Source organism: Parahoeflea alexandrii (genome assembly GCF_024105735.1).
GTDB classification, from domain to species: domain Bacteria; phylum Pseudomonadota; class Alphaproteobacteria; order Rhizobiales; family Rhizobiaceae; genus Hoeflea; species Hoeflea alexandrii.
The window spans coordinates 1,054,215-1,169,557 of record NZ_JAAAML010000001.1 but is presented as its reverse complement, the minus strand read 5'-3'; the positions used below and the strand labels follow the sequence as shown (position 1 = coordinate 1,169,557).

92 protein-coding genes and 1 tRNA gene (2 of these 93 cut by a window edge) are annotated in these 115,343 nt (G+C 61.5%); 35 read left to right on the top strand and 58 right to left on the bottom strand.

From position 1 onward, the window contains the following. The 3 genes from cysS to GTW23_RS05330 form a co-directional block, all read right to left on the bottom strand. A protein-coding gene (gene cysS, locus GTW23_RS05340; protein WP_252914904.1) for a cysteine--tRNA ligase crosses the window boundary here: on the bottom strand, positions 1–461 show its start. The gene continues 997 nt to the left of window position 1, outside the view; only the first 461 of its 1,458 coding nucleotides appear in the window; its start codon is at positions 459–461; the stop codon falls past the left edge of the window. Positions 462–656: 195 nt separating this feature from the next. After that, a complete protein-coding gene (locus GTW23_RS05335; RefSeq protein ID WP_252914903.1) occupies positions 657–1,280 on the bottom strand; it encodes a LysE/ArgO family amino acid transporter in 624 nt (207 codons plus the stop codon). Between the two features lie 5 nt (positions 1,281–1,285). Further along, the gene (locus tag GTW23_RS05330) at positions 1,286–2,080 is read right to left on the bottom strand and encodes an SOS response-associated peptidase (protein ID WP_252914902.1); all 795 of its coding nucleotides are present in this window, start codon (positions 2,078–2,080) and stop codon (positions 1,286–1,288) included. Between the two features lie 38 nt (positions 2,081–2,118). Between GTW23_RS05330 and GTW23_RS05325 the strand changes: the two genes are divergently transcribed. Next, entirely contained in the window at positions 2,119–2,562 is a 444-nt protein-coding gene (locus tag GTW23_RS05325) for an NUDIX hydrolase (protein WP_252914901.1), read from the top strand. A gap of 57 nt (positions 2,563–2,619) precedes the next feature. On the opposite strand, the gene GTW23_RS05320 is transcribed toward GTW23_RS05325, so the two are convergent. After that, entirely contained in the window at positions 2,620–3,249 is a 630-nt protein-coding gene (locus tag GTW23_RS05320; protein ID WP_252915572.1) for an NAD(P)H-dependent oxidoreductase, read from the bottom strand. 316 nt (positions 3,250–3,565) lie between these two features. Between GTW23_RS05320 and GTW23_RS05315 the strand changes: the two genes are divergently transcribed. The 9 genes from GTW23_RS05315 (at position 3,566) to GTW23_RS05275 (ending at position 10,360) form a co-directional block, all read left to right on the top strand. Then, positions 3,566–4,474, top strand: a complete 909-nt coding sequence (locus tag GTW23_RS05315; protein ID WP_252914900.1) for a homocysteine S-methyltransferase family protein — start codon at positions 3,566–3,568, stop codon at positions 4,472–4,474. Positions 4,475–4,573: 99 nt separating this feature from the next. Then, a complete protein-coding gene (locus tag GTW23_RS05310) occupies positions 4,574–5,566 on the top strand; it encodes a DUF3179 domain-containing protein (RefSeq protein ID WP_244615134.1) in 993 nt (330 codons plus the stop codon). A gap of 57 nt (positions 5,567–5,623) precedes the next feature. After that, positions 5,624–6,049: a TIGR02301 family protein gene (locus tag GTW23_RS05305; protein ID WP_152008117.1), complete on the top strand. Its 426-nt coding sequence runs from the start codon at positions 5,624–5,626 to the stop codon at positions 6,047–6,049. 83 nt (positions 6,050–6,132) lie between these two features. Beyond that, entirely contained in the window at positions 6,133–6,411 is a 279-nt protein-coding gene (locus GTW23_RS05300) for a hypothetical protein (protein ID WP_375588030.1), read from the top strand. A gap of 23 nt (positions 6,412–6,434) precedes the next feature. Next, complete coding sequence (locus GTW23_RS05295) at positions 6,435–7,190, top strand: hypothetical protein (protein WP_252914899.1); 756 nt, start codon at positions 6,435–6,437, stop codon at positions 7,188–7,190. A gap of 96 nt (positions 7,191–7,286) precedes the next feature. Then, positions 7,287–8,165 carry a CAF17-like 4Fe-4S cluster assembly/insertion protein YgfZ gene (gene ygfZ / locus GTW23_RS05290; protein ID WP_252914897.1) on the top strand — a complete coding sequence of 293 codons (879 nt, stop codon included), beginning with the start codon at positions 7,287–7,289 and terminating at the stop codon, positions 8,163–8,165. A 3-nt stretch (positions 8,166–8,168) separates the two neighbouring features. Further along, positions 8,169–8,783, top strand: coding sequence for a YfbR-like 5'-deoxynucleotidase (locus GTW23_RS05285; protein WP_152008113.1), 615 nt, complete (start codon positions 8,169–8,171; stop codon positions 8,781–8,783). A gap of 3 nt (positions 8,784–8,786) precedes the next feature. After that, positions 8,787–9,350: a tyrosine phosphatase family protein gene (locus GTW23_RS05280; protein ID WP_252914895.1), complete on the top strand. Its 564-nt coding sequence runs from the start codon at positions 8,787–8,789 to the stop codon at positions 9,348–9,350. A gap of 23 nt (positions 9,351–9,373) precedes the next feature. After that, on the top strand, positions 9,374–10,360 hold the full coding sequence (locus GTW23_RS05275; protein ID WP_252914893.1) for an NUDIX hydrolase: 987 nt from the start codon (positions 9,374–9,376) through the stop codon (positions 10,358–10,360). Positions 10,361–10,379: 19 nt separating this feature from the next. Here the strand turns inward: GTW23_RS05275 and GTW23_RS05270 are convergent, their stop codons facing one another. The 3 genes from GTW23_RS05270 to GTW23_RS05260 form a co-directional block, all read right to left on the bottom strand. Continuing rightward, positions 10,380–11,429 (bottom strand): permease, encoded by a 1,050-nt coding sequence (locus tag GTW23_RS05270; protein ID WP_252914891.1) that lies wholly within the window; start codon positions 11,427–11,429, stop codon positions 10,380–10,382. A 55-nt stretch (positions 11,430–11,484) separates the two neighbouring features. Next, on the bottom strand, positions 11,485–11,802 hold the full coding sequence (locus GTW23_RS05265) for an ArsR/SmtB family transcription factor (RefSeq protein WP_252914889.1): 318 nt from the start codon (positions 11,800–11,802) through the stop codon (positions 11,485–11,487). A gap of 172 nt (positions 11,803–11,974) precedes the next feature. Beyond that, positions 11,975–13,309, bottom strand: a complete 1,335-nt coding sequence (locus tag GTW23_RS05260) for an NAD(P)H-dependent oxidoreductase (RefSeq protein ID WP_252914888.1) — start codon at positions 13,307–13,309, stop codon at positions 11,975–11,977. A 290-nt stretch (positions 13,310–13,599) separates the two neighbouring features. Between GTW23_RS05260 and GTW23_RS05255 the strand changes: the two genes are divergently transcribed. Both GTW23_RS05255 and GTW23_RS05250 read left to right on the top strand, forming a co-directional pair. After that, the gene (locus tag GTW23_RS05255) at positions 13,600–14,016 is read left to right on the top strand and encodes a universal stress protein (RefSeq protein ID WP_152008108.1); all 417 of its coding nucleotides are present in this window, start codon (positions 13,600–13,602) and stop codon (positions 14,014–14,016) included. A gap of 51 nt (positions 14,017–14,067) precedes the next feature. Continuing rightward, on the top strand, positions 14,068–15,690 hold the full coding sequence (locus tag GTW23_RS05250) for a BCCT family transporter (protein ID WP_152008107.1): 1,623 nt from the start codon (positions 14,068–14,070) through the stop codon (positions 15,688–15,690). Positions 15,691–15,848: 158 nt separating this feature from the next. On the opposite strand, the gene GTW23_RS05245 is transcribed toward GTW23_RS05250, so the two are convergent. The 6 genes from GTW23_RS05245 to GTW23_RS05220 form a co-directional block, all read right to left on the bottom strand. Further along, a complete protein-coding gene (locus tag GTW23_RS05245; RefSeq protein ID WP_252914886.1) occupies positions 15,849–16,745 on the bottom strand; it encodes a DMT family transporter in 897 nt (298 codons plus the stop codon). A gap of 93 nt (positions 16,746–16,838) precedes the next feature. Continuing rightward, positions 16,839–17,714 (bottom strand): carboxylating nicotinate-nucleotide diphosphorylase, encoded by an 876-nt coding sequence (gene nadC, locus GTW23_RS05240; protein ID WP_252914885.1) that lies wholly within the window; start codon positions 17,712–17,714, stop codon positions 16,839–16,841. Between the two features lie 3 nt (positions 17,715–17,717). Then, entirely contained in the window at positions 17,718–19,313 is a 1,596-nt protein-coding gene (locus tag GTW23_RS05235) for an L-aspartate oxidase (RefSeq protein ID WP_252914883.1), read from the bottom strand. Between the two features lie 51 nt (positions 19,314–19,364). Beyond that, complete coding sequence (gene nadA, locus GTW23_RS05230; protein ID WP_252914882.1) at positions 19,365–20,444, bottom strand: quinolinate synthase NadA; 1,080 nt, start codon at positions 20,442–20,444, stop codon at positions 19,365–19,367. Positions 20,445–20,595: 151 nt separating this feature from the next. Next, positions 20,596–21,246 (bottom strand): hypothetical protein, encoded by a 651-nt coding sequence (locus GTW23_RS05225; RefSeq protein WP_152008103.1) that lies wholly within the window; start codon positions 21,244–21,246, stop codon positions 20,596–20,598. Between the two features lie 75 nt (positions 21,247–21,321). Further along, complete coding sequence (locus GTW23_RS05220; RefSeq protein WP_252914881.1) at positions 21,322–24,084, bottom strand: DUF2339 domain-containing protein; 2,763 nt, start codon at positions 24,082–24,084, stop codon at positions 21,322–21,324. Between the two features lie 202 nt (positions 24,085–24,286). Here GTW23_RS05220 and GTW23_RS05215 point away from each other — a divergent pair, with 202 nt between their 5' ends. Next, positions 24,287–25,522 carry an MFS transporter gene (locus GTW23_RS05215; protein ID WP_152008101.1) on the top strand — a complete coding sequence of 412 codons (1,236 nt, stop codon included), beginning with the start codon at positions 24,287–24,289 and terminating at the stop codon, positions 25,520–25,522. A gap of 13 nt (positions 25,523–25,535) precedes the next feature. On the opposite strand, the gene GTW23_RS05210 is transcribed toward GTW23_RS05215, so the two are convergent. Beyond that, complete coding sequence (locus tag GTW23_RS05210; protein WP_252914880.1) at positions 25,536–26,618, bottom strand: serine hydrolase domain-containing protein; 1,083 nt, start codon at positions 26,616–26,618, stop codon at positions 25,536–25,538. A 168-nt stretch (positions 26,619–26,786) separates the two neighbouring features. Between GTW23_RS05210 and GTW23_RS05205 the strand changes: the two genes are divergently transcribed. Next, positions 26,787–28,778: a PhoX family protein gene (locus tag GTW23_RS05205; RefSeq protein WP_252914879.1), complete on the top strand. Its 1,992-nt coding sequence runs from the start codon at positions 26,787–26,789 to the stop codon at positions 28,776–28,778. 80 nt (positions 28,779–28,858) lie between these two features. Here the strand turns inward: GTW23_RS05205 and GTW23_RS05200 are convergent, their stop codons facing one another. From GTW23_RS05200 to GTW23_RS05180, 5 genes are read right to left on the bottom strand one after another with little or no spacing between them, the layout of a single operon-like run. After that, entirely contained in the window at positions 28,859–29,323 is a 465-nt protein-coding gene (locus tag GTW23_RS05200; protein ID WP_152008098.1) for a nuclear transport factor 2 family protein, read from the bottom strand. Further along, the gene (cynS, locus tag GTW23_RS05195) at positions 29,323–29,763 is read right to left on the bottom strand and encodes a cyanase (RefSeq protein ID WP_152011458.1); all 441 of its coding nucleotides are present in this window, start codon (positions 29,761–29,763) and stop codon (positions 29,323–29,325) included. Before cynS ends, GTW23_RS05200 begins: the two co-directional genes overlap by 1 nt. Positions 29,764–29,798: 35 nt before the next feature. After that, the gene (locus tag GTW23_RS05190; RefSeq protein WP_152008097.1) at positions 29,799–30,683 is read right to left on the bottom strand and encodes an ABC transporter ATP-binding protein; all 885 of its coding nucleotides are present in this window, start codon (positions 30,681–30,683) and stop codon (positions 29,799–29,801) included. A gap of 10 nt (positions 30,684–30,693) precedes the next feature. Next, complete coding sequence (ntrB, locus tag GTW23_RS05185) at positions 30,694–31,527, bottom strand: nitrate ABC transporter permease (RefSeq protein ID WP_152008096.1); 834 nt, start codon at positions 31,525–31,527, stop codon at positions 30,694–30,696. 3 nt (positions 31,528–31,530) lie between these two features. Continuing rightward, positions 31,531–32,910, bottom strand: a complete 1,380-nt coding sequence (locus GTW23_RS05180) for a CmpA/NrtA family ABC transporter substrate-binding protein (protein ID WP_152008095.1) — start codon at positions 32,908–32,910, stop codon at positions 31,531–31,533. Positions 32,911–33,141: 231 nt separating this feature from the next. Between GTW23_RS05180 and GTW23_RS05175 the strand changes: the two genes are divergently transcribed. Further along, positions 33,142–34,971, top strand: a complete 1,830-nt coding sequence (locus GTW23_RS05175; RefSeq protein ID WP_244615132.1) for a sigma-54 interaction domain-containing protein — start codon at positions 33,142–33,144, stop codon at positions 34,969–34,971. A 33-nt stretch (positions 34,972–35,004) separates the two neighbouring features. Here the strand turns inward: GTW23_RS05175 and GTW23_RS05170 are convergent, their stop codons facing one another. The 9 genes from GTW23_RS05170 to rpoZ form a co-directional block, all read right to left on the bottom strand. Then, the gene (locus tag GTW23_RS05170) at positions 35,005–35,514 is read right to left on the bottom strand and encodes a PaaI family thioesterase (RefSeq protein ID WP_152008093.1); all 510 of its coding nucleotides are present in this window, start codon (positions 35,512–35,514) and stop codon (positions 35,005–35,007) included. Continuing rightward, a complete protein-coding gene (gene recO / locus GTW23_RS05165) occupies positions 35,511–36,281 on the bottom strand; it encodes a DNA repair protein RecO (RefSeq protein ID WP_252914878.1) in 771 nt (256 codons plus the stop codon). Before recO ends, GTW23_RS05170 begins: the two co-directional genes overlap by 4 nt. Before the next feature lie 121 nt (positions 36,282–36,402). Then, positions 36,403–37,341 (bottom strand): GTPase Era, encoded by a 939-nt coding sequence (gene era, locus GTW23_RS05160; RefSeq protein WP_252914877.1) that lies wholly within the window; start codon positions 37,339–37,341, stop codon positions 36,403–36,405. Beyond that, a complete protein-coding gene (gene rnc / locus GTW23_RS05155; RefSeq protein ID WP_252914876.1) occupies positions 37,334–38,059 on the bottom strand; it encodes a ribonuclease III in 726 nt (241 codons plus the stop codon). Before rnc ends, era begins: the two co-directional genes overlap by 8 nt. Further along, a complete protein-coding gene (gene lepB / locus GTW23_RS05150; protein WP_252914875.1) occupies positions 38,056–38,802 on the bottom strand; it encodes a signal peptidase I in 747 nt (248 codons plus the stop codon). The genes rnc and lepB overlap by 4 nt, the downstream gene beginning before the upstream one ends. A gap of 146 nt (positions 38,803–38,948) precedes the next feature. Further along, positions 38,949–39,350 (bottom strand): holo-ACP synthase, encoded by a 402-nt coding sequence (gene acpS / locus GTW23_RS05145; protein ID WP_252914873.1) that lies wholly within the window; start codon positions 39,348–39,350, stop codon positions 38,949–38,951. Beyond that, positions 39,347–39,958, bottom strand: a complete 612-nt coding sequence (locus tag GTW23_RS05140) for a DUF2062 domain-containing protein (RefSeq protein WP_252914871.1) — start codon at positions 39,956–39,958, stop codon at positions 39,347–39,349. Before GTW23_RS05140 ends, acpS begins: the two co-directional genes overlap by 4 nt. 168 nt (positions 39,959–40,126) lie before the next feature. Continuing rightward, on the bottom strand, positions 40,127–42,367 hold the full coding sequence (locus tag GTW23_RS05135; protein ID WP_252914870.1) for a RelA/SpoT family protein: 2,241 nt from the start codon (positions 42,365–42,367) through the stop codon (positions 40,127–40,129). Positions 42,368–42,498: 131 nt separating this feature from the next. Beyond that, positions 42,499–42,900: a DNA-directed RNA polymerase subunit omega gene (gene rpoZ, locus GTW23_RS05130; RefSeq protein ID WP_152008085.1), complete on the bottom strand. Its 402-nt coding sequence runs from the start codon at positions 42,898–42,900 to the stop codon at positions 42,499–42,501. Between the two features lie 367 nt (positions 42,901–43,267). Between rpoZ and GTW23_RS05125 the strand changes: the two genes are divergently transcribed. Next, positions 43,268–43,852: a LabA-like NYN domain-containing protein gene (locus GTW23_RS05125; protein WP_152008084.1), complete on the top strand. Its 585-nt coding sequence runs from the start codon at positions 43,268–43,270 to the stop codon at positions 43,850–43,852. Between the two features lie 25 nt (positions 43,853–43,877). Then, positions 43,878–44,525 (top strand): uracil-DNA glycosylase, encoded by a 648-nt coding sequence (locus tag GTW23_RS05120; protein WP_152011457.1) that lies wholly within the window; start codon positions 43,878–43,880, stop codon positions 44,523–44,525. 30 nt (positions 44,526–44,555) lie between these two features. Here the strand turns inward: GTW23_RS05120 and smpB are convergent, their stop codons facing one another. Both smpB and dapA read right to left on the bottom strand, forming a co-directional pair. Further along, positions 44,556–45,038, bottom strand: coding sequence for an SsrA-binding protein SmpB (smpB, locus tag GTW23_RS05115; protein WP_152008083.1), 483 nt, complete (start codon positions 45,036–45,038; stop codon positions 44,556–44,558). Positions 45,039–45,040: 2 nt separating this feature from the next. Continuing rightward, complete coding sequence (gene dapA / locus GTW23_RS05110) at positions 45,041–45,922, bottom strand: 4-hydroxy-tetrahydrodipicolinate synthase (RefSeq protein WP_152008082.1); 882 nt, start codon at positions 45,920–45,922, stop codon at positions 45,041–45,043. A gap of 339 nt (positions 45,923–46,261) precedes the next feature. Here dapA and GTW23_RS05105 point away from each other — a divergent pair, with 339 nt between their 5' ends. Continuing rightward, entirely contained in the window at positions 46,262–48,301 is a 2,040-nt protein-coding gene (locus GTW23_RS05105; RefSeq protein ID WP_252914868.1) for a lytic transglycosylase domain-containing protein, read from the top strand. Between the two features lie 73 nt (positions 48,302–48,374). Next, positions 48,375–49,325: an alpha/beta fold hydrolase gene (locus GTW23_RS05100; protein WP_152008080.1), complete on the top strand. Its 951-nt coding sequence runs from the start codon at positions 48,375–48,377 to the stop codon at positions 49,323–49,325. A 79-nt stretch (positions 49,326–49,404) separates the two neighbouring features. Here GTW23_RS05100 and GTW23_RS05095 read toward each other — a convergent pair whose 3' ends face one another. The 3 genes from GTW23_RS05095 to GTW23_RS05085 all read right to left on the bottom strand — a co-directional run bounded on the left by GTW23_RS05095 (position 49,405) and on the right by GTW23_RS05085 (position 53,382). Then, on the bottom strand, positions 49,405–50,187 hold the full coding sequence (locus tag GTW23_RS05095; protein WP_252914867.1) for an NADH-quinone oxidoreductase subunit E: 783 nt from the start codon (positions 50,185–50,187) through the stop codon (positions 49,405–49,407). A gap of 172 nt (positions 50,188–50,359) precedes the next feature. Continuing rightward, complete coding sequence (locus GTW23_RS05090; protein WP_252914865.1) at positions 50,360–52,126, bottom strand: OmpA family protein; 1,767 nt, start codon at positions 52,124–52,126, stop codon at positions 50,360–50,362. Positions 52,127–52,302: 176 nt separating this feature from the next. Beyond that, positions 52,303–53,382: a porin gene (locus GTW23_RS05085; protein ID WP_252914864.1), complete on the bottom strand. Its 1,080-nt coding sequence runs from the start codon at positions 53,380–53,382 to the stop codon at positions 52,303–52,305. Positions 53,383–54,143: 761 nt separating this feature from the next. Between GTW23_RS05085 and GTW23_RS05080 the strand changes: the two genes are divergently transcribed. Then, positions 54,144–54,233, top strand: a tRNA-Ser gene (locus tag GTW23_RS05080). Positions 54,234–54,698: 465 nt separating this feature from the next. Here the strand turns inward: GTW23_RS05080 and GTW23_RS05075 are convergent. The 11 genes from GTW23_RS05075 to GTW23_RS05025 all read right to left on the bottom strand — a co-directional run bounded on the left by GTW23_RS05075 (position 54,699) and on the right by GTW23_RS05025 (position 84,654). After that, a complete protein-coding gene (locus GTW23_RS05075) occupies positions 54,699–56,009 on the bottom strand; it encodes an HlyD family type I secretion periplasmic adaptor subunit (RefSeq protein ID WP_252914863.1) in 1,311 nt (436 codons plus the stop codon). After that, a complete protein-coding gene (locus tag GTW23_RS05070) occupies positions 56,002–57,735 on the bottom strand; it encodes a type I secretion system permease/ATPase (protein WP_252915571.1) in 1,734 nt (577 codons plus the stop codon). Before GTW23_RS05070 ends, GTW23_RS05075 begins: the two co-directional genes overlap by 8 nt. 365 nt (positions 57,736–58,100) lie before the next feature. Further along, a complete protein-coding gene (locus GTW23_RS05065; protein WP_252914862.1) occupies positions 58,101–75,536 on the bottom strand; it encodes a VCBS domain-containing protein in 17,436 nt (5,811 codons plus the stop codon). Between the two features lie 529 nt (positions 75,537–76,065). Then, the gene (locus GTW23_RS05060; protein ID WP_252914861.1) at positions 76,066–76,716 is read right to left on the bottom strand and encodes a response regulator transcription factor; all 651 of its coding nucleotides are present in this window, start codon (positions 76,714–76,716) and stop codon (positions 76,066–76,068) included. A gap of 314 nt (positions 76,717–77,030) precedes the next feature. After that, complete coding sequence (locus GTW23_RS05055; RefSeq protein WP_252914860.1) at positions 77,031–77,972, bottom strand: hypothetical protein; 942 nt, start codon at positions 77,970–77,972, stop codon at positions 77,031–77,033. After that, the gene (locus GTW23_RS05050; RefSeq protein ID WP_252914859.1) at positions 77,972–78,715 is read right to left on the bottom strand and encodes a sulfite exporter TauE/SafE family protein; all 744 of its coding nucleotides are present in this window, start codon (positions 78,713–78,715) and stop codon (positions 77,972–77,974) included. The genes GTW23_RS05055 and GTW23_RS05050 overlap by 1 nt, the downstream gene beginning before the upstream one ends. Before the next feature lie 38 nt (positions 78,716–78,753). After that, positions 78,754–80,067, bottom strand: coding sequence for a TRAP transporter large permease (locus GTW23_RS05045; RefSeq protein ID WP_152008074.1), 1,314 nt, complete (start codon positions 80,065–80,067; stop codon positions 78,754–78,756). Positions 80,068–80,075: 8 nt separating this feature from the next. Beyond that, positions 80,076–80,615, bottom strand: coding sequence for a TRAP transporter small permease (locus tag GTW23_RS05040; protein ID WP_152008073.1), 540 nt, complete (start codon positions 80,613–80,615; stop codon positions 80,076–80,078). 59 nt (positions 80,616–80,674) lie between these two features. Further along, entirely contained in the window at positions 80,675–81,649 is a 975-nt protein-coding gene (locus GTW23_RS05035; protein ID WP_152008072.1) for a TRAP transporter substrate-binding protein, read from the bottom strand. Positions 81,650–81,691: 42 nt separating this feature from the next. Then, a complete protein-coding gene (locus GTW23_RS05030; RefSeq protein WP_252914858.1) occupies positions 81,692–82,960 on the bottom strand; it encodes an NAD(P)/FAD-dependent oxidoreductase in 1,269 nt (422 codons plus the stop codon). Further along, on the bottom strand, positions 82,957–84,654 hold the full coding sequence (locus GTW23_RS05025; protein WP_252914857.1) for a thiamine pyrophosphate-binding protein: 1,698 nt from the start codon (positions 84,652–84,654) through the stop codon (positions 82,957–82,959). The genes GTW23_RS05030 and GTW23_RS05025 overlap by 4 nt, the downstream gene beginning before the upstream one ends. Before the next feature lie 122 nt (positions 84,655–84,776). Between GTW23_RS05025 and GTW23_RS05020 the strand changes: the two genes are divergently transcribed. From GTW23_RS05020 to GTW23_RS04995, 6 genes are all read left to right on the top strand, one after another. Further along, complete coding sequence (locus GTW23_RS05020; protein ID WP_290128863.1) at positions 84,777–85,493, top strand: aspartate/glutamate racemase family protein; 717 nt, start codon at positions 84,777–84,779, stop codon at positions 85,491–85,493. A 521-nt stretch (positions 85,494–86,014) separates the two neighbouring features. Further along, positions 86,015–87,376 (top strand): substrate-binding protein, encoded by a 1,362-nt coding sequence (locus tag GTW23_RS05015; protein ID WP_152008069.1) that lies wholly within the window; start codon positions 86,015–86,017, stop codon positions 87,374–87,376. Positions 87,377–87,481: 105 nt separating this feature from the next. Further along, positions 87,482–88,513 carry a branched-chain amino acid ABC transporter permease gene (locus GTW23_RS05010; protein ID WP_152008068.1) on the top strand — a complete coding sequence of 344 codons (1,032 nt, stop codon included), beginning with the start codon at positions 87,482–87,484 and terminating at the stop codon, positions 88,511–88,513. Between the two features lie 3 nt (positions 88,514–88,516). After that, positions 88,517–89,728, top strand: a complete 1,212-nt coding sequence (locus GTW23_RS05005) for a branched-chain amino acid ABC transporter permease (RefSeq protein ID WP_152008067.1) — start codon at positions 88,517–88,519, stop codon at positions 89,726–89,728. 15 nt (positions 89,729–89,743) lie between these two features. Continuing rightward, a complete protein-coding gene (locus tag GTW23_RS05000) occupies positions 89,744–90,499 on the top strand; it encodes an ABC transporter ATP-binding protein (protein WP_252914856.1) in 756 nt (251 codons plus the stop codon). Next, complete coding sequence (locus GTW23_RS04995) at positions 90,496–91,281, top strand: ABC transporter ATP-binding protein (protein WP_152008065.1); 786 nt, start codon at positions 90,496–90,498, stop codon at positions 91,279–91,281. Before GTW23_RS05000 ends, GTW23_RS04995 begins: the two co-directional genes overlap by 4 nt. 88 nt (positions 91,282–91,369) lie before the next feature. Here the strand turns inward: GTW23_RS04995 and GTW23_RS04990 are convergent, their stop codons facing one another. The 8 genes from GTW23_RS04990 to GTW23_RS04955 are packed head-to-tail and all read right to left on the bottom strand — an operon-like array spanning position 91,370 to position 99,726. Beyond that, positions 91,370–92,095: an SDR family NAD(P)-dependent oxidoreductase gene (locus tag GTW23_RS04990; protein WP_252914855.1), complete on the bottom strand. Its 726-nt coding sequence runs from the start codon at positions 92,093–92,095 to the stop codon at positions 91,370–91,372. Continuing rightward, on the bottom strand, positions 92,092–92,889 hold the full coding sequence (locus GTW23_RS04985) for a cyclase family protein (protein WP_152008063.1): 798 nt from the start codon (positions 92,887–92,889) through the stop codon (positions 92,092–92,094). Before GTW23_RS04985 ends, GTW23_RS04990 begins: the two co-directional genes overlap by 4 nt. Further along, complete coding sequence (locus GTW23_RS04980; RefSeq protein WP_252914854.1) at positions 92,889–94,133, bottom strand: SDR family oxidoreductase; 1,245 nt, start codon at positions 94,131–94,133, stop codon at positions 92,889–92,891. The genes GTW23_RS04985 and GTW23_RS04980 overlap by 1 nt, the downstream gene beginning before the upstream one ends. Further along, positions 94,130–95,299, bottom strand: coding sequence for a thiolase family protein (locus GTW23_RS04975; RefSeq protein WP_252914853.1), 1,170 nt, complete (start codon positions 95,297–95,299; stop codon positions 94,130–94,132). Before GTW23_RS04975 ends, GTW23_RS04980 begins: the two co-directional genes overlap by 4 nt. Beyond that, positions 95,296–96,939 carry an AMP-binding protein gene (locus tag GTW23_RS04970; protein ID WP_252914852.1) on the bottom strand — a complete coding sequence of 548 codons (1,644 nt, stop codon included), beginning with the start codon at positions 96,937–96,939 and terminating at the stop codon, positions 95,296–95,298. The genes GTW23_RS04975 and GTW23_RS04970 overlap by 4 nt, the downstream gene beginning before the upstream one ends. Continuing rightward, entirely contained in the window at positions 96,936–97,415 is a 480-nt protein-coding gene (locus GTW23_RS04965; RefSeq protein ID WP_252914851.1) for an aromatic-ring-hydroxylating dioxygenase subunit beta, read from the bottom strand. The genes GTW23_RS04970 and GTW23_RS04965 overlap by 4 nt, the downstream gene beginning before the upstream one ends. After that, positions 97,412–98,755 (bottom strand): aromatic ring-hydroxylating dioxygenase subunit alpha, encoded by a 1,344-nt coding sequence (locus tag GTW23_RS04960; protein WP_252914850.1) that lies wholly within the window; start codon positions 98,753–98,755, stop codon positions 97,412–97,414. The genes GTW23_RS04965 and GTW23_RS04960 overlap by 4 nt, the downstream gene beginning before the upstream one ends. 11 nt (positions 98,756–98,766) lie before the next feature. After that, positions 98,767–99,726: a PDR/VanB family oxidoreductase gene (locus GTW23_RS04955; RefSeq protein WP_252914849.1), complete on the bottom strand. Its 960-nt coding sequence runs from the start codon at positions 99,724–99,726 to the stop codon at positions 98,767–98,769. Between the two features lie 118 nt (positions 99,727–99,844). Between GTW23_RS04955 and GTW23_RS04950 the strand changes: the two genes are divergently transcribed. The 9 genes from GTW23_RS04950 to GTW23_RS04910 all read left to right on the top strand — a co-directional run bounded on the left by GTW23_RS04950 (position 99,845) and on the right by GTW23_RS04910 (position 108,049). Then, entirely contained in the window at positions 99,845–100,360 is a 516-nt protein-coding gene (locus GTW23_RS04950; RefSeq protein ID WP_252914848.1) for a MarR family winged helix-turn-helix transcriptional regulator, read from the top strand. A 104-nt stretch (positions 100,361–100,464) separates the two neighbouring features. Continuing rightward, positions 100,465–101,487: a TRAP transporter substrate-binding protein gene (locus tag GTW23_RS04945; RefSeq protein ID WP_252914847.1), complete on the top strand. Its 1,023-nt coding sequence runs from the start codon at positions 100,465–100,467 to the stop codon at positions 101,485–101,487. A gap of 63 nt (positions 101,488–101,550) precedes the next feature. Next, complete coding sequence (locus tag GTW23_RS04940; protein WP_252914846.1) at positions 101,551–102,057, top strand: TRAP transporter small permease; 507 nt, start codon at positions 101,551–101,553, stop codon at positions 102,055–102,057. Beyond that, complete coding sequence (locus tag GTW23_RS04935; protein ID WP_152008054.1) at positions 102,050–103,363, top strand: TRAP transporter large permease; 1,314 nt, start codon at positions 102,050–102,052, stop codon at positions 103,361–103,363. Before GTW23_RS04940 ends, GTW23_RS04935 begins: the two co-directional genes overlap by 8 nt. Positions 103,364–103,480: 117 nt before the next feature. Further along, on the top strand, positions 103,481–104,149 hold the full coding sequence (locus GTW23_RS04930; RefSeq protein ID WP_252914845.1) for a GntR family transcriptional regulator: 669 nt from the start codon (positions 103,481–103,483) through the stop codon (positions 104,147–104,149). Between the two features lie 77 nt (positions 104,150–104,226). Continuing rightward, a complete protein-coding gene (locus GTW23_RS04925; protein ID WP_152008053.1) occupies positions 104,227–105,261 on the top strand; it encodes an ABC transporter substrate-binding protein in 1,035 nt (344 codons plus the stop codon). Between the two features lie 89 nt (positions 105,262–105,350). Next, positions 105,351–106,121 carry an ABC transporter ATP-binding protein gene (locus GTW23_RS04920; protein ID WP_152008052.1) on the top strand — a complete coding sequence of 257 codons (771 nt, stop codon included), beginning with the start codon at positions 105,351–105,353 and terminating at the stop codon, positions 106,119–106,121. Continuing rightward, positions 106,111–106,968, top strand: a complete 858-nt coding sequence (locus tag GTW23_RS04915; protein ID WP_152008051.1) for an ABC transporter permease — start codon at positions 106,111–106,113, stop codon at positions 106,966–106,968. Before GTW23_RS04920 ends, GTW23_RS04915 begins: the two co-directional genes overlap by 11 nt. Positions 106,969–107,077: 109 nt before the next feature. After that, positions 107,078–108,049, top strand: coding sequence for an SLAC1 anion channel family protein (locus GTW23_RS04910; RefSeq protein ID WP_252914844.1), 972 nt, complete (start codon positions 107,078–107,080; stop codon positions 108,047–108,049). A gap of 103 nt (positions 108,050–108,152) precedes the next feature. On the opposite strand, the gene GTW23_RS04905 is transcribed toward GTW23_RS04910, so the two are convergent. The 6 genes from GTW23_RS04905 to pcaQ form a co-directional block, all read right to left on the bottom strand. Continuing rightward, the gene (locus tag GTW23_RS04905; RefSeq protein WP_152008050.1) at positions 108,153–111,296 is read right to left on the bottom strand and encodes an efflux RND transporter permease subunit; all 3,144 of its coding nucleotides are present in this window, start codon (positions 111,294–111,296) and stop codon (positions 108,153–108,155) included. Then, on the bottom strand, positions 111,293–112,453 hold the full coding sequence (locus GTW23_RS04900) for an efflux RND transporter periplasmic adaptor subunit (protein WP_324288526.1): 1,161 nt from the start codon (positions 112,451–112,453) through the stop codon (positions 111,293–111,295). Before GTW23_RS04900 ends, GTW23_RS04905 begins: the two co-directional genes overlap by 4 nt. A gap of 247 nt (positions 112,454–112,700) precedes the next feature. Continuing rightward, positions 112,701–113,471 (bottom strand): DeoR/GlpR family DNA-binding transcription regulator, encoded by a 771-nt coding sequence (locus tag GTW23_RS04895; protein WP_152011451.1) that lies wholly within the window; start codon positions 113,469–113,471, stop codon positions 112,701–112,703. A gap of 105 nt (positions 113,472–113,576) precedes the next feature. Continuing rightward, positions 113,577–113,888 carry a DUF190 domain-containing protein gene (locus GTW23_RS04890; protein ID WP_252914843.1) on the bottom strand — a complete coding sequence of 104 codons (312 nt, stop codon included), beginning with the start codon at positions 113,886–113,888 and terminating at the stop codon, positions 113,577–113,579. 13 nt (positions 113,889–113,901) lie between these two features. Next, positions 113,902–114,897 (bottom strand): sodium-dependent bicarbonate transport family permease, encoded by a 996-nt coding sequence (locus GTW23_RS04885; protein ID WP_152008048.1) that lies wholly within the window; start codon positions 114,895–114,897, stop codon positions 113,902–113,904. Positions 114,898–115,001: 104 nt separating this feature from the next. Then, a protein-coding gene (gene pcaQ / locus GTW23_RS04880) for a pca operon transcription factor PcaQ (protein WP_252914842.1) crosses the window boundary here: on the bottom strand, positions 115,002–115,343 show its final stretch. The gene runs 612 nt beyond the window's last position; the window shows 342 of its 954 coding nt (coding positions 613–954); its start codon lies beyond the right edge, outside the window — the gene reads right to left on this strand; its stop codon occupies positions 115,002–115,004.

Below are 115,343 nucleotides of genomic sequence, written 5' to 3'. Positions count from 1 at the left end.
TCGCGGCCCTCGCGGCCGGAGGTGACATAGGCGTTGCCCTTGTCGATGAGCCGCTGGATCATTTTCACCATGCCGTCGATATGGGCGGTGGCGCGGGGCTCATGCGTCGGTTCTAGGCTGCCGAGTGCTGCCGCATCCTTGTGAAACCGGTCGGCGGTCTTCGCCGTGACCTTGGCAATCGCCTCATTGAGCGGCAGATCGGGATAATCCCTCAACGCCCGGGCGTTGATCTTGTCGTCGACGTCGGTGATGTTGCGCACATAGGTGACGTGATCCGCGCCGTAGACATGGCGCAAGAGCCGGAACAGCACGTCAAACACGATCACCGGCCGTGCATTGCCGATATGGGCAAAGTCATAGACCGTCGGTCCGCAGACATACATCCGGACATTGTTCTTATCGATTGGCTGGAACTCTTCCTTGGCGCGCGTCAGCGTGTTCCAGAACTTGAGCTCGGTCATGTCAACTCCCCGATGCCGGCCCCCGGGCCCGGGTCGTTTGTCCTGTTTGGTGAAAGAAGACGAAAACGGCCGAGCCAGCGGTGAGCTAGCGAATAATGATGCCGCAGATGCAGGTGGCGCGTGCGCCGTGTGCCGTTTTCATGCTGTTCTTATCCCCGATTGCATCCGCCCGGTCAAGATCCGGGCAAGCGGCTTTCAGCCGGTGAAGAACCGCACCAGCAGCGACACCGACAAGGCCGCCATCACCAGCGCAATCAGTCCGTCGAGCACGCGCCATGCAGACGGTTTGGCAAACAGCGGTTCGAGCACCCGCGCACCATAACCAAGCCCGAAGAACCAGATGAACGATGCCGACATCGCACCGATCGCGAACGCCAGCCGCGCGGTGCCCTCGTAGCGGCCGCTCAGCCCGCCGACCAGCAACACCGTATCGAGATAGACATGCGGATTGAGGAAAGTGAAGGCGAGGCAGGTCAGCACCGCAGCCTTCAGCGAACCCGGTCCTGTTTTCGCAGCCTCCAGTGTCGATGGCGAGATCGCCCGCCTGAGCGCCAGGAAGGCATAGACCGCGAGGAATGCCGCGCCGCCAAGCGTCACCAGCGCGATCAGCAGCCCGGACCCGGCAATGATCGCGCCGAGCCCCGCCACACCGAGCCCGATCAGCAGTGCATCCGACAGCGCGCAGATCAGGCACAGGATGAACACGTGTTGTCTGAGCAGGCCCTGGCGCAGGATGAAGGCGTTCTGGGCGCCGATGGCGATGATCAGCGAGCCGCCGAGTAGCAGACCGGCGATGGCAGGGGCGACGAATGGAGACATGGGGCCTAGAACAGTTTCATCTGGTCGGAATCCGTATCGGCAGTCTTGGGCTTCACCGGCCGTTTCACCGGTTTTGCCGGCGCAACGGCGGGTTCGGCGTCGGTCGCAGGCTTCTGCACCTCCGGCCCGCTATTGGCAACCTTGTTGACGAGATCGGAAACACGGATCGCCTCGAAACAATCATCCGGCGCCGGCTGCATCAGGTCGGCCACATGCCGCGGCTCCTGGTTGAGGCAGTCAAGCCAGCGGCTGAAATCCTCGGGCGCAATCACCACCGGCATCCGGTCATGGATCGGCGCAACCTCGCGATTGGGACCGACCGTCAGGATGGCGGCGGTGTCCATTTCCGCCCCATCGGCGCTCATGTAGGTTTCCATCAGCCCGCCAAAGGCAACGATGCCGCCAGCTCTGGGCCTGATCCAGTAGGCCACCGATTTTTCCTTCGAGCCCTTCGGCGGCCGCCGCCACTCGTAAAAACCCGAGGCGGCAACGAGGATTCGCCGGTGCCGCATGGCGGCGCGGAACGAGGCCTTTTCAGCCGCCGTCTCCGAGCGCGCATTGATCAGCAGCGGAAGATCGGCCGGATCCTTGACCCATCCCGGCAGGAACCCCCAGCGCGCCAAAAGCGCGCGGCGGTCGGTGCGGTTGTCGCCCTCCTCGCGGCGCCTGTCGCCGGCAATGATCAGGATCGGCTGGGTCGGCGCGATATTGTAGCGCGGCGGGAAATCCTCGATCTCCTCGAGCCCGAACAGCTCCTGCACCTCCTGGGGGGTTGCCGTAAGTGAAAAACGTCCACACATTGCCAATCCATGACTGAGGACAGGAACAGGGTCAAGCAATGAGCATAAAGTCCGGCAAGGCCGGCCCGAAAGCAGCCCTTGCCGTCTCGGTGGCGCTCGAACGCGATGGCAGGTTCCTGCTGGTGCTGCGCGCCAACCCGCCGGCGCAAAATCTCTATGCCTTCCCCGGCGGCAGGGTCGATCCGGACGAGACACTCGAACACGCGGCCCTGCGCGAACTCGCCGAAGAGACCGGCCTGAAAGCGATCAATCCCCGCCCCTTCGCCACTTTCGACCTCGGCTCCGATGCCCCGGGAGAACACAGCAAGTCGCATTTTTTTCTGACGGTCTTCCTTGCCGAAGATACTGGCGGAGACCCGGTAGCAATGGATGATGCCAGGCAGGTCGGCTGGTTCACGCCGGAAGAAATCCGTGGCCTGCCGGTGCCGCAAAGCATGGTCGACTGCATGGACATGCTTGAGGGCAAGCGCCCGGCGGTGTGAGATCACCGGACGGCGCAGTGTGCCGCGCCTCGAAACCGAAGCGCGGCGTTCTTGCATTTACACGAAGCTCACGAACTCTTCTCTCGGGCGCCGCACCTTCTTCAGCTTGACCAGCCAGTCGCCCTCGCTGTCACGGTAGCCCAGCGGCACAAGTGTCACCGAGCGCAAGCCTCGTGCCTTCAGCCCGAGGATCTCATCCACTTTCTCAGGATCGAAGCCTTCCATCGGCGTCGCGTCGACTTCCTCGAAGGCCGCGGCCGTCAGTGCAATGCCCATGCCAATATAGGCCTGGCGCGCAGCGTGCTGGTAATTGACATCCGCCTCGCGCGGAACATAGCCGCTCAGCAGTTTCTGCCGGTAGGCTTCCCAGCCCTCATTGGTGAAACCGCGTTCCTCGTTGACCAGGTCGAACATCGCGTTGATCCGGTCCTCGGTGTAGTTGTCCCAGGCGGCGAAAACCAGCAGATGGGAGCCGTCGGTGATCTGCGCCTGATCCCAGGCGACTTCGCGGATCTTCGCGCGGACCTCCGGGTCGGTCACGACGATGATCTCGAACGGCTGCAAGCCGCTCGAGGTGGGCGCAAGCCGCGCGGCTTCCAGGATTTTCTGGAGCTTTTCTTCGGGAACCTTCTCCTCAGGGTTCATTTTCTTGGTGGCATAGCGCCAGTTGAGTTTTTCGAGCAGCATTTCCAAGGGCCTTTCAGACAGTGATTGGTCTCGTCGTCCCTGCGTCCGGCGATAATGGGAGGATCCACCGTGGCGCAGTTCTCGGCGAAGTGCCCGGCCCAAATATGCATCAGAGAAATTGCTGCAAGTAGGCACATTTTGCATACCACCCCGCCGCGACCGGCGTTCACACGGACCCAATCCGGGAGTTTGAACAGCCGGAACATTGACCTTTCAGGACGACTCGGGCTCGGAGAAGGAAACAATTTGGCGTCTGAAAAACAGCGCGACCATGAGCGGCAACCGTCCCTGCTTCTCGTTGTAAAAGGATTGCGGAATGCACCCGGAAATGATGATCCTCGATGGCGGCATGAGCCGCGAACTGATGCGGCTCGGCGCCCGTCTCGTACAGCCGGAATGGTCGGCGCTGGCGCTGATGGAAAGCCCTCAAATCGTGCGCCAGGTGCATGCCGAGTTCATCGCGGCCGGTGCCGACGCGATCACCACCAACAGCTACGCACTGGTCCCCTTCCACATCGGCGAGGACCGGTTTCGGGCCGATGGGGCCTCCTTGATTGCCCTGTCGGGACAGCTGGCGCGGGAAGCGGCCGACGCGGCCGAAGGCCGCAAGGTGCTGGTTTGCGGCTCCCTGCCGCCGATTTTCGGCTCATACGAACCTCAGAATTTCAATCCGGCGCGCGTGCAGGACTATTTGCAGGTTCTCGTGGAAAACCTTGAACCCCACGTCGATGTCTGGCTCGCCGAAACCCTGAGCCTGATTGCCGAAGCCGAGGCGGTGACAAAGGCGGTCAAGGCCAACGGCAAGCCCGTGTGGGTATCCTTCACCCTCGATGACAAACCCGGTGCGACCGGCGCCGAACCGGCCTTGCGCTCTGGCGAGACCGTGGCCGAGGCGGCCCGCTGGGCTGCAGCGAACGGCATCCAGGCACTCCTGTTCAATTGCTCCAAGCCCGAGGTCATGGAACCGGCGATCCGGACAGCCGCATCGATTTTCAGCAATCTCGACGTCAGCCCCAGGATCGGCGTTTACGCCAATGCGTTCGACGAGGAGACGGACGAGAAGAAGGCAAATGACGGTTTGAGCGGCATGCGGGCAGAGCTCGACGGCGATGGCTATCTCGGCTTTGCCCGGAATTGGACCGAAGCCGGCGCAACCCTGGTTGGCGGGTGTTGCGGTATCGGCGTGGAGCAGATCGGCCGGCTTGCGCAAGAGCTCAAGGCCTGAAGCCGTTCAAGCAAATGTGAGCCGGCTTGATTGGCCGGTTTGCCAATTTTCGCCGATCATCCGCCCATGAACAGGTTCGGCCCACCCAGATCGATACGCGTGTTGCATGCCAGGCTCACCGGCATCATCAGCATGGCGCTGGTTGCCGGGCTTTTCCTGGCGGCTTCAGCCGTCGGTGCCGCCGCCGATCCGGACCGCTGGCGCGCCGAAGGCTGGAAGACTGATTTCTCGAAGTCCGGCATCGATTATTCAAGCGTCATGTCGGGTGGCCCGCCAAGGGATGGCATTCCGCCGATCGACGATCCGTCGTTTCTGCCGGTGTCTGAAGCCTCCGGTCTTGATGCGAAGGAACCGGTGATGTCGGTGGCAATCGACGGCCAGGCCCGCGCCTATCCGCTGCGCATCATGATATGGCACGAGATCGTCAACGACATGCTCGCCGGCCAGCCGATCTCGGTCACCTACTGCCCGCTGTGCAATGCAGCTATCGTGTTTGAACGGACGGTCGAGGGAACGATGACCAGCTTCGGCACCACCGGCAAGCTGCGCAATTCCGACCTGATCATGTACGACCGGGAAACCGAAAGCTGGTGGCAGCAATTCACCGGCGAGGCGATTGCCGGCGCCCGGACCGGCACGATGCTCAAGGTCATCCCCTCGCGGCTTGAATCCTGGCAGAGCTTTCGCGAGCGTTTCCCCGATGGCCAAGTGCTGGTGCCCGGCAATCCGGGCCTACGTGACTACGGGCGCAATCCCTACGCCGGCTATGACAGCTCGGCCGTGCCGTTTCTTTACCGCGGCCCGATGCCCGATGGCATCTCGCCGCTGTCCTATGTCGTCGTCGTGCGCGACGCATCGGAGCCACTGGCGGTTTCGCTGGACCGGCTGCGCCGCGAGGAAAAGATGGAAATCGACGGGGTGGAAATCGAATGGGTGCCCGGAGTCCGCTCGGTACTTGACACCAGCTCGATCGAAGAAGGCCGCGAGATCGGAAGCGTCAACGTTACCCGCAATGGTGCCCCCCTCGTCCACGAGTTGACGTTTGCTTTTGTCGTCGGCGCATTCCTGCCCGAAATCAGCATCCTCAAATAGCTTGCGCACTCCCGCATGGGATTTCATCGGGCCATGTCTTGGTGTAAGGGAGCCGTCATGATCCGCCGCTCGCTCCTGATCCTTACCCTTCTCACGCCCCTGCTGACGGCCCTCGGCTCCCAGCCGGTTCTGGCGCAGGAAAGCGATGGCGCGGACGCAGCCGCTTTGAACCTGCCACCGCCACCCTATGAGGACAGATTGCTGCGACTGGCCGAAATTCTAGGGTCGATCCAGTATCTGCGCAATCTGTGCAATTCCGAGGGCGAGACCGGGTGGCTCGAAAGCATGCAGGCCCTGCTCGACAGCGAGACCGCCGATGAACCGGAGCGTCGCACACGGCTGACTGCCGGATACAATCGCGGCTTCCGCACATTTGCCTCGGTTTACACCACCTGCACCTCATCTGCCCTCGTCGCGGAGCAACGATACCGTCACGAAGGTGCAACACTTATCGCTGAAATTGTCGCCCGCTACGGAAATTGACATTTTGTTAACTGATATCGCCTCTGCCCCGTGCCGAAACGCGTCAAGCCGTGCTAGGGTGTTAACGACATAGTAAGTAAGAGTTGTTTCGCATGACACATCCCACAGCGCACACGCCCGACGAACTCGATGATCTGATCATCCAGGAAAAGCTCCAGGTTGCTCTCGAGTTACAGCATGATGCATGGGCCGAGAGTGCGGCCGACGGCATCGAACCGGAGATCATCGCCGATGCCGCGATGATCACCGCCATTCGCGAAACGGTGCGCGCACTGGGCGAGGATCAGGCGGAAGCTCTGGTGGAATCGCTCAGGGGACGCATTCTGGCCGGCGAATTCTCTCCGGAACGCACCCTTCAGTAGGATGACCGGCGGGGAGCCAAGTGGTGATCAAGGGCAGGCGCTGCATCCCGACCCGTTTGAGCTTGAGATTATCGGCTGGGGCCGCGCTGCTGACCATCGGCCTTTCGGGACAGGTATTCGCGCTGAGCGAACTCAAGCCGGTCCAGCCTGCCTCTGACGAGGTGGAACAGGGTCCTTCGCTGCCACCGCTTGAAGAACCGACCACCGGCATCGATGGCGGATTGCCGCAGCCCGGCCCGATCATCCGCGAATTGCCTCAACCGCAGACCGGCGAGATCACTGGATCCGACACAACGGCCGGCGAAGCAATGGCTGTCGACATCATCACCGATCCGCAACAGCTGCCTGAACCGGCACGGCGCATGCGCGAGCTGATCCTTGATGCCGCAGCCACTGGAGATCCCGAAAAGCTCCGCGCACTGCTTGGAACAGGACCGAATGCCACCCAGCTTGCCTTTGGCGATATCGAGGGCGATCCGGTGGACTATCTGCGTTCGGTCTCCGGAGACGGCGAGGGCCTCGAAATCCTGGCCATACTCATCGATCTGCTCAACGCAGGCTTTGTCCGTTTCGATGCAGGGGAACCGGGGGAAACCTATGTCTGGCCCTATTTTGTCGCTCTGCCGCTGGACGGCCTGACCGCCCCGCAACGGGTCGAGTTGCTGCGGCTGGTCACCGCCGGCGATGTCGAGGACATGAAGGCCTACGGCGCCTACAATTTCTACCGGGTCGGAATTTCGCCCGACGGCGAATGGCGCTTCTTCATGGCGGGTGATTGACCGGCCGGCTCTTGCCGGGCGCGTTGCGACTGCATACCTAGTGACCAGCCTCGCCTTCCACGCACCATCCGCAGTCCAACCCCGGAGAGCCGCACCGTGCCAGCCCTGATCCTTCCCGACCGGAGCCTCATTCGCGTGGAGGGGGCGGATGCGCAACATTTCCTGCAGAACCTGATCACCACCAATATTGACGCCATCGCGCCCGGCGAGGCCTGGCCGGCCGCCTTGCTCACACCGCAAGGCAAGATCCTTTTCGACTTTCTGATCTCGAAGTCCGGTGAGACCGGCTATGACTGCGACATCCGCGCCGATCAGGCAGCCGATTTCATCCGCAGGCTGACACTCTACAAGCTGCGCGCGTCTGTCGAATTCAATCTCCTTGAGGATCAGCCTGTGATTGCCGCCTGGGATGAAGACGCGCCGCAGGGCGCATTGCGGGATCGCAGGTTTCCCGAAGAAGCCGACGTCTGGCGGCTTTATGGCAACGAAGCCATGCCTGATGGCAAGCCGGCTGACTGGGATGCGGTCCGGATCGCCCACGGAGTGGCCGAATCGGGCTCGGATTTCGCACTCTCGGATGTTTTCCCCCATGACGTGTTGATGGACAGGAATGGCGGCGTTGATTTCCGGAAGGGCTGTTATGTCGGCCAGGAGGTTGTTTCCCGCATGCAGCACCGCGGCACAGCCAGGCGCCGTGTGGTGACACTGACGGCACAGACCGACCTGCCCGCCCGCACCAGGAACGAGAACAGCAATGAAGATGAACTGAGCATCATGGCTGGCGGCAAGCCGGTCGGCAGCATCGGCTCGACCGCCGGCGGGTCGGCGCTCGCAATCGTGCGAACCGACAGGGTTGCCGACGCTCTCTCGCAGGGCACTCCCCTGACCGTAGGAGACGCACAGGTAACATTGAGCTTGCCAGGCTGGACCGGTTTGTCCTTTAACAGCGGCGACACAAACACGCCGGACAAGTGATCAATGCCTGCAAGAGAAAAAGCGCCCCGTGCCTGGCAACGCATGCTTTCGGGCCGGCGGCTCGACCTGCTCGATCCCTCGCCGCTCGATGTCGAGATTTCCGACATTGCGCAGGGGCTGGCGCGGGTCGCGCGCTGGAACGGCCAGACCCGTGGCGATCATGCGTTTTCGGTGGCGCAGCATTCGCTGATGGTCGAGGCGATTGTCGGACGGATCTCGTCCGCCTCGCCTCAGACCCTGCTTCTTGCGCTGCTGCATGATGCCCCCGAATATGTGATCGGCGACATGATCTCGCCTTTCAAGGCCGTCGTCGGCGGCGGCTACAAGACGGTGGAAGCAAAGCTCGAGGCAGCCATTCACCTCCGTTTCGGGCTGCCTCCCGCGGCCCCCAAGGCGATCAAGGCGCTGATCAAGCGGGCAGACCGGATCGCCGCCTATTTCGAGGCGACCGAACTGGCGGGATTTCAGCCCAGCGAGGCGCGGGCCTTCTTCGGGCCGCCCCGCGACATAAGCCGCGACATGGTGGATGTGTCACCACGCTCCGCGGCCGAGGTCGAAAAGATGTTTCTCGCGCGCTTTGAAACCATAGAGGCCCTCCGCCGGGCCGGGAAAGGCTGAGACATGCCCTACATCGTCATCTGCCGCCTCGACCAGATCGCCGAATCGGCCGTGCTGCATAGCGCGCGCGAGATGGTCAGTCTGCTGGCGGAGAACCAGGACTTTCATCGGCCCGGTGTCATCGATGAAGCCAGGCATCTCAAGCTTGGCCTCAATGATATCGCCGAAGCCCGCCCCGGCCTGACCGCCCCCGGCGAGATCCACGTCGACCGGCTGATCCGGTTTGCCCAGGGCTGGGACCAGCGCGCACCTCTGGTGGTTCATTGCTGGCTGGGGATTTCCCGGTCACCCGCAGCCGCGGCCATCACGGCACTGACACTCGAACCCGACCAGGACGAGATGGCATTGGCCGAACGGCTGCGCACCGCCTCCCCCTTCATCACCCCCAATCCGCGGCTGATCGAGATCGGTGACGCCATGCTGGGCCGGGGCGGCCGGCTGATCCGCGCGATCAGGGCAATCGGGCGTGGCGCCGACGCTTTCGAGGGAAACAGGTTCTGTTTTGCCATCAGGCCGGGCGAGGAGGTGCCGCCGGCAACGCCGGACCGCCCCAAGGGCACGGGCTGACACAGCCATGGAGCGAGACCGCCATGCAAGCTGATCGCATCCCCCCGCTCCGCATCGGATTGAATGCGGCCATCGTTGCCGTCACCAACCGCACGCCAAGCATTCTGACAGTCCCGGCAACGCCCGGCGACGGTCCCGCAGACGGACTTCCCTTCGGTCCGTTCGATCCAGTGCGGCACAGGACCTTCGAAGCCAGCCTGCGGGGCAGCGTCGAAAGCCAGACCGCGCTCAACCTCGGCTATGTCGAGCAACTCTATACATTCGGCGACCGCGGGCGCCAGATGGATTTCGATGAAGCGCGCGACGGCAGCCCGCACCTGGTCTCCGTCGGCTACCTGGCGCTGACCCGCGCCGATGCCGAAAATCCCGAAGCATTGCACGCGACCGGCGCCCGCTGGCGGGACTGGTACGAACTCTTCCCCTGGGAGGACTGGCGCGAAGGCCGGCCCTCCATGCTTGACGCGGCCATCCTTCCACGCCTCAAGCCCTGGGCCGAACAGCCGGCCGAACGCCCGCAGAATCCAAGCCGCAAGGCACGCATACGCCTTGCGTTCGGGCTGGGTGATTTTCCCTGGGACGAGGAGCGTGTGCTCGACCGCTACGAGCTGCTCTACGAGGCCGGCCTGCTCGCCGAGGCCGTCGCCGACCAGAGGGTGAAATCGACCGGGCTGGCATCTCCCCTGGGTCGCGCCATGCGCTTCGACCATCGCCGCATCGCCGCCACCGCCGTCCAGCGGCTGCGCGCCAAGATCAAGTACCGCCCGGTGATCTTCGAACTGATGCCACCCGAGTTCACCCTGACCGAATTGCAGACCACCGTCGAGGCCATCTCCGGCAGGCACCTGCACAAGCAAAATTTCCGGCGTCTCGTTGAGGGCGCGGAACTTGTCGAGCCGACGGGCGCTTCAAGCTCCGCCACCGGCGGCCGCCCCGCAGCCCTCTACCGCTTCCGCGCCAAGATCCTCGAGGAACGTCCCGCCCCGGGCCTGAGACTGGGCGGGCGGGGATAGAGGCAGCTTTGGGTTCGGCTCATGCCATGACCCAGAACTGGAACAACAGGCCTGTGGCAAAGGCGCCAGTCAGCGACAATCCGATGTAGAGGGCGAAGACCTGGGGTCGTGCCAGCGCCCAGACCGCCATCGCCGCCGGGATCGAGGTCACGCCTCCGGCCACGAGGAAGGCCAGTCCGGCGCCCGGCGCCATGCCCTGGTCGATCAGCCCGCCCACCAGCGGCAGCGCGGCATAGCCATTCAGATAGGCCGGTACACCTACCAAAGTCGCCATGGCGATGGGCATGAGACCGGTACCGCCCAGCGCCGCCGTCACAGTCTCGGCCGGGATCCAGGCCAGCATCAGGCTTTCGAGCAGAAAGGCGAGCGTCAGCCATTTCGCCAGGAACAATGTTGTCGTGAAGGCCGTCTTGCCGAACTTCGCCCGCCGTTCCGGTTCATCCCAGAACCGCCAGACAACCGGCTTGGGCACACGAATCTTCGAGCCGCCGCAACCGCCATTGCCAATGCCCTCGCGCAGCGGGTTGGACAGCGCGCCGCTGCGCGCCATGAGATGGACCACCACCCCGCCGAACAGCCCCAGTCCGACTGCGGCCAGTGTCTTGGCGACAGCGAATTCGAGGTTCAGCACGCCGGCCGTTAGCACGAACATCGACGGATCCATGATCGGCGACGCCAGCCAGAAAGCCATGACGGCTGACAACGGAACGCCCATCGCCAGCAACGCCGCAATCAGCGGAATCACCCCGCACGAGCAGAAGGGCGATATCCCGCCCGCCAGCGCACCGAGCGCGATCATCATCAGCGGCGCACCGGTGAAAGCCTTGGCAATCAGATTGTCCGCTCCAGTCGCACCCGCCCACGCTGCAATGCCGATCGACAGGATGAGGAACGGCGCCGTGTTCACCAATGCATCGCCTGCAAACAGCGCGCTATCAGCGGCCTGGGTCGGGTCGAACACCAAAAGCACAGCGAGAATCAGCGCCGAGGCAAGCCAGACGCGCTGATCGCGCCAGAGATGCCGCAGACCGGCCCATAGGCCGTTTGTGGAAAGACTTGCGGTAGTCATACCTATATCTCCGGATTTATGGTTGTTTTCAGATCAAAAAAAGCTGATTGGGCTATCATGCGGCATCCTCCGTCGGCTGCACGCGCACGCCGGAACAACATTCAGACGTGAGGAAAGACAGCACCCGGCGCATCGCCGGGTAGTCAACCCGGTTGAACACCTCACGCCCCTGCTTTTCCTGCACGACCAGCCCGGCATCCACCAGGCTTGAGAGGTGATGCGCCAGGGTCGACGGCGCTAGCTCAAGATGCTCACCGATATCACCCACCCTCAGCCCTTCATCCCCCGCCCTGACAAGGAGGCGAAAGATCGAAAGGCGGGCGTCATGACCAAGGGCGGCAAGCGCGCGAGCATGGGGTGTGGATGTCGTCATTTCTTTAATATAACCATAATTCTAGTTTTGTAAAGATTTTTGATGGGCCCAGCTGAAGATCTGAAGACTTGCCAAAATCGCCGCCTCTACCGCTTCCGCACCAGGATCCCAGAACATCGCCCGCTTCGCGGCTCGTCGGGCGGGGCTGAGCTTGATAATTCAAGATGAAACCTCATGAGATCGTCTCCATCCATTTGCGCAGCTTGTAGGCCGTCGTGGTCTCGTCGATTTCGACATCCTCGAAGCGAACCGGATCACCATCGGCGATGGCGCGCTTGAGCTTGACGTCGTGTGCCAGACCCAGGGGAAGATAGCCGGCAGCCACGGAAGCCTTGGCCGGGCGCAATCCGCCGGTCACGGTGTAACCGCCCTCCCCGTCGAGAATCTCGCCCGCCATGAGGTCACGCTTGGCAATCGCCGCAACATCGCCGTTGAAGCATCGCGCAACCCCCGTCGGCTCTCCACGCAAGCCCACCGAGGCGACCGAAACCGGAAGTTCCAGCCCGATCAGATGCCAGCGCTTGTAGAGCGACGAGTAGCGGCCGCTGTCATCGGTCCTGACCAGATATTCCTGGAAGCAGTTGCGCAGATACTCGGTCTCACCCTCGAACACCACCCAGACGCCCTGCCTGACGTCGTAAGGCACCGGCTTGCCTTCACGCGTGAGAGCCGAAGCGACCTCGACCATGCCCTTTTGCTCGAGCGCCCCGCCTTCGGATTTCGGTCGCATGATGTTGGCCAGATCCTCGGCGCCGCCGACCGGGTACTGCAACCCGTTTGACGGCACAAGAAGACCGGTGGCATTGGCGATTGCCGAGGACTCGATCGCCGGCTTGGAGCCGTCCAGAAACGAATTGAACATCTTCGGGTTCAGCCGCCCGCGTTCGGCGGCCTCTCGGGTGACGCCCCAATGATCCCAAACAGTTTCCGGTGTGGATTTTCGGAATTCGGGCAGCCATTTGTGTCCGCGTCCGGCGGCCGTCACGGTAAAGCCGCAGGTACGCGCCCAGTCGACCAGATCGCAAGTCAGTGCCGGCTGGTCGCCATAAGCCATTGAGTAGATCACTCCGGCCTCTGCGGCCTTGCGCGCCAACGCATAGCCGCAAAATGCATCCGCCTCGACAGTGACATTGATCACGTGCTTGCCGTGGGCGAAAGCGCCCAGAACATGGTCGATCGCAGCCACCGGCGCGCCGGTGCATTCAATGATGATGTCGATCGCCGGATGCGCGACCAACGCCTGCCAGTCATCGCCGACATGGGTGGTTTTTCCCCGGGCCGCCTCATCCAGCGACGGGGCGCCGAACTGCTCCGGCGGCCAGCCGACAAACTCCATGTTCGACCGCGCATTGGCGGGCGACAGGTCGGCCACGCCGATCAGGTGAATACCGCCAAGCTTGCGCACCTGCGACAGGAACATGGTGCCGAACTTGCCCGCTCCGATCATCCCGATTCGGATCGGATTGCCATCCTCGGCGCGTTTGCCCAACATCGAAAACAGGTTCATCTGGCTTTCTCCTCCCCTGGTCAGCCGGTCACAACCGGGGCTCCTCAACCCTGTTGCGCCAGCCTTCTACAACAATCCATGGCCCGGAGCGAGAGGCCCGTGTCGGCAGCTTCTGAGAGAAACCTGACCCTGCGGTTTACAATCACACACCCGCCGCGTTAGCCTTTGGTCGCAATCAAGGCCGTGTTCGGCGTTGGTGAAGCATCACAAGCCTGAAACACCCGGCAGCCTGAAACAGTAACCAGAAATCGGCAGAAAAATGCCGGCCGGGAACAGACGGGGGAAAATCAATGTACAAGAAAATCATGGTGCCCGTGGATCTCGCACACGCTGAAAAGTTGTCACATGCTCTGGATACGGCGGCAAGCCTTTCCAAACTCTATCAAGCACCTGTTACCTATGTGGGCGTCACGGCCTCGACGCCTGGACCACTTGGCCACAATCCGGGGGAATACGATCAGAAGCTCGCCGCCTTTGCTGCCGGACAGGCCGATGCCCACGGCATCGAAACCGGCAATGTCACCGTGGTCAGCCATGACCCGGCGACCGATCTTGACGATGCGCTGATCAGGACGGTGAAAGAAACCGGAAGCGATCTCGTGGTCATGGCGACGCATATTCCCAACGTCGTCGACCACGTCTGGCCGTCCAACGGCGGCAAACTGGCGACGCATACCGATGCGTCTGTCTTTCTCGTCCGCGGCTAGTCCCCGACAGGAAGCACCTGCAACAAACATAACAATACGGGAGAAGACCCCATGAGTGACCCCAACGAACAGGGTATTCCGGCGCCGGAAGGGCCAGCCAACCTGATCGACACCGAATACGAGGTCGGCCAGGACAATGTCGAAGTGTCGGTCGGCCCGTTCGGCCTCGACATCCACAATCCGGTCTTCGCAATCTCCGGATTGACCATCATCGCCTTCGTCTTTGTCACGCTTGCGTTTCAGGAGAGCGCCGGGGCGGCCTTCGGCGACCTGCGCGACTGGCTCACCGGCACATTCGACTGGTTCTTTCTCACAGCCGCCAATATTTTCGTGCTTTTGTGCCTTTTCCTGATCGTCTCGCCCTACGGCAAGGTGCGGATCGGCGGCAAGGACGCCACGCCTGACTATTCCTATACCGGCTGGTTCGCCATGCTGTTTGCCGCCGGCATGGGCATCGGCCTGATGTTCTACGGCGTCTCCGAGCCGATCTCGCACTTCTCGTCCTCGGTCGCAGAAGGCGCCGGTTCGCCGGACAGCTGGGCGCCCCTGGGGGGAGCGGCCGGCAACACCGCCGAGGCGCGCGATCTCGGCATGGCCGCGACAATCTTCCACTGGGGCCTGCACCCATGGGCGATCTACGCCATCGTCGCCCTGGCGCTGGCGCTGTTTTCCTACAACAAGGGCCTGCCTCTGACCATGCGTTCGGTGTTCTATCCGATCTTCGGAGAGCGCGTCTGGGGCTGGACCGGTCACATCATCGATATCCTGGCCGTCTTCGCGACATTGTTCGGCCTCGCCACATCCCTGGGCTTCGGCGCGGAACAGGCCATGGCCGGCCTCGACCACATCTTCGGCATCGGGGTCAGCGATGTCTCCAAGGTCGTGCTGATTGTGGCGATTACCGGGGTGGCCCTGGTCTCGGTGGTGGCGGGCCTCGATGCGGGCGTCAAGCGCCTGTCCGAGATCAACATGATACTCGCAGCCCTGCTGTTGGTCTTCGTGCTCATCGTCGGGCCGACCGTGGCGATCTTGACCGGCTTCTTCCACAATCTGTATGAGTATGCACGCTATCTGCCCGAGCTCTCCAATCCGTTCGGCCGCACCGACGACAATTTCCGGCAGGGCTGGACGGCGTTCTACTGGGCCTGGTGGATTTCCTGGTCGCCCTTTGTCGGCATGTTCATCGCCCGGGTCAGCCGCGGCCGCTCGGTGCGCGAGTTCATCACCTGCGTGCTGATCATTCCGTCGCTGGTCTCGGTGTTCTGGATGACCACCTTCGGCGGCACTGCGATCGACCAGCTCGTCAATGACGGTTACCAGGTCGTGGTCGATGCGCCGCTCGAACTGAAGCTCTTCGCCATGCTCGAAGCGCTGCCCTTGCAGCAGATCACCTCGTTCATCGCCATCGTACTTGTGATCGTGTTCTTCGTCACCTCGTCGGACTCCGGTTCGCTGGTGATCGACACCATCACCGCGGGCGGCAAGATCGACGCGCCGGCGGCGCAACGCGTATTCTGGGCCTGTTTTGAAGGTCTGGTCGCCATCGCGCTGCTTTTGGGCGGAGGGCTTGCGGCATTGCAGGCAATGGCGGTCTCGACCGGCTTCCCCTTCACCATCGTGCTGCTGCTCGCCTGTTTTGCCATCCTCAAGGGATTGCACAGCGAACCGCGCTGACACAGCAAGGGCCGCCGTTGAGAACGGCGGCCCTTTTGACTTCCGACGCCGTACGAATCCGCAAAGCATCCGCCAGGCACCGTCTGGCTGACACGCTGCAAGTGCTCCGGCCGGATATCCGCTGCAACTGCTTCCGGCCAACCGCAAACGGGGCGGGCTTATTTTGTCCCGCGGACCTGACGGCCTCGCAACAGAATGAACAGGCCCGAAGCAACGATCAGCCCCGACCCGACCATCATGGCGAGGCTCAGTTGCTCGTCAAACAGGATGATCCCCAGCGCAATTCCGAACAGCAGCCGCGAATAGCGGAAAGGAGTGACCGCCGACACCTCGCCAGTCCGCATGGCTTTCATCAGGCATGAATAGGCGATTACCCCGGACAGGACAGCACCCAGGACATAAAACGAGGTCACCCCATCCGGCATCACGAACGGCACGCCCTGCCATGCTGCATAAAACCCGCCGGCAACCATGATGGGGAGGAATCCGTACAGCCCGAGGATCGCTGTGCTCAGCTTGGCCGGCGCGGCACGGCTTGCCAGGTCACGGCCGGCAAAGCCGATCATCCCGGCGACAGCCAGCAAGGACAGGGCGGAAAAGCTGTCCGTACCCGGCTGGATGATGATCACGACCCCGGCGAGCCCGACGAAAATGGCGCTCCACCTGCGCCAGCCGACCTTTTCGCCAAACACCAGTGCCGCCCCGGCGACCACCACAAGCGGTGCTGCCTGCAGGATGACGGTTGCCGCCGACAGTGGAATCAAGGACAGCGCAAGCACGTAGAACAGGCGGCCGATGATCTCGAAAACCACGCGAATCCACATCGGCCGGGAAATCACGTCTGCACTGTACAGCGGTTCCCTGTTGTAGAGCGCCAACGATGCGAACACCAGCGCACCGCCAAGGCCAAAGATGACAAGCACCTGGCCGACCGGCAATGTCACTGATGCAGCCTTGATGAAAGCATCTTCGACGGCGAACACCGCCATCGACGCGATCATCCAGCCACTGCCGACAAGGTTGGCCTTGAGATCCGTCGCGATATGTGTGGTCACGGAAATTCCAGTGCGGTTTGCGGCACGGACAGCAAGGCCAGGCTCGCTGGTCGCACCGCTTTGCCCTGATACGACAAGTCTGCTGGCATAGCCTCAGCCGATCGCCATATCCAGCCCGATATCGAGCGTCGGCGCGGCCATGGTGATCTTCGAGGTCGAGATATAGTCGATGCCGGTCTCGGCAATGGCCCTGATCGTGTCGAGATTGACGTTGCCCGAGGCCTCAAGAGTGATCGGACCGCCGCTCCTCGCAGCGTTCATCGCCACCGCCGCGCGCAGCATGTCGGGACCCATATTGTCGAGCAGGCACACATCCGCGCCCTGGTCCAGCACTACAGCAAATTGCTCGAGCGTATCGACCTCGATCTCGACCTTGACCAGATGCCCGGCGAAAGCCTTCGCGGCTGTCAGCGCTTCCGCAATGCCGCCGGCGACCGCGATATGGTTGTCCTTGATCAGGATCGCGTCATCGAGCCCGTAGCGATGCGACGAGCCTCCACCGCAGCGCACGGCGTACTTCTCCAATGCCCTGAGCCCGGGAATGGTCTTGCGTGTGCAGGTGACCTTGGCCTTTGTGTGGGAAATCGTATCAGCGAACCGCGCCGTGTAGGTGGCTATGCCCGACAGATGCATGAGGTAATTGAGCGCCACCCGCTCGGCCGACAACACCCCGCGCGCCGGTCCCGAGATACGGGCAACCATCGTGCCCGGATCCACCCGGGCACCGTCAGTCACCAGCGCTTCAAAACGGATCGCCGGGTTGATAAGCCGGAACGCTGCCTCGGCCAGCGGCAACCCGGCGATGATCCCCGCCTCGCGGCTGTTCATCTCGGCCCTTGCCTGCTTCTCCGGGCCGATGGTGGCATTGGAGGTGATGTCGCCGGCCCGGCCGAGATCTTCGATGAGCGCAGCACGCACCTGCTCCTCGACCATCAGGCCCGGCAGTTCGGGAAGATAGGCATGTTTCATGGGTCAGCCCTCCAGCAGATCGGGAATGATGGCATGGGCCTGATCAAGCGTCACCAGCGTCCGCCGCTTCCAGTCCGCCTGCTCTTCCGGATAGTCGGTGCGGAAATGCCCGCCGCGGCTTTCGGTGCGGTTGAGCGCGCAGACCGCAATCAGTTTCGCCGTGGTAATGACATTGTCGAACCGGACCGAGTGGCTTTCCCGCGCCAGATGCAGGATCGTGTGAAGCGCCTCGCGCATGCCCTCGCCATCGCGCAACACACCAAGATTGGCGCTCATGGTCTTGCGCAGCGCCACCATGTTGGGGTGATCGTTCTCGGTGATGTGCTCGGTGGTCGTTACCGAGCCGTCCTGCCAGTCCTTTGGTGCATCGGGCACGATCTCCGCCTTCAGCGTTTCGCCGATACGGGCAGAGAACACCACCGCTTCAAGGAGTGAATTCGACGCCAGCCGGTTGGCGCCGTGAGCCCCGGTCGAGGTGCACTCGCCGCAGGCCCAGAAACCCGGCAGCGAGGTCCGGCCATCGATGTCGGTCCAGATTCCGCCCATGAAGTAATGCGCCGCTGGAATGACCGGGATCATCTCCGTGACCGGATCAATGCCTGCTTCACGGCAGTAGCCATGAACAGTAGGAAACTCGGCCGCGAAACCCGGCACCGCGGTGCGGCAATCGAGAAACGCGCCCCGCCCCGCCTTCACCTCGGCAAAGATACCGCGCGCCACCACGTCGCGCGGCGCCAGTTCCGCATCATGGTGCAGCGGCAGCATGAAGCGTTCGCCGGCCGCATTGTGCAGCGTCGCGCCATGGCCGCGCAGCGCCTCGGTGGCAAGCGGCGCCGGATCCTTGCCGACATTGATGGCGGTCGGGTGAAACTGCACGAACTCCATGTCGGCCATCCGCGCTCCGGCCCGCGCCGCCATGCCGATGCCGCCGCCGCGCGCCTCGGTCGGGTTGGTCGTCACCTCGTAGAGATGGCCGATGCCGCCGGTGGCCATCACCACGTTCGAGCCGGTGATCCGCTGCAGTTCCTCGCCGCTGCCCGCCCGGTCCCGGGCAATGACGCCTGTGACCCGGCCCTCTTCGACGATCAGGTCCTCGACGACGTAACCTTCCAGCACGCGGATTGACGGCGTCTTGCGAACCGAGGCCACCAGCGCCTCCATGATGGCACGGCCGGCCATGTCACCCTTGACCCGCACGATCCGGCTTTCCGAGTGCGCCGCCTCGCGGCTGACCGCCAGATGGCCTTCCAGATCCCGGTCAAACGGCACGCCGTAGCCAAGCAGGTCATGCACACGGTCGGAGGCTTCCGACGCCATCATGCGGATGATCGCTTCATCGACGATGCCGTCGCCGGCGACGATGGTGTCCCGGACATGGCTTTCGATTGTATCACCCGCGCCCACAGCCGCGGCAATTCCGGCCTGCGCCCAGGCCGAGGAGGCGCCGCGACCGATCGGAGCCGCGGCCAGAACGGTGACCGCCTTGGGCGCCAGTTTCAGCGCGCAGAACAGCCCGGCCAGGCCGCCGCCGATGATGATCACCTCCTCCGATCGCCTGACCGGTTGCGGCTGATGGATAGCAATCGCGGTGGACGCCATGGCATGCTCCCTGCTGGTCGAGAGCGGCGCTGCGGCCGCTGGGCCAGAACGTCAGTTCTTCAGGTTGATCATACGTTCGACAGCCAATCGCGCACGATCGGCAATCGCCGGGTCGACCAGCACTTCCTCTGTCATCATCAACAGGCTGTCGAGGATCTTCGGCAGGGTGATGCGCTTCATGTGCGGGCAAAGGTTGCAGGGCTTGATGAACTCGACGCCCTGAACCTCGCTCTGGATGTTCGAGGCCATCGAGCATTCGGTCACCAGCAGAACCCGCGGCGGCCGCGTGTCCTTGACGTAATTGATCATCCCGGCTGTCGATCCCGAATAGTCGCAGACCGCGATCACATCCGGGTGGCATTCCGGGTGGCCGATGATTTCGATGGTCGGGTCGGCTTCCTTGTAGGCGAGCAGCTCCTCCGCCGTGAAGCGCTCATGCACCTCGCAATGACCCTTCCAGGTCAGGATCTTCTTCTTGGTCTGCTTGGCGACATTCATCGCCAGGTATTCATCAGGAATGCACAGCACCGTGTCGGACTCGAAGCTCTCGCACACGGCCACCGCGTTGGACGAGGTGCAGCAGATATCGGTTTCAGCCTTCACGTCGGCGGAGGTGTTGACGTAGGTCACCACCGGGACGCCGGGATAGCGCTCCTTGAGCAGCCGCACATCGGCGCCGGTGATCGAATCTGACAGCGAACACCCGGCCTTGCCATCAGGGATCAGCACGGTCTTGTCCATGTTCAGAAGCTTCGACGTCTCCGCCATGAAGTGCACACCGCACTGGATGATGATCTGCTCATCCACCAGTGTCGCCTCGCGCGCCAGCTGCAGCGAATCACCGACGATATCGGCAACGCAGTGAAAGATGTCCGGCGTCTGGTAGTTGTGCGCCAGGATTGCCGCACCGCGTTCTTTCTTGATGCGGTTGATGGCGTGCACATAAGGCGCGTAGACGGGCCATTCGATTTCCGGGATGTGGTCGCGGACCCGGTCGTAAAGATGCGCGGTTTCGCGCGCCACCGCCGGGGTATACTTCAGCTCCGGACGCTCGATTACGCCGAACCGCTGCGCTGCACTCTGCGCCCGGCTTGCGGCCTTGGCGCCGGTGCTGGTCTCCAACCGGGTCATGGCAAACCCTCCCGTCATCAGCAATTATGCTCAAACTGAGCATAATTGGGTTTTAAAAGAACCCGGCAATGCCGGGGAACCCTTCACATAGGACTTTGCTTTCGTGATTGCAAGCCGGCCCGCAGCGGCAACCCGGCAGGCCGGGCGTGCCTCATTTGAACAGTTTGCTTTTTTCCGCGTCTTCAGCCGGGGCTGCATCAGGTGATTCCGCAAGCGCCTTTTCCAGCGTGAATTCAGCCTGGGCCGCGAACTTCACGGCCGGATTGATGCCCAGTCCGAACGCCTTGGTTACACCGCCGAGCACGTGTTCGATCCGTACGGATCCGGCGTTGTTCTCGTCGGAGACGAACTTGAGCACCAGGTATTCTGCATCGCCTTCGGTACCGATCACGTCACCGATCGGTTTGGAAAAAAGGCCGACCTTGTTTTCTGCTGCAACCGCCGCCCATTCCGGCGCCTTGCGCAGATGGGCGATGAATGCGCGCGCCTGGTCGACGCTCATCATCATCGAATGCCCGCCGCCATCGGCACCGCCCTGTGCCGGTATCACGATGGACGCCATCAGCAGCATCCCGCGGGTTTTGTCCGGCATGGCCGAGCAATAGGTGAAGCCGATGCGGTCGGTCGACAGGTCAGCAACCTGCGCCGGATCGCCGATAATCGCGCCAAAGGGCGTGATGACAAACTTGCTCTCCGGGTCGAAGGTGGCGCGATCCGGATCGAAATTCTCGGCATACGCCCCCGACAACGGACCCAATAGAAGCGCCGATACCACCAGCGCTGCAAACACACCCTGCCTCATTGCCCTGCCTCCTGCGGTCGCTCCCATTCTCGCAAGCATTCCCTCAGCAGCGGCCACTGTCAACAAAGGCCCGGTTCAGGCCTTGTCCGCGGACCGGTTGCCGGTGCGCAGCAACACCCGCTGATAGAACCGGCCGATGACCATCAACGACACGCCGAGGCCGATGAACGAGAACGCCCGCAAGGCGCCGGTGAGCGCCGACATGTCGATGAGAAACACCTTCGCGACCGTCAGCGAGATGACCGCCGCCGACGCCGCCCGCAGAGGCAATGACCGCAAGACCAGTCCGAGCGCCAGCGTGCAGCCCCCCATGATCAGCCACGCCACCGAGTAGGCCCAGATCTCCGCATCCGATGTACTGCGCAGAAAGCCGACCCTCTCGCCCTGAAATCCGTGCCGGACCATCAGCGATACGTAGATGAACAGCAATATGGCGCCGGTTGCGCCATAGCCGATCCGGTACCATCTGGGCCGTGCTGCCGAGGCAAGATAGGCGGTCAGGGCGGCAAGCAGGCCAGGGATCAGGTAGCCGGGAAGCAGCAGGTTGAACACCCGCCCTTCGCCCACAGCTGCCTGGCTCAGGAACGGATTGAACACCACGATCAGCCCGATCACCATCGCCGCGATGCCGAGCGCTCCGACGACAAGCGAGGCCAGCGGAAAGACGCTCGCGTCGCTGCGCCGGGCAGCCCATTGCAGCCCGACGGAAAAGCAAAGCGCCGCAATAGACTGGGTCGCCATGTCGATCAGGCCGAACGGCGCACCGGTGATATCGCCGCCGGCGATGAAGTGGCGCAGCTCCAGCGCCACGAACAGCCCGGCAAGAGCAAGGCCGAAGGCAATCACCAGTTCGCCGGGCCGGCGCCCGCCCGATCCGCGCAACGCCAGACCGCCCCAAATCAGGAGCGCGGCCGGCAGGGCGATGATCACGACCAGCCAGTTGACGAACGGCGTCGACCCGATCACATCGGCGGAAAACGGTGCATTGAAATGGAGCCCAGAGGAGGCCAGCAGCGAGAGCACCACGGCAAGCCAGCCGAGCGCCGGCACCGGCCGTCTGCCATGGATCAGGCAGGCGCCGGCAGCAGTCACCGCAAACCCTAGCGGCATCCATTGACGCGTTAAAAGGATCGCAACCGCGAGCCCCGCGAGCGCCACCGCGCCCACCGCCAGCCATGCCGGAGCCGCGGCCGACCAGTCATCCGGTCTGGCGCGGCCGAATTTCTCCGTCAGTCCGACCATCATGGCCGACAGCGCCAGTGCCGCGAGCCCGGTCGGAACATGGGTCTCGAACGGGGCGACCGACAGATAGATCGCCGCCATGGTCAGGGCGGCAATCGCACTCACCGCGATCGCCAGACGCCCGGCCGCGACCGGGGCGGTGGCCGCTGCCCTGAGGCCGAAGAAGACGGCGAGCAGGAAGGACGGCACCGAAAGAAGCAGACTGTTGCGGACAAAGCCCCCCAGATCCGGCGCCATCAGGCCATCACGAACATCGAGACCCGATGTGATCCCCGGAATGACCGGGAAATCGATCCTGAGCGACAGCATCGCCACAACGGCCAGAACTGCGGAAAGCGGGGCGATGAGCGACAGCGACGGCCAGATCCCGCCGGCGCCCACCATGACCGCAGCAAGCCCGGAAACCAGCAGCAGCAAGGGCACCTGGGTGTCCCAGGCCAGAACGGCGAAGGCGGCAACCATGACAATGCAAAGCAGCGCACCGACCGCAAGCCGAGCCGCCGCCCGGTCCGCGAGCGGATCCGGGCGATCTTCGATACCGGCCACCAGGCTTGTCACGTGGACGGCAAACAGGGCCACGAGCAGAAGTCCGAGCGTGAACCACGCTGTCAGCGTCGAAATCGTCAAAAGCAGCAGCGCCAGACCTGTCGATCCGGCAATGCCGCCGATTGCCAGCCAGCGCCAGCCGCGAATCCGCGCAACCCCCATCACTGCGGCGGTCACCACCAGGATATGGGCGCCGAAGGCCACCGGGTTGGGGTCCTGCGAGGAGACCAGCAACGGCGACACATAGGCGCCGACCAATCCGAGAGCCGCGAGCTTCGGCCCGTGAACGGCGGACAGGAGCAGGCTGGCGATGCCGAGAACAGTAAGACCGACAAACGCCACTGCCGGGCCGACAAAACCGTAGAGCACGTAGGCCGCATAGATCGTGCCGAAGGCGCCGATGGCGCCGGCCCCGGTCAGGATCCCCGGAATGTCCGCACTCATCAAAGTCGGCATCGCTTCCTGGCGGTCGCGGCGGCGCATGAATTCGCCGGCCCCGAACAGGGCCAGCGACAACAGCGTGCCCATCGTCATCCGGGCACGCGGGCCAAGCAGACCGGCCTCGATGGAATAGCGTGCCAGAAACAGCACACCCAGCGCAACCGCAAGCCCGCCAAGCAGCGCCGACCAGCGGCCGCCAATCAGGCTCTCCAGATCCATGCCCTTGCCCGGGCTAGACGCGGCCAGAACAGCGGCCTCCGGCAACCCGGTGTCATCCTCGTCACGCCGCTCTGGCCCGGCGCCGCCGGTTTCCGCTCGCCCGGCGGCAGCGTCGGCAGAAAGCCGGGCAGCATCTGCCGCCTCAGCGGCCTTTGGCTCAGACCCCTCCGGTTCCGGCCCGGCGCCTGTGCTTTCCGGCGCATCCCGCCGCGGCTCTGCCGGTTCATCGCCTGTCCCGGCACCGGATTCCGCCGCTACCCCGACCGGAAGCCGGTCGAGTTCACGGCGCAGCAATGCCAATTGCTCGGCCATCCTGCGTTGCTCGAGCGAAACACTGCGGACCCACAAGGCCAGGGCAATCAGAAGCATAAAACCAAGCAAGGAGAACATGCGCAAATCCAGTAAAGTGAATGGTCCCGATTATAGACTGCCACAGCCATCCACAACCATGGTGTGCGAAATCAGCCGGCAGTGTCGACTTTCGCGGTTAACGAGTGGCGAACATCAATTCTGCTGATCCATTCCTTCAAACAAATGCACTTGTCGAATGGATGGAAATGCCTAAAGTCGCCCCACATCTCAGGAGCCGTTCATGTCCGAAACCCGCCCCTCCCCAGCCGTTCCATCGCTGCCCTGGCTGATCATCATCGCCGGTTCGCTGATCTCGCTCCTGTCCTTCGGACCACGTTCGGCCATGGGCTTCTTCCAGTTGCCGATGCTCGCTGACACAGGCTGGGACCGGACGACGTTTGGTCTCGCCATGGCGATCCAGAACCTGTTCTGGGGCTTGGGCCAGCCGTTTTTTGGCGCGATTGCCGACAAGTTCGGCACCTGGAAGGTGCTGGCCCTGTCCGCATTCGTCTATTCGAGCGGACTGTTCATCATGTCGGTGGCGCCAAGCCCCGGCTGGTTCTACATCGGCGGCGGCGTCCTCGTCGGGCTGGGCATTGCGTCGGCCTCCTTCGGCATCGTGCTGGCCGCATTTGCCCGCAATGTCGCGCCGGAGCGGCGCTCCATGGCCTTCGGCATAGGCACGGCAGCGGGCTCGGCCGGCATGTTCGTCTTCGCACCGCTGAGCCAGGGCCTGATCGATGCCTATGGCTGGCAGGAAGCGCTCATCTGGATGGCGGCGATGATGTTCATCATCCCGTTCCTGGCCATTCCGCTGCGCGGCAACTCGAATTCCGGCTCGCAATCGGCGCTTCAGTACAAGCAGTCTATCGGTGAAGCCCTGCGCGAAGCGCTCGGCCACAAGAGCTACCTGCTGCTGGTCTCCGGTTTCTTCGTCTGCGGCTTCCAGGTGGCCTTCATCACCGCCCATTTCCCGGCCTATCTACGCGATATCGGTATCGAAAGCTCCTTTGCGGTGCTGTCGCTGGCGCTCATCGGCTTCTTCAACATCATCGGTTCGCTGGCCTCGGGCTATATCGGCCAGCGCTATTCCAAGCCGATGGCACTGGTCTGGATCTATATCGGCCGTTCAATCGCCGTCACCGCATTCCTGCTGCTGCCGCAGACCAGCACCTCGGTGGTGATCTTCGCCATCGTCATGGGCCTGCTGTGGCTGTCGACCGTGCCTCCGACCAATGCGCTGGTGGCAATCATGTTCGGCACCGGCCATCTCGGCATGCTGGGTGGGGTGGTGTTTCTCGCCCACCAAGTCGGCTCCTTCCTCGGCGTCTGGCTCGGCGGCTATCTCTACGACATCTTCGGCACCTACAACCCGGTCTGGTGGCTGGGCGTGGCACTCGGCATCTTCGCCGCGATCGTCCACTGGCCGATCCGGGAACAGGCCGTGGAGCGGCCGGAACTGGCGCCGGCGGAATGAGACGACAGGGCGACTAGTTGTCGAAGTAGATTCCGGCGGCGAGATCCAGAAGATCCGTATCCGTGACGCTGTTGCCGTTGACCGTATAGACCAGCACCAGATCGGCATCTGGATAGTACCGGGCGTCTGCCTCGAAACCATCATAGCTGCCCGAATGGCCGTACCAGTCGCCCCAATCATCGCCGCCGTTGGCCATGCCGAGACCGTAGCTATCGTCCTGCTTAGTGCCGGCCAGCATCTCTTCAAGCAGATCGGCTTTGAGTATCCTCTGTTCGCGCATCAACGCCTGCAGGAAACCTGCAACATCCCGCGCGGTGCTGACCAGCGGCCCGTCCGCCAGAACACTCGCCCAGGACAACTGACTGATATCAGTATCCCCGGTTTCGCCGGCGTAGCCATGTGCGAGATCGGCCTCCTCCGCGGAGGCGCCGACCGTGGTCGCCAACATGCCCGAGGGAACGAACACGCTCTCCCGAAGTGCGGCCTCCAGATCCGCAGATCGGTTTTTGAGAATATGGCCGAGCAGCACATAATTGCTGTTGGAGTACTCAAAAATCTCGCCGGGCTCGCCATAGGCAGGTTCTCCATAGGCAAAGGCAAGGGCCTCGGCCTCGCTCCACCGCCGCTTCATATCAAGCAGGGCAGCGCCCACAAAACTGTCGTCGAGATAATCTGCGAGACCGGAAGTATGATTGAGCAATTGGCGGAGCGTGACTTCGCCAATCCCCTCAAGCGCATCAATACCCGGCAGATCGCGAACCAGCGGCCAGACCCTGGCATCGAGATCGAGATCCCCCTTTTCGACATGGGCGAGGACCGCGGCGGCAACCATCATCTTGCCGGTGGAGGCTATGTAGAACCGCGTATCCGGTGTCACCGGCCGCCGGGTCCCGGTCTCGGCCATGCCGGCAACAACCTCGATCTCGGTTTCCGGTCCCCGCACAAAGAGTGTCCCGCCGGCAAGTCCGTTTTCCGCAAGAAACTCTTCAAGCGCACTCCGGTAGTCTTCCAGTTCACCTGCCGCTGCCGGGACTGCCAGCCATCCGAGCGCAAGGCCGACAGCGCTTCCCAGCAAGACCATTCTCAGTGTCATCATTTCCACTCCTCCGAGCCGGCACGAACCGCGGGTAGGCCAGCGAGCGCGCTGCAATGCGCACCGCTTCTAAACAGGAAGGCTGCAATCCTGCGTCAACTGTCATAAGCTCGTTACGCAAATTGGTACATTTGGATTCATCGGGGTCAGTCCAACACGATGGAGAAAGCCATGAACGACATGTTCAAGCCAGATGAAGAAATCATCAACCTCACCGAACTGCGCGAAGCGGAAGAAGATGTCGGCCGCAACCCGTCAGACAATCCCACAATGGGCGACATTATCAACCGCCGTTTCTCGCGCCGCGGCTTCCTTGGCGGCTCGCTCGCCGTCACCGCCATTGCCACGACCGTCAGCCCGCTGGCGCTGATGATCGCCGATGAGGCCCGTGCGGAAGGTATGAGCGCCTTTTCGTTCACCGAAGTCGAGGCCGGCGTCGATGAAACCCATCACGTTGCCGAGGGCTATGACGCCGATGTTCTGCTGCGCTGGGGCGACAAGGTCTTCGCCGATTCGCCGGATTTCGACCCCATGAACCAGACGGCGGAAAGCCAGTCGAAACAGTTCGGCTACAACAACGATTATGTCGGCTTCATTCCGCTCGATGGTGCCGACGACCATGGCCTGCTCGTGGTCAACCACGAATACACCAACGCCGAGCTGATGTTCCCCAACTGGGCCACCATCGGCAAGGATGGTGAAGGCAAGGACAAGGTGATGATGGGCGAGTTCACAAAGGACATCGTCGACATCGAAATGGCCGCACACGGTGGCACCGTCATCGAAATCCGCAAGCAGGACGGCAAATGGATGCCGGTCCTCGACGGCAAGATGAACCGCCGTTTGCACGTCGGCACCGAGATGGCGCTGACCGGTCCGGCCGCCGGTCACGACCGCCTCAAGACCAATGCGGACACGTCAGGCACAAAGGTGTTCGGCACGCTCAACAACTGCGCCGGCGGCGTCACGCCCTGGGGCACATGGCTGATGGCCGAGGAAAACTTCCACGGCTACTTCATCGGCGAACTGCCGGAAGGCCATCCCGAAGCGGTCAACTACAAGCGCTACGGCGCTCCCGCCGGCTGGTACAACTGGGGCACGCATCACGACCGCTTCGATGTCTCCAAGGAGCCCAATGAACCCAACCGCTTCGGCTGGGTTGTCGAAGTCGATCCGATGGACCCCAACTCGGTACCGAAGAAGCGCACGGCACTTGGCCGCATGAAACATGAAGGTGCTGAAAGCGTTGTCAACAAGGATGGCCGCGTGGTGTTTTACTGCGGCGATGACGAGCGCTTCGACTATGTCTACAAGTTTGTCACCAGCGCCGCCTACAACCCCGATGACCGCGCGGCCAACATGGACCTTCTCGACGATGGCATCCTCTATGTCGCGCGCTTTGATGCGGACGGCACGGTTGACTGGATGCCGCTGGTTCACGGTGAAGGCCCGCTCAATGCCGACAACGGCTTCATGAGCCAGGCCGACGTGGTGATCGAGGCCCGCCGCGCAGGTGATCTTCTCGGCGCCACCAGGATGGACCGTCCCGAAGACGTTCAGCCCAATGCCATGACCGGCAAGGTCTATTGCATGCTGACCAACAACACCCGGCGCAAGGAAGGTGACGAAAACGCCGCCAACCCGCGCGCCAACAATGCCTTCGGCCACATCATCGAAATCAGCGAGACCGATGGCGACTTCGCCTCCACCAAATCGACCTGGGAAATCCTGCTCAAATGCGGAGATCCGGCGGTCGCCGAAGTCGGCGCCAGCTTCTCCTCCGCAACCACCACCAACGGCTGGTTCGGCATGCCCGACAACTGCGCCATCGATGCTGACGGACGCCTCTGGGTCTCGACAGACGGCAATTCCGAGAAGCGGACCGGGCGTACCGATGGTCTGTGGGCCGTCGATACGGATGGGGATGCGCGAGCCACCTCGAAACTGTTCTTCCGGGTTCCGGTCGGCGCCGAGATGTGCGGCCCGCTTTTCGACCCGACAGGCGAAACCGTGTTCCTCGCGGTTCAGCATCCCGGTGACGAAGGCCTCGCCACCTATGAGCAGCCCGCCACCCGCTGGCCCGATTTCCGCGACGACATGCCGGTGCGTCCGGCCGTCGTCGCCGTCACCAAACAGGGCGGCGGCAAGATCGGCATGGCCTGACCGGCTCACACAAGCCATCAACGCGAAGGGCGCCCCTGCGGCGCCCTTCGTCGTTCAGCGACCCATAGATCGGCGCCGGTCTATAATTCGAGTTCCGTCAATCCCGGATGCTCTTCCGGCCGCCGCCCCTGCGGCCAGTGAAATTTCCGGTCCGCTTCGGCGATCTCGACATCATTGATGCTGGCGTGGCGCGTCATCATGTAGCCCGCCTCGTCGAATTCCCAGTTCTCGTTGCCATAGGAACGGTACCAGGTTCCCGCCGCATCGTGCCACTCATAGGCAAAGCGGACAGCGATACGGTTGCCGGAATACGCCCACAGCTCCTTGATCAGCCGGTACTCGAGTTCTTTTTCCCACTTTCGGGTCAGGAACGCCTCGATTTCGCTGCGCCCATTGATGAACTCGCTCCGGTTCCGCCACCTGCTGTCCGGCGTGTAGGCGAGTGCGACCTTAGCCGGGTCGCGGCCGTTCCAGCCGTCCTCGGCGGCCCTGATCTTCTGGACCGCCGACTGCTCGGTGAAAGGTGGGAAGGGAGGCCGCGACATTACCAGGAATTGTAGCCCAGGAACTTGCCCGACATCTCGATCTTGACCCGGTCGCCCTTGGGATTGGCCACGCGGGTGATCTGCATGTCGAAATCGATGGCCGACATGATGCCGTCGCCGAACTCCTCCTGGATCAGCGTCTTGATCGTCGGACCATAGACCCCGACGATTTCGTAGAGCCGGTAGACGCAGGGGTCGGTCGGCACTGCCTGCTCCCAGATCTTGGTGGGATACTCCTGCAGCACCAGCGCCGCCTCCTGCGGCAGCCCCATCACGGAGACCATCGCCTCGGCCTTGTCCTTGGGCATCGCGTTCATGCCCATTGCGGCCGAATGCGTCCACACCGGCGACATGCCGATCTTCTCGGCGATGTCCTCCCATTTCATGCCTGTCGTGCGCTTGGCAGACAGTATCATTTCGGTCACGTCTTCCTTGGTCATCATTTTGGCCATGATGAAGTCTCCTGCTCAGGGTGTTAAACGGCGAGTTTCTTGGGCGACCGCGCAGCCGGCGCGGTCTTGTCGATGCGGACCGTCTCGGGCCGGTTCTCGACGGCGTCTGTCGGTCCTGCGAGTTCCTTCGAATGTTTGCCAAGGAACTGCACCAGATGATTGCGGATCGCGTAGTAGTTCGGATGCTCGACGATCTCGATCCGGTTGCGCGGCCGCGGAATGGTGATCTCCACGGATTCCGCCACCCGCGCGAACGGGCCGTTGGTCATCAGCAGGATGCGGTCCGCCAGCAGGATTGCCTCGTCGATATCGTGGGTGATCATGAACACGGTCTGGTTGGTCCCCGCCCAGACCTTCAGCAGCTCGTCCTGAATGGTGCCCCGCGTCAGCGCATCGAGCGCACCGAACGGCTCGTCCAGCAACAGCAGCTTCGGACTGATCGAAAACGCCCGGGCGATAGACACACGCTGGCGCATGCCGCCCGACAGCTGGCTCGGCTTTCGGTGGAACACATCCGCGCTCAGGCCGACCATCTCGAGATGCTTCTTCGAGTGGCTCAGAACCTGGTCCTTCGACCAGTCCGGATAACGGGCCGCGACGGCAAACGTCACGTTCTTGAGCGCGCTCAGCCAGGGCAGCAGCGAATAGTTCTGAAACACCACGCCGCGATCAAGGCTGGGTCCGGAGACCTCCTTGCCATCCATGATGACAACGCCCTCGCTGGCCTCGGCCAGTCCGGCCAGGATGTTCATGATCGTCGACTTGCCGCAGCCCGAGTGGCCGAGAATGACGACGAATTCGCCCCGCTCGATGCCGAAACTGGCATTCTCGAAAATCGTGGTCTGGCCGCCCTCCCCGTCCGGGTATCTCTGGCTAAGGCGTTCAACGCTCAAGAAAGGAGTGGTCACGGTGGTTCTCCTATTCGCTGTAGACGACAAAGCGCTGCAACACACCGAACATCGCGTCGAGCGCCATGCCGACAACGCCGATCATCAGGATGGAAAAGATGACCGAGGTCAGATCGAGATTGTTCCACTCGTTCCAGACGTAGTATCCAATACCCGTGCCGCCGACCAACATTTCGGCCGCAACGATCACCAGCCAGGCAATGCCGATGGAAATGCGCATGCCGGTCACGATCGTTGGAGCGGCCGCCGGCAGGATCACCATAAAGGCGGTGCGCAGGGCACCGAGCTCATGGGTCCGTGCGACATTGACCCAGTCCTTGCGCACTCCGGCAACGCCAAAGGCGGTGTTGATCAGCATCGGCCAGATCGAACAGATGAAAATCACGAAGATCGCGCTGGTCTCGCTGTCCTGGATGATGAACAGCGCCAGCGGCATCCACGCCAGCGGCGAGATCGGCCTGAGCACCTGGATGAAGGGATTGAGCGCCTTGTAGGCAACCGGGGACATGCCGATCAGGAAGCCCAACGGTATGGCGATCAGCGCCGCCAGGAAATAGCCGGCCAGCACGCGGTAGATCGAATAGCCGATCTGGATGCCGATCCCCTTGTCGTTCGGACCCGCATCGTAGAACGGGTCGCTCAGCTGCTCCCACGCCTTTTCCAGCACCTGGCTCGGCGGCGGAACGCCGGCTTTCTGCGCCCCACCCCCCGTCAGTCGCTCATATTCGGTCAGCTCTCCCACCGCCTTCTGCCCTGGAATGGCGGCCTCCCACAAAAGGAGGCCGCCGATCAGCAGGATGAACGAGAGGATAGCCGCGCGCTTGTTCACGGACATGTCAGTCATGCGTCAGCCTTTTTTGATCGCAAAGCTCGAAACGTAGTCTTCCGGCGTCGCGGGATCGAAAGTCTTGCCCATGATGACGTGCGACTTGTAGCTCTCCGCCGGGGCGTCGTAGCCGAGATCGGTCATGATCTTCCTCGCATCGGAGGCGAGGTACACCTGCTCGGCCACCGCCTTGTAGTCGATGTCGCCCTCGATATAGCCCCAGCGCTTCATCTGCGTGAGAATCCACACACCCATCGAGTGCCAGGGGAACGGATCGAAGTCGATGCGGTCGGGCACCTGCTTCACTTCGCCCAGCCCATCCGCGTAGGTTCCCGTGAGTACCTGCTCGATGACCTCGACCGGCTGGTTGAGATAATTGGTCGGCGCGATCGCCGCCGAGATCTCTTTCCGGTTGTCGGGATTGGAAGCGTATTGCGTTGCGTCGATGATCGCCTTGAGCAGCGCCCCGTAGGTGTTGGGCAACTCGGTGGCAAACGACAGCGGCGCGGCAAATGCGCAGCAGGGATGGCCTTCCCAGATTTCCTTGGTCAGGATGTGGATGAAGCCGATATTTTCCCAGACGGCACGCTGGTTGAACGGATCCGGCGACAGGTAACCGTCGAGGTTTCCGGCGCGCAGGTTGGCAACCATTTCCGGCGGCGGTACGACACGGATCTGGATGTCGACATCCGGATCGAGGCCGTGCTCGGCGACATAGTAGCGAAGCAGGAAATTGTGCATCGAGTATTCGAACGGCACGCCGAAGGTGAAACCCTTCCACTGCTTCGGATCGCGCTTGTCCTTGTGCTCGTTCGACAGCACGATGGCCTGGCCGTTGATGTTTTCAACCGCGGGCATGATGTAGGGTTCGGCCACCGAGCCGGCGCCGAGCGTCATCGCCAATGGCATCGGGGTCAGCATGTGGCTCGCGTCATATTCGCCGGCCAGCGACTTGTCGCGCGCCACCGCCCATCCGGCGGTCTTGATCACCTGCGCGTTCAGACCGTAGCGCTCATAAAAGCCGAGCGGTTGCGCCATGATGATCGGCGTTGCGCAGGTAATCGGCACAAAGCCGATGTTGAGATCGGTTTTCTCAGGCTTGCCCAAAGTGTCGAGCAATGCCGCCTTGGCCTTGTCCATCGGGAAGATAGACGCAAGAGCGGCGGCAGCCGTCCCTCCCCCGACCAGGCCCATGAAGGACCGGCGGCTGATGTCGGAATGCCCGAAAACAGACCGCACGATGGCGCTTTCGATCGCGCGCTCCATCATCTGTTCGCTCGACTGCAACGTACTCTCTTCGCGAATGCCGGACGCCGGTGCACACGCGGAGCATCCGCACTTGGCGCCGTGCCGCAGATCGGCCTTGCTTGAGAAGGGGTCGTTTAGACTCTTGACTGTCATCGGGGTCTCCTGCGCTAATTCCTGACCCAAGACTAACGGCTCAAACACAGAAGTCCGCAAAAATCGAATTCCCGGGAAAATTTGCAAGATGTTGTTTAAACTGGACTATTAGGCGTCACCCTTGTTCAAAAAATTACGAATTATCGTGAATTACGAAATTTCGTTGATTTTTCATGCTGCAATGCGCAATGTTGCCGGATGACCATCCCGCCGCCCCTTCCGCATAGCCATGTGCATTCGAGCATCCTTCCCTGCATCGCGCTCGACACCTTTAGCGGCCTGATTGTCGCGGCCAACGGTGCTGCCGCCCAGTTGCTTGCCAACGATGACTTGCCCGGCAAGGATTTTGCCAGCTTCCTGGTCGGCCGTTTGCCGGAGCTGATCGTTTTCACCGAAAAGGTCGACCACTACAAAACCAGCTGGACCCGCGATCTGCCGGTTATCAGCTCAGCCGGTCGCGAGATCGACACCGAAATTCACGGCTCCACGGTCAGCCATGGCGGCGCGACCTATCTGGTCATGCAGATCATCGACATGGCCGCCTATGACACCCGCTCGCAGAATGTCTCCACCCACAAACTGCACGCCAGGGGCCTGATGGAGTGGGACCGGGCGCGCGATTTCTTCCGGGAGATGGAAAACGAGAACCGGCTGATCCTCGACGCCGCCGGGGAAGGCATCTACGGCATCAATCTCGAAGGCAAAACCACCTTCGTCAACAATGCCGCGCAGGAGATGCTGGGCTGGACCAAGGAGGATCTGCTTGGCGAGGACATCCACGCCATGATCCACCATCACCATCTCGATGGCCGCAAATACCCCTCGCGGGAATGCCCGATCTACCATTCGTTCCGAAATGAGCAGGTCAACCGGGTCGAAGACGAGGTGTTCTGGCACAAGAATGGCCGCCCCATCCAGGTGGAGTACACCTCGACCCCGATTTACGACCAGCAGGTCTTGGCCGGCGCAGTGGTGATCTTCCGCGATGTTTCGGAGCGGCGCGAGAACGAACGCAAGCTGCGCGCGGCGATGGATCAGATCGACGCCCTGCGCGAACGCCTCGAGCAGGAAAACGAGTATTTGCAGGAAGAAATACGCAATGTCCGCTCCCACTACGACCTGGCCGGATCCTCACCCGCCATCATGCGCACTCTGGCGCAGATCGAACTGGTCGCCAGGACCCAGAGCAATGTGTTGATCACCGGCGAAGGCGGCACAGGCAAATCGCTGATTGCGTCCGCCATCCACAAGTCGAGTTCGCGCGCGCGGCGGCCGATCATCCGCATCAACTGCGCCGGCATCTCTCCCTCGACCTTCGAAAGCGAACTGTTCGGCCACGTCCGCGGCGCCTTCCAGGGCGCTGTCCACGACCGAACCGGCAAGCTGGAAATCGCCAATGGCGGTACTCTCTACCTCGACGAAGTCTCCGAAATCCCGATAGAGCTCCAAGGCAAGATCCTCAAGACCCTGCAGGAACAGACGCTCGAGCGGCTGGGCGACAACCGCATCAGCAAGATCAATGTTCGCGTCATCGCCTCCTCGAGCAAGGATCTCAACGCCTGCATCACGAACGGAACCCTGCGCCAGGATCTCTATTTCTATCTCAATGTGTTTCCGATCGAGTGTCAGCCCCTGCGCGAACGCCTGTCTGACATCCCCGAGCTGACACAGCACTTCCTTACCCTCGCCTGCGAGCGGCTGAACCTGCAGAAACCGACGATCACCAAAGCCAATATCCGCCAGTTGCAGGATTACCACTGGCCCGGCAATGTCAGGGAGCTGCAGAACGTGGTCGAACGCGGTGCCATCCTCTCGCGCGGCGAAAAGCTGATCCTCGATCTGCAAAAGGGCGCGAGCGGACACAGCCGCGCAGAGCATTTGGATATCCTCACCGAGCAACAGATGCAGGATTTGCAGGTCAGCAACATCATCGCCTGCCTGAAGCGCTGCGGTGGGCGCGTTTCAGGCGAAGAGGGCGCCGCGCAATTGATGGGCATCAAGCCCACGACGCTCTATTCCCGGATCAAGAAATACGGCATCGTGCTCGAGGAAAGCGAGTAGAGCTCGGGCCTGCCCGCGTCTGGGTGGCACCCCTCAGCGCATCAGCTTGTCGATCGGGAAGATCGCGCAGGTTTCCGTGCCATGCGCCAGAAGTTTGCCCGAGCTGTCTCTGAGATAGGCCTCCGAAGTGGCAATCGTCTTGCCCCGGTGCACAACCCGCCCCTCGCAGGCCAGTTCACCCATATCCGGCAGGATCGGCCGGGTCAGGTTGAGCTTGAACTCCACCGTCGTGTAGCCCTCGCCTGGCTTGATCATCGTCATCACAGCACAGGCGAGCGCGGAATCCATGATCGTCGCCGCCCATCCGCCGTGAACCGTGCCAAGCGGATTGAGATGGTCGACGCCCGGTGTTCCGGTGAACACGATCAGGCCTTCCTCGACTTTTGTGAGCCAGAAATTGAGCGTCCTGGCCATGGCCGCGCCCGGCAGCCGGCCTTCGAGAATGCCTTTCATCACCGACAGGCCGCCTTCCCTGGCGACTAAATCGAGTGGCACGACGCCGGTAAACTGACCGTTGGCGCGTTGGTTGGTGTCATCGGTCATGAAATCGGTTCCTGAAGTGAGGGGGAAACGCGCGGCTCTTGCGGCATTGCCCGCAAGGCTGCCGCGCAAAAGCTCTCGCGGCTGATCGGCGGCTCGACACCGCGCGGCTCAAATACGTGCCGGCCGAGAAAATAGCCGGTCAGCCTGAAAGCCTGGTCGAGCATATCCGCGCTCGTGCAGGCCTGGGTGCGATCGGGCAGGAACGCCGGCAGCGCCAGCATCCGGTCAGCCCAGGGGCGGCCGGCTTCGGCGGACACCGCCCGGCCCGATTTGGGCGAGACATAGATGAGATCGGTATGGGCGCCGGTGGCAGCACAGGTGCTCAGATCAAGTCCGAAGCCGAGGTCTTCAAGCACCGCGAGTTCGAACCGGACATAAAGCGCCCCGGCTTCCTGCGGCGTATCCAGGCTGTCGAGAATGATCGCGAACGAATCGTGCAGCCGCGGATGGGAATCGCGCTCCGGCAACAGCCGCAACAAGGCGGCCATCGCCTGCACACCGTGCACGCCGATGGCGCTCTCCATCAGCCGTCCGGCGCGCGCGTTCAACAGTTCGACCTGGTATTGTCCGAGATGCTCGTCGAGCCGGGCGCGCCAGACAAGATCCACCGAATTGCCCGGTTGAAGCACCGGCTGCAGCCGCTTGGAACGCCCGCCGCGCACGATGCCCAGGTGCCGGCCATGCGCCTTGGTCATGACCTCGGCGATAACCGAGGTCTCGCCGTGCTTTCGCAGGCCCAGTATGATGCCCTCGTCTCGCCATTCCATCGCGTGACCTTGCCCGCTTACAGCACCGCGCATCCTCCTGGATGCGCAAAGGCTGCTGCAACTCCTTAAATCGATGCATGTACGTTATCGTTCAAATAAACACATTTGAACGCGACATGCATTAATGCGGAAATTCAAGTCCCATCTCGCGGTATCGCTCGGGATCATTGCCCCAGTTCTCGCGGACCTTGACGAACAGGAACAGGTGCACCTTCTGCTCGAGGATCTCGGAGATTTCCTTGCGCGATGCCTGGCCGATGGCCTTGATGGTCTCTCCCTTGTGGCCAAGCACGATCTTCTTCTGGCTTTCGCGCTCGACATAGATGACCTGCTCGATGCGAACCGAGCCGTCCTTCTTCTCTTCCCAGCTTTCCGTCTCGACATGCGAGGCATAGGGCAGTTCCTGATGCAGCCGCAAAAACAGCTTCTCGCGAGTGATCTCGGCCGCCAGCTGCCGCATCGGCAGGTCGGAGATCTGGTCTTCGGGATAGTACCATGGACCTTCCGGCAGCGTTTTCGCCAGGTAATCCATCAGGTCCTTGCAGCCCGAGCCGTTGAGTGCCGAGATCATGAAGGTCTCGTCAAATCTGGCCTTCTCGTGAATGGCGGCCGTCAGCGCCAAGAGCGTGTCGCGCTTGACCTGGTCGATCTTGTTGATCACCAGGATCGTCCGCCCCTGGCGTTCGGCAAGCGAATCGAGCAGCGCTTCGGCGTCTCCCTTGATCCCGCGCTCGGCGTCGACAAGCACCAGCACCAGGTCGCCATCCTTGGCGCCACCCCAGGCAGTCGTTACCATCGCCCGGTCGAGCCGGCGCTTCGGCGTGAAGATCCCCGGCGTGTCGATGAACACGATCTGGGTCCGGTCGTGAATGGCAATGCCGCGCACGATCGCCCGCGTCGTCTGCACCTTGTGCGAGACGATCGACACCTTGGCGCCGACAAGCTGGTTCATCAGGGTTGATTTTCCCGCATTCGGAGCGCCGATCAGCGCCACGAAGCCGGACCGGGTCGGGCCCTGCGGTTCCGCCGGGCTTGCCTCTGTTTCAGGTGTATCATTCATCATCTTTTCCTGCATTTGCCTGCCAGACGCCTTCGCGCTCAAGGAGTGCGGTCGCTGCGGCCTGTTCGGCGGCACGCTTGGAGCGGCTGACGCCGCTGGCGGGCTTGGCCCCTTCAATCTCGACGGTCACTTTGAACACCGGCTCATGGTCGGGGCCGGACCGGTCGGTCACCCGGTAAACCGGGGTCACGCCGTAACGGGCATGGGCCCATTCCTGCAATTCGGTCTTGGCGTCGCGCCGTGCGGCGTCCTCCGCAAAGGCCCGCCCCTTCCAGTGAGCGTGGATGAAACCCCGCGCCGCCTCGAGCCCAGCATCAAGATAGATCGCGGCAATGATGGACTCGACCACATCGGCGCGCACATTCAACATCCGCTTGTCGGTCACCTGCTTCACATCCGCACCGGTGCGGATGAACTCGTGCAATCCAAGCTCGTCGGCCACCTCCCCGCAGGTCTGCGCACTGACAAGCTGGTTGAGACGCACCGACAATTCGCCCTCGCTGGCGTCGCGGAAATGGTCAAACAGCAGTTCAGCCACACACAGGCCGAGCACCCGGTCACCAAGAAACTCCAGCCGCTCGTAGTTTCCGCCCGACGGATTGCGCAGGCTGGAGTGCGTCAACGCCCGCTCGAGCCTGCCCGCATCGGCAAATCTGTGGCCGATGCGTTCCTCGACCCGGGCGACGATGTCCGCTGCTTTCCTGGCCGCGCGTTTCATCGCTGAGCTGATTTGAAGAACCGCTCCAACCTGAGGTCAGTCGGCCATTTCCAGATCTCCAGCGGCGATGCGCCCTCGCCGATCGAGAAGAAGATGATCGTTGCCCGGCCGATGAAGTTCTCAAGTGGCACATAGCCAACCTCGAACCGGCTGTCCTGCGAGTTGTCGCGATTGTCGCCCATCATGAAGTAATGGCCTTCGGGAACCACGAACTCGCGCGTGTTGTCGCCCGGCGAGTTCGGCGTCAGATCGAGTGTCGTGTAACTCACCCCGTTGGGCAGGGTTTCCCGGTAGACCGGCACATCCGTGCTCTGGCTGTAGCGTCCTTCCGGCGTATAGCTGCCGACGAGTTCGCGCTTGACCGCTTCACCATTGATGAAGAGCTGTCCGTCAGTCACCTGGATACGGTCTCCGGGAAGCCCGACGACGCGCTTGATGTAGTCGATCTTGGTGTTGCTGGGCAGGCGGAACACGGCGACATCGCCCCGTTCCGGCTCACTGCTCCAGATCCGGCCGGAGAACAGGTCCGGCGAGAACGGAATCGAGTACTTGGTGTAGCCGTAGGAATATTTCGACACGAACAGATAATCGCCGACCAGCAGCGTTTCCATCATCGACCCCGACGGAATGCTGAACGGCTGGAAGAACAGGGTGCGGATGATCACTGCAAGCAGCAGTGCCTGCACGAGGACCTTGATGTTCTCCCAAAGTCCGCCGGATTGGTCTTCTTTTGTATCTGACACGCGTTGAGTTCCTCAAGATAGGGCGCGGAAGCGCTTTCTCTAGCCGTTTGCATCGTTCCGGGCAACACCGCTTGCCAATGTCGCGCATTGTGCCGCACGCGGCCGGTTCGAAACAGCTCGATTCCGGTAGAAGCGCCGGGTTGACGTCAGTCCCGGCCAAGCGCCTCGATGATCACGAACGCCTGCGCCAGCGGATAGTCATCGGTTATCGTCAGATGAATGGCGCACCTCATGCCGTCAGGCGTCATCTCCTTGAGGCGCTCGGCGGCACCGCCGGTCAATTGCATGGTGGGCTTGCCGCCCGGCAGGTTCACAACGCCCATGTCCCGCCAGAACACGCCTCTCGACAACCCTGTTCCAAGTGCCTTGGAGCAAGCCTCCTTCGCCGCGAACCGCTTGGCGTAGGAAGCCGCACGCAAGGCCCGGCGATCCGACTTGGCCCGCTCGACATCCGTAAAGCAGCGCCGGATGAAACGCTCGCCGTGACGTTCGAGTGTCTTCTCGATCCGCCTGATGTCAATCAGATCACTGCCAATTCCGATGATCACGCCCTGTTTGCCCTGTCCGCCGTTCGCTCGGCTCTTGCCGCGGCCAGCTCACGAAGCCGTGCCTTGGCCCGCGCCGCCAGTCTGGATTTGCGCTGTGTCTGAAACGCCCGCACACCCCAGTAGGTCAAGACATAGACTGCCACGCCGGTGATGACACCGGGCGGGATCGCCCCGATCAGCATTGGCTTGAGCACAGGCTCCCACAATTGACCGACATCAAGGTGACGCAGGAGAGCTTCAAGATTGACGTGCTTCTGGTGGACGCCGGTCTCGACCCCGATCAGCATGTTTCCGACCTTGAGCGTCAGCGCCCAGATGAAGGGAAACGAAAGCGGATTGCCGAAGGCTGTCCCCAATGCAGCGGCCACCATGTTGCCCGCGAGCACGTAGGAGAGCGCGAACGCCAGGATGAAATGAAACCCGAGCAGCGGCGTCCAGGATGCAAACACCCCTGCCGCAACACCAGCCGCGATCGCGTGCGGAGTCGCCGTCAGCCGCAGCACCCGCTTGATGAAATACTGGAACGACCGGCCAAACGATCTCCTCGGCCAGAGCGCGGTGCGCAACCGGTCAAAAAATCCTTCGGGTCTTCGGCGACGAAACAGCATGTCGTGTCCGTATATCGCTCTTTTTGTGTCAGCTCTAAGTCAGCCCGACAACAAATTTTCCAGAACGCCTTTCTTCCTTTGTCATTGCCACCAAGCCTGCCAGACAACCGCGAAGAACTGGTAAAGGCCTGCCTGAAAATCCGCCCGGTCTTCCACGCCGCCGCACGGTCACTGATAAATCCGTTCGACGGTCGATACGGATCCCAGTTCCTTCAATTGCGTGATCAGCTGGTTGAGGTGCTTGAGATCCCAGACCTGCAGATCAATCAGCATCTCGGTAAAGTCCGCCGCAACCCGCACCATGGTCAAATTCTGGATGTTGGTCTCGCTGGTCGCGATCGCCTGCGAAACCTCCGCAAGCGTGCCCGGTGCATTGATCGCAGTGACAAGAATGCGCGCCGGGAACCGGTTCTTGTTGTTCTCGTCGATGTCCCAGCGGATATCGACCCAGCGGTTGGGTTCATCATCGAATTTCGTCAGCTCCGGCGACTGGATCGGGTAGATGGTGATTCCCGCTCCGGTTTCGAGAATGCCGACAATGCGGTCGCCAGGCACCGCGCCGCCGGGCCCGAACTTGACCACCGAATTGTCGTCCATACCGCGAATCGGCATCGCCGCCATGTCGGGATCAGGACCGATCTGCCGCGAAGCCCTCGGTGATTTCTGGGTCTTGCCCAGACCGGGTAGCTTGAAAATGAGCCCGGCGGCGCTGCGCAGATTGAACCAGCCCTCGTCTGCCGGCTTGCGCGGCGATACCCGGGCCTCCTGGTGATTGGGGTAGACCGCGCGGAACACGTCGTCGGACGCCAGTTCGCCGCGACCAACCGCCGTCAGAACATCCTCGACATCCTTGTGCCCGAGCCGGTGCAGGACCGGCTTCAACCCGTCACGCGACAGCGGTTTTCCCGCCCGCGTGAAGGTCCGTTCGAGGATCCGCATGCCGAGCCCGGAATACTGCTTGCGCACGGCGGCCTTGGTGGCCCGCCGGATTGCCGCCCGCGCCTTGCCGGTCACCACGATTTCTTCCCAGGCTGGCGGCGGAACCTGGACGCCGGACCGCAGGATCTCCACCTCGTCGCCATTGGCAAGCCGTGTCACCAGCGGCATGATCCGACCGTTGATCTTGGAGCCGACGCAGGTGTCGCCGATATCGGTATGCACCGCATAGGCGAAGTCGATCGGCGTCGCCCCGCGCGGCAGCGCGATCAGCTGGCCCTTCGGGGTGAAGCAGAACACCTGGTCCTGAAACAGCTCGAGCTTGGTGTGCTCCAGAAAATCCTCGGGGTTGTCGCCGACGGACAATGCCTCGATGGTTTGCCTTAGCCACGAATAGGCCCTGGAATCCTTGGACAGCACGACGGCCTCGTCACCGGTCGTTGCATCCTTGTAGAGCGTGTGCGCCGCCACACCGCGCTCTGCCACATCCTGCATCCGGCGCGTCCGGATCTGCAACTCGACGCGCTGCCGTGACGGACCGACGATGGTCGTGTGGATCGAACGGTAGTCATTCTGCTTCGGTGTTGAGATGTAGTCCTTGAAACGTCCCGGCACGACCGACCAGCGCATGTGCACGATGCCCAGCGCCCGGTAACAGTCCGCCTCGCTGTCGACGATGATGCGGAACCCGAACACATCGGAAAGCTGCTCGAACGACAGCGACTTGGACTGCATCTTGCGAAACACCGAATAGGCCTTCTTCTGCCGGCCCTTGACCTGCGCCGTCATGCCCTGCTGCTTGAACAGCGCCGAAAGCTCGTCCTCGATGGTGTGGATCAGGTCGCGGTTGCGCTCGGACAGCTCCGCCAGCTTGCCCGTGACGGTGTCATAGGCCTCCTGGTTGATGTTCTTGAAGGCAAGTTCTTCAAGCTCCTCGCGCATTTCCTGCATGCCCATGCGTCCAGCCAGCGGGGCATAGATATCCATGGTTTCTTCGGCTATGCGGGCGCGTTTTTCCGGCGGCACATGTTCCAGCGTCCGCATGTTGTGCAGCCGGTCGGCCAGCTTGACCAGAAGCACCCGCACATCATCGGAAATGGCCAGCAGCAGCTTGCGCAGATTCTCCGCCTGCTTGGCCCGCTTGGTGACAAGATCGAGTTTCTTGATCTTTGTCAGCCCTTCCACCAGCCGCCCGATATCCTCGCCGAACAGCTCGTCGATTTCCGCCCGCGTTGCCGAGGTGTCCTCGATCGTGTCATGCAGCAGCGCCACGGCGATGGTGGCTTCATCGAGCCGCATCTCGGTCAGGATCGCAGCAACTTCCAGCGGGTGGGAGATGTAGGGGTCCCCGCTCGCACGCGTCTGCTTGCCATGTTTCTGCATGGCGTAAACGTAAGCCTTGTTCAGCAGGGCCTCGTTGACATCCGGTTTGTATTTTTGCACGCGCTCCACGAGCTCGTACTGACGCATCATCTGATGGGCACTCCAAAACAAGAAAATGCGCCGAATCGAACGACCGGCGCATTGCAAAGCATCAGCTGTCTATCGGCCTCCGGACTCATGGCCTGCCGATTCATGCAAATCGTCAGGCCACGTCCAGACGCTTAATAGTCGTCGCTTTTTTCCGGCGGCACAAGTCCTTCGATGCCAGCGAGCAGCTCTTCTTCCGACATCGAGCCGAAAGAAACGCCCTCGGGCTGATCGTCTTCGGCGACAACCTCTTCCGTCGTCTCTGCAGTCTGCAGGTAACGCTCCGGATCGGGCTCCGGCTCGTCAACTTCGACATGCTTCTGCAGCGAATGAATGAGGTCTTCCTTCAGATCGCCGGGCGAAAGTGTTTCATCTGCGATTTCTCTGAGGGCAACAACAGGGTTCTTGTCGTTATCACGCGAGATCGTGATTTGTCCGCCCTGGGAGATCTGGCGGGCGCGATGGCTGGCAAGCAATACCAGTTCAAAACGATTATCAACCTTGTCGATGCAATCTTCGACTGTGACGCGGGCCATTGCCTGTCCTTTGCAAACTGCTATGGGGGAGTTTGACCATGCGATAAACACATTGTGTGGCTAATTCAAGTCCTTTGCGGCAAAAGCACTTGTTTGACGCCCCGTATATTGCAGTTTACGCAACCGACCTTTGCGTCAGAATCATCGGTCCTTTAGCAGCTATGCATAAGTATCAAGGCGACAACCCTTGAAAAATGGGACCAACCGCAGCATTTGGTTCGGCCTGACGATTTATTGAGTCGTGGAACAGTATGAGAATGGTACTTGTATGGCTTTCAAAAAGTTCGAGATCGATCTAAATTGGTCATGCAGAAGCCAGACTTGCCTTCAGTTGAGACAGAGGGCTTCTTTGAAAGGAAGATCATAAGTGTTTGATCCAAGAGAGAAAATTGCGCTCTTTATTGATGGGGCGAATCTATACGCAGCGTCAAAAAGCCTGAATTTCGATATCGACTACCGGAAGTTGCTCAAGGCTTTTCAATCCCGCGGGTATTTGTTGCGGGCCTACTATTACACCGCTTTGATTGAGGATCAGGAATATTCATCGATCCGCCCATTGATCGACTGGCTCGATTACAATGGGTATAAAGTAGTTACCAAGCCCGCAAAAGAATTTACCGACTCCACCGGCCGTCGGAAAATCAAGGGCAACATGGACATCGAGCTCGCAATCGATGCCATGGAGCAGTCTGACGTAGTCGACCACTTGGTAATTTTCTCCGGTGACGGCGATTTCACGTCCTTGGTCGAGGCCTTGCAGCGCAAGGGCCGCAAGGTGACAGTCGTCTCCTCGCTTTCCTCCCAGCCGCCAATGATCGCCGATGACCTTCGCAGGCAGGCTGACTACTTCATCGACCTGACCAGCCTGAAATCGGAAATCGGCCGAGAGCCGTCAGAACGTCCGCAGCGATCCTACGCGCCGGCGGAGGAAGAGGAAGAATTCGAGGATTGACCCGGAAGTGGCTGTGTCCGGCCACATGGCCCGACCGAACGAGCCTGATCCCGATTGCAGCCTTTGTCCGCGGCTGCACGATTTTGCACTCAAGAACCGCGACCGGTTTCCCGACTGGCACAATGCTCCGGTCGAAACATGGTATCCCCCGGAAGGGTCATCCGCGGTTGAGTTGCTGATTGTAGGCCTGGCGCCCGGCCTGCGTGGCGCCAACCGTACCGGCGTTCCCTTTGTAGGCGATGATTCAGGCGCTCTCCTGCATGAAACACTGGCCAGGCACGGACTGGCCGAAAACGATGCAACGCCTGCTTCCGCGGACCAGCCGAGACTGAAGGGCATTGCAATCACCAACGCGGTTCGGTGTGTTCCACCTGAAAACAAGCCGGTCGGGGCGGAAATCAACACCTGCCGGAGATTTCTCACGGCCGCAATCGAAGCCATGCCGCGGCTCAAGGTCATCATCACGCTTGGCAGGATTTCACACGACAGCACCATTCGCGCGCTCGGCGGCAAACCGGCTCACCATCCCTTCAGTCATGGCGCCAAAACAGCAATGGGCAATATGTGCATCATTTCGAGCTACCATTGCTCACGCTACAACACCAACACCGGTCGCCTGACGGTGGAAATGTTTGATGCAGTCTTCGAAAGCGCGGTCAGATGGCTGGACTGACTCCGGACGTCAGCCTGGCGGGTGCAAGCCCTAGCCGCGATCGCGCAACAGCCTGGATTTGTCCCGGTTCCAGTCACGCTCCTTCTGGGTCTGGCGCTTGTCGTGCAGTTTCTTGCCACGTGCCAGCGCCAGCAGAAGCTTGGCCCTGCCCTTGTCATTGAAGTAGATCTTGAGCGGAACCAGGGTCATCCCGTCACGCTGAACGCCCTGCGCCAGCCGCGCGATTTCGCGCGCCTTGAGCAGGATCTTGCGCCGCCGCCGGGGCTCATGGTTGAAACGGTTGGCCTGCAGATATTCGGGCACGTAGGAATTGATCAGCCACATCTCGCCGCCTTCCTCATTGGCGTAGGATTCGGCGATGTTTGCCTTGCCTTCCCGAAGCGACTTCACCTCGGTGCCGGCCAAAACCAGGCCAGCCTCGATCGTGTCGACAATCTCGTAGTTGAACCGAGCCTTGCGGTTTTCAGCCACGACCTTTCCGTGCTGGGATTTGTCGTCCTTCCTGGGAGCCATGATCAGCCCGCCACGCCCGCCTGAGCAAGCGCCGCGTCAAGCAGGGCCGCGGTACCCGGCTCTACCGGAGTGAGCGGCGAGCGCACGACATTCTTGATCAGGCCCATCTTGGCCAGGCAATACTTCGTCCCAGCCACACCGGGCTCGTGGAAGATCGCCTTGTGAAGCGGCATCAGCCGGTCAAGCAGCGTCAGCGCCGTGGCATAGTCGCCGCGCAGGGTTGCCTCCTGAAACTCGACACATTGCCGGGGCGCCACATTGGCCGTCACCGAGATGCAGCCAACACCGCCATGCGCATTGAAGCCGAGCGCGGTCGGATCCTCACCGGACAATTGCACGAAATCCTTGCCACAGGCCATCCGCTGCTCCGGCACGCGGGCGAGGTTCCCCGTCGCGTCCTTGACGCCGACAATGTTGAAGAAGTCACGGGCAAGCGCCGCCATCGTCTCCACCGACATGTCGATCACCGAGCGCGGCGGTATGTTGTAGATGATGATCGGCAGCGTGATTGCCTCGGCCACGGCCTTGAAATGCTGATAGAGCCCCTTCTGCGTCGGCTTGTTGTAGTAGGGCGTCACGACCAGCACGGCATCGGCACCAGCCTTCTCGGCATGAACGGCAAGTTCGATCGATTCCGCCGTGTTGTTCGATCCGGCGCCGGCGATCACCGGAACCCGGCCCGCGGCAACCTCGACGCACAGTTCGACAACGCGCTTGTGCTCGGCATGCGTCAGCGTCGGGGATTCGCCGGTGGTGCCGACTGGAACCAGACCACCGCTTCCAGCCTTGATCATGCGCTCGACATGGCGCGCAAAGCCATCCTCATCCACCGCGCCATCCTCGGTGAAAGGGGTAATGAGGGCCGGAAGGGAACCCTTGAACATGCTGCTCTCCAAATACTGTACTTCGCGCCCCTGGGCGCTTTCACTCACCTGTACCGCAGGCGATACAGGAAATAACGGCAGCCGAAAAGCCTTGCGCAGGCTCTGGCAGCGCTTTTGCGCCGATTGACGTCACCTGAACGGGCGGTTCGCTGGTCTGGCCGCAGATTACCCGCAATTGTGTCGGAACATCGCATTCGAACGAAGTTTATAAGCTTTTCTTAATCCTTGTTTCACCGGGTTTTTGCTAGAGACGGTCAAGGGTGGGAAAACAGACCGGCAACCGGGAAGCCACGGGTGGTGACCGGATGGCGGAAACGTCAATGCGCACAGAAGGTGACGATGTCAAAAATCGCTCTCGCTACCCTGACTGTACTGACCTGTATCCTGGCAACCGCCAGCGGGGCTGCGCCCCTGCCCTCCGGATCGATTCCCTTGCCCACCCCGCGGCCCCAGGCCGAGGCTCCCGGCGTTCAAGCACCTGCCGCTCCGGTAACGCCCGTCATGAACGCGCTCGGCTCCGGCCTCGAAGCCCTCAGTGACGGAAACGCAAGCCTTGCCCGTCAGATCCGCGACATGCTTCCGCGCGCGACGCTCGACCGGCACATCCTGACCTGGGCGATCGCCCTCTCCGGGCTCGAAGATGTTCCTTCCGGCGAAATCTCGGAAGCAGCGGTGGAATTGAAAGGCTGGCCGGGTCTCAATGCTTTGCCGCGCCTGCTCGAAAACGCTCTTTTCCACGAGGATCCGCCGGCACGGAAGGTGCTCTCGGTTTTTGCCGGCAGGCAGCCCGAAACCGCCAGAGGCGCGATCATACTGATCAGGGCACTGGCCGCCACGGGCGACACCAAACGCGCCCGCGCCATTGCTTCGGAAGTCTGGCGCACGGTCAGCATGAACGACCGCGATGCCAGCCTTTTCCTTTCCGAGTTCGACAGCCTGTTGACCAAGGCCGATCATTTCCGCCGGATGGAAATGCTGCTTTATCGCGATCAGGTCAGCGACGCCGGCAAATTGTCGTCAAGGGCTGAAGCCCAGTCGCTCTACCGGGCCTGGGCCGCTGTGATACGAACGCCAACAAAGGCCGCCGACGCCATCAAGGCAGTCGACCGCTCCTGGCACCAGACGCCGGCATATCTGTATCTGCGCATTCGCCACCTTCGCGAGCTTGAGAAAAACAAGGAAGCAGCCGCGCTTCTGGCCAAAATGCCGCGCGACCGCGCAGCCCTTGTTGATCCGGACGAATGGTGGGTGGAAGCCCGCATCGTCAGCCGTGGCCTTTATGAGGACGGCGATCCGAAAGGAGCCTACAGGCTGGCTGGCGCCCATCTCGCACAAAGTCCCGAAGACGTGGCCGAAGCCGAGTTCCATGCCGGCTGGTATGCGCTCAGAGGTCTGGGCGACGCAAAGACCGCTGCCGGGCATTTTGCCAGGATCCTGACAGTGGCAAGCGGCCAGATCTCGACCGCCCGGGCCCATTACTGGCTCGGTCGCGCCGCAGACGCAGGTGCCGGCGGCAAGGCATCGGACCATTACGCAAGAGCCGCTAACCATCCCTCGACCTTCTACGGGCAGCTCGCCAGCGCAAAACTGGGCCGCAAGAAACTGAACATTGCCTACCCGTCCCCCTCGGCCAGCGACCGGAACCGGTTTGCAGCCCGTGAAGCCGTCCAGGCCATCAGCAAACTCGAAAGCGCGGGCGCCGAATGGCGTGCCGACACGCTCTACCGGGCGCTGGCCGCCGAACTTGAAAGTCCCGGAGAGCTGGCCATTCTGGCGGCCATGGCAGAAAGGCGGGGCGACCATCAACTGTCGTTGCAGGTCGGCAAGATCGCCTGGAACAGAGGGCTGGATGTGGCTGCCCTCGCCTACCCGCTGGGTGCCGTGCCAAGTGCCGCCAACATAGACGGGTCCGGCAAGGCGCTCGCCTATTCGATTGCGCGCCAGGAAAGCGCCTTCAACAAGGCGGCGATCTCGCCCGCCAATGCCCGCGGCCTGTTGCAGATCCTTCCCGGGACAGCCAAGGGTGTCGCGGCACGTCATGGTCTCGCCTATTCGAAGCAGCGCCTGACCACCGATGCCGGCTACAATGCCACGCTTGGCGCGCACTTCCTCGGCGAACAGATTTCCGATTTCGGCGGTTCCTACATTCTCACCTTCATCGCCTACAATGCCGGTCCGAGCCGCGTCCCGCAGTGGATCAATCGTTTTGGCGATCCACGCGGCCAGCCACTTGATGAAGTGATCGACTGGATCGAGCTCATTCCGTTCACGGAGACCCGTCATTACGTTCAGCGGGTGATGGAGAACTATCAGATCTACAAGGCCCGACTGGGCCAACCGGCCGACATTGAAAACGATCTGAGGTTCGGCCGCAGATGAAGTCTGTCCCATCCGGCTCGAAATGGGCTATAGGCTTGCTCGTGAAGAGAAAGCGACAGGAGCAGGATTGGCCATGACGAACGGAGCATCTGGCGGCACCAGCAAACTGAACACGGGCAAACAGGACACCGGTACCTGGGAAAGCGTGTTCTATTCCGCAAGTGACGGACTGAGGCTGCATGCGGCTGATTACGGCCGCCACAATCCCGCAACCCGTGACCGCTTGCCGGTGGTGTGCCTGCCAGGGCTGACCCGCAACACCCGCGATTTTGACGATCTGGCGAAAATCCTGTCGACCGATCCCAAGGCGCCTCGGCGCGTGGTCAGTTTTGACTACCGCGGCCGTGGCGGCTCGGCATGGGACAAGGACCCTTCGCGTTACACCATCACGGTAGAGGCCGAGGATGTGCTCAGCGGCATGGCGGCGCTCGGCCTCGAGCATGCGATATTTATCGGCACCTCGCGCGGCGGGTTGATCATGCACGTGCTGGCGGCGACCCGGCCGGGGGTCATGGCGGCGGGCGTGCTCAACGACATCGGGCCGGTGATCGAGGGCGCGGGGCTGGCCCAGATCAAGGCCTATCTGTCGCGCATGCCCAGGCCCAAATCATGGGAGGACGCCGCACAGATCCTGGCTGACGCCCATTCCAAGAGCTTTCCGGCTCTCACCGGCCCGGACTGGTCCGACTTCGCGCGCGCCGTGTACGTGGAGAAAGACGGTAAACTGATTGCCGATTACGATCCCGCCCTGGTCGACGGACTGAAGGGCGTCGACCTCAGCACGCCGTTACCTACGCTGTGGCCCCAGTTCGAAGGCCTGGGCGGAATGCCGCTGATGGCCCTGCGCGGCGAGCACTCGACACTGCTCTCCGAAGAGACGCTGATCGAGATGAAAAACCGGGTTCCCTCACTTGAGACGGTCACGGTTGCCGGTCATGGCCATGCCCCCATCCTGCATCTTGAAGGTATTCCGGGGATTCTCGCGAAATTCTTTGCTTCGGTCGACAAGCAACGGCGGCACTGAAACCAGCCCGAGAGCGGCCTCCCGCATCGAAAGCTCGGTATTTCGAAACCAGCCCGATGCTTCCCTTGGGCGTTCGCAGCTACTTTTGACCGCCACCCCTGGGCTTACCTTTCGAACTCGCCACCTCGCCCTTGGCAACCCGCTTGGAGAATTCGGTCTTTTCGCCCTTGGCCAGCACCTTGGCCTGGCGCACCCACTCTTCGCGCTCGATACGCCCGGAAAATGACAATTGCTCGGCGAACTCAGCCTGCTCCTTCTTGGTCCAGGCTGCTATCTGCGCGAAGCGGGTGATCCCTGCAGCCTGCAGCTTGGTTTCGATTGCCGGACCGATCCCCTTGATAAGTTTGAGATTGTCGGGCGTGTCTGGAACGGCGGAGCCGGCCTTGGCGGATGGCCTGGCTCTCGCGGAGGCATCGCTTCCCGCCTTGCCGGCTTTCGAAGCCTTTGCCTTGGCCTTCACCGGCTTGCTCTCTGTGGCATCACCTTTCCGGATACGCTTGCCGGTCGCAGGCTTTGTCGTTGCAGGCTTCGCAGTCCTGGCTCGGGCAGGCTTCTTGGTCGGAGCCGATTGGCCCTCGGGCTTCGGCTCTTGAGCCGGTGCCGGCGGTGCGGCGACAGTCTCCGGATCGGAGGTCAATGCGGTGGCCGGTTGAGGCGTGGTGGCAGGCTCGTAATGCGGTCTCGGCGCAGCAAGCTCACTTGCAGTCGAGGTCTTCGCGGCGCCTTCATGCGTCACCGCGGCCGCGGCACCCGAATGACGCGGATGAACCGTCATCCGGCCCTTGAGCCAGCATCCGAACAGGCATCCCAGGCCAAACGCAACGGCGATGAGCAACACGCTCTGGACGATAAACATGGTCATTTCTCCTCCTCCCAGGTGGCAGTGAAATCAGGCTTCAGCCCCGCGGACGCCCGCAGGTCTTCCACCCGACCAGTCCGCCGACAAGAAACGCCAGCAACAGCCAGAACCAAAGATGCGCAATCATGTACCACATTTGTCTCTCCCCGGGCCCGCAGCCCTTTGGCCGGACCGGCTACCTCATGACTTGAAACTCGATCCGGCGGTTTGCCGCCTTGCCTTGTACGGTTTCGTTCTCCCGCACCGGGCGACTTTCCCCATGGCCGACAGCCACCAGCCTTTTGGCATCAACGCCCGCCGCAGTCAGATAATCCGCCACCGCATCGGCACGACGCTCCGACAGCGCGAGATTGTCCGCTTCCGAGCCATCCGAGTCGGTGTGGCCGGATATTTCCATCCGGACGTCGCCGCATTGTTGCACAGTTGCCGCAATACGGTCGAGAAACCCGAAGGAATGAGGCTCGATGCCCGCATCGCCGGTTTGAAACAACACCGTGTTTGATCCCGCCAGAGAGTCGAGTTGCTGCTGGCAGTCCGCCAGAACCAACACCGTCTCCGGGATTTCCGCCCTCGACAACGAGCCGGTGCCGGAAAATCCCTCGGGCAACCCCTCTTCAATCAGGCGTCTTGTCTCACGTAGCGCAATTCCGCTCAGTGCGCTTCCCTGGACAGAGAGGTTCCGATCCTTCAGCACCGCCTCCGATTGCTCAAGTCTGCTGAGCGCCTGAAGCGCAATCAGCGCCGCTTGCCCGAACCCGTCCGGCGCGCCGGGCAACAACTCCATCCTGTCAAGGATCTCGATCGTCCCGACTTTCAACCGTGCGGCACTCAGAATAGCATCATGAACGGCCTGATCGGGCACCTGACCATCAAGTTCGAGTTGCTGCCGCGTCAGCCGCGCAGACCATTCATAGGGTTGTCCTTGAGCCATTCCGATATCGGCTGTCCCGAGCTTAACCCCGTCAGGCAACCGGTTTCCCAGAATGTCCTGAATGTTTCTGAAGGCTGCAGCGTCCCGCGCCTCACCCGATACATCCAGGGTCGCATCCGTCAGCGTGACCGTACCCTGGCTCATCGCAGCGAGTAGCGACAACCCGGTCTCGGTGGCTTCCAGCCAATCGACGAGTTGAGGTACGCCGGATGCGAACCGCATTCCGTCTTCCGTCTCTGCACCAGCGCCGATTTCCCCGGCTAGGGAGAGTATCGCCGAGCGAACCGCGGAATCGGGAATGTAGCCGGAGATGGTCAACCGATCCTCGTTCCGCGCCGCAGCCCATGTGTAGGACCCGGAAACCGCGGCAGGCGTGATGTCGATCGCACTGACGCTTCCTGCCGAGGGGGGAATCCTGGCAAGTGACGCCAGGGCAAGCTCGTGGTCGTCGGGATCAAGAGCCTGACCGCTGACCCTCATGCTCCGGTCGCTGATCTCGACGGAACCCGTCGACAAACGCGGGAAGACCGACAACCCGTAAGCCGCCAGGCTGGCAAGACCCACAGGCGCCCCGCGTGCCAGTTTCATCTGGTCAGACAGCGCGATCCCCGGGAGCAAGCCGGTCAGCGACGAAATGACTTCTGCACGCACCGTTTCATTGGGTACGAAACCACCCAGCACGATGCCGTTTCGGGTTTTCTCGGCTGAAAAACGATAGGGCGCCTCCTCGGGCAGCAGCACCGAGGCATCTGTTACACGCCTGACGCCCGAGATGCTCCGCGCAACACTCAGCGCACGGTCCCTGTCTTCTTCATCCGGTGCCAGCCCGGTCAGCGTCAGGTCGCGGCCCTTGAGCGTCACCTGGGCCCAGCCGTCTTCGCCGCGCAGCGCAGCGAGTGCCCTTGCCTTGAGTTCCGTCTCGACAACACCGGCCGTGAACCACACCGCCAATGCGGCAAGAAAGGCAACGGCGGCCACACCGGGCCAGAACCAGAGTCTGACGTTTCGCATGAGATCTCCGCCACGCAATTTGTGGCGGCAAGCCTATCACCCCTGCCCGACCAAGACCAAGCCCAAAGCGGCATTGCCCCGGTGGAGGCGGCACCCGCACCCGCAGGTCAGCTGCAAAAACGAAAAAACCCGGCAGCCAAAGCTGCCGGGTTCCATCAGATCAAACCGAGGTTTGATTAGAACGAACGACGTACCCAGACGAAGCCCGATGCAGTCGTGGTGTTCACGTTAGCATTGGACTTGTTCCAGCCGTAGTTACCTTCAAGACGAACGTTGAAGTTGGTAACCGGAGTCCACGACAGAGCACCTTCGACGAGGTGAGCGGTCTTGGTGGTACCACCGTTGGCGGCCGAGAAGCCGTCAAAGTACTGGTAGCCGAGAGTCGCGTTGACGGTTTCGGTAACGTCCTGGGTGTAGCCAAGACCTGCGGACCAGTTGGCGGTTTCGCCAGCTGCACCACCAGGAAGACCAACGCCGTAACGGTTGCCGACCTTGTTGTTGTAGAACATGCCGACGCGGAGCGAACCGCCGGTTGCTGCAACAGCAACTTCGACAAGGCCCTTGACGCCGACTGCCTTGGCAGATTCGTCGTAGGCGATGCGCACGTCAGCGCCGCCCCAACCCTGGGTCATGCCGAGAACGCCGACGACGTCCGGAGCCCAGTCACCGCGTGCAGCGCTGGTAGCTGCGCCGGGGACCAGATCGTTTTCGAGAACCAGAGCAGCGTAGAAGGCGCCCGCGTCATAGCGGTAACCGATCTGCTGGGTCTGCTGGTAAGCGTAGATGCCGCCGTTATCCGTCTGGATGATGCCGAAGTTGCCGACGCCGCCGCCCCACAGAGCTGCGAATGCCGATTCGGTGTAACCCATGAACAGGCCGCCGAGCTGCAGCATTGCCTGGTCCTGAACAACTGCAGCGTCGCCGTTAACGCCGCCCGAGTTGGACTGGAAGCGGATGTAGCCGCGCAGGGTGCCGAGTTCAGTTTCCGAGCGAGCGTCAAAGTTGAGGCGTGCGCGGGTGTTCTGCTGGTATTCCGAAGTGCCCTTGCTTGCAGTAACGCGGAAGCGGACATAACCGTCGATCTTCAGGCAGGTTTCGGTGCCCGGGATGTAGAAGAAGCCGGTGCCGAAAGCGTCGCAAACGCGGACGTATTCAACGGGCTCAGGCTCAGCTGCAACGATAGCGTCTGCAGCGCGTGCACCGGATACAGCAACGAGAGCTGCTGCGGAGCCGATGAGAAGGCTCTTAATGTTCATTTCTGACCTCCAGTCAAAAGTTAATGGTCTGGGTTGTCGCTGAAGGACAGTATTCTCTGTCCCATCCCCACAATGGAAGAAGTCAAGCGGGTTACCGCCGTGCCTTCGAGAGTGAACATACTCACCGGGGCTGAGCGCGCAACGCTGATCGCATCCACCGGAGGACCGTTCGCATGCCTTCACGGAACCCTGTTGCACAAATGACACGAAATCATCGCTGCGCCAGCCATTTGTTTACCCTTCATTAGGATATCCGGGGCGTTCACAGGCCATCCGGAACCGTTCTGCCGGCATGGGCCGGCCTGGCTTGCCTTGATTCACGGCGATTCTCACCGGCTTTGGCAGGCCTTGACGACGAATCGAGGTTGAACCGATTCAGCCGCCGCAAACCGAACCGGTGAATCCGCTGCCCCGAACATCCATTCTTGGCCGTCGGATATGTTACTTTGTATATAGCCGACCCAAGAGCGTGAATTTCGGACGCCCGGCAGGAGCAACAATGCCTTGCCCTGGCGTGGACTTAGACTGGGCTGGCCTGGACCGTTCAATTGGACGGGTTCATCGGACCAGGGTGACAGATGGGGTAACGGATCGGTGTTCACACATCAATCTTTGCTGGTCTTCTCTCGCCAAAAGCACCGAGGTTGAATCAGGTCATTCGGAGAAATTACACCAGCGCAGCCGTGGACGTTGACAATGATGCAGTCCGGCCTGAATTGCGGTTGATTACGCAGCCACGCTGGGGTAACAGACCTCTCGACGGAGAGGTGGCCGAGTGGTCGAAGGCGCTCCCCTGCTAAGGGAGTATACCCGGAAGGGTATCGAGGGTTCGAATCCCTTCCTCTCCGCCATTCCAACCATCTGATCTATTTGGATTTTTTTAATCCAGCCTGTCTGTTGCCCCGACAATATCCCTGACTTGTTGGTGTAATGCACCACCAGTCGATCCTTGGAAAAACTTCCCGACACGGCCGCTATCAGTCCACCGCGGCGAGTTCGTCATCGGTCAGCAAAGTAAAATATCGCTGTCCAGCCTCTCGGATCTGTGGGTCGACATACTCCGGAGTTGGTTTGATGGGATGTTATCGGTCCACTCGATCCACTCGTAAACGATCTGCCCTGAAACCGGGCTCCCTCCACTTTTCCGAACAGACCAGCCAAACCGTATCCCGCGGCGGCCGATCACTCCCTCAAGATCTCTAGGACTTGTTCAGTGGGGCTCATGCGAACATATCCGAAGCGTGCCACATCTGATGCCAGCTTCCGATAACGGCGCGGATCACTGCGATTGACCCGGCCAGAAGCCGAATACCTGTTCACCGTTCCTTCAGCGCATGGGCGATCTGGTCGCGCACTGGCTTGACGAGATAGGACAGAACGGTGCGGTCATCGGTCTTGAGAAAGGCCTCAACGGGCATCCCCGGGACCAGCTGCTTGCCGTTAAGTTTGACAAGCTCGACCTCCGGAATGGTCAGCCGCGCGGTGTAGTAACCAAGCCCGGTGGTCTCATCGATGGTCAGATCGGCGGACACTGTGAGCAGACGGGCCTCGAGCTCCGGCGTGGCTCTCTGGTCAAAGCTGGGAAAGCGCAGCCTTGCGTGCTGGCTCGGTGACAGCTGGTCGATGTTGGCCGGCTGGATCCGCGCCTCGATAACCAGAAGATCTTCCTTCGGCACAATCAGCATCAGCGTCTCGCCAGGTCCCACCACCCCGCCGAGCGTATGCTGGGAAAGTTGATGGACATAACCCGAGCTGGGAGCACGAATTTCGACGCGGGCCAGTTCGTCTTCGGCTGCGATCTTCTGTTCTTCCAATTGCGCGATGCGGGAGCGGACTTCCTGCAAGAGCTCAAGCACTTCGGCGCGCGATTCCGCCTCGATCTGGAGGATCTGGATCTTGCGCTCGCTGATCGCTTCGTAGGCCTGGGCTATCTCCGAGAGAAGCCCGCCATGAGCGCCCTCAAGCTGGGTCTTTTCCCGCCGCAACGAGCTCACCCGTTGCTTGGCAACGAGTTGCTGTTGCAACAGATCTTCGAGATCGACAAGCTCATCATCAACCAATTCGATTTCCGCTTGTGTGGCCAGGCTCTGTACCTGCAGACCGTCGATCTGCTTTTCCAATTGCCGGATTTGCTCGCCAAGCTGCTGCTTGCGGCCCTTCAGGCTGTTGCGCCGGGCTTCCATCAGGCGGATCTGGCTGTCTTCGATAATGCTTTTCGGCGCGTCGGCGACAGCGCCATCCTTGAGTGTGAATTCTATCAGTTCGGTACCGTCGCGCTCCGCCAGCAGACGGGCTTCCTGGGCGGACAGCTCGTCTAGCTGTTTGAGCACCACCGTGAAATTGGCCCGTGTCACCGTGTCATCCAGCCGGATCAGCAGATCCCCGGCTTTGACGGTGTCGCCGTCGCGCACGGTGATCTCGCGCACGATGCCGCCCTCGCGGTGTTGAACCTGCTTGGTGTTGCTCTCGACAACGACTGTGCCTGAAGCCACCACGGCACCGGAGATTTCGGTGTTGGCGGCCCAGCCGCCGACGCCACCGACAAGCAGCACGACCAGCGCCAAGGCAAAGACAAGATGCTTGCGGATGCTGCCCGCCAGCAAATTGTCGCTTGATCCATCATGCATTGGCTGCGACCCCGCGGGTTGGAACAGGTGCCACTAGTTTCTGCATCACCTCGTCCTTCGGGCCATAGCCCACGACCTTACCTTCAGCCAGGCACAGCACCTTGTCGACCGCGGCAATGGCGCTGGGCCGGTGGGCGATCACCACCACGATCGAGCCATGCGCACGCATTGATTTGATCGCGCCGGTGAGTGCTGCCTCTCCATCGGAGTCCAGATTGGAATTGGGCTCGTCGAGAAGCACCAGGAACGGACGGCCATACAGCGCCCGGGCCAGTGCGATGCGCTGGCGCTGCCCGCCCGACATGGCCATGCCCTCCGAGCCGATGAGTGTGTTGTAGCCGTCCGGCAGGCCAACGATCAGGTCGTGGACATCGGCGAGTTTCGCCGCATCGATGACGACATCGGAGGAAGGCTCAAGCGCAAAGCGGGAAATGTTTTCGGCGATGGTGCCATCAAACAGCTGCACATCCTGCGGCAGATAGCCGATAATATCGCCGATCCTGTCCGCCGGCCATTGTGTAAGTTCCGCGCCATCGAAGCGAACAGCCCCCTTGAGTGCCGGCGTCAGGCCGACGATCGCTCTGGCAAGCGTCGACTTGCCCGAGCCCGAAGGACCGATGACGCCAAGGCCCTCACCCGCGGCCAGTTCCAGGTTCACGCCCTGGATGAAGGCCTGGCGGATGCCGGCGGGACCGCAGGCAAGCTCCTCCAGCCGCAGCGATGATTGCGGCAACGGCAGATCAAGCATCTCGTCGTCGCCGGTTCTGTTCTCCGCCGCGATCAGGGCTTTCAGTCGGGTGAGCCCCTGCCGCGCGGCGATGAATCCGCGCCATTGCGAAACCGCCTGCTCAACCGGCGAAAGCGCCCGTGAAGTCATGATCGAGGCGGCGATCATGACACCCGGCGTGATCGCCTGTTGAATGGCCAGCCAGGCTCCGACACCCAGGATTGCCGACTGCAGCAGGAAGCGGATGGTCTTGATTGCCGTGCCGAAGAAGCCGGCCCAGTCGGCGGATGAGCGCTGCTTGGCGAGATAAGCGTCATTTTCCCTGGTCCAGCGCGATAGCATCGCGCCCATCATGCCCATTGACTGCACGGCTTCAGCATTGCGCCGGCTGGCCTCGACCACCGAATTACGCCTTCCCGCGACCTGCGCGGCTTCGGCTGCGGGCTTGCGGGAGAACATTTCGTTGAGCCCGATCAGCACACAGATGACCAGAGCGCCAGCGAGCGCCAGATAGCCCAGCACCGGGTGAAACAGGAACACCACGCCCAGATAGAGCGGGATCCACGGCACATCGAAAATGGCTGCCGGTCCCGACCCCGAGAGGAACTGGCGCACACTGTCGAGATCCTGAACCGGACGGTGCTTCGCGGCCTGCGCCCCGAGCCGCAGCGGCAATACCGTCGAGATCGCATAGGCGATGCCCGACAATTGCGCATCGACCCTCTGCCCAACGCGCGCCAGGATCCGGCCCCGGACCCCTTCGAGAAGCCCGTAGAAAACATACATCGACAGCGCCAGCCCGCCGATGACAATCAGCGTCGGCACCGAACCGCTGGCCAGCACCCGGTCATAGACCTGCAGCATGAACAAGGGACCGGTGAGCATCAGCACATTGATCAGCAGGCTGACCACGCCGATGCCCCAAAACGCCGAGCGCAGGGATGCAAAGACACCCGATACATCGATGGGTTTTGCTGCAGGTGGCCTTGGCGCGGACATGGCAACAGGCGTGCCGCCGGCGGCCGTTTCTGCTGCCGGCAAGGCCTGCACCGGGCCCGTGGTTCCGGAACCCGAAGAGGCTTGTTTACTCTGCACGATGACGCTCCGCCCCCAACCAGCAAGGTGTTTTCACCCTTGCAAGACCAACGGTTTGAACCTTAGCACCGCCCGAAGGCATTCTGAAAGGAACCATTGCAATCACGATTAATCCGCCGCCCCCTGGGAAACTGCCACGGGCATCAAGACTCTCATCCACAGGCCACGCCCCAGAACCGTTTGTGACTGAAAGCGACGCATGCCGCGCCGTGTGTGCTGAAACCACCCGGGGGCCCGAAAGCCCCCGGACGCCTGTCGCAGACGATCGCTTACAGGAAGTTGAAATCGTCATTGCCCAGATCGGCAACAAGCGTGTTGTCGAGCCTGATCTCCTGACCATCGCCAAGACCGGTGATGACGGCGTCCGTGCCGTCCTGGGTGAAGATCAGATCATCGACGGATACGAAGCCGAAGGACGAGACATCCACCAGATCAAGCCCGTCATCGAAATCGGTCACGGTGTCGACGCCATCGCCGAGGATGAACACGAAAGTGTCGTCGCCAAGTCCGCCGGTCAGCATGTCGTTCCCGGCACCACCGTTCACGACATTGTCCAAATCGTTGCCGATGAGAATATCATCTCCGCCAGAGCCAACGACGAGTACATCATTGGCGCCATCGATGACGATATCGACTGTCTGCGCCGTGCCATCCTCGGTGTAGACGATGAAGCTGTCGGAGAGCGTTTGCCCGTTATTGAGCGCACCAACCGCCGGGTTGGCGTTGTCGAGCGTGTAGGTCCACACACCCGCCGCGTCCACCGCATAGGTGCCGTAGCTGTTGACGGTCATAGCGCCCGCAGTGATCACCCGGAACGCGTCCGCCGTATTGTTGGCGTCGGCGGCGTTGAGATCGCCTGAGACGGTAGTCAGCGCCGCGTCCTCGATCACCGCACCCGAAACATCGCCGGTGATGACCGCGTCGTTGGCGGTCGCAAAGTTGATTTCGAGGAAGGCCTGATTGCCCACGCCTATGAACTCTACTGAAGGCTGACTTGCGTTTTGGTTCGGCGACGCCGGGTCACCAGCCGAAGCGTTGAGCGACAACTGATTGGAGCCCGTGCCTTGCTCGGGGATCGCATCCCTGAAGATGAAATTAGGGCTTGAGAACTGCTCCATGTCTCCCCGGTCCAGCAAGTAATAGGCACCGCCTTCCTGTGTCTGTATGTGCAGTCCGGAAACGCCGGCACCACCATAAGCGGAGGTGATCGTCTGGTTTGCCCCTGAGAACGTACCCACCGCGCTGGCCGAGTAATTCAGCGGATAGAAGCCGAACTGCAACTCGTCGCCAGCGCCGGTGAACCCGTCCTGATTGGTATCGATAACCCGGGCGATCAGCGTGTCGGCCGCCGGGTCATATCCGGCCACACCGTCATAGTCGATGTAGGCAACCACCAGCGGCGGACCGGAAACAAGCGCTGCTGCGCCCGTATTGCCGTTGATGGTGATATCGACCGTCTGCGCGGTGCCGTCTTCGGACAGGACCGTGAAGCTGTCGGTCAGCGTGTGCCCGTTGGTGAGCGCATCGACTGCCGGGTTGGCATTGTCGAGCGTGTAGGTCCATAAACCCGCCGCGTTGACCGCATAGGTGCCGTACTGGTTTGCCGTCGCAGCGCCCGCTGCGACCTCTTGGAAAGCGTCATCGGCATTGTCGATGTCGCTCGAGTCGAGATTGCCGGAGACAGTGGTCGAAACCGCGTCTTCAGTCACAGCGCCCGTCACGTCTCCGGAGAGGATGGCGGCATCGTTGGTGCCCGTGACAGTCATTGTCGCGGTGCCCGTATCCATGCCTCCATTTCCATCCGACACCGTGTAGATAAACGTGTCCGTGGTGCTGTCGCCTTCGCCCAGCGCCTGCAGCGCCACCGACGCCGTCGGATCATAGCTGACGGTACCGTCGCCTTTGAGCGTAATCGCCGCACCATTGACGCTGGTGGCAGAGACCGCCGAGACCGACAGCGTATCGCCGTCGGCATCGGTGTCGTTGCCGACAAGGTCAGCCGCTGTAAAGGTGTGTGCGGCGTCTTCCGAGATGGAGAGGCCCTTGGAGTAGGAGATGTTGTCGAGTTCGAACAGCCCATGACCCGCCACGGCGCCAAAACCGGTAACGGAAATCTTGAAGGCGTCGATGTTCTCGAAATTGAGCGCGACGTCGGTTCCGGTAAAATTCAGACTGACAGCCACGCCGGAATAGACCTCAACCCCGTCCCGGTATCCGGAAACTTCAACTTCCGTCGCCGCATAATTCGTTTGATACTCGAGGGTCTGCTCGAGACCAAATTTGCGCAAATTCAGGCTGTTGAGATCAAATTCGCTACCGTCCGGGCTTTCAAACGTCGAGTTTGCACCGACGTTGCCACTGTATCCCGAGGTTCGCCCGCCATACTGCCCGAAATAGAAGTCGGGGGTGGAGCCGTTTGGCGACGTGTCCGAACTCCAGTTCAGCCCGCCATATCCATCAGGAATGTTTTGCCAGGATCCCGGGTCAAAAGTGACGAGGGTCTCAGCAAGTGGCGCGAAGGTGTCATCCACCGCCACCGGCGCGTCGTTGACATCGCTCACCGTCACCGTCACCGGCAAGGTGGTCAGATTGTTCACCAGGCCGTGATCATTGACTTCGACCTTGAGACCAATGGTCGGGTCGGTTTCATGGTCAAGACTTTCACCCGAATTCAACCGCAGCTCGTATGTACCCGGCTCGCCATTTGTCGTGCCGCTGGCGGCAACCACCTCGAACCGCGTATCGACCTCATCAGAGGCATTGAGCACCTTGAAGGTGAGACCCGTGGCGGTATCGATGTCGCTGACGTCGAAGCTCGCGAGCAACGCCCCCGCATCGTTCTCGGCGGTCTCCGCGCTTTCCAGGCCAACGGCCACCGAGATCTGCAGGCTCCAGGTGCTTTCGTCCAGGTTCGGCGAACCCGCGAAGGTCCAGTCAGGGTCAGCGCCGGGATTGTTGCCAAAACCGATATCGGGAGTGCCATTGTGGTTGTTCCAGGCGAACACAGTCTGCGGCGCGGGTGCGCTGAGATTGTGAATCTGGAAGCTGCCGTAACTGCTGTTCCCTGTGTGCGTGTCAGAGACATCGTAGGTCGCACCGTCACCGGCAAATCCGGGCGCGGCGTTCCGCGAATAGTCGTACGGCCAGATTTCCAGCCGTCCCTCGAAACCAGAACCGTTGACGACGCCCGGATAATTGGACTCGACCGTCAGGTTGGTGACGTCGCGCTGGATGACAATGCCGTTGGCAGTCGTCGGAACGGCCAGATCCGCGGCCGTCAGACCGGGCCAGGCGTCGAACGAGACTTCAGCGTAATACAGCGTTCCGTTGATCCCTTCCACTTCCATGCGATACTGAACGCGTTCGATTGCTCCGGTTAGATCAGCCGCAGCGTTGGTCGTGTAGCTCGGCACTCCGCCGGAGAACGACGGGTTCTCAACCTGGTAAAGCAAGGCTTCCGTCGGGATCACCGGCGCGTCGTTGACTGCCGCCACATTGACAGTCGCGGTTGCCGGTGCGCTTTCCAGATCGCCATCGCTGGTGGTGTAGGTGAAGTCAGCCACACCGTTGAAGTCGGCATCGGGCGTAAACGTCACGGTGCCGTCGAGGTTGAGCACAGCCGTGCCGCCCGTCCCGCTGGTCACCGACGCGATCGACAGGTCGCCTGCCGGATTGTCGACATCGGTGTCGTTGCCCAGAAGCTCCGCTGCCGTAAACGTGATGACCGTGTCTTCAGTCCCGCTCAGTTCATCGGCAACCGCCACCGGCGCATCGTTGACGGGAGCAACATTGATGGCGACGGATTTGGTGACGCTGAGCGCGCCGCCCGAGCCGGTGTTGCCATTGTCGCTGACGGTGATCGACAGCGCGTCAGTGCCGTTGAAGTCGGCATTGCCGGTGTATTGCAGGGCGGCAAGTGCTGCGTTGATGTCGGAAAGTGAGCCCGAGAAGGCCAGCATGCCGTCGGATCCATCTGCTTCGGTGACGGTCAGGCCGGTGGAGCTCAGCAGATCCAGCGTGCCATTGCCGACACTCATTGTGACATCCATGATCCCGCCATCAGCGTCGATATCGGCAATCGAAACGCCGGAGAATACCGCCGAACCGTCCTCGTCGACTTCGAGACCCACGGGCACGGCCGAGGCCGTTACCGTGTAGGACGGATTGCCGCCGGTCTGGTTGTTGGCGCCCAGATACCAGCTCAGCGTCGTGTCCGCCCCGCCGGTAACCGTGTAGGTGCTGGTGAAGCTGCCACCTGGCACCTGATTGGAATACAGCCCGTCGAACGGCGCCAGCGCCGTGCCCGAGCCGTCGCGCAGCACGAAGAAGTAATTCGCACCGCTGACCGTGAAGGTCACCTGATCGCCGGCAGCGAAGCCGGAGATGGACCGGCCGTCCGACTGATTGCCTGGAAGACCGGAATAGGACGAATTGAAACCGCCGTTTCCGGGCGAATTCGGCACATTGTAGGCCTGAATGTCATTGACGGTGGTCGCACCGACCGATGCCGCGCCAAGGATCTCCGGCGCGTCGTTGACCGCCGCTACGTCGATGACGACCTCGGTGGAGGCGCTGAGCGCGCCGCCGGAACCGGTGTTGCCCTGATCGTCGGCGGTAATGGTCAGGATGTCCTGGCCGGCAAAATCCTGCTCGCCGGTGTAATCCAGCGAGCCGAGCGCCGCGTTGATGTCGGCCTGCGAACCGGTGAAGGCCAGCGTGCCGTCGCTGCCGTCGCTGTCGGTAAACGTCAGGCCGGAGGTGCCGCCGGTGAAGGCAAGGTCGCCATTGCCGACTTCCAGCGTTACCGCAATCGGATCACTGCCTGCATCAACATCGCTGATCACAAGACCGGTGAAGCTGCCCGAAGCGTCCTCGTCAACGTCGAGACCCCCCGAGACGACGCTGGCATCGATCACCCAACCGGGATTGCCACCCACACCTGCTGCATCGGCGCGATAGCGAATTCCGCTCAATTCTTCCGTTACAGTGTAGCTGTAGACCTGATGCTCACCAGGTGCGACGCGGAAGCTGGCGTCAAGGGCCTGGTCATTGCTGTCATAAAGCTGGAAAGTGACGCCGGATTGAACCACACCGGTAATGTCGAAAGTAATGACATCGCCTGCATAAAAGGTCTGGTTCGCATAGTGGGTTTGACCTTGTCCCCATGTCACAGCACTATCCAGCGCACCAGTGTCATTGACCAGAATGGCGCCCGCTGACGTCCCGCCGAGGATGGCGGGGCCATCGTTGACGGCGGCGACGATAACAGTCGCGGTTGCTGAGGCACTTTCCAGATCGCCGTCGGTGACCGTGTAGGTGAAGTCCGCCGCACCGTTAAAGTCGGCGTCGGGCGTGAACGTCACGGTGCCGCTGGCGTTGAGCACAGCCGTGCCGCCCGTCCCGCTGGTGACCGAGGCAATCGCCAGATCACCCGCTTGGTTGTCGACATCGGTGTCGTTGCCCAGCAACTGCGCCGCTGTATACGTCACTGCCGTGTCCTCGGTGGCAGCCAGAGCATCGGCAACGGCCACAGGACCGTCGTTGACCGGCATAATCATGATCGGAATTTCCACCGTGTCGACCATCGCGCCGCCTGACCCGGTGTTGCCGAGATCGGAAACCTGTAGCGACAGGATGTCGTTGCCGTTGTAATCGGCATCGGGACTGTAGTTGAGCGCCGCCAGCGTGGTGTTGATGGCCGCAACGGTACCCTGAACCGTGACAGTCGCGCTATCGTTGGCGCCGGCCGTGACGGTGATGCCGGTCAGATCACCAAACGCGACCGATCCATGGACAACCGACAGGATGGCCAAGACGTCACCGGCGCCGGCATCGACATCGGAAATCGTCACACCCGTGATGAGAACGGTGTTGTCCTCAACCGTGGCAAAATTTGCCACGCTTCCGGCAAAGCCGTCCGCATCGAAAGCGGCTGCGTTTGTCAAGGCGCCCGTGTGGCCGTTTCCGGTCAGGTCGGCGGTTGTCCCGCCCGAACCTTCATTGAAGGTCCAGTAGCCTTCCAGCCCGGCTTCGTTTCCGGTCAGCTGTATATCCTTGGCCGCGACGATCTCAGCCTCAGTCCGTGCGACAGTCCAGACGCGGACTTCATCGATCAGGCCGACCCAGCCTGTGTCATTGTTGTTGTGGCCAATACCAAGTCCAGTACCGGAACTCGAAGGCGCGGTACCAGTCGCAACATGCGCCCCATTGACATAAAGCTTGCTGACACCAGCGTCGACGGTAGCGGCGACATGGACCCATTCTCCACGCGGCAGCGGCGTACTGCTCGACGCACCGCTATTCCAAAGATAAAGGTGTCCTGCTGGCGTCAGACCAAGATATGGGTTGTCATTGCTAAATTCCATGATCGTGGTGCTATGGATCGACAAGCTTGGCGCGTCATTTCTGACCCAGGCTTCCAGCGTGTAGGCAGACCCAAGCGTGAGACCGGGCACCGAGACACTGTCACCAACTGGACTACCACCGGTAAAGCTGATGGAACCGGCTGACGGCAGAGTGATCTCGGGGGCGTCGTTGACCGCCGCCACATCGAGCGTGACCGTGGCCTCGGCGCTCTCCTCCAGACCATCGCTGGCGATGTAGGTGAAACTGTCGGCGCCGTTGAAGTCTGCGTCCGGCGTGTAGTTGACAGCGCCGTCTGCACCGATGGTGATCGAGCCGTGATCGGTCGCAATCACCGCGCCGACCGTGGCGGCCTGGCCGTTGATGGAGACCACCGAAAGGGTCTGGGTGACGACCGGCGCGTTGTTGCCGTCGGTGTCATTGGCAAGAAGATCCAGCGTTGCCGGCGTGTCCTCCGTGACAGCGAGGTCATCGTCATTGGCGACCGGTGCGACATTGTCGCCCGAGCCTGCGATTTCCAACGTCAGGGTGGAGGTATCGGTGCCGCCATTGCCGTCGGAAATGGTGTAGGTGAAGGTCTCGATGCCGGTGTCGCCGTCGCCGAGCGCCTCGGTGTCGGCATCGAGGTTGTTGAGCGTGTACTCCCAGGTGCCGTCGGCACTGATCACCAGCAAACCGTAGCGGCCGGTCACCAGCTGGGTGAAGGATGGATCGACGGTCATGTTGGAACCGGTCTCGCCGGTGCCGGAATCGACATTGGTGACGGCGAGAACGTCCAGAGCATCGATGTCGGTGTCGTTGGCCAGAAGATTGCCCGCGGCGATGTCGTCGCCGGCAATGCCGAAGCCCTGCTCGACCAGCGCGTCGGTGGCATTGGTGTCGATGACGGCAACCGGCGCCTGATTGGTTCCGGTCAGCGTGATGGTCAGGGTCGACTGGGCAGTCGCGCCAAATTCGTCCGTAACCGCGTAGCCGGCAACCACCTCGAGCACTTCACCTTCAGCGAGATACCCGTAGGCAGCATCCGCCGGATCGAAGGCATAGGCGCCGTTGGCGCCGAGCGTCAGGCCCGCCACCGGTGCGACCAGCGCATAGCTCAGCGCTGCGCCAGCCCCGAGATCGACATCGCTGTCGTTGGTGGCAACCGAGCCGCGCGCCAGCGGGCGGGTGTCGATCTCGACCAGGAAGCCGACATCCGGGTTGGGATTGGACGAGAGGTCGTTCCAGTTGCCGAGATTGCCCGAATCCACATACATGATGAGGAAATCTTCGCCGGTGAAGCCGTCATTGGGCTCACCTGCGTCCCAGGGCTGGTAGACGATCGGTGTGCCTGCTTCCGGGCCCTCGACCCAAAGCCACTGGCCTTCGGTCGCAGTGTCGTTGCCGCCAAGCCAGGCAAACAGCGGCTTGCTGTCAAGCGACAGGGCAAAGGCGGATTCCTCCGGCGCGGTGATGGTGGCGAGATATCCACCTTCGGCCGCTGCAGCAGCAGACGCATCCTGCCAGGACAGGCCACCTGCGAAGAACTTGTAATAGTGGCCATTGTCCGGGTTCTGGACATAGCCGGACAGATCATCGCCATTGGCAAAATCGGCCACGGCGACGGGCGCGTCATTGGTGCCGTTGATTGTCACCGTCACCGTCTGGGTTGCGGTCGCGCCGAACTCGTCGGTCACCGTCGCGGTGAACGTCTCGGTCTCGACCTGGCCCTCGACCAGCGCCTGAACGGTAGGATCCGCATTGTCGATCGCATAGGTCCAGAGCCCTGTCGCCGGATCGATCGACATTGATCCGAGCGCGGTTGCGTTGGTGGCGTCTGGCGCAATCGACCAGCTCGCATTGTCTGTGACAATGGAATCCACGTCGCTGAAGCTCAGGGTCCCGGTGGCGGACGGAGTGCCGGCCACGATGGCGCCGTTGTCCTGGTTGCCCGCTTCGGTGACAGCACCCGCATTGCCGCCAACCGCCGTTGTGATCACCGGGGCATCATTGGTGCCGGTTATTGTCACCGCGACGGTCGCCGTATCGGATGCGCTGTGGTTATCCGTGACGGTGACCTTGAACGTGTCGATAGCCACCTGGCCTTCGGCCAGCCATTCGTAGCTGTTGTTGGTCGAGTAGGTGAAGGTGCCATCGCCATTGTTGACGACCGAACCGTTCGTTGCGCCGGTGTTCATGGAATAGGTGTGCGTGTCGTTGGCGTCGGGATCGGCAAACTCAACGCCGATTTCAACGGTCCCGGGATCAGTTGCCCCCGCGCCGGCCGCGTTCTCTCCGACTTCCGCCGCCACCACATCCGTCAGATTGACCAGCGCGAAGTCCCGGACCCCCTGGTTGAACGGATCCGAAATCGCGCGCCCTTCCGCAAAAGTGCCGTCGCCGTTGCCTGCGAAAAAGACCAGTCCGGTGCTGGATTCGGCCGCAACGACATCAAGAATGCCATCGCCATCAAGATCGGCGACCTGCACCTCATTCGGATAGGTATAACTGCTGATGCCGATGGCATAGGTATTGGGCGTTTCAAACGTGCCGTCGCCATTGCCAAGGAGAATACTGAGGCCATGCCCGGTGCCGACGGAAGTGGTCGAATTCTGGCCGGTTGCAACAGCGATAATGTCCAGATTGCCGTCATTGTCCAGATCGGCCAGTTTGACATCATTGGTGCGGTCGTAAACCGTGCCGTAGTAGATTGACCCCGGGCTGCCGAGATAGGTGTATCCCAGACCACTGGAGAAATTGACGGCGGCCTGAAAGCTACCGTCGCCATTGCCGCGCAGCAAACTCAAGCTGGTGGGCGCCGCACCGGCGCCGCCTGCGCCACCGCCGACCAGAATGTCGACAAAACCGTCATTGTCGACATCGCCAAGTGCCAGAGTGGCGTTGTTTTCATCCAAGCCAGTTTCCTGGAAGATGTTGCTTGCGTAGTTGACCGCAGTCTCAAGCCCACCAAGGCCATCGCCGAGCAGAACCGCGATGCCGCCATTGCTGCCGCCATAGTAATAATTGCTGCCCCCGGCAACCACAACATCCAGAACACCGTCACCATTCAGGTCAGCAAGTTCGACATCATTGCCATATTCGGAATCCGCGCCCGATGGAGCGTTCGGAGAGATCGAGAATGTGGAAGGTGTCTGGAATGTGCCGTCGCCATTGCCGAGCAGAAGGCTCAGGCCGTCGCCGGTTCCCGATGAATACTCATCATTGGATCCCTGCCCGGCAACAATGATGTCGATGTTGCCATCACCATTGATATCGGCAAGCTCCACATCCGAAGTACTCTCCGACTGGCTGCCACTATAAAGGTCAACCGCCGCGGAGCCATTGGAAAGCGTGCCCGCAGCCACGAACCGGCCGGCGCCATTGTTGAGGAACACCGAAAGCGCGTCACCGGACCCTGTATAGTTGTCGCCAAGATAGCCGTTCCCGCCAATGATAATATCAAGTGCCCCGTCATTGTTGATGTCGCCGAGCGCCATCGTGTAATTGTACTCATAACCGCTCTGCGAGCCGTTGTAGGAGCTGTAGTAAGTGTATCCCAAGGCGCTCGAATAAGTGTCGGTGGTCACGAACACGCCGCCGCCCAGGCCGGCCAGCACAGCAATCCCGTCAGGTGCGGCGCCATTGTATTGCGACGTGGAGCCAACCGCGACGACATCGAGCAATCCGGTCGCGCTGGATGTTGCGATCACCGGCGCGTCGTTCTGGCCGGTGAGTTCGACGGTAACCGTCGCCGTGTCGGTGGCGCCGAACTCGTCTGTTACGGTATAGCTGAAGCTGTCGGTTGCGCTCTCGCCTTCACTGAGGGCGTCAACGCCCACCGCACCGATTGAATCGTAGCGGACTGTCCCGTCTGTGTTGATTGAGATGGCGGCGCCCAGGGCACTTGCCGGATCGACGGATGCAACGCTGAGCTCAGCGCCCGCGTCAGGATCGGCATCATTGCCAAGCACATCAATGTCGACGGCGAAGTTTTCCGTTGCCCGACTGGCAACGCTCAGATTGTCAAGGAAGATATAATCTCCGCTGCCCGGAATGAAGGCAAGCTGGTCGATGCTGGCGAAGTCCCCGCCAAATGTGACATGGCCATTGGTGCCGCCATAGGGGGTCTCGTAATGGGGGTCTATGAAGACGGTCAGACTGCCGACCTCGACGCCGTCATTGTATCCGACGAAGGTGACTTGCGAGCCGTAGTTGTAATAGGACGAGACATCGAGCGACGAAATGCCGAAATCCGCGCCGTCGATGCGTTCGATCAGCCCGCCCAGATAATTTGTGCCATCACCATAGGCGTAGACCGACCCTGAACTGCCGGCACCATAAGAATAGGTGTCGATATAGGTGGAATAGTCAGCCCCGTTGGGAGAAACTTGGAATTCTTCATAGGTGTAGACGTAGTTTCCTGTCGTGTAGTCATAATAGTAACTGGCCGATGCGGACTCATCGAAGTCAAGCACACTCGCCGCCGCGAGCACATTTGGCACCACAGCGTCATCCTGCGCGACGGGACCGTCATTGGTGCCGGCGATGGTGACGGTCACGACCTGTGTCACGCTTGCGCCGAATTCGTCCGTTACCGTTGCCGTAAAAGTCTCGGTCTCGACCTGGCCTTCAGCCAATGTCTCGATCGCGGGATCAGCGTTGTGGATCTCGTAGGTCCAGAGGCCTGTCGCCGCATCGATCGACATCGACCCGAGCGCGGTGGTGTTGGTGGCGTTCGGCGCAATCGACCAGCTCGCAGTGTCGGCGACAATGGCATCCACGTCGCTGAAAGTCAGGGTCCCGGTGGCGGACGGAGTGCCTGCCACAATCGTGCCGTTGTCCTCGTTGCCGGCCTCGGTGACGGCGCCTTCGTTGGCGCCGGCAGCGCTGGTGATCCACGGAATATCATTGGTGCCGGTGATGGTGACCGTGATGTCCTGCGTGACGCTTGATGCGGGATCATTGTCGTCGGACACCGTAACCGTATAGATCTCGGTGATGACCTGCCCCTCGGCCAGGACCTGCGCGGCGTCATTGTCGAGCGTGTAGGTCCAACCGATGGATCCGCCGGGAGCTCCCTCCGCCTCGACGACCGGGGTCAGCAAAAACGCGCCCAGAGCAACGGCCGGCACGGCGGTCACCGCAGCCTGATGGCTGTCGGAGAAATCGGCATCGGTGAATGCAATCGTACCTGTCGTTTCAAGACCCGGAAACTCGCCTGCCGCATCCTCGACGACATCGCCCGATGCGTCCGCGGTCAGGATCTCAACGGCACTGTTTTCGGTGAGCAGCAGGGTTACTCCGTCAAAAGTGACGGTGATTTCGCCGGTGCTGCCCGCAAGAATGGCGACATCAACAAAATTGGCCGGATCGCCCGAACCGGTCGGATCGATGCTGACGATTGTGTCGCCGCCGACGATCCGCATCTGCATGAAGTCGGTCATGTTTCCGGCTGTGACCGTTTGCCCGGGTAAAAGCGCGGACAGATCCAGAATATCGGCATCAGTACCGGTGCTGAAATCGGTAATCAGATCGGGTCCGCCCGCGGTATCACTGATGACAAAAGTATCGGTGCCGCCACCACCGGTGAGAGTATCGAAACCGGCGCCGCCATCCAGAATGTCGTCGCCCGAACCGGTGACGATGGTGTCGTCGCCCGAACCCGTGGTGACGGAGTTGTCGCCGTCACCCGCATCAACCGTATTGCCGCCGTCGCCCGCCGTCACCGTGTCGTTGCCCGTGCCCGTGGTGATCGTGTTCGAGCCACCGCCGGCTGCAACCGTGTTGGTGCCGTCGCCGGCATCGACCGTGTTGTCGCCATCACCGACGGTGACAGAATCGTCCCCCGAGCCTGTGGTCACATCATTGTTGCCGTCACCGGCCTGGACCGTATTGGTGCCATCGCCAGCATCGACAGTGTTGTCGCCGTCGCCGACGGTCACAGAATCGTCGCCCGATCCAGTGGTGACATCGTTGTTGCCATCACCGGCCAGCACCGTATTGGCGCCATCGCCAGCATCAACCGTGTTCGTGCCGTCGCCGACCGTGACACTGTCATCGCCGGATCCGGTGGTGACGGAGTTGTCGCCTTCACCCGCATCGACCGCATTGCCACCGTCACCCGCCGTCACCGTGTCGTTGCCGGTGCCCGTGGTGATCGTGTTCGAGCCACCGCCCGCTGCAACCGTATTGGCACCGTCACCGGCATCAACGGTGTTGTCACCATCCCCGACGGTGACAGAATCGTCCCCCGAGCCTGTGGTGACATCATTGTTGCCGTCACCGGCCAGCACCGTATTGGCGCCATCACCAGCATCAACCGTGTTCGCGCCGTCACCGACCGTGACGCTGTCATCGCCAGACCCGGTGGTGACCGAGTTGTCGCCTTCACCTGCATCGACCATATTACCGCCGTCACCGGCCGTCACCGTGTCATTGCCGGTGCCCGTGGTGATCGTGTTCGATCCACCGCCCGCTGCAACCGTGTTGGTGCCGTCACCGGCATCAACGGTGTTGTCACCATCCCCGACGGTGACAGAATCGTCCCCCGTGCCTGTGGTGACATCATTGTTGCCGTCACCAGCCTGGACCGTGTTGGCGCCATCACCAGCATCAACCGTGTTCGCGCCGTCGCCGACCGTGACACTGTCATCGCCAGACCCGGTGGTGACCGAGTTGTCGCCTTCACCTGCATCGACCATATTACCGCCGTCACCGGCCGTCACCGTGTCATTGCCGGTGCCCGTCGTGATCGTGTTCGATCCACCGCCCGCTGCAACCGTATTGGTGCCATCGCCGGCATCGACGGTGTTGTCGCCATCGCCGACAGTGACAGAATCATCACCAGAGCCTGTGGTCACATCATTGTTGCCGTCACCGGCCTGGACCGTATTGGTGCCATCGCCAGCATCGACAGTGTTGTCGCCGTCGCCGACGGTCACAGAATCGTCCCCCGAGCCTGTGGTCACATCATTGTTGCCGTCACCGGCCGTCACCGTGTCGTTGCCGGCGCCCGTGGTGATCGTGTTCGAGCCACCGCCCGCTGCAACCGTATTGGTACCGTCACCGGCATCAACGGTGTTGTCACCATCCCCGACGGTGACAGAATCGTCCCCCGAGCCTGTGGTGACATCATTGTTGCCGTCACCAGCCTGGACCGTGTTGGCGCCATCACCAGCATCGACGGTATTGGTGCCATCGCCGACGGTGACACCGTCATCGCCGGTGCCCGTCGTGATCGTATTCGAGCCGCCACCTGCCGCAACCGTATTCGTGCCGTCGCCGGCATCAACGGTGTTTTCGCCATCGCCAACGGTGACGGAATCGTCGCCTGATCCGGTTGTGACCGCGTTGTCGCCCTCACCCGCATCGACCGTGTTTCCGCCGTCGCCCGCCGTCACCGTGTCATCGCCGGTGCCCGTGGTGATCGTGTTCGAGCCACCGCCAGCAGCAACCGTATTGGTGCCGTCGCCGGCATCAACCGTGTTGTCGCCAGCGCCGACCGTGACGCTGTCATCACCCGAACCGGTAGTGACCGCGTTATCGCCATCACCCGCATCAACTGTGTTTCCGCCGTCGCCGGCCGTCACCGTGTCATTGCCGGTGCCCGTGGTGATCGTGTTCGAGCCACCGCCCGCCGCAACCGTATTGGTGCCGTCGCCGGCATCAACCGTATTGTCGCCATCGCCAACGTTGACGGAATCATCGCCCGATCCGGTGGTCACATCATTGTTGCCGTCACCGGCCGCAACCGTATTGGCCCCGTCACCGGCATCAATGGTGTTGTCCCCATCACCGACGGTGACGCTGTCATCACCCGAGCCGGTGGTGACGGAGTTGTCGCCCTCACCCGCATCGACCGTGTTTTCGCCGTCGCCCGCCGTCACCGTGTCATCGCCGGTGCCCGTGGTGATCGTGTTCGAGCCACCGCCAGCAGCAACCGTATTGGTCCCGTTGCCAGCATCAACGGTGTTGTCGCCATCTCCGACAGTCACAGAATCGTCGCCTGATCCGGTGGTCACATCGTTGGTGCCGTCACCTGCCGCAACCGTATTGGTGCCGTCGCCGGCATCAACAGTGTTGTCGCCACCGCCGACCGTGACGCTGTCATCGCCCGAACCGGTGGTCACATCATTGTTGCCATCACCGGCCTGGACGGTATTGGTCCCATCGCCAGCATCAACGGTGTTGTCACCATCTCCGACAGTCACGGAATCGTCCCCGGCACCGGTGGTGACCGCGTTGTCGCCCTGACCCGCATCGACCGTGTTTCCGCCGTCGCCGGCCGTCACCGTGTCATCACCGGTGCCCGTCGTGATCGTGTTCGAGCCATCGCCGGCAGAAACCGTGTTCGTGCCGTCGCCAGCATCAATTGTGTTGTCGCCACCGCCGACCGTGACGCTGTCATCGCCCGAGCCGGTAGTCACATCATTGCTGCCATCACCGGCCTGGACGGTATTGGTTCCATCGCCAGCATCAACGATGTTGTCGCCATCTCCGACAGTCACGGAATCGTCGCCTGATCCGGTTGTGACCGCGTTGTCGCCCTGACCCACATCAACCGTGTTTCCGCCGTCGCCGGCCGTCACCGTGTCATCACCGGTGCCCGTCGTGATCGTGTTCGAGCCACCGCCCGCCGCAACCGTATTGGTGCCATCGCCGGCATCGATGGTGTTGTCGCCATCGCCGACGGTGACGCTGTCATTACCCGAACCGGTAGTGACCGCGTTATCGCCCTCACCCGCATCAACCGTGTTTCCGCCGTCGCCGGCCGTCACCGTGTCATTGCCGGTGCCCGTGGTGATCGTGTTCGAGCCACCGCCCGCTGCAACCGTGTTGGTGCCATCGCCGGCATCGATGGTGTTGTCGCCATCGCCGACCGTCACGCTGTCATCGCCAGAGCCTGTGGTAACGGAGTTGTCACCATCTCCGGTATCGATGGCCGTGTCGTCATCGCCAAAGACGAGCGAACCCACGCCAACACCCGTGATTGTCACGACTATGGTTCGTGTGACCGCCGAGCCTTGCTGATCATCGATGGTCACCGTGTAAGCCTGGGTGACGGTCCGGTTTTCGCCCAGATCCTCAATCGCACTGTTGTCGACCTGAAAGGTCCACGTGACAGCGCCGGTGCCATCACCGGTAGACGGATCGGAAACCACGGCGGTCAGCGCACCGCGCGCGGCGACATCGCCAAGCAGGCTGTCATAGGCCGTTTCCTGCGTGACTGTTACCGTATGAACATCGATCAGATCGACATCGGAGAAGACAATCGTGCCCGTGTCGGAAAGGACCGCTCCGTCCCCGTCGGCCAATTCTGTAACTCCGGCAACCGTATCTGCCGAAACGATGACCACGCCCTCGTTTGTTCCGACCAGGTTGATGGTGACGGTCGCGGTGTCGGTGTTGCCGCTGGCATCCTGCACGGTGTAGCTGAAGCTGTCGGAGGTGGCCTCATCTTCCGCCAGATAGGCGAACTTGCCATTGGCGTTATAGGAGAAGCTGCCGTCGGATTTGATAGTGACGATGGCGCCCGATTCGAGCGTGATCGTGGCTATGCCGGCGCCGCTGCGCACCGAGCGCGTGCCGACCAGCGAAACATCGTCGACTTCAAAAATCTCGCCGGAGGATGAAACTTCCGCAATCAGGCGGATCTGGGCGGTTGCCGCGTCACCGGCCAGTGCCGACAGGTCATAGGAGAGGTTGACGAACCCATCGCTGACAGCCACTTCCTGGCCGCTGTTCCGACCGACGAAGATCTGCTGTCCAGTACGCCATTCGACGTCGAAAGTATCGATGGTCTGGTAGGAGCCGTCGTCGAAACGGGCCTCGACCTTGACGAAATCGCGCGCCCAGCCATAGGATTCAAACCGGTTGCAGCCAAGAGCATCGGCATTGAGGGAGAAAGAGAAGGTTTCTCCGCCAAGCCCGGCGATATCGACTTCTGCGAACTCCAGTTCCCCGTCGCCACGCGAGGTCGCCTGGGCAACGCCATTCCGGCCCCGCAAATTGCTTTCTTCAACAGTATCAAGATCGTCCAGATGCCGGCCGGCATTATCGAAATTCTCATCGAGCACAGTGACGTCTTCATCGGCATAGCTGAACAGGCCGGTGCCTTCGGCCGAGATGATTTCCAGCGCCTCGCCATTGCCATCTGTGTCATTCGAAAGAAGGCCGGTCGCATAGCCTGTTTCGAAGGATTCCTCACCCTGAATAAGAACATCGTCGAACTTGATGATCTCGTCGCTGGACGACAGCTCGGTGATGAAGCGCAGCTGAACGCTGGTCGCGCCCACAGGCAGCGCGTAGGAAAGCGCGCTGCTTTGAGAGGTGAAGGTTTGGCCGGTCAGGCTGCCGACGAAGGTCTGCTGGTCGCCTCGCAGACCAAGGTCTTCCTGGCGGACCTCAAACATGTCGAGCAGCATGAACTCGCCGCCGTCGACGCTGATCTCGACGCGCACATAGTCGCCATAGCGGCTGTCGGCGGCCTCGAAGCCGCTGCGGTTCTTGCCGTCGGTCTCGATCGTGAAGGACAGCGTCCCGGTGTCGAGCATGGACACATCAACGGTGTTGAACAGCAATACGCCATCGGCGCGGGAATTGGAGAATGCCGCTCCATTCTTGCCGACAAGATCGCTGTCGGCAATCGTTTCCAGGCGCGTCAGATGACGCTCACCTGAAAAATCCTCGTCCAGAACGGTCACATCCCGCGTGTCGGTCCCAACCGTCGCCTCGACGTTTAGGATCTCGCTGACCCCGAGATCGAGTGCATAGGCATCGCTTTGCGCCTTCGGACCGGTATCGATGAAGCTGACATTGTCGATCAAAGCGCCGATGGTATCGCGGTCGGCATATTCAGCCGACGAAAAAGCCAGTGTGTAATCACCGGCGCTCAGTTCGAGGTCTTGGGTGAAGCGCTGCCAGGCGACCTCGAGGTTGCCCTCATGCCCGGAAAACTCCTGGAAAAAGACAACCGCGCCACTGGCATCCAGTATCGACACGGAAAAGTCGCTGGTTTTTGTGGTTGCGCGCGCGGCATAGCTGAACCCCAACTCAAACGTGCCATCCGTGTCTAGGGTGAAGGATTGAGCAACCGTGCTGTCCGCATTGTCGCGCCGGCCGAACCAGCAATTGCTACGGTAGTCATGGCTATCGAGTTCGAGCACTGCGCCAGAGGAGAGGATGCCAGTGGCGTCTGTCGGTCCAAAGGATCTTGACTGGATTTCAATACTACCTTCGGTGGCGCTCCAGCCTTCGATGGCGTCTGCGGTGTACCAGGTACCGTGATCAACCGAGTTTGTCGCCTCATCTGCCGTAGTTGCTTCGAAACCACCGTTTGCGAGAATATTGTTTTCGTCAGACATGGCATTTCCCCTTGGGATTCGTCGTCAACGAAGCCAACAGGGTTGCTGCAAGACAATAAAAGAGCGCTCTGGCAAACAGTGTTGCCAGTCGACATTGCACATCTTGTCCAGCAAAATCCATTCGCAAACCTTAGTCCGGTCGATGGATTCTACCCCCCTACCCCCGAAAACGCTTTTTTGGATGGCGTTAACCGATTGCTAACAGACTACGGTGCGACATCTTGACCGGCAATAACCCGAACGGGTGGTTATGGATGTCTGCGTCAATTCTGGTTAAGAGCGAAACCGAGATCGGACACTTGCCCCAAACTCATGTTATTATTGATTTTTTCGCTCGGAATCAATCAATCCGGGGAAGAAAACACATTGTTTAAAAATGAACACACTCAAACTGCCTCAACTCAAACGCGCCAAGCCGAAAAAACCCACCAAGTATTTGCAAGCGACTCACGCCATTTCCGCTTCAAATCGGCACGATGAAGTCAGATGATTTTTGAGCGGTAGCGTATTGAGAAAGCACATACGGGCTTCAGATCAATCCATAGTGCTGGGCTTTTTGGATGCAGGCTGTTCTCTTGGTAACGCCAAGTTGGCGAAACATCAGCTTGAGGTGACTCTTGACGGTGTTTTCACTGATCAAGAGATGCACTGCCACGTCTTTGTTCGACATGCCACGCCGTATGTGCTGCAGGATTTCGAGCTGACGTCCGCTCAGTTTCGGCACTGACGCATGGTCCTCCGCAGCGCCATAACGCAGTCCGGTCGAGACCGGCACCAGCGCGCTGTCTTCCAGATCAGTAAACACACCGCCACCCATCACCGTTTCCACGGCCTGGAAAAACATGGTCTTGTCGGCTTTTTTGGAGATGGAACCGCTGGCGCCACCCTTCATGATTTCAGCGAAGGACAACGGATCGTCAGATCCGGACAGGAACAGAACCGGGATTTTCAACGCTCTGGAAACCAGGGCATCAACCAGAGACGGGCCATCCGCCTTGGTCATCATGGCATCAGTCACGATGAGATCATATGTGTTCCCAGTATCCAGATCTGACAGGAGATCGTCGGGAGTGTTAAAGGTGGTTACAGCGAACACAAGACTGAAGGAAAGCAACAGATTTCGCATCCCATCAAGGAAGAGTTGATGCTCGTCGACGATAGCAATTCGTCTGTCTTTCAAAAAAATATGCCCCTGAAAATTTGCCCCTCATTAGTTATACATCAAACCATCCTTCGGCAAGCATGCTTAAAGTTGCATATTCAAGGTCTGAATTACGTCACGACTCCAACGAATGATCCGGTCTAGAGGTTGGTGAATACTCGACCGAAACGCGCCCGGGTTCCGGAGGCACTGTCTGGACGTTTCCTGTTTCAGATGGTTCAGTTGGCTGCAGCCGCTTCACGATTCCATCTTGGCGGGGTTCCGAGCCGGGATCGGCTTGCGCGCTGCTGCGGATGCAAATCCATTGAACTCTGCCGGAATGGCGGGTGTTCTCACCGCGCTTCCATGCGGCCTGCGTAGAGAGGCCGCATCAGGATCGGCGTCAGGTACATCGGGATCTGGTAGCAGCCGATGAACAGCAGAAGCGGGTCGGTCATGGCGGCTGGAAGTGCGACCAGGAAAAGCGCGATGTTGCGGTTTCCCGCGATGATCGACCAGGCCACCCGCGAACGCTCATGGCCTCGCCCGCCGGTCAGCATGAAGGCTGCAATCTGAAGCGAGAAGTTGATTGCAAAGGCCGCAAGCAATGTGAGCCCGACCAAACCCGGCGTCTGGATGATCGCGGGTCCCAGCGCCGACATCAGACCTATGACCAGCACTGCCATCAACAGGGCCGAGACCCCGTCGATCACCCCCAGGGTTTCAACACCTGGCTGGGGGAAGAACCGATGCCGGATGATGAAGGCAACGGCGGAAGAGCAGCCGATCAGCAGCAGCAGCTTTCCGGACGCCAGTGCAATGGCACTGAAGGACCCGAATATCGGCCAGAGCAAGAACACCGGCGCGACGGTCAGCGGCAACAGTGCCACGCCTGCAATCATCAGTCTGAGCGCCGGCGCCGGGTCGTGCCCGGTCATGATTGTCAGGTTAGGACTGCCCGAAATCGAGGGCGCAGCGGCCATCAACACCATCGCGGTTGCCAGCGTGCCGCCCAGGCCGAACGCCAGGAAGACAGCGGCCAGCACCAGCGGCAGCAGCAACTGATAGGCAGCGACCAGCCACAGCGAAATGTGGATATCCGCAAGGCTTCCGCGCGCAGCCGTCGGTCCGATCCGCAATGCCGCCACGCCCAGCATGCAGGCGACCAGCTCCGGCAAGACACCCCGCACCATGCCGGCAATCCCTGGCAACAGGATCCCGGCCACCAGGCCGGCGATGAGAACCAGCCGGCCGTGGCGCGCGGTTGCGAGCAGCAACGCCCTGAGCGCGCCCATCACATCAGCCCGCGTGCAATCAGGATCACAGCGGCGGTGCCGGAGATCGCCATCAGTGCCGGACGGAACCGGCTGTCGAGACGCCCGCCGATGCGACGCGCCGCAAAGACCCCTGCCAGCATCGGCGGAACCATCGCCAGCGCGATGTAGAGATCAGCCAGATGCGCCCAGCCGCTCACCGCCAGCCCGGCGAGCGAGGCCGCGCAGCCGAGCGCGAAGAACGCCGACAGCGTCGGCCGCGCCGCGCCCGGCTGGCGATCCTGATAGATCAGCGCCAGCGGCGGCGCGCCGACCGAGGTGATGGTGCCCATCAGCCCAGAAAGCCAGCCCATGGCGACGAGGCTGGAAGTGGAGAATTTCCACCGCCAACCACTGAGAGACAGAAGAACGGCGATGCCCACCATGATGCCGAACACCAGCATGAAGGCCTTGCGATCGACCAGCAGGGACAGCACCAGCGCGCCGCAGGCAACCCCGAGGAGCCGCCCCGCCATGCCGATGCCGACCTCCGGCCAGATGATCGAGCCACGCTCCCGCCAGCCGCCCAGGCCCGCAGTTAACATGCCCATGATCAGGGTCGGCACCGGCACCAGGTGCGGGTCGATCAGCGCCAGAAGCGGCGATGCCGTCAGGCCGAACCCCATCCCCAGGCCTGCCTGGACGATGCTTGCGACCATGACGATGACAAAGGCTGTCAGGATCAGCCACGGCTGATCGGCAAGGGGAAAGTCTGCGGGCAACACTCAGGAAGCCTTGCAGCTGAAGGGAGTCATGGAACGGTCTACCTCGCGGCGGTCTGGCGAATATTGTCGGGCAGCCAGGTTGCCAGGTCCGGAAAGAAAATCAGCACGAACACCATCAGTACCATGATCAGGAACATAGGAAACGCCGCGCGCGAGATGAAGCTCATCTCGTGACCGGTCATCCCCTGCAAAACGAACAGGTTGAAGCCGATCGGCGGGGTGATCTGCGCCATCTCGACAACGACAACGATGAAGATGCCGAACCAGATGATGTCGATCCCGGCCTGACGGATCATCGGCTCGACCACGGCGATGGTCAGCACCACCGACGAGATCCCGTCAAGGAAGCAGCCAATGATGATGTAGAACACCAGAAGCGCCATCAGGAGTTCGAACCGCGAGAGTTCGAGCGAGCCGATCCATTCGGCCAGCGCCCGTGGCAATCCGGTAAAGCCCATCGACAGCGACAGGAATGCCGCGCCGGACAGGATGAGCGCGATCATCGCCGATGTACGCATTGCACCCATCAGGCTCTCGATGAAGGTGGCACGGTTGAGCGAACCTTGCGCAATGGCGAGCAGCATGGCGCCGATCACCCCGATGGCGGCGGCTTCGGTCGCTGTCGCATAGCCCAGATACATCGAGCCGATCACCGCCGCGATCAGCAGCAGCACCGGAATCAGGAACCGCGAATTGGCGAGCTTTTCGCCAAACGTCATCCGCGGCTCCTCCGCCGGCGCATAGCGCTTCGAAAACTTCGAATAGAGCCCGACATAGGTCATGAACATCAGCGCCAGGATCAATCCCGGAACAATGCCCGCCATGAACAGCTTGGTGATCGATTCATTGATCGTCACGCCATAGACGATCAGCGTCAGCGACGGCGGAATCATCAGCCCGAGCGTCGCGGCTCCCGCCAGCGTCCCGATCACCATCTGCTCGGGGTAGTCGCGCTTGCGCAATTCCGGGATCGACATCTTGCCCACGGTGGTCAGCGTTGCCGCCGACGACCCGGAGACCGCCGCGAACACGGTGCAGCCGACGACATTGGTGTGCAACAGGCCACCCGGCAGCCTGGCCATCCACGGCGACAGGCCACGAAACATGTCCTCCGACAACCGCGTCCGGAACAGGATCTCCCCCATCCAGATGAACAGCGGCAGAGCGGTCAGCGACCAGGACGAGGCCGAGCGCCAGATGATGGTCATCATGGCGTCGCCGGCAGGCCGCAGCGTGAACAGCTCCATTCCGAGCCAGGCCACGCCAAGCAGCGCCAGCCCGACCCAGACGCCGGTGCCCAACAACAGGAACAGGACAAACAGAAAAACGATGATCGGTGCCATTTCAGCCATGGTCCGCCCTACTCCGCATGGCTCTGCTCGACCAGATCAGACCCGATATTGTCGCGTCTGGTCGCAAGCAGCGTGATCAGATTGTCGGCGAAACAGACCGCCAGCAGTACCGCGCCGATCGCCACCGGCGTCTGCACGATCCACAGCGGCGTGGCGTCCTGCCCCTGGCTGACATCATTGAGTTTCCGCGACCAGTAGACCAGCTTGACGGCGTACCAGGCCAGATAGCTCGATGCCGCCGTGCCGATGATCATGCACCAGACCTCACCCCAGAAACGGTGCTGCCCGAGCGCGGTGAGAAACAGGTTCACCCGGATGTGGACCCCGCGGTTGAGGCCGTGGGCGAAGGCGAGGAACGAGGCCGCCGCCATCAGGTATCCCGCATACTCGGCAAGTCCCGGCACGGATATGCCCATCCAGCGGGTGGTCATCTGCGCCACGATTACCAAAAGGATGGCCAGTAGGCACAGCGCCGCGACATAGCCGGCGAAATCATAGACGGCATCAAGTACGCGCCTGACGGGATGTTTGTCGACTGCAGTTGCCATGCCCTGCCCCCAAGAATGCGGGCGCCCGCATTGGGGCGCCCGCTGGTTATCTGACCTTCTTACATCGCCTTGTAGGCGTCGACGATGGCCTTGCCCTTGTCGCCGGCAGCCTTGATCCATTCCTCGGTCATGGTCGCGCCAAAGCCCTGCAGGTCGGTCTTGAACTGGTCGCTCGGACCGCTGACGCTCATTCCGTTTTCGGCAAGCGTCTCAAGATAGCCGCTGGTCAGTTCGCGAGACTTGGCATCGCCCGCAGCTTCAGCGGTTGCGCCGCAGTCCATGATCGCCTTCTTGCCGGCCTCATCGAGCGCATTGAAGGCGTCCTTGTTGACGAAGACGGTGTTGCGCGGCAGCCAGGCCTGGACGTCATAGAAATGCGTCAGGCTTTCCCAGACCTTCGAATCCACCCCGGTCGAGCCCGAGGAGATGAACGATTCCGCCACCCCGGTGGCCAGCGCCTGGCTCAGTTCCGCGGCCTCGATCTGCACCGGCACCATGCCGGCAAGTTCGGCAATCCGCGCGGTTGCAGCGTTGTAGGCGCGGAACTTGACGCCGTTCAGGTCAGCTGCCGAGTTGACCTCCTTCTTCATGTAGAAACCCTGCGGCGGCCACGGCACCGAATAGACATAGACCAGGTTCTGCTCGTCGAGCGCTTCGGCGACTGTTTCCTTGGCCGCCTTCAGCAATTTGGCGGAATCATCAAAAGACGTCGCCAGAAACGGTACCGAATCGTAACCGAAAAGCGGGTTCTCGTTGGCATGCGCAGACAGAAGCCGCTCGCCGATCGGCGCCTGGCCGGTCTGCACCGCGCGCTTGATGTCATTGCCGCTGAACAGCGAACCGCCGGGATGGGTGACGATTTCGATCCCGCCCGAGGTGGCATCGGTCACGCATTTGGCAAAGGCAGCACCGTTCTCGGAATGGAAGTTGCTGGCCGGATAGGCCATTGGCATGTCCCATTTTTCGGCATGGGCTGCGGTGGCGCCGGTGGCCAGCACGGCAACTGCGCCAAGTAGTTTCACGATCGTCTTCATGGCATTCTCCCTGTTGAAAAGCTCTTTGGTCAGATGTTGCATCTATCCCGACTGAAAACGCGAAGGCGCGTAGGGTGACATATCGAAGTTCGGTCTCCGCCCGGAGATCATCTGGGCCAGCATCCGGCCCGTTTTCGGCCCGCCCGTCAACCCCACATGGTGATGGCCAAATCCCATGAACGCGCCACGCATGACCGGCGATTCTCCGATAACCGGGATGGAATCCGCCGGTGCCGGGCGATGCCCCAGCCATTCGGTCTTGTGCTTCCAGCTTATCCCGGGAATGGCCGCCCTGATGTTTTTCTCCAGAAGCGCCAGCGGCGCCTTTGACGGCGGCGCATCCAGCCCGCCGAATTCAACGATGCCGGCAAGCCGCAGCCGGCCGTCCATCGGCGTGGCGACGAACTTGCCCGACGCAATCATCACCGGCGACCGCGGCATGATATTGGGCTCCCAAAGTTCCAGATGGTAACCGCGCTCGCTTTCCAGCGGCACCTTGAGGCCGAGCTGCCGTGCCAGAGGCCCGGACCAGACGCCCGCCGCAAGCACCACCGCATCGCAGGCAATCGTTTCACCACCGGCCCGCACGCCGCTGACCTTGCCGCCTTCCTCGATGATGGCCTCGGCATTGCCTTCGATCAAGCGGCCGCCCGACGCCATCACGTGGGCGCCCAGCGCCTTGACATAGGCCCCAGGGTCCGAGATCCGCCCATGATCCCCGAGCCGGACCGCAAAACCCTGCTCCGGTCCGAACGCCGGATCGAAGGACTTGAAGGCAGGCCCCTCCAGTTCCTCCCACTTGAAACCGTGTGCCTTGCGGATTGACCAACCAAAGGCGTCGCCTTCAAAATGCGCGCGGTCACGGTAGAGGAACAGGTAATCGTCCGGCTTGACCCAGGCTTCTGCGCCGGTGCCGGCCGAGAGCGCCTGGTGCTCGCTCAAGCTGTCGCCGACCAAGGGCGCCATCGCGGCGGCTATGCGTTTTGTATCGGCGGCATTGGCATGGCCGAGATATTTGATCAGCCAGGGCGCCAGTTTCGGCAGGTAGGACCACTTGAGAAACAGCGGCTGGCCCGGATCAAACAGCATTCCCGGCGCCTTGCGCAGCAGGCCCGGCGTGGTCACAGGCACAATCGAGCACGAGGCCAGCACGCCGCCATTGCCGTAGCTCGCGCCTTCGCCGATCCCCTTGCCGTCAATCAGGATAACCTTGTGCCCGTCGCGCTGCAGCCAGATAGCAGTGGAAACCCCGACGATCCCGGCGCCGATGATGGCGATGGTCTTGCTGCCGTCATTCTTGCCAGCACTCATGCCACCCACTCCGAAACAGGCGCCGCAGCCTCATGCAGCGGTTGCGATATGACATCGACCAGCGTCGGTCCGTCATGGACCAGCACCTGGCGCAGGACCACCTCCAGTTCGCCAGGGTTTTCAACCCGCCAGGACTTGACGCCGAACGCATTTGCCACGGCGGCATGGTCGGTGCGGTTGAAATCGACATTGTAGAAGCGCGCGCCAAAGCCGGCCTTCTGCCCGGCCTTGATCCAGCCGAAGGTCGCGTTGGAAAACACGATGCAGGTGATCGGCATCCGGTAGCGCAACAGCGTTTCCAGTTCACCGCAGCAGAATCCGAACGAGCCGTCTCCCATCACCGCGACCGTCTTTACGGCCGGCCGGCCGACATGCGCGCCCATTGCGGCGGCGAGCGCATAGCCGAGCGCGCCATGCGCGCGGTTGGTGATGAAATTGCGCCCGGCGCGGGGCCAGCGGTAATGTGCCGAGAAGTAAGGACACGGCGTTCCCGGATCGGCCACGACGATGGCGTCGTCATCGAGCAGCCCGGCAAGCGTCGCCACAACCCGTTCCGGCCGGATCGGGGTTTCATTGCTCGCAGCCAGCGGCGCAAAATCTCCAAGCTTGGCGTCCCACGCAGCTTTCGCCCGACGAACACCCTCCTGTGCGATCAGACCTGTCTCGGCCTCCAGCGCATCGGCAAGAGCCGCAAGCGCCAGCCGCGCATCGGCGCAGATGGCAACCGCTGTCGGATAGTTGGCGCTGATCACCATGGCATCGCTGTCGATGTGGATGATGGTCTTGTCCTTGCCAGGCGACCGCCAGCGCTCGGTGGTGACCGACCCCGCGCGGCAACCGATGAACAGGACCACATCGGCGCTGTCGACGACAGCGCGCGTGGCCGGATTGCCGCCGTTCGAGCCGACGACGCCCACCGCCAGCGGATCGGTTTCGGCAATCGCTCCCTGCCCCGAAACGGTGGTCGCAACCGGCAACTCGATGAGATCCGCAAGCCGCCTGAGTTCGGCAAAAGCCCCGGCGATGATCGGTCCGCCGCCACAGATCGCCACCGCCGATCTTGCGGCCTTCAGGATCTGCACCGCTTCCGCGATGGCGTCCGGATCCGGACCTGCGGGCTCGGACGGGTAGCTGCAATGCCGCTCCTCGGCCCATATCTCCGCGGGATCTGTCTCCGACTTCTGCGTATTGAATGGCAATGCCAGATGCACCGCGCCCGGCCGGCCGGTTGTCATCGCGCGGAACGCCTGACGGACCATCGCCGGCAACCGCGCCGCGTCATCGAGCGACGCATTCCACTTGGTCACCGGACGAAACAGCGCCGTCTGGTCGAGTTCGGTCAGCGGATAGCGGCCGCGCGAGGTGGTGGCGACGTCGCTGGTGATCGCCAGCACCGGAATGGAACTCTCGTTGGCCTCGACGACACCGGGCAACATGTAGGTCGCCCCGCCTCCCGACGGACCTTCGCAGACGCCGGGCTTTCCGGTGACGCGGGCATAGCCGTCCGCCATATAGGCGGCATGCCGTTCGTCGCGGGTGAGAAAATGCCTGATTCCGTGGTCCTGACGCGCAAGCACGTCATACAGCGGCAGGCTGGTATCGCCGCAAAGACCGAACACATCGGTCACCTTGTAGGCCTTAAGCATCCGGACCAGGGCTTCGGCGCCAACCAGCTGGTTTGTCGACTGTTGCACCAACGCCTGCCCTGCTCTTGACCGCCCCGAAGCGGGCATCTTGTGAAGCCGGCGAAGCTGTGTCAACAGATTCCCTTGGACCGGCCGGATCTATCGGTTTGATTCAGCGAAAGGAATGCAGCTTGAGCGCGAAGGTCAAAGGCGGCAAGTCGATTTACGGCGCATCGGTCGGCATCCTCATGCTGGATGCCCGCTTCCCGCGCATCCCGGGCGACATCGGCAACGCCACCACCTGGCCGTTCCCGGTGCTTTACCGCGTGGTTCGCAATGCAACGCCCGATCTCGTGGTGCGGCAGGGCGCCGCCGGCACCCTGGACGCCTTCATCGAGACCGCCCGTGACCTCGTACGCGACGGCGCCGACGGCATCACCACCAATTGCGGGTTCCTGTCCCTGTTCCAGGAGGAACTCTCCTCCGCCCTGCAGGTCCCGGTGGCAACATCCTCTCTCATGCAGGTTGATCTGGTCAATCGGCTGCTGCCGCCGGGCAGACGAGCCGGCATCCTGACCATTTCCGCTTCCACACTCACGCCCCGTCACCTCGAGGCAGCGGGAGTGCCTGCCAACACACCGGTCGGCTCAACCGAAGGCGGCAGGGAATTCACCCGCGCAATCCTTGGCAACGAACTCGAGCTTGATGTCGACCTGGCCCGCCAGGACAACATGGAGGCAGCCATGGCCCTGTGTGCCGCGCATCCCGATGTCGGCGCCATCGTGCTCGAATGCACCAACATGGTCCCCTATGCGGCCGATATGAGGATGGCGACCGGCGTGCCCGTCTTCTCCATGGAAACCTTCGTCAGCTGGTTCCAGTCAGGACTGACGCCGCGCCGCTACTGACGAAAACGGCGCCTGGTCGCGGCCAATGGGCGGCCATTGGAAAACAGCGGCGCCTCGACAAGGTGAAGTGTAAATCTCGGCGCCGCCGAATCGATTGCTGTGTTGACCGGACAGCACGACATGATTCCCAGAAAAGCTCATGTAAAACCCGCGCCGCATCCTAAAGTCTAATGACGAAGCAAATACTCAGCAGCATCGGCTGCAGACAGCCGGCATGCAGACCAGCTCCGCAAAAAATGCCGAAACCCGTAAAAAAGTACCCGCCTATTTGCAACACGGGTCGGATTCCATGCCGTCAAAGCGATTTTCAACGCGTCATGGGGCATGATTTGCCTCATCCTGCGGCTCTTGCAAGCGCCTGCCTGTACCACACAATCGGCAAGCACAGGCATTGGTTTGCATGAATATACAATAGTCTAATGGCATCGGAGCCCCGGCCATGTTTGTTTAAAGACTGCTATTAGCGTAGCTATGGTGGCAAGGCTGGGAGGCCTTGCACATTCCACTCCAGGGAGGATTTTATGTCGAAATTCCAATTGAATCGCCGTTCGCTTATCAAGTCGGGCGTTGCCGTCGGCGCCGGCCTTGCGCTGCCGACCATCTTCACGAGCTCGGCTCGCGCCTATCTCAATGAGCCGAAGGGCGACACCGTCACCTTGGGCTTCAACGTTCCGCAGTCGGGCCCCTACGCAGACGAAGGCGCAGACGAGCTTCGTGCGTTCGAGCTTGCGGTCGAACACCTCAACGGTGGCGGCGATGGCGGCATGCTCAACACCTTCAGCTCGAAGGTTCTCGATGGCACCGGCATCCTGGGCAAGAAGGTCGGCTTCGTCTCCGGCGACACCCAGACCAAGTCGGACGCCGCACGTGCATCTGCCAAGTCGATGATCGAAAAAGACGGCGCCATCATGATTTCGGGCGGTTCGTCCTCCGGCGTCGCCGTGGCTGTTCAGGCGCTGTGCCAGGAAGCCGGCATCATCTTCATGGCCGGTCTGACCCATGCCAACGACACCACCGGCAAGGACAAGAAGGCCAACGGCTTCCGTCATTTCTTCAACTCCTATATGTCGGGTGCAGCCCTTGCGCCGATCCTGGCCAAGGAATACGGCGCCGACCGCAAGGCCTACCACCTGACCGCCGACTACAACTGGGGCTACACGACCGAGCAGGCTGTTCGTGAATCGACCGAAGCCCTTGGCTGGGAAACAGTGAATTCGGTGCTGACGCCGCTCACTCAGACCGACTTCAGCTCCTACATCGCTCCGGTTCTCAACTCCGGCGCAGACGTGCTCGTTCTCAACCACTACGGCGGCAACATGGTCAACTCGCTGACCAACGCGGTCCAGTTCGGCCTGCGCCAGGCAGAGGCCAACGGCAAGAAGTTCGAAATCGTGGTGCCGCTCTATTCCGAGCTGATGGCCCGCGGCGCCGGCAAGAACATCGCCGGCATCCTCGGGTCGCAGAACTGGGACTGGAAACTCGAAAACGAGCTTGGCGCTCGCTATTCGGGCACCAACGCCTTCGTCAAGTCGTTCGGCGAAAAGTACGGCTTCCCGCCCAGCCAGGCTGCACATACCTGCTATGTCCAGACCATGCTGTATGCGGATGCGGTTACACGCGCCAAGTCGTTCGACCCCTGCGCGGTGGTCGAGGCCCTCGAAGGCTTCGAGTTCGACGGTATGGGCAACGGCCCGACCCTCTATCGTGCAGATGACCACCAGTGCTTCAAGGACGTGGTCGTGGTGCGCGGCAAGGAGAACCCCGAGAACGAATTCGATCTCGTGGAAATCGTTGAGGTCACCCCGGTCGAGCAGGTCACCTACGCGCCTGACCACCCGCAGTTCGCCGGTGGCGACCTGGGCGCCTGCAACTCCGGCGCCTGATCTCAAAAGGTCAGTTAAGGAAAACAACCGGTTGCGCCGCTCGCGGCGCAGCCGGCTAGACTACGATATATGCCCCACCCAGCGACTCCTTGAAAGGTGGAACCGATGGACGCCATCATCCTTCAAATTCTGAACGGTCTGGATAAGGGCAGCGCCTATGCGCTGATTGCCCTGGGACTGACCTTGATCTTTGGCACCTTGGGCGTGGTCAACTTTGCCCACGGCGCGCTGTTCATGCTGGGTGCATTCTGTGCCGTCACGCTCTCCCGGATCCTGTCGCTCTCCCACGTCGTGATCGATGAGTCGCGAAAGGACTTTCTCGGCAACCCGATGAAGGTCGAAGTGCCCTACCTCCATGAATGGTTCGGCCCGGAAGTCGGCGCCACGATCATAGATTGGTCGGTGCCCTTGTCGATCCTGTTTGCCATTCCGGTGATGATCCTGATCGGTGTGATCATGGAGCGCGGTCTGATCAAGCACTTCTACAAGCGCCCCCACGCGGATCAGATCCTGGTCACCTTTGGTCTCGCCATCGTGCTGCAGGAGATCATCAAATACTATTACGGGGCAAACCCCATCCCGACGCCGGCCCCCGAAGCCTTTGCCGGCTCCTTCGACTTCGGTGTCCTCATCGGGTTCGATGCAAACTCCATCATCTATCCCTACTGGCGGCTGGTCTATTTCGGCTTTGCCATGGTTCTTGTTGCCGCCGTCTTCTCCTTCCTGCAATTCACCACCTTCGGCATGGTCGTTCGTGCCGGCATGGCCGACCGTGAAACAGTTGGATTGCTCGGCATCAACATCGACAAGCGCTTCACCATCATGTTCGGCATCGCAGCAGCTGTCGCGGGATTGGCCGGCGTCATGTACACCCCGATCAATCCTCCAAACTACCATATGGGTATGGATTTTCTGGTTCTTTCCTTTGTCGTGGTCGTTGTTGGCGGTATGGGCAGCCTTGGTGGCGCCGTGGCCGCGGGCTTCCTGCTGGGCGTTCTGGAGAGCCTTGCCTCGATGGGTTGGGTCATCGACCTGGTCCCGGGGATCAACCAGATCATCATCTATCTCGTTGCCATCGTCATTCTGCTCACACGCCCGCGTGGCCTGATGGGTCGCAAAGGCGTGATGGAGGAATAAGCCATGCTTGGATTGAACACAAAAGACACTCGCCTGCTGCTGCTTGTCATCGCGCTGACTATGCTGGCTCCCTTCCTGCTCAACCCCTTCCCCGTTGACTCGGAGCTTGCCCAGTTCAACGCCGGCTATCCGGACCTGATGCAGCGTTTCGTGATCTTCGGGATTTTTGCCATCGGCTTCAATATCCTGTTCGGGCTGACTGGTTACCTCTCCTTTGGTCACGCAGCGTTCCTCGGAGTTGGCTCCTACGCGGCAATCTGGATGATGAAGCTTCTGACCATGAATGTGATCCCGGCAATCATCATGTCGGTGATCTTTGCAGGTCTGTTTTCGCTGCTGGTTGGCTGGATCAGCCTGCGCCGTTCGGGCATCTACTTCTCCATCCTGACACTGGCCTTCGCCCAGATGTCCTACGCACTGGCCTATTCGGTGCTCACACCGATCACCGGCGGCGAGACGGGCCTCCAGGCCAAGATCAGCGATCCGCGGATCCTGGACAGCAATGCCGGCGAATTCGGTCGCGCCAACCTGTTCGGCCTCCAGATGAGCGAAAATGTCAGTCTCCAGGTCGGAGGATGGGATTTCACCTTCAACGCCGGTTACTATGTAGCCGCCTTCATGATGATCATCAGTTTCTACATTGCCATCCGCATCTTCCGCTCGCCATTCGGCATGATGCTGCGCGCCATCAAGAGCAACCAGCAGCGGCTCAACTATACGGGTCTCAATTCACGCCCCTACACGCTCGCAGCCTTCGTTATCTCGGGCATGTATGCCGGTCTGGCCGGCGGTCTGATGGTGGCAATGGATACCCAGGTCGGGCCGGAACGCATGTTCTGGACGGCAAGCGGCGAGGTCGTGCTGATGACGATCCTTGGCGGCGCCGGCACGCTGATCGGACCGGTCCTTGGCGCAGGCATGATCAAGTACATGGAAAACATTGTCTCCAAGATCAACGATACGATCCTGCATCAGTGGTTTTCCTTCATGCCCGACGGACTGGAAGATTTCGTCGTCACCGTGATCCATCCCTTCATCGGCAAGGGCTGGCACCTGACGCTGGGCATCGTCTTCATGCTCGTCGTGATCTTCCTGCCGGGCGGCCTGATGGAGGGTGGCGAGCGCATCGCCAAGCTCTTCAAGCGCAAGAAGGGCTCCGGTTCCGGCGGCAAGGACCCCGAGCACCACCCCACTCCCAAACCGCACGTAGCCTGAGCTGGAGTCTGAACCATGGGAATTCTAGAAGTTAAAGGCGTCAACAAGCGCTTTGGCGGATTGCAGGCCTTGGGCGACGTGAACCTTGATATTGCCGAAAAATCGGTTCACGCCATCATCGGGCCCAATGGAGCCGGCAAATCGACGCTCTTGAACGTGCTGGTCGGGAAACTGATCCCCGATACCGGAAGCGTGACCTTTCAGGGGCAGTCCGTGCTCGGTCGGACACCATTTCAGATCAACCAGCTGGGCATCAGCCGCGTGTTCCAGACACCCGAGATCTTCACCGATCTGAGCGTCTTGGAAAACATGCTCATTCCCTGCTTTGCCAAGCGCGACGGGTCTTTCCGCTTGCATGCGGTGGAAAGCATCGAGAGCGAGAAGTCGATCATCGAAAAAGCCGAAGCCATGCTGGAAGAAGTCAACATGGCGGCCAAGCGCGACATGATCGCCGGCTCGCTGTCGCGCGGCGACAAGCGCCGCCTCGAGATGGCCATGTGCCTCGTGCAGGAGCCGAAGCTGCTGCTGCTCGACGAGCCGACAGCCGGCATGGCCCGCGCAGACACCAACAACACCATCGACCTGCTCAAGCAGATCCACGCATCGCGCGACATCACGATGGTCATCATCGAACACGACATGCACGTGGTCTTCTCCCTCGCCCAGAGGATCACCGTTCTCGCCCAGGGCACACCGCTGGTTGAAGACATACCCGAGAACATCAAGGGACATCCGAAGGTCAAGGAAGCCTATTTGGGAGAAAGCGCATGACGACGCTGGGAACAGACACGGCCGCGACCAAACCGCGCCCTGATTTTTCGAAGAATGCCAACCAGGCGGCCACCGCACCGGCCTATCTCTCGGTCTATGACCTGCATGCCTATTATGGTGAGAGCTACATCGTCCAGGGCGTCAACTTCAATGTGCACGAAGGCGAAATCCTTGCCTTGCTCGGGCGCAACGGGGCCGGAAAGACCTCAACCCTGCGCGCCATCGCACGCCTCGACAATCCCCAGGTCACCCATGGGGAGATATGGCTTGACCACAAGCCTCTCCACCGGATGACCTCATATGAGGCCGCGACCAACGGCCTGGCACTTGTTCCGGAGGACCGGCGCATCATTGCAGGGCTGACAGTCGAGGAAAACATCCAGCTGGCCCAGATCGCCCCGCCTATCGGCTGGTCGGTGGAACGCATCTACGAACTGTTCCCGCGGCTCGGCGAACGCCGCAAGCAGGAAGGCGTCACGCTGTCGGGTGGTGAGCAGCAGATGTTGTCGATCGGTCGTGCGCTGGCCCGCGACATCAAGGTCCTGCTTCTCGACGAACCGTATGAAGGCCTGGCACCGGTCATCGTTGACGAGATCGAAAAGACGCTCAACATCATCAAGCAGCAGGGCATCACCACGATCCTGGTCGAGCAGAATGCCGTGCGCGCGCTTCAGCTTGCCGATCGTGCGGTCATCCTCGAATCCGGAGGGGTCGTTTACGATGGCACCGCCAAGGAAGTTCTCGAGAACGAGCAGCTGCGACACGACTATCTGGCGATCTAGCCGCGCAGACAGGTCATACCTCGCAACACCTGCAATCGCGCCCTATCGGGCGCGATTTGCGTTTCGGACCACCGCGGACTGAATTGCGTTACAGGTTGATCATGCCGATGCTGGTACCACCGCAGACATAAAGTGTCTGACCGGTGACAAAGCTGCTCGCCGGATCGCAGAAAAACAGGAATGCGTTGCTCACATCATCCACCGAGCCCAGACGCCCGACCGGGATCCTGTTGGCAAGGTCCGCCTCGCGCTCGCTGCCTTTCGGGATGATGCCCCAGAAATTGTCGGTCTGGATCGGCCCCGGCGCCACCACATTGACGGTGATGCCATGCGGCGCCAGTTCCAGCGCCCATGTCCGGGCCATGCCAATCATCCCGGCCTTGGTTGCCGAATAGGCGGTCCGCGTCGGCACGCCGAGTGCCGCACGCGACCCATTGAACATCACGCGGCCGAATTTCTTCGCCTTCATCGATGGCAGGAAGCCCTGCAACAACGTCAGCGCCGAGCCCAAGTGCAGTTGCGACAGACCGGTAATGTCTTCTGGCTTTGCCTCTTCCACGAGATTGGGCCAGATCAGCCCGGCATTGTGGACGAAGTGGGTGACTTTGTGCTCGCTGGCAATGCGGTGGGCAGCCGCCTTGACCGCCTCCGCATCAAGCAGGTCGCATTCGAGGCTGACGAGCCGCTCATGCGTCCACTCGGGCGCATTGCGCGACAGGTTGATCACCGTATAGCCGCGTTCAAGCAGTTTGCCTGCCAGGTCCGCGCCGATCCCCTTGGAGGCGCCGGTGATGACGGCCGTGTACTCGCTCATTTGGTCTCTCCAGAACCTGATCCAGCCGGCACCAGCGCCAGCACCCGGAGCGGACTGCCGGTGCCGCCCTTGATCTTCAGCGGCGGCGCGATCAGCATCGCCCCCTTGGGCGGCAGGCGGTCGAGGTTGGAAAGACACTGAAGCCCGTACTTCCCCGCCCCGTGCAGCAGATAATGCGCCGGATAGGGCGGCACGTAATGCGCGCCCTGCCCAGCATCGGTCCCGACAGTCTCGGTACCAAACCCGCGGATGTTGCGCTTCAGCAGTGTCTCGATCGCCGCCGGAGTGGGCCCGGGTGAATGCGGCCCGTCGTCCGCCATATTGAGATACTCGGCACCGCGCCGTTTCGACCAGTCGGTGCGCATCAGCACCCAGTTGTCGGCCGGAATTGGGCCGTGTTCGGCTTCCCACGCATCGATGATCTCGGGCGTAAGCTCAAAATCATCGTTACTCGCAGCGCCCTCGGAACAATCGATCACCACCACCGGTCCGACAAAAACCGAGGGATCGATCTCGTCGACCGCACCATTGGCGACATCGCGGCCCGAGACCCAGTGGATCGGCGCATCGAAATGCGTGCCGGTGTGCTCGTTCATGGAAATGTTGTGCCATTTCCAAGCCGGCCCGCGGCCGTCATAGGCCGAGACTTCCTCCATCCGGAACCGCGCACACTGACCGAACTCCGGCGGCAGCACGATCACCGGAAAATCCGGATCCAGCGTGTGGGTGAGATCGACAATCTCGACCGTACCGCCTGCAAGAGCCGACGCAAGCTGATCAAGTGGATTGCTCATCAGGCGCCTCCCGCAAGTTCACGTTCCAGAACCTTGGGATCACGCCGCCAGCGCTCCTCCAGATCCTTTGCGACATCGCCGCAATACACATCCTCGAGCCCTTCGCAGAGCGCTTCGACGATGGACATGGCGAGCGCCTTCGGCGCCACTTTCGGCGGCGGCAGCGGCTGATGCCATTCATCGTCGGTCGGCCCGGCAAAGACATTGATCATCCTGAGACCCGAAGCGCGGAACTCGGCCCTCAGCGTCTGGCTGATCGACAGCGCCGCCGCCTGGCTGGCCGAAAACGCGCCATACTGCGGGTCTGCCGACAAGGCATGCACCGACAGGAGGTTGACGAAGGCAACGGCCGAATTGACACCGTCAGCGGTGCGCGACGCCATGCCTGGACCGAAGGCCTGCGCCAGCCGCATCAGCCCCAGCGCATTGATCTCGAACTCCTCGCGCGCAAACACCGTGTCGGAGCCGAGCACCCCACCGGGCCGCACATGCCGCGCGGTGTTGATCAGGATATCGGTCTTGCCGCCGATCTCGGCAGCCAGTCTCTTCACCGAGGACGGATCGGAGACATCAAGCGGCATCACCGAGACCTTGTCGAGTCCGGCAATCGCCGCATGATCGGATCCACGCCGCCAGCTTTCGGATTCGCCGACGAAGATCTGCGAGGCCCCGGCCTTGAGCAGCGCCTCGATCAGCGGCCGTGTTGCAGGAGACCTGATGTCGGTGATCAGCACCCGCCGGTGTTTGGGATGCGCGGTGAGCTCGCGCAATTGCGGATCGTCCGCCATGTCGGGACTCCTTTCCTGAGGCAGAGCGATCATCACACCCTGCCCGGCCTTGTCGAGCTTGAGATCCATAAGAACGATGTCGCCCCGCCCCACATCGCCGTGCAGGTGGCACAAAACAGTCGGTCCGGCCGAAAGCCGCACCAGACCGGAACGCCAGGGCAACCGCTCGCGATAATAGGGATCAGGCGACACGTTAATGCGGGTTTCGGCGATCACCGTGCCTTCCCTCGGTGTCTTGCGCCAGGCAAGATCGACCGAGAGACAGGCGCAGCATGCATCGCGCGGTGGATACTGGACAGCGCCGCATTCCTGGCAATGCTGCAGCGAGAACGCCCCGCGCGCCGCAGCAGCAGTCAGCCCCAGCGCCGCCCGCGAGCGCATCTGCGGCGGCAGCGTGGGCACCATCTGGCGCAACTGCGGGTTTTTCTTTTTCGGCGGCAGAAGCTTGTCGGTCATACGCCATCCCCTGTCAGGATCGCTGCCGAGGAGCACAGGCCACGGTCGTAGTTGATCATCCCGAAGCCAGACACCATCGCGGTCCGGGCCTTGGCAACCTGCGTGCCGCCAGCCTGGCCGGTCACCTGCCTTATCGCCTCGACCAGCCCGAGATACCCGCCGGCGGCCCCCGCCTGCCCGGCAGACAATTGCCCGCCCGAGGTGTTGTGCGGAAAATCGCCGGTGATCGTCAGATCGCGCGCGCGCACGAACCGCGCGCCCTCTCCCTTGGCGCAAAAACCCAGATCCTCGAACTGCATCATCGAGATCACCGGGTAATCGTCATAGGTCTGCAACAGGTCGATGGATTCCGGCCCGCAGCCCGCCATTTCATAGAGTTCATCGATATCCATTGCCCAGCCGCCGCGCAGCTGGATCGGATCTTCGGGAAAGGCGTTGTGGCGCTCGATCGTTGCAGAAATACGGGCATAGGCAAGGCCGCGGCTTTGCGCTTCGTCCTCGCGCATCACCAGAAAACCTTCGGCACCGGCGCAGGGCATGACGCAGTCAAACAGCCCGAACGGCTCGGAAATCGGCCGGGCGGAAAGATACTGCTCCAGCGTCAGCGGCGCCTTCATAATGGCATTCGGGTAGTGCAGCGCATTGGCCCGCTGCGCCACCGCGATGCGGCCGAAATCCTCACGCGTCACACCATACTCAGTCATGTAGGCATCGGCGATCAGCGCAAAACTGGCGTTCGGTCCGCCGGATCCATAGGGATAGGACGCATCCATCGCAAAGCGCGAAAACGACGACAGGAGCTGGCGAAAGCTGTCGATCCGGTTGGCATCGCCGGCAATGCAGGCCACCACATCAGCGTCACCGGCCTGTACCGCGCGTGCCGCCCGCCTCAGCGCCACCACCCCGCTCGCCCCGCCCATCGGAATGCTGTCGAGCCATCGCGGACTCAGCCCCAGATGCTGGGTCAGCCCCACCGGCGTATCGGGAAACAGCGTGAAACTCGAGACCGAAAACCCGTCCAGCTGGCGCGGCGAAAGGCTCGCCACCTCGAGCGTCTGCTTGAGCGCGCGCGCGATCCACCAGTGTGCGGTTTCCTGGGAATAGCGGACATAGGGCACCGAGACAGGCGCGGTCAGAACCACCCCGTCGTAACTCTGCCGCTTCACGCTGCCGTCCGCTTCTTCATGCCGCGAGTGTCTACCGTTGCAGGGTCCTGCACAAGCCTTTCGGCAAGCTCCTTGAGCTCACGGCGCTGGATCTTCTGCGTCGATGTCAGCGGCAGGGCGTCGACAAAGGCGACATAGCCCGGCGCCTTGTAATAGGCGAGCTGCCCCAGGCACCAGCCGACAATATCGAGAGCCAGCGCCTCGCCCGGCTCACCCTCGACCTTGAGGCAGGCAAACACCTCGTCTCCGCGCACCGGATCGGCCACCGCCGCGACCGCGGCAGCCTTGACCGCCGGATGCCGCATCAGCGCCGATTCGACTTCCACCGCGGCGATGTTTTCGCCCGAACGCCGGATCACGTTCTTCTTGCGGTCCACAAAGAACATCGAGCCATCGGCTTCGCGGCGAACAATGTCGCCGGTGTGAAACCAGCCATCCGTCCAGGCTTCATCGGTGGCTTCCGGGTTTTTGAAATAGCCGGCGAAGAAGCCGCGACGGGGATCCCTGCCCTCTCGCCGGACCAGCAACTCGCCCGGACCAGCCTGGCTGACATATCCGTCTGCATCAACGATCCGCACCTGAAGTTCGGCTCCCGGTTTGCCCAGACAGCTTTCGCCAACCCGGCGCGGCAACTGGTTGGCGCAAATCACGGCACCCGCGCCGGTCTCCGTCATGGCCCAGGCCTCGACCAGTGGAAAGCCGAAGCGCGCCTCGAAACCCGCATGGAGCTTTGGATCGACACCCGCCCCGAACCCGAACCGGACCGAATGGTCCCTGTCTGCCGGATCCTCTGCCGCGCCCATCAGCATCGACGGCATGACGCCGAGATAATGCAGGCATGTCGCCCCGCTTTCGCGCACGCACCGCCACCAGCTCGACGGGTGAAACCGGTCAAGCACTGTCAGGCAGCCACCGACCGCGACCATCGCCATGAAGGAATAGGCCATGGCGTTCATGTGAAAGATCGGCAGCGGCGTGATCATCCGCTCGCCATTGGGGGTAAGCGCGCACAGCCCACCCGCATTGGCGTACCAGCGCCCGGCTTCGAGAAAATAGGTATTGGTGAGAATGCATCCCTTCGGATTGCCCGTGGTGCCGGAGGTGTAAAGCAGCGCCGCTTCCATTTCCTCGCCAACAAGTGCTTCACCGGTCTCGTCTTCCCTGAGCGCAACGGGGCCCGCTGTTCCGGGTTGGGGCACCGCATCGCCCGGCGCGATCACCGGAACCGAAAGCCCAGCATCGCTGGCTGCGGCAGCAAGTTCTTCGCAGCGGTTCGCAAGTCCGACAATCAGGGAGGGCTCGGAATGGCCGGCCATATAGGTAAGCTCCGAGTGCCTGAGATCCGGATTGACCGGAACCACCGAGGCGCCGATCCGGTTCAGCGCCAGCAGCCAGACAAAGAACTGCGGACGGTTTTCGAGCAGCAGCATGACCCGGAAACCGGGGCTGTAGCCTTTCTGCTGCAGGGAAGCCGCCAGTTCCGTGACCTGCTCCTGCACCTGCCGGTAGCTTACCTCGCCGGGTTCGATGCCGTAGATTCCGGCAGTCTCCGCCATGATGTTGAACACAGGACGGTCCTGATAAAGCCCGGCGGTGGCGGCAAAAGCCTGCCAGATGGTCTGGGTCCCCGGCTCGATCATGGCAGCAGCTGAATATTGCGGAAGGCCGCGTCGCAATTGAGGATATCGACCCGCTTGTTGGCGATCCGGAGCTTTCCGTCAACCAGCGCGAGATCATGCCGCGCCGTCAGCGCCAGCAGGAACTGCTCGTCGAGCCGGGTCTCGACATAATGCATGAAGGTCTTGGTCACGAAGGTTCCGGCGGCCTCATCCATCTCGTCAACGAACGGACGCTGGATGACGTGATGACACCGGCTCTTGGGCTTTTGCGAGAATGTCCGGGCGCCGTTCAGGCGCTCGACCCGCAACTTCAGCATGAACAGATCTTCATACATCAGCGAAGTAACATTGATCGGATCGGTCTGGTTGTAATCGAGCGGCATCCAGTAGTGGCCGTCCTTGAGCCACAGCGCGAGCCATTCGTCATAGCGCCCTTCATCAAGCATCCGCGCTTCATCGTAGATGAAGTCGATCAGCTGGTCCTTGGACACACTCATTCCGCCGCCTCCCGCACATCATCCATGTCACAGGTCATGAACCTGACCCAGGCATCGAACTGGTTGCGCATCTGCCGCTCGGTGGTTCCGTTCTCGACCTTTTCCTCGCTGAAGTCCTCATCCTCCTCGTAAAGCCGCTGGATGTTGACCCACTCAAGCCCGTCGGACTGCAGCCCTTCCTGCGCCCGCTCGTACATTTCCAGATCGTCATGGCCGACGATCGAGGTCGGCGCATTGATCATGCGGTTGTACATCGCGGTGCGCGCGGTCAGTTGCTCGGGCCCGTCGACCAGGCGGTAGATGTAGCTTTCCACCAGCGTCTTGTCGGCGGCCAGCGGGATGAACACCCTGAGCTGCTGGATCGGCCCCTTGATCATGATGTTGGGGAAATAGACCGTGTTGTGACGGTTCTCATCAAGGATCGCCTTGGCCTTCTCCTCGCCATAGGCCTCGACCATCTTCTCCATGTATCCAGGGATGGCCGAATAGTTCGAATGGATCGAATGATGCACCCCGGTGTGGCCATGGCCGTTCGGCCAGGTCCGGATGCCCATGTTCTCGAAGAACTCGTAGGGTGACATGAACGGCGCGATGATTTCCATCGCCGGCGGCAGCGGCGATCCTTCCGGCATGTCGAGCTCTTCCCAGAGCTTGACCGCGGTACCGGCCGAACTCTCGTGCGCCACCATCGGATGGCAGGTGTCGGTCTGGTTCTCGACCAGCATTTTCCAGTTGCAGTGATGCATGTATCTGAGCGGCGGCCCGGCGACCTCGAGCCTGCCCGCTGGCGAGCGGTCGACCATGTTGTCGATCGAGGAAAGCGAATCGCCGAAGAAATCCTCGAACGAGATGCCGGTCTCGGCCAGGCGGCAGAAGATGAAGCCGCGGTAGTTCCTGACGTCACCGACGGCCCGCATGCCTTTCTTGCTGTCGCTGTTTTCAAAGCCGGTGTTTTCGTAGCCCTTTTTCAACGGGATCGCCAGCAGGCAGCCATCGGTCTTGAACGACCAGGCATGATAGGGACAACGGAAGAACTTGCCGGTGTTTCCGGCCCGGTCGATGACGATCTTGGTACCCTTGTGCGGGCAGCGGTTGTGCAGCACATGCACTTCGCCGTCACTGTGACGCACCTGGATCACCGGCTGGTCGCCGACTTGCGTGGAAAAATAATCGCCCTTTTTCGGCGTCTGGCTTTCATGGCCGACAAACACCCACGCATTGGCGAACAGGTGCTTCATCTCGAGCCGGTAGACCTCCTGATCGATGTAGACGTCGCGATGGACTTCGTTGCCGCGATACAGCGCCCTGATCGCCGCCGGATTTCCTGCATATCGTCCCATGAATACCTCCCCTAAAGATCAAGCACGAGACGGGCGGACTTCGCCCGGCTCACGCATATCTGCATCACCTTGCCTTCGGCCTTCTCGGCATCGCTGAGCACCACATCACGGTGATCCGGCAGGCCCTCGATGACATCCGTCTTGCAGATCCCGCAATCACCGCGCAGGCAGTCATGGATGAGATCGACGCCTCCCGCCTCGAGCACATCGATGATCGTCTTTCCCGGCGGGATCTCGAAGACTTCCCCGGTCGCGTGAACCTCGACTTCGAACGCTGTGTCACCGGCCTGCTCTGCCGCCGATGTAAACAGCTCGAAATGGATCCGGTCCGCGGAGACCCCGGCCGCCTCCATCGCCGACTTCACCGCATCGATCATGCCTTTCGGTCCGCAGACATAGACATGCTCTTCAGCGCTCACCGACGCTGACATGCTGCCGATATTCAAAGCCTTTTCAGGCTGGTCATCGAAATGCAGTGCCAGGTGATCGCCGAATGCCTTTTCCAGCTCATCCCTGTAAGCCATCACAGCACCGGTCCGGCCGGTATAGTGAAACCGGAACCCGGTTCCCGACTGCCTGAGTGCCGTAGCCATGCTGATCATCGGCGTGATGCCGATGCCGCCGGCGATCAGCAGGGCCGGCTTGGCCGCAACAAGCGGAAAATCATTGCCTGGTGGCAGCGCCAGAACCTCGTCGCCGGGCGCAAGCTCATGCATGTGCCGCGATCCGCCGGTGCTCTGCGCCTCGAGCTGGACTGCGAAGCGGTAGCTGGTAATGGCGGAATCAGTTGAAACCGGCTCAAAATCGATCAGCGAATAGGAGCGTTCGCCTGCCGGCAACGCGAACTTGACGTGAGCGCCGGGCGTGTAGCTTGCAAGCGTGCCGCCGTCGCTGCGCACAAATTCCATTTCCCGAATGGATGGCGTCAGCATCCGGGCCGTGGCGAGTTTCAATTTGACCGGTTCAACCAATTCACGGATCTCCTTTGCCAGAAAACATGAATTTTCATATAATTCTTGTCAAGAGGTTTTTGTTGAAGATGCACGTGGGGGATGCGATGAAAGCTCCCCCTGAGAACGCGGAATCCGGATGAGCAACACAATCGACGACCCCAAGGCCCCATTTGTACCCAACTACCTGCTCTATCTGCTGGCGGCGGCGAGCGAGGCGGCAAGCGCGCGCTTTCACAGCCATGTGCGCACGCGCGGGTTGCGCGTGCCCGAGTGGCGCGTGATGGCCTGCCTGACCGACACAGACGGATCCATGGTCACCGAACTTGCGCGCTACGCCATGATCGAACAATCGCGGCTGACCAAGATCATCATACAGATGGATGCCCGCGGATTGGTCACCCGTCGCAGTGATCCGACGGATGGCCGCCGGGTACGGGTGTTTCTCACCCCCCAAGGCAGGGCCCTTGCGGAGGAACTGGTGGCCGACGCCAGAGCACACGAACTGGAATTGCTCAAATCATTCCAGGGCGGCGACGGCTCCGAAATCAAGGATACGCTGCGGGCGCTGATCCGGCACCTCGAGGCTGACCAGCCTAACCAGCCCGGCATCTCCGATTCGCCTGCCAGAGATGCCGCAATCGCAGATTCCTGAAAAAGATGGATAGATGACGTTGCATATTTTTATATGATATTGCATGTTTCTCCTGTCTAGGTCGGCGAACAGACAGCTGACCGTCACCTACCGGGAGGAAGCGCATGCAAAAGATTGGGACCCTATTGGCAAGCACGATGCTGGCAGTTGGATTCTCCGCATCGGCCATGGCCGCGGACATCAACCTGACCATATCGAGCTGGCTGCCGCCATCACATCCGATCAACGTCGATATGCTCGAGGGCCTCGTCGACATGATGGAAGAGGCCACTGACGGCAAGGTCAGCGGCGAGATCAAGATGGGCCTTGCCCCTCCGCCCGCACAGATGGACCTCATCCTTGATGGTGCGGCCGACATCACCATCATCTTCAACGGCTACCAGCCGGGCCGCTTCGTCGGCACGAAGCTGATCGAGCTGCCAGGCTACGAAGGCAATGCGGAAGCCGCTTCCGTTGCCTACTGGCAGGCCCATGAGAAGTATCTGGCCCAGCTTGACGAGTTCAAGGGCACCAAGGTCATTGCGCTGACCACACATGGTCCCGGTCAGATACACTCCAACAAGCCGGTCACCACGCTGGCAGATCTCAACGGCCTCAAGACCCGCCTCGGCGGCGGCGTTTCGGCCGATGTCGGTGCCGAACTCGGTCTTATCGGCATCCAGGTGCCGGCTCCCAAGGTCTACGAGACCCTGTCTTCGGGCGCAGCCGACGCGGTCGCCATGAACATGGGCGAACGCCTGAGCTTCAAGCTCAACGAGGTCGCAAAGAACGTCTACGAGATGCCGGGCGGCTTCTATCGCGGCGCCTTTGCCGTCCTCATGAGCGAAGACAAGTTCAACTCGATGCCTGACGACGTGAAGGCAGCGCTTGAGGAAAAGGTCTTCGGTGAGCCCGCATCGAAGATGATGGGCATTGCCTGGGACGCAAGCGACGACAAGGCGCGCGAGGCCACCATGGCAGCGGGTGACAACACCATCGTCACCGCCAGCGCCGAAGACCAGGCCACGTTCGCAGAAATGGCCGCACGGGTCCGCACCAAGGTGCTTGCCGAGATCTCGGCCCTTGGCATCGATGCCGATGCTGCCGCCGAAATGGTCAAGTCGACAATGGCATCCTACGGCAAGTAACATCGTTGCGGGGGCACGGAACATCCTGCCCCCGCATCCATATCTGCCTGCAAGGAGCCACTGATGAAATCCATCGCCAGATTGCTGAACCGGCTGACGGAGTTGCCGATGCTCCTCGCCGCAGCAACTTTGTTCGTGCTCATGGTGCTGACATTCGCCGATGTCATCATGCGCTCCACCTTCTCCGCTCCCATCGAGGCCGCCACCGAGCTGACCCGCATCGCCATGGCGGTGATCGTTTTCTCGGCGCTGCCTGTTGTTTCAGGGCGAGCCGAGCACATCGTTGTCGACCTGCTCGATCCGCTCTTTCGCCGCGCCGGGATAGAGCGCATCCTCAACGGCCTGATCACCCTGATCTGCGGTGTTTTGCTGATCTGGCCGGCCATGCGCTCCTTTGATCTTGCCGCCCGCGCGAAAAGCTATGGCGACCTGACCGAGTATCTCTCGATCCCGGTCTTCTACATCACCTGGTTCATCGCCTTCATGACGCTTGTCACCGCCATCACGATGGCGCTTCGCGGCATGGTCACTCTCTTCAAGCCAGACCTTCTCCGAGGCGCACATGATTGAATCACTCATCGGTTTTGCCGCGGTGCTGCTGCTGGTACTGCTGCGCATGCCCATTGCTTTCGCCATGGCCATCGTCGGCATGGCCGGCATGACCTACGAGACCAATTTCCGGGCGGCGATCTCGCTGGTCTCCCGGCTGATCATCGACACCAGCCAGGATTACGGACTGTCGGTAGTCCCGCTCTTCATCCTCATGGGCCTGTTCGTCAACAAAGGCGGCATCAGCCGCGAACTCTATCAGGTGTCGAACGCCTTTCTCGGCCATTTCCGCGGTGGACTGGCCATGGCCACGATCGCCGCCTGCGGCGGCTTTGCCGCCATTTGCGGCTCATCGCTTGCCACCGCCGCCACCATGTCGAAAGTGGTGATGCCCGAAATGCGCAAGCTCGGCTATTCCGATGAACTCTCATCAGCCTCGATCGCCGCCGGCGGAACGCTCGGGATCCTGATCCCGCCGTCGGTCATCCTGGTGATCTACGGCCTTCTGACCGAGACCTCGATCGGCAAGCTGTTCATCGCCGGCATCATTCCCGGCTTCCTCGGCATCGTGTTCTACCTGATCGCCGTGCAGATCTCGGTTTTCCGCAATCCCGCCGCCGGACCGGCCGGCCGGAAGTTCAGCGTGAAGGAAAAGCTCGAAGCTCTGAGCGGGGTCTGGTCGGTTCTGCTCCTCTTCTTCCTGGTGATCGGCGGCCTCTACGGCGCGCTCGATTTCTGGCCGCTTCATCTGACCTTTTCGCCGACCGAAGCTGCCGGCATGGGGGCAATGGGCGCCTTTCTCATCGCCCTGTTCCGCGGCTCACTGTCGTTCGGTGAGACGATGACCGTGCTCAAGGAAACCGCGATCACCACCGCGCAGCTGTTCAGCGTTCTCATCGGCGCCTGGATTTTCTCCAATTTCGTCAACTACGCAGGCCTGCCCGAGGGCCTCAAGGACATGATCGTCAGCGCTGACCTCTCACCATGGCTGGTCATCACCGTCATCCTCCTGATCTATGTCGCACTCGGCTGCGTGTTCGAAAGCCTCTCCATGCTGCTTCTGACCGTTCCGATCTTCTTCCCCATTGTCACCGGCCTGGGGTTTGACCCGGTCTGGTTCGGCATCGTGGTGGTGGTGGTGACAGAGATCAGCCTGATTACCCCGCCGGTCGGCCTCAACGTCTTCATTCTCAAGAGCGTCGTCGGCGACATCTCGGTCGGGACGATCTTCAAGGGCGTCACGCCATTCTGGATGATGGACATCGTGAGGCTGCTGATCCTTGTGCTGTTTCCCTGGCTGGTGCTGTACCTGCCCTCGCACATGTAGCCTGGGACAGCCGCCGGCAGTGCTGCCGGACCGGCGACGAGGCTGAAAACGGTTGACTCCCCGTGCCTTCAACGAATACCAAAATCTTCAATATTTTTTGGTTTGTTGGAGATCCGGGTGTTCGGTTTCAAGAATGACGATGCGGCGACAGTCGTGCAGTTCATCGCCGAGCACGTTCGCCGGGACATTTCCTTCGGCGTTCTGCCGCCCGATTCCCGGCTGAAAATCGAGGATCTGCGCCAGCGCTATGGCGGCAGCGCCCATTCCTTCCGTGAAGCCCTGACACTGCTTGCCAATGAAGGCATTGTCGAAGCCAGCTCGCAGCGCGGCTTTCGCGTCGCCTCGGCCTCGCAGGCCGATCTCGAGGACGTGACCCGGCTGCGCGCCGAGATCGAAGGCCTCGGCCTCAAATGGTCGATGAAACACGGCGCGGTGCGCTGGGAGGGAGAACTGATTGCGGCCCGCCACGCTGTTGATCGCGCCGACAGAATGGTCATGGACGATATCGATGCGCTGGCGCTGGAATGGGACGAGGCAAACCGCGAATTCCACGCGGTTCTGGTGTCTCGCTGCAATTCGCCGCGACTGATCGAGTTCCAGTCCAGGCTGTTCTTCGAGAGCCGTCGTTTCCGTTTCGCAGTACTCAAGGAACGCGCCATCGAACCCGAACGGTTGAAGGACATGCGCAACCGGCTTGTCGATGCGGTTCTTGCCCGCAACGATCAGCAGGCCACCGAGGCGCTCGAAAGGCTCATCCTTGAGCCTTTTGGCGCACCGGGCAACTAGGTACCGGCGTGCGGGAGGAGTGTCATGCCAGCACGCTGAAACAAGACAACCGACACAAATCGATCAGGGAGGATCACATGATCAGGACGACACGCAGAACCGCACTATCCATGTTTGCCGCCACCGCCATCGGGCTGGTGACCGCAGCCGGACTGTCCACCGCCGCACAGGCCGCCGATGCCATCAAGATCGGCATCCTGTCGCTCACATCGCATTCGCCGAGCATCATCGCCGAGGGCAAGGGCTACTTCACTGAACAGGATCTCGCCGTCGAATTCGTCAGCTTCCAGGCTGCCCAGCCGATGGCCGTGGCAATCGCCTCGGGTGACATCGATTTCGGCATGACCGCCATTTCCGGCGGCCTCATCAGCCTGGCCGAGAAGGGTGCGGTTCGCATCATCGGCGGAGCGCTTCAGGAAACACCCGAGATCTCCGGCCAGAAGATCCTTGCCTCCAAGGCTGCCTATGACGCCGGCCTGACCAGCCCCGACAAGCTTGCAGGCCGTACCTACGGTGTTACCACTGCCGGCTCCTCGTTCCACTACATGGCCCACAAGATCGCCGACAAGTCGGGCTTCGACCGCTCCGAGATCAAGATCACCCCGATGCAGAAGGTGCCGGCCGTAATCGCCGCGCTGAAATCGGGACAGATCGACGCCTGGTCGATCGTCCCCAATATCGCCGGCGCGCTGACCAAGGGTCCTGAAGTGGTCGAGATCGGCAAGGTCTCCGACTACATCGACAACTACCAGGTCACCACGGTCTTCACATCGACGAAGAACGTCACCGAGAACCGTGACCTGGTCACGCGCTTTCTCGCCGGCCTGTCCAAGGGGATCGCCGACTACAACGCTGCCCTGGTCGACAAGACCATGAGTGCCGATGAAGTCGCCGAAATCACCGGCATGGTGCACAAATATGTCTATGCCGACCAGCCGATCGAAAAGGCGGGCCCGCGCATTGCCGCCGGCGCCATGCGCATCAATGCCGGAGCGCAGCTCAACATCGCGAGCATCGAGGACCAGCTGGCCTGGTTCCAGTCCGAGAAGCTCGCGCCCGAAGGCGTGACCATGGCTGATCTCGTCGACACCAGCTTCGTCGAGACCTATTGATCCGCTGACACCAACCCGTCACCATGGCACTTCGCGGCGCAAGCTGCTGCGGAGTGCCTCTTTCGAGCCGAATTCAGGATGCCCAGACAATGGAACTGATCCTTGATCACGTCAACCATTCCTATGGAGACGTAGAAGTCCTGAACGACATTTCCCTGTCGGTCGGCTCGGGCGAAATCGTCTGCATCGTCGGGCCTTCGGGCTGCGGCAAGTCGACCCTTTTGCGCATTCTGGGCGGGTTGGAAAAACCCGACGCCGGCGCGGCGCTGATCGCCGGGGATCCGCCGGCGGACAGCCTCAACCCGCTGACTTACGTGTTCCAGGATTTTGCCCTGCTTCCCTGGCGCACGGTCGAGGGCAACATCAGCCTGGTGCTGGAAGATCACTCCGTGCGCAAGGACAAGGCGCGCGCCATCATCACCGACGTGCTCGCCCGCACCAAGCTCTCCGAATTTGCCAATGCCTGGCCGCGTCAGCTCTCCGGCGGCATGAAGCAGCGCGTCGCCATCGCCCGGGCGCTGTCGGTCAATCCCGCCGTCATGCTGATGGATGAGCCGCTCTCCGCGCTCGACAGCCAGACGCGTGAATTGCTGATGGACGACCTGATCGAGCTCTGGGGACAGGTTGGCTTTTCCGCCTGCTACATCACCCACAATCTCGCCGAAGCCGTACGGCTCGGCCACCGCATCGTCATGCTGTCGCGCAGGCCCGGAAAGATCCGCGAGATTGTCGACATCGACATTCCGCTGAACGAACGCATCAACCATCCCGCCGAGACCGCTGCGATCCAGCGCCGGCTGTGGGAAGCCATGCGCGACGAGGCCCGCGCCGCCGACCGGGAGCTGTCCGATGTCGCTTGACGCCACCAACGAACTTGGCGCGCAACCGCGCCGCAATGTCAGCGAGCTTCAGCAAAGCGGGAAGATCAAGCCCGTGCCGTTCCGCGGCGGCGGCTTTGTCCACAGCCGCCATCGTTTCATTGCGCCGATCCTGTTCGTCGTGCTCGTCATTCTGTGGGAAATCGGCTCGCAAACCGGCTTCATATCCAACATCGCCCTGCCCGCCCCTTCGGAGGCGGCCGGTGCCATGTCCGATCTGTTCGAGACCGGCATGATCTGGAACCACCTTTCGGCAAGTCTCTACCGGCTGGTGGTCGGCTGGAGCCTCGGCAGCCTGATCGGCGTCTTTGTCGGTCTGGCTATTGCGCTGTTCTCCCTGGTGCGTGCAGGTGTCTCGCCGTTCATCTCGGCCTTGTTCCCGATCCCGAAGATCGCGCTTTTGCCGCTGTTCATCATCTGGTTCGGGATCGGCGAAGGCTCGAAGGTTGCCACCATCCTGTTCGGCGTCTTCTTCCCCACCGTCATCGCCACCTATGGCGGGGTCGACAATGTCGACCGCAATCTGATCCGCATGGGTCAGTCCTTCGGCCTGTCCTGGATCTCGATCGTCCGCAAGATCATCATCCCCGGCGCCCTGCCCGCGATCCTGTCGGGCTTCCGCATCTCCGCCTCGATCGCCATCATCCTTCTGGTCGCGGCCGAAATGATCGGCGCCGAGTTCGGCATCGGCGCCTACATCCTGATGGCCGGCGCGCTGTTTGCCACCGATCAGCTGATTGCCGGCGTGGCCATGCTCTCGGTGCTCGGCCTGACCGTCGGCTGGTTGATCAGCAGGGCCGAACACATGTTGCTGAGCTGGCGCGCCTGACATTTCCCGGTTTGCGGGCCTAAGCAGGTTGTTTGATCCTTGTCATGGACGGACCAGGTCCATGACGGCAAAGCATGGATGAGCTAGCAACCCCAGGAGCATGAAGACAATGGTCGATATGTCAGGAGCCGAACCCGACCGGCTCGAAAACTTTCCTGTCACTTTCTTTGCGGTCATGATGGGGCTTCTCGGACTGACCCTGTCGATCGCCGCAGCGGAAACTGCCGCCGGCTCATCGGCGGGCATTTCGCAGTTCATGCTCGGTGCCGCGGTCGCGGTTTTCGCGGTTCTCGTGTTCTTCTACGGCCTGAAGATCTTCCGCCACCCCGGGGCGGTTCGCGCCGAGTGGAACCATCCTGTCCGCATCGCCTTCTTCCCGACGATCTCGATCTCGCTTCTGCTGCTGGGCACCGCGCTGGCACCAAATGCGCCCGGCGCCGCCTACGTGGTCTGGAGCATCGGCGTTGCCGCCCAGGCCATGCTGTCTCTGAGCGTCGTGGCCAACTGGATCGGCCACAGGACGTTTCAGGCCATCCACCTTTCGCCGGCCTGGTTCATCCCGGCCGTCGGCAACGTGCTGGTGCCGCTCGCCGGCGTCCGTTTCGGTGTGATCGAGCTGTCATGGCTGTTCTTCTCGGCCGGGCTGCTGTTCTGGGTTGTGCTGCTGACACTGGTCATGAACCGGCTGATCTTCCACGAACCCCTTCCCGCCCGGCTGATGCCGACGCTGGTGATCCTGATCGCCCCGCCGGCCGTCGCCTTTGTCGCCTGGGTGCGGCTGACCGGAGAGGTCGACGCCTTCGCCCGCGTGCTTATCAACTCCGGCTACGTCTTTGCCCTGATCGTGCTGACCCAGGCGCCGCGGTTCTTCCGTCTTCCGTTTGCGCTGTCCTGGTGGGCACTGACCTTTCCCGTTGCGGCACTCTCCGTGGCCTCGTTCCTCTTCGCCCACGAAACCGGCTCTGCCGGGCATCGCCTGATTGGGTTCGCGCTGACGGCTTGCCTGGCGCTCGCCGTCGCCACGCTCGTGGTGCGCACGGCCCAGGCCATCCGCGCCAAACAGATCTGCCGCCCGGAGTAACGGGCAGGCAGACCCCGGGACAACACCCCTCAAAACAAAAGGACGCCCGGATGGCTGCATCCGGGCGTCCTCAAAAGCTTCTCGCCGCATGGGCAAAGACTGGTTATTCGGCAGCTTCACCCCTTGCCGCTGGCAGATCGCGCTTGTTCCCAAGGCCGACACGCGCCTTCATGCGCTGCCACCAGGCGATCACCTTGCTGTCCTTCGAACGGGTGACGATCATCAGCAGGGATGGCGTCACCACCAACGTCAGGATGGTCGAGAACGCAAGTCCGAAGACGATGGCGCTCGACAGCGAGATCCACCATTGGGTCGACGGCGCGCCATAGGTGGTCTCGTGCGCCATCAGTTCGAGATTGAAGCCAAAGGCAATCGGCAGCACGCCCAGGATGGCGGTGACGGCGGTGAGCACCACCGGCCGTGCTCGCTCGCGGCAGGTTTCGAGAATAGCGTCGAGCTTGTCGCTGCCCTCGCGCCTGAGATGATCATAGGTGTCGATCAGCACGATGTTGTTGTTGACCACCACCCCGGCAAGCGCAATCACGCCGATACCGGTCATGACTATCCCGAACGGCTGTCCGGTGATCAGAAGCCCCAGGAAAACCCCGATGGTCGACATGACCACGGCCGATAGCACAAGTGCCACGGAGAGGAAGTTGTTGAACTGGGCCAGCAACACGACAAAGATCAGGAACACCGCAGCAGCTGCGGCCTTGCTCAGGAACTCTCCCGCGGCTTTCTGCTCTTCATCTTCACCCGCCAGCTTCCAGCGGATGCCCAAGGCATTGAGATCGGCCTTCTCAAGTTCTGCGACGATACCCTGACGCAACGGATCGGCCTGGATACCTTCGGCTATCCCGGCAGAAACGGTGATCGTCCGCACCCCGTCGATCCGGGTGAGCGTTCCAACACTTGCCGCAGGCTCCCGGGTTACAAAATTCGAGATCGGGACAGAACCCTGGCTGGTTTCGATCCTGAGATCGTCGAGCGTGGCAAGCGTGCGCCGGTCCTCCGGCAGCCTGAGCCTGATATCGACCGCATCGTCGGCGCCCGCCGGCCGGTAGTCGGTCAGCTTCAGCCCGGTGGTGACAAGCTGCACGACCGTTCCGACCGAGGCCGGGCCTATGCCGTAGCGCGCGGCAACCGAACGGTCGACCCTGATTTCCCAGTCGACGCCTGGCGGCGGCAACCCGTCGGAAATGTCGATCACGCCCGGCGTCTGCTCGAGTTGCGCTGCAACCTGCCGCGCCACGTCGGAGAGGCCGGCCGGATCGACTGCCGACAACTGGATCTGGATGGCCTTGCCGGTCGGCGGACCACCCTCGGGCACCAGAACCTCGATATCGACGCCCGGGAAACCTGTCAGTTCACGCCGGAAATCATCGAGAATTTCACCCGCGGGCTTGCGCTCGCGCCAGTCGACGAATTCGTACTGGATCACGCCCACGACGTCTGCGGCCACATCATTGCCGCCGCCACTGACATTGCCGACGCGCGTATACACGCTTGTCAGGCCGGGCCAGCCGATAATCCTGTTCTCCACCATGCGAACCGCGGCATCCTTCTCATCAAGCGACAGGTTGCCCCGCGCATGAACGTAGAGAAGGCCGTAATCGGGCTCGACATCGGGGAAGAACTCGACGCCATTGCCGTACTTGCCGTAGGCCACCGGCACCACGATCAGTGCCGCCATGGTGAAGAAAACAACGAGGAACGGATGCCTGACCGCCCGCGCCACGAACCGCATGTAGAGCCCGTCGCGCTTGGGCCCGTCCTCGACGATCGGCTTGGCGAACATCGCGCCCAGCGTCGGCGTGAACACGAGGGCGTAAAGCAGCGATGCCGACAGCGTCGCAATCAGCGTGATCGGCATGTATTTCATGAACTCGCCGACCATGCCCGGCCAGAACAGCAGCGGCGAGAAGGCGGCGACACGGGTCAGCGTCGCGGCAACCACCGGCCCCGCCATGCGCTTGGCCGCGAGCGAGAACGCCTCTTTACGGTGCATGCCCTCGCTCATCCGGCGTTCTGCGAACTCGGTGACGATGATCGCGTCATCGACCAGCATGCCCACCGCCAGGATCAGGCTGAAAAGCACAACGATGTTGACCGTCAGCCCGGCAAGCGACAGCGCCAGGATGCCCATCAGGAACGACGCCGGAATGGCAAAGCCGATCAGCAGGGAGGCCCGGCCCGAAAGCGCGTAAAGGATGACGATGAACACCAGGATGACAGCGGTCAGCACCGAGTTCTGCAGGTCGCTCAGCAATTGCCGGATCGAGGTCGACTTGTCCTGGCTGAAACCGACGACCGCGCCTTCCGGCAGCAGCGCCTTGAAGTCGTTTGCGACAATTTTCACCGCATCCACGGTCTCGATCAGGTTCGCGCCCGTCCGCTTGGACACTTCGATGGCGATTGCCGGCTTGCCGTTCAGCCGGGTGATGGTTTCCGCATCCTTGAAGGTGGAGCGGATGGTGGCGAGATCGCGCGCCCGCACCACTGCGTTCGACCCCGCTATGATCGGCAGGTTGGCAACATCTTCGGCAGTCTCGATGAGGAGAGGAACCTTGACCGCATAATGGCCTTCGACGCCTTCAAGAGCACCGGCGGCAACCACGGAATTGGAAGCATTGACCCCGGCGATCAGCTGGTCAAGCTGCATCCCGTAAGACTGCAATTTGACCGGATCGATGATCACCTCGACCAGATCGTCGCGCGCACCCTGCAGCGAAGCATCGAGCACGCCATTGACTTCCTCGATCCGGTCGCGAAGTTCGCGTGCCGCGCGGGTCAGTGCACGCTCGGGCACATCGCCCGCAAGCGTGACCACCAGAACCGGAAACTCGGAGATATTGACCTCGTTGACCGTGGGCTCGTCGGCACCCTGCGGCAGGTCGGGCTTGGCATCCGAAACCTTGTTGCGGACATCATCCAGCGCCTTCGAAAGATCGGCACCGGCCATGAATTCGATGACCACATTGCCGCCGCCCTGATAGGCGGTCGACCGCATCTCCTTGATGCCGGTGATGTTCTTGAGCTTGGTCTCGACCGGCCGGAGCAGCAGCCGCTCTGAATCCTCCGGAGAAATGCCCGAGTAGTGCAGAGAAACATAGATGATCGGGATCTGGATGTCAGGCTCGGCTTCCTTCGGAATCGAGATATAGGACATCGTTCCCGCAACGATCAGGAACAGCAACACCGCCAGCGTCAGTCGCGCATTGCGGATCGCGACGTCGACGAAATTCATTGCGATTGCTCCGCCATGTCGCCGGTCGCACCGGTGATCAGGCTGTTGTCGGCGGCAACCGCATTGACGGTTTCACCGTCGCTGACGAGGTCCTGCCCCGCAACAATGATCCGGGCGTCCTGCGGCACGCCGCTCAACACCAGGCCCGCGGGCGAATCGTCGATCAGGTCAATCGGCACGAAACCGACAGTGCCGTCGCCATTGAGAATGCGCAGGCCGAGATTGCCGGCGGCGTCCAGCGTCACCACCGAGCGCGGCAGCTGGACCGCTCTGACGGGTTCGGACTTGATCATGATTTCCGCGGTCATGCCGGCGGGTATCTTGCGGTCCGGGTTGGCAATCGCGACCTCGATCGGGAACGTCCTGGTGCCCGATGTCGCCTCGAGACTCACATGGCGCACGATGCCGGAAACGATATCGCCGCTGATCAGGCGCACATCGGCCTCGCTACCGACTTTCACCTGTGAGATTTCCCGTTCGCTCACTTCACCGAGCGCCACCACCGGATCAAGCTGCAACAGCACCGCCGCCGCTTCGCCCGAAGGCAGCCAGCTGCCCTCCTCGACCATCACCTGGTCGATGATGCCGGAGAACGGTGCAACAACGGTCAGCCGATCGAGTTCGGCTTGTGCCGTCTCCAGTTGCGAGCGCGCCGAGGCCAGAGCCGAACGGGCGCTGTCGCTCTGTGTGGTCGGCGAGATACCTTCCTTGACCAGACGCTCGATGTTTTCCGCTTCTTTCTCACGCTGGTCGAGCAAGGCCCTGGCGGTATCCACCATTGCCTGCTTCTCGGCCGCTTCAAGGATCAGCACCGCGTCGCCGACCTGGACCGTGTCACCCTTCTTCACCTTGAGCTCGCCCAGGATTCCGGCGCTGCGCGTTGCGAGCGTCGTGCGCTTGTCAGGCGTGGTCACTCCGGAAATCCGGATGATACGGTTGTGCTCGATGAAATCCGGCTCCAGCACCGCGACGGTCCGCAGCACCTTCTCCGGCGCGGCTTCGGCCTGCACCGGCTTCGGCTCATCACCCGAAACATCATTTGCAGCACTGCCGATTGACGAGAACTCGCCCGTCAGCACCCATGCGGCGGACACAGCCAGCACCACGAATGCTGCGACGGTATGAAACCTTGGCTTGGCCATGATACCTGCTTTCAAACTTTTTCCGCGCAAAGGCACGGTCGTAAATGCGCCACCCAAAACCGCGCATGGCGGAGACTATTCGACTAAGGTCGGATAGCTGCGGCTGCTGCTATATAGTGACTTAGCCAAGTCCGAAAAAGCACAATGGCCAAGAAATGACCGCTGCGGGGCCATTGTTCTTTGGCCGTGGCTTCACTGCAACATATAGCTGTTCTCAAATATCAACCGCACTTCAGGCGCGCCGGCCCTGCCATCTGCCGAACTAGGGCAGCCGCATGGTCTCGATCAGCTCAACATCGAAATCACGGCAGATCTTCCGCACCCTGTCATCCGGACACTGATCCGTGACGAAGGTGTCGACCTGCTCGAGGTGACCGATGCGGACAGGCGCTGTCCGTTCGAACTTGGTCGAGTCCGCCACAAGGATCACCTGACGCGCATTCGCAATAATGGCCTGCGCCACCTTCACTTCCCGGAAATCATAGTCGAGCAGCGCGCCGTCGGGATCGATCGCCGAAGTGCCGATCACCGCGTAATCAACTTTGAACTGGCGGATGAAGTCCACCGCCGCCTCGCCGACGATGCCGCCATCCGACGCGCGCACCACGCCGCCCGCGATCACCACTTCGAACTGGGTGTAGGGGCGCATCCTGTTGGCGACATTGATGTTGTTGGTGATGATCATCAGCCGCCCGTGGCGAAGCAAGGCCTGGCTCACGGCCTCGGTCGTGGTGCCGATATTGATGAACAGCGAGGCGTTGTCAGGAATAAGTGCCGCCGCGGCAGCCCCTATCGCCTGCTTTTCCTCCGCGGCAATCTTGCCGCGCTGCGCATACTCCATGTTCTGGGTGCTCGACGGAATGACGGCGCCGCCATGAATGCGGGTGAGCAATTGCCGCTCGCACAGATCGTTGAGATCCTTGCGGATGGTCTGCGGCGTCACATCGAAGCGCTGGGCCAGATCATCGACAAGGACCCTGCCCTCGGTCTTCGCAAGTTCAATGATTTCCGTGTGGCGTGGTGCGAGGTACATCAGCATCGTTTTTCCGGACTCACCTGTTTCACATCCAGTGTAAAACGAAAGAAACGAAAACCACAATGCGGGCGGGGACGACGGTGTCGAGTTGTCCAGTGCCGGTCAGAAACGGTCGGGCCGCACCACCTCGACGTCGGAGATGGTGATCACCCCCATCTGCGTACTGACCACGTCGAAGATATCGGTGAGCACACGATCGAGATCCTCCTCGTCGAGCACCACGACAACCAGCACCATCTGGCCGGCATCGCCAATCATGCCTTCCCGGTCCCAATCGCCCTCCGATCCAGACCCTGAAAGCGCCGGAAACACCGTGTATCCCTTCACGCCGGCGCTGGCGAGATGACGTTGCACTCTCTTCAGGATGGGCCGTTCGCAGATGATCCGGATCTGTTTCTTCGCAAAAGTCTGCATGGTCATCTCCGCGTTAGCCGGCCGCCATCTGAGCCAGGGCGATATAGGCAGGTATGCCGATGGTCAGGTTCATCGGGAAGGTTATACCCAGCGACAGGGTAAGATAGATCGAAGGCCGCGCCTCCGGAAGAGCCAGGCGCAGCGCCGCCGGCACGGCAATGTAGGAGGCTGAAGCCCCCAGCACCATCAACAGCGCCACACCGCCGGTCGACAGGCCGATTGCAAGCCCGGCGGCCATCGCGAACACCGCGCCGACATAGGGCATCAGCAGGCCGAACAGCACAAGGCCCGGGCTCATGTGCTTCCATCCCGAGCGGATTCCGCGTCCGGCGACCGCGCCCATGTCGAGAAGGAACAGGCACAAAACGCCCTTGAAGGGATCGACGATGAACGGACCGATATCGGCGAGCCCCTTGGGTCCCGCCAGAAAGCCGATGACGAATGAGCCCACAAGCACGACAACCGATGAATTGAGCATCACCTCGGTCATCAGCCCCTCCTGCCGCCCGCCAGCCTTGCTCGCGGAACCGCTTCCCGACCGGCCCGCATGGGCGAGATAGAGCGCGACAAGGATCGCCGGTGTTTCCATGACAGCGGCGACGGCGACCAGGTAGCCTTCGAAACTCAGGCCTGCCAGCCGCAACGCCTCGCTTGCCGCCACGAAAGTGACGATCGAGATCGAGCCGTAATGGGCGGCCACCGCCGCGCGGTCGACCCGGTCGAGCCGGGCCATCACCGTCAGCAGCCCGAAAGCCACCAGTGGAATGAGCGCAGAAAGCACGATGCCCGCAACCAGCGCCAGCACGATGTCGACACCGAGACCGTGTTCGTTGACCGCCACGCCGCCCTTGAAGCCGATGGCGAGCATCAGGTAGATCGACAATGTTTTGGCCACGGCCTCGGGCAATGTCAGATGCGAACCGGCTATCGTGCCCAGGAAACCGAGCGCGAAAAACAGCACCGCCGGTGACAGCAGGTTTGCGCTCGCCAGCGCCAGAACATCTTGCATTGAACGTCAAAGCCCCTCTTGACTGCCCCTTCTGGCACCGCGTTTAGCGACAATGGGCCGGAAGTTCCAGCCTGTTGCAACTCAAACCTCGTGTCGGGTGCATTTCAGCCCAGCGCGGTGCGCCGCCGGAGGATATCCGCAAAGAACAAGGCGGCGTCATGTGGCCGATCCGTCTCGCGGGTGATCAGCCCCACCGCCCCCATGGTGGTGCCCGTGTCGATCGGCAATTCGACGAATTCGCCGGAGCCGAGTTCCGCCGCGACCACGCCGCGCGAGATGATCCAGATGGCGTTCGTGGATCGCAGAAAGGCGCGTCCGAAACTGTCCGAAACGGTTTCCACCGCCTGGACCGGCGGCGCCATGCCCTGCTCCAGCATCACCCGCTCGACGAAGGGATGAATGATCGAACCCGCCGGAGGAACCAGCACGGGATGACGGGAGAGAAT

What these genes read in the sequence shown, in the direction of transcription:
- cynS (WP_152011458.1), bottom strand. Translation starts at nt 29,763, where the DNA reads ATGACCAAGGAAGACGTGACCGAAATGATACTGTCTGCCAAGCGCACG.
- ntrB (WP_152008096.1), bottom strand. Translation starts at nt 31,527, where the DNA reads ATGACTGACATGTCCGTGAACAAGCGCGCGGCTATCCTCTCGTTCATC.
- rnc (WP_252914876.1), bottom strand. Translation starts at nt 38,059, where the DNA reads ATGAAACGCGCGGCCAGGAAAGCAGCGGACATCGTCGCCCGGGTCGAG.
- GTW23_RS05270 (WP_252914891.1), bottom strand. Translation starts at nt 11,429, where the DNA reads ATGACTACCGCAAGTCTTTCCACAAACGGCCTATGGGCCGGTCTGCGG.
- GTW23_RS05015 (WP_152008069.1), top strand. Translation starts at nt 86,015, where the DNA reads ATGTCGAAATTCCAATTGAATCGCCGTTCGCTTATCAAGTCGGGCGTT.
- GTW23_RS05255 (WP_152008108.1), top strand. Translation starts at nt 13,600, where the DNA reads ATGTACAAGAAAATCATGGTGCCCGTGGATCTCGCACACGCTGAAAAG.
- GTW23_RS05335 (WP_252914903.1), bottom strand. Translation starts at nt 1,280, where the DNA reads ATGTCTCCATTCGTCGCCCCTGCCATCGCCGGTCTGCTACTCGGCGGC.
- GTW23_RS05325 (WP_252914901.1), top strand. Translation starts at nt 2,119, where the DNA reads ATGAGCATAAAGTCCGGCAAGGCCGGCCCGAAAGCAGCCCTTGCCGTC.
- GTW23_RS05140 (WP_252914871.1), bottom strand. Translation starts at nt 39,958, where the DNA reads ATGCTGTTTCGTCGCCGAAGACCCGAAGGATTTTTTGACCGGTTGCGC.
- nadA (WP_252914882.1), bottom strand. Translation starts at nt 20,444, where the DNA reads ATGACCCGGTTGGAGACCAGCACCGGCGCCAAGGCCGCAAGCCGGGCG.
- GTW23_RS05215 (WP_152008101.1), top strand. Translation starts at nt 24,287, where the DNA reads ATGTCCGAAACCCGCCCCTCCCCAGCCGTTCCATCGCTGCCCTGGCTG.
- GTW23_RS05075 (WP_252914863.1), bottom strand. Translation starts at nt 56,009, where the DNA reads ATGCATGATGGATCAAGCGACAATTTGCTGGCGGGCAGCATCCGCAAG.
- era (WP_252914877.1), bottom strand. Translation starts at nt 37,341, where the DNA reads ATGAATGATACACCTGAAACAGAGGCAAGCCCGGCGGAACCGCAGGGC.
- GTW23_RS05005 (WP_152008067.1), top strand. Translation starts at nt 88,517, where the DNA reads ATGCTTGGATTGAACACAAAAGACACTCGCCTGCTGCTGCTTGTCATC.
- GTW23_RS05315 (WP_252914900.1), top strand. Translation starts at nt 3,566, where the DNA reads ATGCACCCGGAAATGATGATCCTCGATGGCGGCATGAGCCGCGAACTG.
- GTW23_RS05045 (WP_152008074.1), bottom strand. Translation starts at nt 80,067, where the DNA reads ATGGCTGAAATGGCACCGATCATCGTTTTTCTGTTTGTCCTGTTCCTG.
- recO (WP_252914878.1), bottom strand. Translation starts at nt 36,281, where the DNA reads ATGGAATGGCGAGACGAGGGCATCATACTGGGCCTGCGAAAGCACGGC.
- GTW23_RS04995 (WP_152008065.1), top strand. Translation starts at nt 90,496, where the DNA reads ATGACGACGCTGGGAACAGACACGGCCGCGACCAAACCGCGCCCTGAT.
- GTW23_RS05220 (WP_252914881.1), bottom strand. Translation starts at nt 24,084, where the DNA reads ATGTTCTCCTTGCTTGGTTTTATGCTTCTGATTGCCCTGGCCTTGTGG.
- GTW23_RS04985 (WP_152008063.1), bottom strand. Translation starts at nt 92,889, where the DNA reads ATGAGCAATCCACTTGATCAGCTTGCGTCGGCTCTTGCAGGCGGTACG.
- GTW23_RS05070 (WP_252915571.1), bottom strand. Translation starts at nt 57,735, where the DNA reads ATGTCCGCGCCAAGGCCACCTGCAGCAAAACCCATCGATGTATCGGGT.
- GTW23_RS05235 (WP_252914883.1), bottom strand. Translation starts at nt 19,313, where the DNA reads ATGGCGTCCACCGCGATTGCTATCCATCAGCCGCAACCGGTCAGGCGA.
- GTW23_RS05010 (WP_152008068.1), top strand. Translation starts at nt 87,482, where the DNA reads ATGGACGCCATCATCCTTCAAATTCTGAACGGTCTGGATAAGGGCAGC.
- smpB (WP_152008083.1), bottom strand. Translation starts at nt 45,038, where the DNA reads ATGGCTCCCAGGAAGGACGACAAATCCCAGCACGGAAAGGTCGTGGCT.
- GTW23_RS05320 (WP_252915572.1), bottom strand. Translation starts at nt 3,249, where the DNA reads ATGCTGCTCGAAAAACTCAACTGGCGCTATGCCACCAAGAAAATGAAC.
- GTW23_RS05265 (WP_252914889.1), bottom strand. Translation starts at nt 11,802, where the DNA reads ATGACGACATCCACACCCCATGCTCGCGCGCTTGCCGCCCTTGGTCAT.
- GTW23_RS04940 (WP_252914846.1), top strand. Translation starts at nt 101,551, where the DNA reads ATGAAATCCATCGCCAGATTGCTGAACCGGCTGACGGAGTTGCCGATG.
- GTW23_RS04970 (WP_252914852.1), bottom strand. Translation starts at nt 96,939, where the DNA reads ATGATCGAGCCGGGGACCCAGACCATCTGGCAGGCTTTTGCCGCCACC.
- GTW23_RS05040 (WP_152008073.1), bottom strand. Translation starts at nt 80,615, where the DNA reads ATGGCAACTGCAGTCGACAAACATCCCGTCAGGCGCGTACTTGATGCC.
- GTW23_RS04960 (WP_252914850.1), bottom strand. Translation starts at nt 98,755, where the DNA reads ATGGGACGATATGCAGGAAATCCGGCGGCGATCAGGGCGCTGTATCGC.
- GTW23_RS04945 (WP_252914847.1), top strand. Translation starts at nt 100,465, where the DNA reads ATGCAAAAGATTGGGACCCTATTGGCAAGCACGATGCTGGCAGTTGGA.
- GTW23_RS04885 (WP_152008048.1), bottom strand. Translation starts at nt 114,897, where the DNA reads ATGCAAGATGTTCTGGCGCTGGCGAGCGCAAACCTGCTGTCACCGGCG.
- GTW23_RS05285 (WP_152008113.1), top strand. Translation starts at nt 8,169, where the DNA reads ATGCCTGCAAGAGAAAAAGCGCCCCGTGCCTGGCAACGCATGCTTTCG.
- GTW23_RS05030 (WP_252914858.1), bottom strand. Translation starts at nt 82,960, where the DNA reads ATGAGTGCTGGCAAGAATGACGGCAGCAAGACCATCGCCATCATCGGC.
- GTW23_RS05055 (WP_252914860.1), bottom strand. Translation starts at nt 77,972, where the DNA reads ATGGGCGCGCTCAGGGCGTTGCTGCTCGCAACCGCGCGCCACGGCCGG.
- GTW23_RS05120 (WP_152011457.1), top strand. Translation starts at nt 43,878, where the DNA reads ATGGCCCGACCGAACGAGCCTGATCCCGATTGCAGCCTTTGTCCGCGG.
- GTW23_RS05180 (WP_152008095.1), bottom strand. Translation starts at nt 32,910, where the DNA reads ATGACAGTCAAGAGTCTAAACGACCCCTTCTCAAGCAAGGCCGATCTG.
- GTW23_RS05000 (WP_252914856.1), top strand. Translation starts at nt 89,744, where the DNA reads ATGGGAATTCTAGAAGTTAAAGGCGTCAACAAGCGCTTTGGCGGATTG.
- GTW23_RS04935 (WP_152008054.1), top strand. Translation starts at nt 102,050, where the DNA reads ATGATTGAATCACTCATCGGTTTTGCCGCGGTGCTGCTGCTGGTACTG.
- GTW23_RS05250 (WP_152008107.1), top strand. Translation starts at nt 14,068, where the DNA reads ATGAGTGACCCCAACGAACAGGGTATTCCGGCGCCGGAAGGGCCAGCC.
- GTW23_RS04990 (WP_252914855.1), bottom strand. Translation starts at nt 92,095, where the DNA reads ATGAGCGAGTACACGGCCGTCATCACCGGCGCCTCCAAGGGGATCGGC.
- nadC (WP_252914885.1), bottom strand. Translation starts at nt 17,714, where the DNA reads ATGAAACATGCCTATCTTCCCGAACTGCCGGGCCTGATGGTCGAGGAG.
- GTW23_RS05330 (WP_252914902.1), bottom strand. Translation starts at nt 2,080, where the DNA reads ATGTGTGGACGTTTTTCACTTACGGCAACCCCCCAGGAGGTGCAGGAG.
- GTW23_RS04910 (WP_252914844.1), top strand. Translation starts at nt 107,078, where the DNA reads ATGGTCGATATGTCAGGAGCCGAACCCGACCGGCTCGAAAACTTTCCT.
- GTW23_RS05200 (WP_152008098.1), bottom strand. Translation starts at nt 29,323, where the DNA reads ATGTCGCGGCCTCCCTTCCCACCTTTCACCGAGCAGTCGGCGGTCCAG.
- GTW23_RS04895 (WP_152011451.1), bottom strand. Translation starts at nt 113,471, where the DNA reads ATGTACCTCGCACCACGCCACACGGAAATCATTGAACTTGCGAAGACC.
- GTW23_RS05210 (WP_252914880.1), bottom strand. Translation starts at nt 26,618, where the DNA reads ATGATGACACTGAGAATGGTCTTGCTGGGAAGCGCTGTCGGCCTTGCG.
- GTW23_RS05275 (WP_252914893.1), top strand. Translation starts at nt 9,374, where the DNA reads ATGCAAGCTGATCGCATCCCCCCGCTCCGCATCGGATTGAATGCGGCC.
- GTW23_RS05105 (WP_252914868.1), top strand. Translation starts at nt 46,262, where the DNA reads ATGTCAAAAATCGCTCTCGCTACCCTGACTGTACTGACCTGTATCCTG.
- GTW23_RS05170 (WP_152008093.1), bottom strand. Translation starts at nt 35,514, where the DNA reads ATGACCGATGACACCAACCAACGCGCCAACGGTCAGTTTACCGGCGTC.
- GTW23_RS04925 (WP_152008053.1), top strand. Translation starts at nt 104,227, where the DNA reads ATGATCAGGACGACACGCAGAACCGCACTATCCATGTTTGCCGCCACC.
- GTW23_RS05225 (WP_152008103.1), bottom strand. Translation starts at nt 21,246, where the DNA reads ATGAGGCAGGGTGTGTTTGCAGCGCTGGTGGTATCGGCGCTTCTATTG.
- GTW23_RS05085 (WP_252914864.1), bottom strand. Translation starts at nt 53,382, where the DNA reads ATGAACATTAAGAGCCTTCTCATCGGCTCCGCAGCAGCTCTCGTTGCT.
- GTW23_RS04920 (WP_152008052.1), top strand. Translation starts at nt 105,351, where the DNA reads ATGGAACTGATCCTTGATCACGTCAACCATTCCTATGGAGACGTAGAA.
- GTW23_RS05035 (WP_152008072.1), bottom strand. Translation starts at nt 81,649, where the DNA reads ATGAAGACGATCGTGAAACTACTTGGCGCAGTTGCCGTGCTGGCCACC.
- GTW23_RS04905 (WP_152008050.1), bottom strand. Translation starts at nt 111,296, where the DNA reads ATGAATTTCGTCGACGTCGCGATCCGCAATGCGCGACTGACGCTGGCG.
- GTW23_RS04980 (WP_252914854.1), bottom strand. Translation starts at nt 94,133, where the DNA reads ATGACCGACAAGCTTCTGCCGCCGAAAAAGAAAAACCCGCAGTTGCGC.
- dapA (WP_152008082.1), bottom strand. Translation starts at nt 45,922, where the DNA reads ATGTTCAAGGGTTCCCTTCCGGCCCTCATTACCCCTTTCACCGAGGAT.
- GTW23_RS04915 (WP_152008051.1), top strand. Translation starts at nt 106,111, where the DNA reads ATGTCGCTTGACGCCACCAACGAACTTGGCGCGCAACCGCGCCGCAAT.
- GTW23_RS04890 (WP_252914843.1), bottom strand. Translation starts at nt 113,888, where the DNA reads ATGCAGACTTTTGCGAAGAAACAGATCCGGATCATCTGCGAACGGCCC.
- GTW23_RS05095 (WP_252914867.1), bottom strand. Translation starts at nt 50,187, where the DNA reads ATGACCATGTTTATCGTCCAGAGCGTGTTGCTCATCGCCGTTGCGTTT.
- GTW23_RS05305 (WP_152008117.1), top strand. Translation starts at nt 5,624, where the DNA reads ATGATCCGCCGCTCGCTCCTGATCCTTACCCTTCTCACGCCCCTGCTG.
- GTW23_RS04950 (WP_252914848.1), top strand. Translation starts at nt 99,845, where the DNA reads ATGAGCAACACAATCGACGACCCCAAGGCCCCATTTGTACCCAACTAC.
- GTW23_RS05280 (WP_252914895.1), top strand. Translation starts at nt 8,787, where the DNA reads ATGCCCTACATCGTCATCTGCCGCCTCGACCAGATCGCCGAATCGGCC.
- GTW23_RS04965 (WP_252914851.1), bottom strand. Translation starts at nt 97,415, where the DNA reads ATGAGTGTGTCCAAGGACCAGCTGATCGACTTCATCTACGATGAAGCG.
- GTW23_RS05205 (WP_252914879.1), top strand. Translation starts at nt 26,787, where the DNA reads ATGAACGACATGTTCAAGCCAGATGAAGAAATCATCAACCTCACCGAA.
- GTW23_RS05135 (WP_252914870.1), bottom strand. Translation starts at nt 42,367, where the DNA reads ATGATGCGTCAGTACGAGCTCGTGGAGCGCGTGCAAAAATACAAACCG.
- GTW23_RS05090 (WP_252914865.1), bottom strand. Translation starts at nt 52,126, where the DNA reads ATGCGAAACGTCAGACTCTGGTTCTGGCCCGGTGTGGCCGCCGTTGCC.
- rpoZ (WP_152008085.1), bottom strand. Translation starts at nt 42,900, where the DNA reads ATGGCCCGCGTCACAGTCGAAGATTGCATCGACAAGGTTGATAATCGT.
- GTW23_RS05100 (WP_152008080.1), top strand. Translation starts at nt 48,375, where the DNA reads ATGACGAACGGAGCATCTGGCGGCACCAGCAAACTGAACACGGGCAAA.
- GTW23_RS05260 (WP_252914888.1), bottom strand. Translation starts at nt 13,309, where the DNA reads ATGAACCTGTTTTCGATGTTGGGCAAACGCGCCGAGGATGGCAATCCG.
- GTW23_RS05065 (WP_252914862.1), bottom strand. Translation starts at nt 75,536, where the DNA reads ATGTCTGACGAAAACAATATTCTCGCAAACGGTGGTTTCGAAGCAACT.